Annotated in this window: 90 protein-coding genes and 1 pseudogene (2 of these 91 running past the window's edge); 40 read left to right on the top strand and 51 right to left on the bottom strand. The window is 72.1% G+C overall.

The features are described from left to right. On the top strand, positions 1-1,734 hold the 3' portion of the coding sequence (locus BR98_RS33235) for an ATP-binding protein (RefSeq protein WP_083977285.1). Its footprint begins 558 nt before the window's first position; the window shows 1,734 of its 2,292 coding nt (coding positions 559-2,292); the start codon falls outside the window, past its left edge; it ends in the stop codon at positions 1,732-1,734. Here the strand turns inward: BR98_RS33235 and BR98_RS33240 are convergent. The 6 genes from BR98_RS33240 to BR98_RS33265 all read right to left on the bottom strand — a co-directional run bounded on the left by BR98_RS33240 (position 1,662) and on the right by BR98_RS33265 (position 12,469). Beyond that, entirely contained in the window at positions 1,662-2,339 is a 678-nt protein-coding gene (locus BR98_RS33240; protein WP_157538031.1) for a hypothetical protein, read from the bottom strand. The two genes, BR98_RS33235 and BR98_RS33240, sit on opposite strands and share 73 nt — an antisense overlap. Then, positions 2,339-3,469: a hypothetical protein gene (locus BR98_RS33245; protein WP_324606700.1), complete on the bottom strand. Its 1,131-nt coding sequence runs from the start codon at positions 3,467-3,469 to the stop codon at positions 2,339-2,341. Before BR98_RS33245 ends, BR98_RS33240 begins: the two co-directional genes overlap by 1 nt. Before the next feature lie 358 nt (positions 3,470-3,827). Beyond that, the gene (locus tag BR98_RS33250) at positions 3,828-4,733 is read right to left on the bottom strand and encodes a deoxyribonuclease IV (protein ID WP_407639523.1); all 906 of its coding nucleotides are present in this window, start codon (positions 4,731-4,733) and stop codon (positions 3,828-3,830) included. A 123-nt stretch (positions 4,734-4,856) separates the two neighbouring features. Continuing rightward, on the bottom strand, positions 4,857-8,369 hold the full coding sequence (locus BR98_RS33255; RefSeq protein WP_035854708.1) for a S8/S53 family peptidase: 3,513 nt from the start codon (positions 8,367-8,369) through the stop codon (positions 4,857-4,859). A gap of 405 nt (positions 8,370-8,774) precedes the next feature. Then, complete coding sequence (locus tag BR98_RS36820; protein ID WP_051970707.1) at positions 8,775-11,876, bottom strand: SpoIIE family protein phosphatase; 3,102 nt, start codon at positions 11,874-11,876, stop codon at positions 8,775-8,777. A gap of 311 nt (positions 11,877-12,187) precedes the next feature. Continuing rightward, positions 12,188-12,469 carry a hypothetical protein gene (locus BR98_RS33265; RefSeq protein WP_051970710.1) on the bottom strand — a complete coding sequence of 94 codons (282 nt, stop codon included), beginning with the start codon at positions 12,467-12,469 and terminating at the stop codon, positions 12,188-12,190. Positions 12,470-12,746: 277 nt separating this feature from the next. Between BR98_RS33265 and BR98_RS33270 the strand changes: the two genes are divergently transcribed. Next, complete coding sequence (locus BR98_RS33270) at positions 12,747-13,190, top strand: helix-turn-helix domain-containing protein (protein ID WP_035850812.1); 444 nt, start codon at positions 12,747-12,749, stop codon at positions 13,188-13,190. Between the two features lie 64 nt (positions 13,191-13,254). On the opposite strand, the gene BR98_RS33275 is transcribed toward BR98_RS33270, so the two are convergent. Then, positions 13,255-13,809, bottom strand: coding sequence for a GNAT family N-acetyltransferase (locus tag BR98_RS33275; protein WP_035850821.1), 555 nt, complete (start codon positions 13,807-13,809; stop codon positions 13,255-13,257). Between the two features lie 7 nt (positions 13,810-13,816). After that, entirely contained in the window at positions 13,817-13,963 is a 147-nt protein-coding gene (locus BR98_RS39865; protein ID WP_157538033.1) for a hypothetical protein, read from the bottom strand. A 139-nt stretch (positions 13,964-14,102) separates the two neighbouring features. Between BR98_RS39865 and BR98_RS39870 the strand changes: the two genes are divergently transcribed. From BR98_RS39870 to BR98_RS33295, 4 genes are all read left to right on the top strand, one after another. Then, positions 14,103-14,366 carry a dsRBD fold-containing protein gene (locus BR98_RS39870; RefSeq protein ID WP_035850823.1) on the top strand — a complete coding sequence of 88 codons (264 nt, stop codon included), beginning with the start codon at positions 14,103-14,105 and terminating at the stop codon, positions 14,364-14,366. Between the two features lie 99 nt (positions 14,367-14,465). Further along, positions 14,466-15,650 (top strand): aminotransferase-like domain-containing protein, encoded by a 1,185-nt coding sequence (locus BR98_RS33285; RefSeq protein ID WP_035850825.1) that lies wholly within the window; start codon positions 14,466-14,468, stop codon positions 15,648-15,650. Positions 15,651-15,727: 77 nt separating this feature from the next. Next, positions 15,728-16,216: a GlcG/HbpS family heme-binding protein gene (locus BR98_RS33290; RefSeq protein WP_083977291.1), complete on the top strand. Its 489-nt coding sequence runs from the start codon at positions 15,728-15,730 to the stop codon at positions 16,214-16,216. Positions 16,217-16,225: 9 nt separating this feature from the next. After that, positions 16,226-17,476, top strand: a complete 1,251-nt coding sequence (locus tag BR98_RS33295) for an MFS transporter (protein WP_051970712.1) — start codon at positions 16,226-16,228, stop codon at positions 17,474-17,476. 160 nt (positions 17,477-17,636) lie between these two features. On the opposite strand, the gene BR98_RS39875 is transcribed toward BR98_RS33295, so the two are convergent. After that, on the bottom strand, positions 17,637-17,807 hold the full coding sequence (locus tag BR98_RS39875; RefSeq protein ID WP_157538035.1) for a hypothetical protein: 171 nt from the start codon (positions 17,805-17,807) through the stop codon (positions 17,637-17,639). A 282-nt stretch (positions 17,808-18,089) separates the two neighbouring features. On the opposite strand from BR98_RS39875, the gene BR98_RS33300 reads away from it, so the two are divergent. From BR98_RS33300 to BR98_RS33310, 3 genes are read left to right on the top strand one after another with little or no spacing between them, the layout of a single operon-like run. After that, entirely contained in the window at positions 18,090-19,064 is a 975-nt protein-coding gene (locus BR98_RS33300) for a DUF6879 family protein (protein ID WP_051970714.1), read from the top strand. Between the two features lie 20 nt (positions 19,065-19,084). Then, positions 19,085-19,663: a hypothetical protein gene (locus BR98_RS36825; protein WP_051970717.1), complete on the top strand. Its 579-nt coding sequence runs from the start codon at positions 19,085-19,087 to the stop codon at positions 19,661-19,663. A gap of 55 nt (positions 19,664-19,718) precedes the next feature. Next, entirely contained in the window at positions 19,719-20,930 is a 1,212-nt protein-coding gene (locus tag BR98_RS33310) for an FAD-dependent monooxygenase (protein WP_051970719.1), read from the top strand. 30 nt (positions 20,931-20,960) lie between these two features. Here the strand turns inward: BR98_RS33310 and BR98_RS33315 are convergent, their stop codons facing one another. Both BR98_RS33315 and BR98_RS33320 read right to left on the bottom strand, forming a co-directional pair. Then, a complete protein-coding gene (locus tag BR98_RS33315; RefSeq protein WP_035850831.1) occupies positions 20,961-25,316 on the bottom strand; it encodes a hypothetical protein in 4,356 nt (1,451 codons plus the stop codon). Positions 25,317-25,349: 33 nt separating this feature from the next. Further along, a complete protein-coding gene (locus BR98_RS33320; protein ID WP_035850834.1) occupies positions 25,350-28,295 on the bottom strand; it encodes a hypothetical protein in 2,946 nt (981 codons plus the stop codon). Positions 28,296-28,555: 260 nt separating this feature from the next. Between BR98_RS33320 and BR98_RS33325 the strand changes: the two genes are divergently transcribed. Continuing rightward, complete coding sequence (locus BR98_RS33325; protein ID WP_407639524.1) at positions 28,556-30,568, top strand: APC family permease; 2,013 nt, start codon at positions 28,556-28,558, stop codon at positions 30,566-30,568. A gap of 70 nt (positions 30,569-30,638) precedes the next feature. Here the strand turns inward: BR98_RS33325 and BR98_RS33330 are convergent, their stop codons facing one another. The 6 genes from BR98_RS33330 to BR98_RS33355 all read right to left on the bottom strand — a co-directional run bounded on the left by BR98_RS33330 (position 30,639) and on the right by BR98_RS33355 (position 38,121). Then, the gene (locus tag BR98_RS33330) at positions 30,639-31,841 is read right to left on the bottom strand and encodes an NRAMP family divalent metal transporter (RefSeq protein ID WP_051970721.1); all 1,203 of its coding nucleotides are present in this window, start codon (positions 31,839-31,841) and stop codon (positions 30,639-30,641) included. A gap of 115 nt (positions 31,842-31,956) precedes the next feature. After that, the gene (locus BR98_RS33335; RefSeq protein WP_035854722.1) at positions 31,957-33,324 is read right to left on the bottom strand and encodes a magnesium transporter MgtE N-terminal domain-containing protein; all 1,368 of its coding nucleotides are present in this window, start codon (positions 33,322-33,324) and stop codon (positions 31,957-31,959) included. A gap of 329 nt (positions 33,325-33,653) precedes the next feature. After that, positions 33,654-34,385, bottom strand: coding sequence for an MgtC/SapB family protein (locus BR98_RS33340; protein WP_035850838.1), 732 nt, complete (start codon positions 34,383-34,385; stop codon positions 33,654-33,656). Between the two features lie 338 nt (positions 34,386-34,723). Then, a complete protein-coding gene (locus BR98_RS33345) occupies positions 34,724-35,548 on the bottom strand; it encodes a COG4705 family protein (RefSeq protein WP_083977293.1) in 825 nt (274 codons plus the stop codon). Between the two features lie 142 nt (positions 35,549-35,690). Beyond that, positions 35,691-36,878 (bottom strand): helix-turn-helix domain-containing protein, encoded by a 1,188-nt coding sequence (locus tag BR98_RS33350; protein WP_051970723.1) that lies wholly within the window; start codon positions 36,876-36,878, stop codon positions 35,691-35,693. A gap of 19 nt (positions 36,879-36,897) precedes the next feature. Next, positions 36,898-38,121, bottom strand: a complete 1,224-nt coding sequence (locus BR98_RS33355; protein WP_035850840.1) for a YncE family protein — start codon at positions 38,119-38,121, stop codon at positions 36,898-36,900. Between the two features lie 133 nt (positions 38,122-38,254). Here BR98_RS33355 and BR98_RS33360 point away from each other — a divergent pair, with 133 nt between their 5' ends. Continuing rightward, positions 38,255-38,956 (top strand): ArsR/SmtB family transcription factor, encoded by a 702-nt coding sequence (locus tag BR98_RS33360; protein WP_051970726.1) that lies wholly within the window; start codon positions 38,255-38,257, stop codon positions 38,954-38,956. Here BR98_RS33360 and BR98_RS33365 read toward each other — a convergent pair. Both BR98_RS33365 and BR98_RS33370 read right to left on the bottom strand, forming a co-directional pair. Then, on the bottom strand, positions 38,917-40,389 hold the full coding sequence (locus BR98_RS33365; RefSeq protein ID WP_035850842.1) for a purine-cytosine permease family protein: 1,473 nt from the start codon (positions 40,387-40,389) through the stop codon (positions 38,917-38,919). The genes BR98_RS33360 and BR98_RS33365 overlap by 40 nt on opposite strands. A 158-nt stretch (positions 40,390-40,547) precedes the next feature. Continuing rightward, a complete protein-coding gene (locus BR98_RS33370) occupies positions 40,548-41,438 on the bottom strand; it encodes a sigma-70 family RNA polymerase sigma factor (RefSeq protein WP_035850844.1) in 891 nt (296 codons plus the stop codon). A gap of 103 nt (positions 41,439-41,541) precedes the next feature. Between BR98_RS33370 and BR98_RS33375 the strand changes: the two genes are divergently transcribed. Next, entirely contained in the window at positions 41,542-42,303 is a 762-nt protein-coding gene (locus BR98_RS33375) for an SDR family oxidoreductase (RefSeq protein WP_035850847.1), read from the top strand. Between the two features lie 80 nt (positions 42,304-42,383). On the opposite strand, the gene BR98_RS41780 is transcribed toward BR98_RS33375, so the two are convergent. The 3 genes and pseudogenes from BR98_RS41780 to BR98_RS33385 all read right to left on the bottom strand — a co-directional run bounded on the left by BR98_RS41780 (position 42,384) and on the right by BR98_RS33385 (position 43,648). After that, positions 42,384-42,635, bottom strand: a complete 252-nt coding sequence (locus BR98_RS41780) for a hypothetical protein (protein WP_051970728.1) — start codon at positions 42,633-42,635, stop codon at positions 42,384-42,386. A 121-nt stretch (positions 42,636-42,756) separates the two neighbouring features. Then, positions 42,757-43,110 (bottom strand): annotated as a pseudogene (locus tag BR98_RS41785) (DUF4037 domain-containing protein); the annotation flags it as partial. A gap of 139 nt (positions 43,111-43,249) precedes the next feature. Further along, positions 43,250-43,648 carry a VOC family protein gene (locus tag BR98_RS33385; protein ID WP_035850849.1) on the bottom strand — a complete coding sequence of 133 codons (399 nt, stop codon included), beginning with the start codon at positions 43,646-43,648 and terminating at the stop codon, positions 43,250-43,252. A gap of 93 nt (positions 43,649-43,741) precedes the next feature. Here BR98_RS33385 and BR98_RS33390 point away from each other — a divergent pair, with 93 nt between their 5' ends. Then, positions 43,742-44,755: a helix-turn-helix transcriptional regulator gene (locus BR98_RS33390; protein ID WP_035850851.1), complete on the top strand. Its 1,014-nt coding sequence runs from the start codon at positions 43,742-43,744 to the stop codon at positions 44,753-44,755. A 10-nt stretch (positions 44,756-44,765) separates the two neighbouring features. Here BR98_RS33390 and BR98_RS33395 read toward each other — a convergent pair whose 3' ends face one another. Then, the gene (locus tag BR98_RS33395) at positions 44,766-45,917 is read right to left on the bottom strand and encodes a GDSL-type esterase/lipase family protein (protein ID WP_035850853.1); all 1,152 of its coding nucleotides are present in this window, start codon (positions 45,915-45,917) and stop codon (positions 44,766-44,768) included. A 557-nt stretch (positions 45,918-46,474) separates the two neighbouring features. Here BR98_RS33395 and BR98_RS33400 point away from each other — a divergent pair. From BR98_RS33400 to BR98_RS33410, 3 genes are all read left to right on the top strand, one after another. Continuing rightward, positions 46,475-46,897, top strand: a complete 423-nt coding sequence (locus tag BR98_RS33400; protein WP_198042322.1) for a helix-turn-helix transcriptional regulator — start codon at positions 46,475-46,477, stop codon at positions 46,895-46,897. 17 nt (positions 46,898-46,914) lie between these two features. Then, positions 46,915-47,328, top strand: a complete 414-nt coding sequence (locus tag BR98_RS33405) for a VOC family protein (protein WP_035854728.1) — start codon at positions 46,915-46,917, stop codon at positions 47,326-47,328. 75 nt (positions 47,329-47,403) lie between these two features. Beyond that, on the top strand, positions 47,404-49,794 hold the full coding sequence (locus tag BR98_RS33410) for an ATP-binding cassette domain-containing protein (RefSeq protein ID WP_035850858.1): 2,391 nt from the start codon (positions 47,404-47,406) through the stop codon (positions 49,792-49,794). Positions 49,795-49,911: 117 nt separating this feature from the next. Here BR98_RS33410 and BR98_RS33415 read toward each other — a convergent pair whose 3' ends face one another. Continuing rightward, entirely contained in the window at positions 49,912-52,863 is a 2,952-nt protein-coding gene (locus tag BR98_RS33415; RefSeq protein WP_035850861.1) for a poly(A) polymerase, read from the bottom strand. After that, entirely contained in the window at positions 52,863-54,719 is a 1,857-nt protein-coding gene (locus BR98_RS33420; RefSeq protein ID WP_035850863.1) for an RNA ligase family protein, read from the bottom strand. The genes BR98_RS33415 and BR98_RS33420 overlap by 1 nt, the downstream gene beginning before the upstream one ends. Positions 54,720-54,903: 184 nt before the next feature. Between BR98_RS33420 and BR98_RS33425 the strand changes: the two genes are divergently transcribed. The 4 genes from BR98_RS33425 (at position 54,904) to BR98_RS33435 (ending at position 58,062) form a co-directional block, all read left to right on the top strand. Beyond that, on the top strand, positions 54,904-55,932 hold the full coding sequence (locus tag BR98_RS33425; protein ID WP_232247809.1) for a rhomboid family intramembrane serine protease: 1,029 nt from the start codon (positions 54,904-54,906) through the stop codon (positions 55,930-55,932). Between the two features lie 40 nt (positions 55,933-55,972). Next, positions 55,973-56,134: a carboxymuconolactone decarboxylase family protein gene (locus tag BR98_RS39880; protein ID WP_157538037.1), complete on the top strand. Its 162-nt coding sequence runs from the start codon at positions 55,973-55,975 to the stop codon at positions 56,132-56,134. Between the two features lie 98 nt (positions 56,135-56,232). Further along, positions 56,233-57,138, top strand: coding sequence for an oxygenase MpaB family protein (locus BR98_RS33430; RefSeq protein WP_051970733.1), 906 nt, complete (start codon positions 56,233-56,235; stop codon positions 57,136-57,138). Between the two features lie 123 nt (positions 57,139-57,261). Next, positions 57,262-58,062 carry a VOC family protein gene (locus BR98_RS33435; RefSeq protein WP_035850866.1) on the top strand — a complete coding sequence of 267 codons (801 nt, stop codon included), beginning with the start codon at positions 57,262-57,264 and terminating at the stop codon, positions 58,060-58,062. Between the two features lie 33 nt (positions 58,063-58,095). On the opposite strand, the gene BR98_RS42185 is transcribed toward BR98_RS33435, so the two are convergent. Next, the gene (locus tag BR98_RS42185) at positions 58,096-58,224 is read right to left on the bottom strand and encodes a hypothetical protein (protein WP_267886112.1); all 129 of its coding nucleotides are present in this window, start codon (positions 58,222-58,224) and stop codon (positions 58,096-58,098) included. Positions 58,225-58,387: 163 nt separating this feature from the next. On the opposite strand from BR98_RS42185, the gene BR98_RS42395 reads away from it, so the two are divergent. Both BR98_RS42395 and BR98_RS33445 read left to right on the top strand, forming a co-directional pair. Then, complete coding sequence (locus tag BR98_RS42395; RefSeq protein ID WP_035850869.1) at positions 58,388-59,503, top strand: TerD family protein; 1,116 nt, start codon at positions 58,388-58,390, stop codon at positions 59,501-59,503. 107 nt (positions 59,504-59,610) lie between these two features. Continuing rightward, on the top strand, positions 59,611-60,927 hold the full coding sequence (locus tag BR98_RS33445) for a YhgE/Pip domain-containing protein (RefSeq protein WP_051970735.1): 1,317 nt from the start codon (positions 59,611-59,613) through the stop codon (positions 60,925-60,927). Here the strand turns inward: BR98_RS33445 and BR98_RS33450 are convergent. Both BR98_RS33450 and BR98_RS33455 read right to left on the bottom strand, forming a co-directional pair. Beyond that, entirely contained in the window at positions 60,909-61,790 is an 882-nt protein-coding gene (locus tag BR98_RS33450) for a hypothetical protein (protein WP_035850871.1), read from the bottom strand. The genes BR98_RS33445 and BR98_RS33450 overlap by 19 nt on opposite strands. A gap of 52 nt (positions 61,791-61,842) precedes the next feature. Then, a complete protein-coding gene (locus tag BR98_RS33455; protein ID WP_035850873.1) occupies positions 61,843-62,724 on the bottom strand; it encodes a terpene synthase family protein in 882 nt (293 codons plus the stop codon). 417 nt (positions 62,725-63,141) lie between these two features. Between BR98_RS33455 and msrA the strand changes: the two genes are divergently transcribed. Next, complete coding sequence (gene msrA, locus BR98_RS33465) at positions 63,142-63,660, top strand: peptide-methionine (S)-S-oxide reductase MsrA (protein ID WP_035850878.1); 519 nt, start codon at positions 63,142-63,144, stop codon at positions 63,658-63,660. A gap of 104 nt (positions 63,661-63,764) precedes the next feature. Here msrA and BR98_RS33470 read toward each other — a convergent pair whose 3' ends face one another. The 3 genes from BR98_RS33470 to BR98_RS33480 all read right to left on the bottom strand — a co-directional run bounded on the left by BR98_RS33470 (position 63,765) and on the right by BR98_RS33480 (position 66,699). Then, complete coding sequence (locus BR98_RS33470; RefSeq protein ID WP_035850881.1) at positions 63,765-64,649, bottom strand: geranyl diphosphate 2-C-methyltransferase; 885 nt, start codon at positions 64,647-64,649, stop codon at positions 63,765-63,767. A gap of 19 nt (positions 64,650-64,668) precedes the next feature. Beyond that, entirely contained in the window at positions 64,669-65,922 is a 1,254-nt protein-coding gene (locus BR98_RS33475) for a family 2 encapsulin nanocompartment cargo protein terpene cyclase (protein ID WP_407639551.1), read from the bottom strand. Between the two features lie 366 nt (positions 65,923-66,288). Then, positions 66,289-66,699 carry a Fur family transcriptional regulator gene (locus tag BR98_RS33480; protein ID WP_035850883.1) on the bottom strand — a complete coding sequence of 137 codons (411 nt, stop codon included), beginning with the start codon at positions 66,697-66,699 and terminating at the stop codon, positions 66,289-66,291. Between the two features lie 163 nt (positions 66,700-66,862). On the opposite strand from BR98_RS33480, the gene katG reads away from it, so the two are divergent. Beyond that, positions 66,863-69,094 carry a catalase/peroxidase HPI gene (katG, locus tag BR98_RS33485; RefSeq protein WP_035850886.1) on the top strand — a complete coding sequence of 744 codons (2,232 nt, stop codon included), beginning with the start codon at positions 66,863-66,865 and terminating at the stop codon, positions 69,092-69,094. Positions 69,095-69,475: 381 nt separating this feature from the next. Further along, on the top strand, positions 69,476-72,130 hold the full coding sequence (locus tag BR98_RS33490) for an ATP-binding protein (RefSeq protein WP_198042323.1): 2,655 nt from the start codon (positions 69,476-69,478) through the stop codon (positions 72,128-72,130). 10 nt (positions 72,131-72,140) lie between these two features. Here the strand turns inward: BR98_RS33490 and BR98_RS33495 are convergent, their stop codons facing one another. Continuing rightward, a complete protein-coding gene (locus tag BR98_RS33495; protein ID WP_051970740.1) occupies positions 72,141-74,426 on the bottom strand; it encodes a Dyp-type peroxidase in 2,286 nt (761 codons plus the stop codon). A gap of 81 nt (positions 74,427-74,507) precedes the next feature. Further along, positions 74,508-76,385 carry a galactose oxidase early set domain-containing protein gene (locus tag BR98_RS33500; RefSeq protein ID WP_035850888.1) on the bottom strand — a complete coding sequence of 626 codons (1,878 nt, stop codon included), beginning with the start codon at positions 76,383-76,385 and terminating at the stop codon, positions 74,508-74,510. Between the two features lie 234 nt (positions 76,386-76,619). Here BR98_RS33500 and BR98_RS33505 point away from each other — a divergent pair, with 234 nt between their 5' ends. Further along, positions 76,620-77,018: a hypothetical protein gene (locus BR98_RS33505; RefSeq protein WP_035850891.1), complete on the top strand. Its 399-nt coding sequence runs from the start codon at positions 76,620-76,622 to the stop codon at positions 77,016-77,018. An 86-nt stretch (positions 77,019-77,104) separates the two neighbouring features. Here BR98_RS33505 and BR98_RS33510 read toward each other — a convergent pair whose 3' ends face one another. The 5 genes from BR98_RS33510 to BR98_RS33530 form a co-directional block, all read right to left on the bottom strand. Continuing rightward, the gene (locus tag BR98_RS33510; RefSeq protein WP_035850894.1) at positions 77,105-79,303 is read right to left on the bottom strand and encodes an RICIN domain-containing protein; all 2,199 of its coding nucleotides are present in this window, start codon (positions 79,301-79,303) and stop codon (positions 77,105-77,107) included. A 91-nt stretch (positions 79,304-79,394) separates the two neighbouring features. Further along, positions 79,395-81,338 carry a hypothetical protein gene (locus tag BR98_RS33515; protein ID WP_157538039.1) on the bottom strand — a complete coding sequence of 648 codons (1,944 nt, stop codon included), beginning with the start codon at positions 81,336-81,338 and terminating at the stop codon, positions 79,395-79,397. A gap of 11 nt (positions 81,339-81,349) precedes the next feature. Further along, positions 81,350-82,198, bottom strand: a complete 849-nt coding sequence (locus BR98_RS33520) for a carbohydrate ABC transporter permease (RefSeq protein WP_035850897.1) — start codon at positions 82,196-82,198, stop codon at positions 81,350-81,352. Beyond that, positions 82,195-83,142 (bottom strand): carbohydrate ABC transporter permease, encoded by a 948-nt coding sequence (locus BR98_RS33525; protein ID WP_035850900.1) that lies wholly within the window; start codon positions 83,140-83,142, stop codon positions 82,195-82,197. Before BR98_RS33525 ends, BR98_RS33520 begins: the two co-directional genes overlap by 4 nt. Positions 83,143-83,222: 80 nt before the next feature. Next, positions 83,223-84,542 (bottom strand): ABC transporter substrate-binding protein, encoded by a 1,320-nt coding sequence (locus BR98_RS33530; protein WP_051970742.1) that lies wholly within the window; start codon positions 84,540-84,542, stop codon positions 83,223-83,225. A gap of 147 nt (positions 84,543-84,689) precedes the next feature. Here BR98_RS33530 and BR98_RS33535 point away from each other — a divergent pair, with 147 nt between their 5' ends. Continuing rightward, positions 84,690-85,964 (top strand): ROK family transcriptional regulator, encoded by a 1,275-nt coding sequence (locus BR98_RS33535; protein WP_198042324.1) that lies wholly within the window; start codon positions 84,690-84,692, stop codon positions 85,962-85,964. Positions 85,965-85,992: 28 nt separating this feature from the next. Here BR98_RS33535 and BR98_RS33540 read toward each other — a convergent pair whose 3' ends face one another. After that, on the bottom strand, positions 85,993-86,649 hold the full coding sequence (locus BR98_RS33540; RefSeq protein WP_198042325.1) for a hypothetical protein: 657 nt from the start codon (positions 86,647-86,649) through the stop codon (positions 85,993-85,995). Positions 86,650-86,740: 91 nt separating this feature from the next. Beyond that, on the bottom strand, positions 86,741-87,637 hold the full coding sequence (locus BR98_RS40640; protein WP_198042326.1) for a hypothetical protein: 897 nt from the start codon (positions 87,635-87,637) through the stop codon (positions 86,741-86,743). 123 nt (positions 87,638-87,760) lie between these two features. On the opposite strand from BR98_RS40640, the gene BR98_RS33550 reads away from it, so the two are divergent. Continuing rightward, the gene (locus BR98_RS33550) at positions 87,761-88,630 is read left to right on the top strand and encodes an MFS transporter (RefSeq protein WP_051970745.1); all 870 of its coding nucleotides are present in this window, start codon (positions 87,761-87,763) and stop codon (positions 88,628-88,630) included. A gap of 143 nt (positions 88,631-88,773) precedes the next feature. After that, positions 88,774-89,466, top strand: a complete 693-nt coding sequence (locus tag BR98_RS33555) for an aspartate/glutamate racemase family protein (protein WP_035854762.1) — start codon at positions 88,774-88,776, stop codon at positions 89,464-89,466. Between the two features lie 20 nt (positions 89,467-89,486). Here BR98_RS33555 and BR98_RS33560 read toward each other — a convergent pair whose 3' ends face one another. The 6 genes from BR98_RS33560 to BR98_RS33585 form a co-directional block, all read right to left on the bottom strand. Then, on the bottom strand, positions 89,487-90,038 hold the full coding sequence (locus tag BR98_RS33560) for a GNAT family N-acetyltransferase (protein WP_035850904.1): 552 nt from the start codon (positions 90,036-90,038) through the stop codon (positions 89,487-89,489). Between the two features lie 81 nt (positions 90,039-90,119). Then, on the bottom strand, positions 90,120-93,125 hold the full coding sequence (locus BR98_RS33565; RefSeq protein WP_063774882.1) for an AfsR/SARP family transcriptional regulator: 3,006 nt from the start codon (positions 93,123-93,125) through the stop codon (positions 90,120-90,122). Positions 93,126-93,455: 330 nt separating this feature from the next. Continuing rightward, positions 93,456-94,019: a thiol peroxidase gene (tpx, locus tag BR98_RS33570; protein WP_051970749.1), complete on the bottom strand. Its 564-nt coding sequence runs from the start codon at positions 94,017-94,019 to the stop codon at positions 93,456-93,458. A gap of 250 nt (positions 94,020-94,269) precedes the next feature. Continuing rightward, on the bottom strand, positions 94,270-94,953 hold the full coding sequence (locus tag BR98_RS36840; RefSeq protein WP_051970751.1) for a 4'-phosphopantetheinyl transferase family protein: 684 nt from the start codon (positions 94,951-94,953) through the stop codon (positions 94,270-94,272). Further along, a complete protein-coding gene (locus BR98_RS36845) occupies positions 94,950-96,500 on the bottom strand; it encodes an ATP-grasp domain-containing protein (RefSeq protein WP_051970753.1) in 1,551 nt (516 codons plus the stop codon). Before BR98_RS36845 ends, BR98_RS36840 begins: the two co-directional genes overlap by 4 nt. A 9-nt stretch (positions 96,501-96,509) precedes the next feature. Next, complete coding sequence (locus BR98_RS33585; protein WP_232247810.1) at positions 96,510-97,784, bottom strand: ATP-grasp domain-containing protein; 1,275 nt, start codon at positions 97,782-97,784, stop codon at positions 96,510-96,512. Positions 97,785-98,178: 394 nt separating this feature from the next. Between BR98_RS33585 and BR98_RS33590 the strand changes: the two genes are divergently transcribed. From BR98_RS33590 to BR98_RS33605, 4 genes are read left to right on the top strand one after another with little or no spacing between them, the layout of a single operon-like run. Then, complete coding sequence (locus tag BR98_RS33590; RefSeq protein ID WP_157538041.1) at positions 98,179-99,447, top strand: MFS transporter; 1,269 nt, start codon at positions 98,179-98,181, stop codon at positions 99,445-99,447. Beyond that, a complete protein-coding gene (locus BR98_RS33595; RefSeq protein WP_157538043.1) occupies positions 99,444-100,451 on the top strand; it encodes a thiamine pyrophosphate-dependent dehydrogenase E1 component subunit alpha in 1,008 nt (335 codons plus the stop codon). Before BR98_RS33590 ends, BR98_RS33595 begins: the two co-directional genes overlap by 4 nt. Continuing rightward, complete coding sequence (locus BR98_RS33600) at positions 100,448-101,446, top strand: alpha-ketoacid dehydrogenase subunit beta (RefSeq protein WP_232247812.1); 999 nt, start codon at positions 100,448-100,450, stop codon at positions 101,444-101,446. Before BR98_RS33595 ends, BR98_RS33600 begins: the two co-directional genes overlap by 4 nt. Positions 101,447-101,480: 34 nt before the next feature. Then, positions 101,481-102,260 (top strand): glucose 1-dehydrogenase, encoded by a 780-nt coding sequence (locus tag BR98_RS33605; RefSeq protein ID WP_035850920.1) that lies wholly within the window; start codon positions 101,481-101,483, stop codon positions 102,258-102,260. 50 nt (positions 102,261-102,310) lie between these two features. On the opposite strand, the gene BR98_RS33610 is transcribed toward BR98_RS33605, so the two are convergent. Beyond that, a complete protein-coding gene (locus BR98_RS33610; RefSeq protein WP_035850922.1) occupies positions 102,311-103,282 on the bottom strand; it encodes an alpha/beta hydrolase in 972 nt (323 codons plus the stop codon). A 551-nt stretch (positions 103,283-103,833) separates the two neighbouring features. On the opposite strand from BR98_RS33610, the gene BR98_RS33615 reads away from it, so the two are divergent. The 6 genes from BR98_RS33615 to BR98_RS33640 are packed head-to-tail and all read left to right on the top strand — an operon-like array spanning position 103,834 to position 109,647. Next, positions 103,834-104,877, top strand: a complete 1,044-nt coding sequence (locus BR98_RS33615; protein ID WP_157538045.1) for a hypothetical protein — start codon at positions 103,834-103,836, stop codon at positions 104,875-104,877. Next, positions 104,877-106,238, top strand: a complete 1,362-nt coding sequence (locus BR98_RS33620) for a hypothetical protein (protein WP_035850923.1) — start codon at positions 104,877-104,879, stop codon at positions 106,236-106,238. The genes BR98_RS33615 and BR98_RS33620 overlap by 1 nt, the downstream gene beginning before the upstream one ends. Positions 106,239-106,245: 7 nt before the next feature. After that, positions 106,246-107,022 carry an SDR family NAD(P)-dependent oxidoreductase gene (locus tag BR98_RS33625; RefSeq protein ID WP_051970762.1) on the top strand — a complete coding sequence of 259 codons (777 nt, stop codon included), beginning with the start codon at positions 106,246-106,248 and terminating at the stop codon, positions 107,020-107,022. Beyond that, a complete protein-coding gene (locus BR98_RS33630) occupies positions 107,019-107,795 on the top strand; it encodes a hypothetical protein (protein ID WP_035850924.1) in 777 nt (258 codons plus the stop codon). The genes BR98_RS33625 and BR98_RS33630 overlap by 4 nt, the downstream gene beginning before the upstream one ends. 23 nt (positions 107,796-107,818) lie before the next feature. Continuing rightward, the gene (locus BR98_RS33635; RefSeq protein WP_035850926.1) at positions 107,819-108,622 is read left to right on the top strand and encodes a carbon-nitrogen family hydrolase; all 804 of its coding nucleotides are present in this window, start codon (positions 107,819-107,821) and stop codon (positions 108,620-108,622) included. A gap of 32 nt (positions 108,623-108,654) precedes the next feature. Continuing rightward, positions 108,655-109,647 (top strand): alpha/beta hydrolase, encoded by a 993-nt coding sequence (locus BR98_RS33640; protein ID WP_198042327.1) that lies wholly within the window; start codon positions 108,655-108,657, stop codon positions 109,645-109,647. 70 nt (positions 109,648-109,717) lie between these two features. On the opposite strand, the gene BR98_RS33645 is transcribed toward BR98_RS33640, so the two are convergent. The 4 genes from BR98_RS33645 to BR98_RS33660 all read right to left on the bottom strand — a co-directional run bounded on the left by BR98_RS33645 (position 109,718) and on the right by BR98_RS33660 (position 114,115). Then, complete coding sequence (locus BR98_RS33645; protein ID WP_035850928.1) at positions 109,718-109,975, bottom strand: phosphopantetheine-binding protein; 258 nt, start codon at positions 109,973-109,975, stop codon at positions 109,718-109,720. A 110-nt stretch (positions 109,976-110,085) separates the two neighbouring features. Next, positions 110,086-111,720, bottom strand: a complete 1,635-nt coding sequence (locus BR98_RS33650; protein WP_035850930.1) for an AMP-binding protein — start codon at positions 111,718-111,720, stop codon at positions 110,086-110,088. A 68-nt stretch (positions 111,721-111,788) separates the two neighbouring features. Further along, positions 111,789-113,030, bottom strand: a complete 1,242-nt coding sequence (locus BR98_RS33655; protein ID WP_035850933.1) for an MFS transporter — start codon at positions 113,028-113,030, stop codon at positions 111,789-111,791. Next, positions 113,027-114,115, bottom strand: coding sequence for an ATP-grasp domain-containing protein (locus BR98_RS33660; protein ID WP_232247814.1), 1,089 nt, complete (start codon positions 114,113-114,115; stop codon positions 113,027-113,029). The genes BR98_RS33655 and BR98_RS33660 overlap by 4 nt, the downstream gene beginning before the upstream one ends. Before the next feature lie 651 nt (positions 114,116-114,766). Here BR98_RS33660 and pdxR point away from each other — a divergent pair. Continuing rightward, a protein-coding gene (pdxR, locus tag BR98_RS33665; RefSeq protein WP_035850945.1) for a MocR-like pyridoxine biosynthesis transcription factor PdxR crosses the window boundary here: on the top strand, positions 114,767-115,343 show its 5' end (the start). 863 nt of this gene lie beyond the right edge of the window; only the first 577 of its 1,440 coding nucleotides appear in the window; it begins with the start codon at positions 114,767-114,769; its stop codon lies beyond the right edge, outside the window.

A 115,343-nucleotide genomic window follows, 5' to 3' on the forward strand; every position in this document is an offset into this window, starting at 1 on the left:
GCGTTCCTGCGGGCCTTCGGGGTCGACCGGGTGCCGGATGCGCCGGCCGAGGCCGCCGCGCTCTGGCGGTCCGTCACCTCCGAGCGCCGGATCGCCGTGATGCTCGACAACGCGCTGACCGCTGCCCAGGTCCGCCAACTGCTGCCCGGATCGGCGGCCGGCCTGGTCGTGGTGGTGAGCCGAAACCGGCTCACCGGCCTGGGGGTTGACGGTGCCGTGTTCCGGCCGCTCGGGCTGCTGGACGAGGATGCGGCCGCCGAGATCCTGCTGCACCGGGTGGGACGGCGACGCGCGGCCGAGGAGCCGGAGGCGGTCCGCGAGGTGGTCGCGCACTGCGGCGGTCTGGCACTCGCCGTCTCGCTGGTCGCGGCCCGGGTCGCTGCCCGCCCCCGGCTCACGCTCGCCGCCACCGCCGCCGCGCTGGAACAGGAGAGCGGACGGCTGGCCGTGCTCCGGCTGGAAGGCGAACTCGCCGTACAGAGTGCCCTGGACGCATCCTGTGCCGCACTCGCCCCGGGCCCGGACCGGCTCTACCACCGGCTCGGCCTGCTCCCATTCAGCGACTTCACCGCCGCGGACGCGGCCGCGCTCACCGGAGACGAGCCGCCGGAGGCCGAGCTGCTGCTGGACGCGCTGGCCGAGGCGAACCTGGTCGAGGACCTGGGGACCGACCGGTTCCGCTTCCACGACCTGGTGCGCCTGCACGCGCAGGCCCGGGCACGGGCAGCGGAGCCGAGCTCGCAGCGGGAGGCCGCGTTGCGCCGGGTGCTGGAGCGGTACCTGGCCTGCGCCACGGCTGCTGAGCGCTTGCTTACCCCGAACCACGCGACGCTGCGCCGCGACTACCTGGCGCCGCAAGCTGACGGTCCCGCCGACGAGCGCGCTGCGCTGCGCTGGCTGGACCAGGAGCGACGGCACCTGCTCGAAGCCGTCCGGACGGCCTCGGCCAACGGCTGGTTCGCGCTCACCTGGCAGCTGGTCGACGCGATGTTCCCGCTCTTCCTGCGCCTGCGCGCCCATGAACTCGGCGCCGAGGCAAACCGGTTGGGCCTGGCTGCGGCGCGCCGCGAGGGGGATCCGGCCGGCCTGGCCCGGATGCTCACCGACGGGGGCGGCCGGCTGCGCAATCTCGGCGAGGCCGACGAGTCGATCGTCTGGTACCAGGAGGCGCTGCACCTGGCCCGCGCGGACGGTGACCTCAAGGCCCAGGCGCAGGCCCTGCACGGGATCGGGAAGGCCCACCGGCTGGCCGGTCGCCTCGACGAGGCCGTCGACTGCTTCCGCCAGGACCTGGAGCTGCGGCTCGCGGTCGGCTACCAGCGCGGCGCGGCGCTGACCCGGGTGACCCTGGGGGACGTAGCGCTCGCCCAGGGCAGGCCGCAGCTGGCGCTGCCCGAACTCACCAGCGCGTACGAGACCCTGCTGGCTCTCGCCGAACCCTACGAGGCAGCCCGGGCGCTGGCCTTCCTCGGGCAGGCACGGACCGTCCTCGGCGAGTACGAGGCGGCTGAGCAAGCGCTTGCTCAGGCCGCCGAGATGTTCCGTACCGCCGGCTCCCGCAACTGGGAGGCACGCGCACTGGAACTGCGCGGCGAACTCGAGGAGGCCCGGGAGGCCCCGCAGCGGGCCCTGCTCCGCTACGAGGCCTCCCTGAGCCTCTATCAGGAAGTCGGCGCTCCCGACGTCCAGCGCCTCACCGGGAAGGTGTGCCGCCTCGCGCCACCGGAGAGCTGAGCATCCGGCTGGACGTCCGGCTGGACGTCCGGCTGGGCGTCCGCCCGAACGACCGGCTGGACGTCCTCCCGAGCCGTCAGCCGGTACGTCGCACCCGGGACCAGCAGCGAGACCGAACGGATCCCGTCCGGCGGCACCTCGGCCACCAGGCAGGCGTGCAGCAGCGAGCCGAGCACCTTGGCGGGCACGCCCCGCGCACCCGCCCCGGGGACCCAGCGCCGGCAGCTGCCGTCGGCGAGCCGGGTGAGCACCGTGCCGTCCGGTCGCCCGAGCGCCAGTACCAGGCACCCGGGGTGGCGTCTCAGCACCTCGCCCTCGCCCTCGCTCTCGCTCTCGCCCTCGTCCGCCTCCCCGTCGGCGAGCCGTTCGGCCTCGCCCCACAGGACGTCGGCCCACCCCGCCGCCGGCCCCGGCTGGTCGAGACCGACACAGAGGTGCTCGTCCACGGTCCCCACCCGGACCCCCGAGATATCCAGGTGGGCCAGCAGCGGCGCGGCGTCGGCGGCTCCCGGCAGCTCCACCCCCGCCAGCAGCCCGGTCTCGCCCGGCGCCAGCGTCACCACGGTCCGACGGTCATGGCGATCACGACGATCGTGACGGTCCATCAGTTCTCCTTCTCCGAGAGCGGAGCGGGCATCGCCAGCGGCTCGGTCATCGGCGGGTGGGCCGGCTCGCCCAACTCCAGGATGCGGTAGAGCAGTCGTCGCATGTTGGCGTGGAAGGCGCCCGGCTCCGAGGAGATCCGGGCCGCGATCGGCTGGTAGTCGTCGGCCCGGTACTGCTGTGCGGCGTAGGCGAGTTGCTCGCCCAGCGGCCGGGTCGGGGACAGCGCCGGCGCGGTGCGGGCGAGTTGGGCGCCGGGCGAGTGCTGGTTGACGGACTGGAACGGGTAGCGGGAGGTGAGGATCGGCGCGCCGGTCATGGTCGCGTACAGGGTCACCGAGCCGTGGTCGCCGATGACGTAGTCGGCCGCGATCAGCAGCGGCCGCCAGTCGCACTCAGGCGGCAGCAGCGACAGGCTCCCGTCGGAGCCGTCCGCGAGCCACGAGCGCACCTGCCAACCACCGTGACCCGACCAGACGTTGGGGTGCACCAGCAGCGCAGTGCGGTACTGCTCGCGGGGCAGCTCGGTGAGCAGTCGGGGCAGCAGGGAGTCCAGCCGGTTGAAGGCGGAGCCGAGGCCCCAGGTGGAGCAGACCAGGACGAACCGCTCGTCCTCGCGAAGGCCGAGTGCCCGCCGGTAGGCGGCCCGATGCGGCAGGCCGGCCGCGATCCGGTCGTACGAGGCGTCCCCGACCACCTCGGTGATCGGCAGCGCCTCGGGGCACCAGCGGGCGAGGCTGTCCAGGTCCTCCCGGTGGGCGACGGCGAAGGCCCTGGGCACCACCTTGCCGTCCCAGGTCAGGTAACTGCGGCCGATGCCCCCGACGGTGCGCTCGCCGCCGTCCTGCGGTCGGGAGAGCTTGATGTGCCCGGCGCCGTGCGGCAGCCGGACCAGTGGGCCGCGCAGCTGCTCCATCCCCTGCGAGCCGGCGGTGAGCACCAGGTCGAAGTCGGTCCGGCAGGCCTGCTCCCAGGGCAGCACGGTGCCGCCCAGGTCGGCGAGGACCTGCTCGACGCCGTTGTTGAAGGCGTGCGGGGCCACCGTGAAGACCACGTGGACCCGCAGGTCGGAGCGGAAGAGCACGAGCAGGTCCTGGATCCGCCGCCCGTAGACCAGGGTGTGGATCACCACCAGGACCTTCTTGCAGTCGGGCAGGGTGGCCCACTGCCCGGGATCACGACGTACGGGATCACGACGTGCAGGATCAGGACGTACGGGATCACGACGTACCGCGCCGGATGACGGCTGGGTCGACGACATGACCGAATTCCCCCTCGGAACCTCGACGTTCGGCCGCTGGTCGCAGCCTCCCGGGGTCTTTCCACGGGCGCTGGTGAAAGCCCTGCCGAAGCCTTGCGGAATCCTTGCACCGCAGGTGCGGTCCGGGCGCGAACCAGTGCTCAGGGGCGCGGAAGGAGGTGCGTTAGGAGGTGCGCGAGGCGCTTCGGGAGGGCCAAGTAGCGCACATCCGAACCATTCTGACGAACCGTCAGCCGAACACCAGGGCCCGAGCCCGCAGCTCCTTCAGCCGCACCACGTCCGCCGCGTGCCCGAAGCCCGGTGCGGCGCTGCGGTCGGGCGTCTCGAGGATCAGCGGGACGCCCGCGGTGGCGGGATGGGCGAAGAGCTCGGCGAACGGGTCGGCGCCGATGTGGCCGTCGCCGATGTTGGCGTGCCGGTCCTTGCGGGCGCCGGCGATGTCCTTGGAGTCGTTGGCGTGGATCAGCCGCAGCCGGCCGGGACCGACGGCGGCCTCGAGGGTGTCCAGGGCGGCGGCCATCCCACCGGGGGCGGCGAGGTCGTGGCCGGCGGCGAAGGCGTGGCAGGTGTCCAGGCAGACGCCGACCTTGGGGTGGGCGTCCACGGCTTCGAAGTACTCGGCCAGCTGCTCCAGCCGGGAGCAGAGCGAGCTGCCCTGGCCGGCGGTGGGTTCGAGCAGCAGCCAGGGGGCGGATTCGCCGAGCTCGTCCAGTTCGGCGAGCAGCGGGCGCAGGTCGGCGCGGACCTGGGCCATCGCCGTCGTCCGCCGGTCGGCGGCGATGGACGAGCCGGTGTGCACGACGACCCCGAGCGCGCCGATCGCGTGCCCGCGCAGCAGCGAGTGGCGCAGCGAGGCGGTGGAGCGCTCGAGGGTGGCGGGGCTGTCGGAGCCGAAGTTGATCAGGTAGGGGGCGTGCACATAGGCGGGGATGGACCGCTCGGCGCAGGCGGCTCGGAAGGCCTCGTCCTGGGCGGGGTCGCCGGCGGGGGTGGCCCAGCCGCGCGGATTGGCCACGAAGACCTGCACCGCCTCGCCGTCGATCCGCTCGTTGTAGGCGAGCCCGGTGCCGACCAGCCCGCGCCCGGCGACGGGGACGTGGGCGCCGATGGGGTTGCGCAGTGGAGCAGGAGTCACCCGCAGAGGGTGTCACAACGCGGAGCGGCCGCCCCCACCGAGGTGGGAGCGGCCGCTGTGGACCAGAGCGAGCGGGCTCAGCTCACCGTGTATCCGAACCTCAGCTCACCGTGTATCCGAACCTCAGCTCACCGTGTAGCTGTACGGGATCGCCGCCAGTACCGACCCGGTGGTGGCGAACTGGGTGTTCGCCAGCACCGCGCCGCCCGGTGCGGACACCAGGTAGAGCACACCGCGCACCACGCTGCCCTTGGCGCCCTGCGGCGTCAGGGTCACCTGCAGGCAGCCGCTCTCGCCGGGCTGGAGCGTCACCGGGGTGGTGGCGGGTGCCGTGGCGTTGTAGGCGAGCGCGAACGGGTCGCCGGTGCTGGAGCTCAGCGCCGGGTCGAACGCCAGGGTGTGCGCCGAGGCGGTGATCGTCGAGCTGCCGCTCGGTGCGCCGGCCGCCGGGAACGGGCCGATCTGCTGCACGTAGGTGCTCCAGAAGCCCGAGGCCAGCGGCTGCGCGGCGCTGCCGGCGGCCTTGACCACCGAGAGGGTCGAGCCGTCCTGGGCCTTCTTCAGGTCACCGAAGAGGTCCGGCGAGGAGGTCGGGCCGCTCAGCTCGAACTGGGCGGGGGTGGTGGAGGCCGCCACCCCCGTCAGCTGGTCGGTGCCCGGCGGGATCATGAAGCCCGGCACCGTCGAGCTGGTGGTCAGCGGCAGCGAGACCGTGGCCGAGGTGCCCAGCGGCACCAGCGGCAGGTTCACCCGGTTGTTGAGTCGCCCGTCGGCCTGGATCTGCTGCACCGCGGCGGTGTTGTTGGTGTAGTCGACCGTCACCGCGACCGGCTTGCCGGCCGGCAGCTTGGCGTGCGTCGAGTTCGGCAGGCCGGGCGCGCTCGCCTGGTCCTGGTCGAGCCCGATCACGCCGGTGAAGTCCTGGCCGAGCTCGGCCCCGGAGACCGGGTTGAGCACGTTGAGCACGAACCGCCAGCGCCCGGCGACCGGGTTGACGCCGGTGGTCGAGACGCCCGTCGTGGTGGCGGAGATGGCGCCGGTGGCGTCCAGCACCGCGTTGCTCTCGGCGTCGACCGCCGTCCCGTTCGGGCTGACCAGCACGCCCTGCAGGACCAGGTTCGGGTCCTTGGCCACGGTCACGCCGACCCGCAGGTCCTGGTGGCCCTTCGGCACGTCGAAGGCCCAGGCGAAGCTCTGCGCGGGGGAGAAGGAGCGGGCGTTGCCGCCGGTGATGGTGCCGGTGAAGCTGCCGGTGTCGCCGTTCAGCGGCACCAGGCTGCGCAGGACCACCGGCACGCTGGTGGTGCGGCCGTTGGAGCTGGAGACCACGACCGACTCGGTGCTGTCGCCGCCGCCGGCGGGGGTGGTCAGCTGCACCTTGAGGGTCCTGCTCTGCCCCGGCGCCAGGTCGGCGACCTGCGGGCTGACCTGGCCGGCCGGCACCGCGCGCTGGGTGGCGGTGTCCAGCTGGACCGGGCCGGTGAAGCCCTTGGCGCCGACCGGCGTGTAGAGCACGGCGGTCCACTCACCGGCGACCGGGTGCGGCACGTCCACGATGCCCCAGTTCGGCGAGACCGCGCCGCCCTGCGGACGGGAGTTGGTCTCGAACCGGCCGGAGGGGTCCAGCAGGGTCAGCCGGACCACGGGGGTGACGGTGTTGCTGCCGGACTGCTGCGCCTTGCCCTGCCAGGCGATGGTCGCCGCGAGCCGGTCGGCGCCCGGCGGGACGGTGAACTTCACCTGGTGCGAGGCCCAGGGCGCGCCCGTGGTGGCGTACGGGAACTGCGGGTCGGTGCTCGAGTCGAGCTGCACCGTCTGCTGCGCGTCGCCGAGCGGGGCGAACTGGCGGGTGGCGGCGCTGACCGTCTGCGGCCTGTCGCTGGTGTTGACCACCGTGACGTTCGCGGTGCTGGTCGAGCCGGCCTGGCCGGTGAGGTCGATCTGACCACTCGTCACCGCGACGGTGGAGCTGTCGGCCGAGCCCGCCGGGGTCTGGTAGCCGCGGGCGGCCTCGGCGGCCGCGCGCACGTTGAGCAGCCCGGCGCCCTGCTCCTGGGCCGGCAGGCCGAGGTCGTCGGCGGTGCCGGTGAGGAACTTCTTGACCAGCGCGGGCGCGGGGGAGGCGCCGTTGTGGGCGTCCCGGTAGGCCTGGATCACCACGGCCGCGGCGCCGGCGGTCAGCGGCGCGGACTGGCTGGTCCCGCCGAACGGCTGGATGCCGCTGCCCTGGCCGTTGAAGTCGGTGCACTCGGTGTAGATCGACAGGTCGGGCGAGCAGAGCGCCCAGTCCGACTCGCCGGGGGCCACCAGGTCGACGGTCCGCCCGGCCTGGGTGACACCGCCGGAGGAGAGCGCCGAGATCCGGTTGTTGTCCCAGGTCCCGTTGGAGAACTTGAAGGCCGCGTACCCGGTCTGGGCGTACGACTGGTTGTCCGTGGAGGCCCCGGTGGAGATCACCAGCGGGTCGGTGGACGGTGTGCCGATGGTGCCGTTGATGCCCGCGTCGCCGCTGGACACGGTGACGGTGACGCCGGCGGCGACCGCCTGGTCGTTGAAGAGCGAGATGGTGTCGTGCGCACCGCTGTCCGGCGTGATGTTGCTGCCGAAGGACTCGTTGAGCACGTCGACGTGGGCGACCGAGACCGCGTAGTCGATGGACTGCAGGATCGCCGAGTTCGGGAACAGGTCGCCACCGGCCTTGAGCGCGACCATCGAGGCGCCCGGCGAGATGCCCAGGACCCGGACGTTGCAGCCGGCCGGCAGCGGGTGGCTCGGGTTGACGAACTTCGACAGGTCGTAGCTCTGCCGGCCCTGGGCGATCATCGCGGAGGCGTCCCCGAACGCCTCGGCCGCGCCCGACGGGGCGAAGTAGCCCTGGCCGGAGAAGTCCTGGTAGTCGACCACGGCGTGCGAGCCGTCGGCCCGGATGAAGTCCGGGTTGTTCGGGTCCAGGCCGTCGGCGATGAAGGCGACCTTGACGCCGGTGCCGTCGGCCAGCTCGTGCGCCCCGGGCGCGCCGGGACGGCTCTCGGTGTGGGTGGAGTAGAGCGCCTCGGGCTCCAGCAGCGGCTTGGCCGGGTCGCTGGGACAGATGGCGCCCGGGTCCTGGGTGCCGCCGGTGGCCTTGGCGGCGGACGGGGCGGCGGCGGAGGGAGCGGCGGTGGACGGAGTGGCGGCCGACTTGGCCGGTCCGCCGGTGCCGCCCGAGCCGACGCCGCCGCCCGCCGGGGCCGGCGGGGTGACCCGTACGGTCTCGTCGGCGATCACCGAGGCGACCGCCGGGTCCGCCTGCAGCGCGGCTCGCAGCGCGGGGCTCACGGTGGCGGAGAACGCGTTGCCGACCACGAAGCTCTTGATGTCGGTGCCGCCGCTCGCCTTCACCTTGGCGAGCAGTGGGGCCTGGGCCTGTCCGGCCGCCTTCTTGCGGGCGGTCAGGTGGCCGGAGTCGGCCGGGGCGCTGGAGAGTTGGTCCTTGAGGATCACGATCACCGGGGTGGGGGCGCCGCTCTCCGAGGCCGCTTGGGCGTTCGGAGTGGGGACGGCCGGAGCGCCGTTGGCGCTGGTCCCGAAAGCCAGGACCAGGGAGGCGGCGGTGAGCGTGACGGCTGCGAGCTGCGGTTTACGCCAGCCGATCATGAACATCCCTTCGTCTGATAAGACGTCAGGGGGCGTGTCCGGAACGCGCGTACCGGGGTCGGACGCACGCGTGCCTCTGGAACGCCCGTCCCGACAAGCTCACGCATTCCATCGCGCCGTCACCCCTGCGGACAAGGGGTCGACGATCATCGGAACGCCAGGTGAACGGAGTTGACTGTTCGATAGACGGACAATTGCAGATCAACGCAGGTATCGCCGATCACCACGCCGTGGGTTCCTTAGGAAGATCGCAACATAACCGTTCGGGCGACCGGATATACGAACGCCATGGACCTCCACCACGCCAGCACCATCCCCGACGCGCTGCCGAAGAACGCCTCCGGCAAGCTGCTCAAGCGTGAGCTGCGCGAACGGCTCACCGGCTCCGGGGCCGCCTGGTGACGGTCAGTCAGGAACCGTGCCGAGCGGCAGTTCCAGCTCGAACCAGACCACCTTGCCGCGCCGGGTGCCGCGGCTGCCCCAGCGGTGCGCCAGCTCGTTCACCAGGTGCATCCCGCGCCCGCCCTCGTCGTCCTCCAGGGCGCGGCGCATCCGCGGCGCGTGGCTGTCCACGTCGGACACCTCCACGGTCAGCGCCTGGTTGCGAAAGAGCCGCAGCTGGGTGGGTGCGCCGGCGTGCACCATGGCGTTGGTGATCAGCTCGCTGGTGAGCAGCTCGGTCTGGTCGGTGAGCGTGGACAGGCCCCAGGCCTCCAGGGTGCGCCGGGCGAAACGGCGGGCGTGGCCGACCAGCGCCCGGTCACCGGTCAGCTCCAGGGTGGCGATCCGCTCGGGGCCGATCGGGCGGGACCTGGCCATGATCACCGCGATGTCGTCCTCCCGGGTGCCGGTGACCAGTGAGGCGAGCACCGCGTCGCAGGACCGTTCCAGACCGCCGTGCTGCTTGGACACCGTGCTGCGCAGCAGTTCCAGGCCCTCGTCCAGGTCGCGGTCCCGCCGCTCGATCAGCCCGTCGGTGCAGAGCACCAGCAGGCCGCCCTCCGGCAGCTCGAACTCCACGCTCTCGAACGGCACGCCGCCCACGCCCAGCGGCGCGCCCGGCGGCAGGTCGAGGATCCGGGTGGAGCCGTCCGGCGCGGCCAGCACCGGCGGCACATGGCCGGCGCAGGCCGCCGTGCAGATCCGGTCCACCGGGTCCAGCATCACGCAGACGCAGGTCGCGTACTGGCCCTCGCCCGCGCCTTCGCCGGCCGTCGCGGCCGCCTCGTCCAGCCGGCGCAGCACCCGGGCCGGGTCCATGTCCAGGGTGATCAGGGTGCGGGCCGCAGTGCGCAGCTGGCCCATCATCGCGGCCGCCCGCAGCCCGTGCCCGGTGACGTCGCCGACCACCAGCGCGACCCGGCCGCAGGGCAGCGGCACCACGTCGAACCAGTCGCCGCCCACCTCGCTGAGCAGGCTGGCCGGCAGGTAGCGGTGGGCGATCTCCAGGCCCGGCGGGTCGTGCACCCGCTGCGGCAGCAGGCTGCGCTGCAGGGTCAGCGCGGTGTCCCGCTCGCGGCGGTAGAGCCGGGCGTTGTCCATGCAGACGGCGGCCCGGGCGGCCAGCTCCTCGGCGAGCGCCACATCGGCCGCGGTGAACGACTCGGGATTGCGCAGCCGCATGAACTCGGCGCCGCCCAGCACCCGGCCGCGGGCCAGCAGCGGAACCATCAGATAGGAGTGCAGCCCCGCCTCCAGGGCCGGCTGGATCCGGTCCGGCGAGGCGACGATGGTGGCCAGGCTCTCCTCGTCCACCTCGGCGACCAGGATCGACTTGCCGCTGCGCAGGCTCTGCGCGTACAGGGCGGCCGACTCCGAGCTGCCGCCCACCGGATCGGCCGCACCGGTCAGCAGACCGCCCTCGCTGAGCTCGCCGACGGCCACCGCGCGCATCGCCGCCGGCCCGGTCGGCGGCACCACCGGCGTCTCGTCCCCGAGCAGCACGGCCTCCAGCAGGTCGACGGTGACGAAGTCGGCGAACCGCGGGATCACCACCTCCACCAGCTCCTCGGCGGTGCGCCCCAGGTCCAGGGTGGTGCCGATCCGGTTGCTGGCCTCGTTCAGCAGGGCCAGCCGGCCGGTGGCGGCATGGGCCTCGTCCAGCGCGCGCTGGCGGGCCTCGGCGGCCGCCCGCTCCAGGGTGTAGAGCCGGGCGTTGTCGATCGCCACCGCGGCTCGGGAGGCCAGCTCGTCACCGAGCGTGATGTCCGCCTCGGCGAAGGACTCGCGCTCGCCGCGCCGGGAGTAGACCACCATGCCCAGCACCGCGCCGCGGGCCACCAGCGGAGTGATCCGCACCGAGCGGGACCGGCGGCCGAGGTACTCCCTCAGCTGGGTGTTGTCCATGTCGCGGGTCAGCGGCGGCAGGTCCCAGGACGGGACCACCACGGTGCGGCCGGCGGCCATCGCGCGGGCGTAGGGGGAGTTCGGCGGGACGTCGTACACGGCGTCCACCGGGAGGAGCTGCACCGGGTAGCTGGGGTCGGTGGCGGCGAGCGCCAGCCGGCGGACCTGGATCACGCCCTCCTTCGGCTGGGCGCCGGTGACCAGGCGTTCCAACGCGAAGACTCCGCTCAGGTCGGCCACCCGGGGGACCATCGCGTCGGCCAGCTCCCGGGCGGTAATGCGCAGGTCCAGGGTGGTGCCGATCCGGGCGGTGGCGTCCACCAGCAGGCCCAGCCGCTCCTGGGCCCGGGCGGCCCGCGACTCGGCCAGGTGACGGTCCGTCACATCGACGATGGTGGAGCTGACCCCGAGCACCCGGCCCGGCGGGTCCTCCAGTCGGAAGTACGAGGCCGACCAGGCGTGTTCGTGCCCGGGATCGCCGGGTGTGCGACCGTGCGAACGGGCGTCGAGCACCGGCTCGCCGGTGATCAGCACATGGCGCATCACCGACTCGATCTCGGTGCCGTTGATCCCGGGCAGGACGTCGGTGATCCGTCGGCCCAGGTGCTCCTCGACCGAGAGGCCGTTGATCGAGGCCAGCGCCTCGTTCAGCCGGACGAAGCGCAACTCGTTGTCGTAGACGGCCATGCCCACCGGGGACTGGGTGAAGAAGCCGTCCAGCACCGCGAGGTCGGCCTGGATCCGGCGCAGCGCGGTCACGTCGGAGGCGACCGCGAGCACCAGCGGCTGGCCGTCCGGGCCGGCCACCGGGTGGGTGCGGAACTCCAGGTTGACGAAGTGGCCCTTGCGGTGGAGCACCGGGAACACCCCGGACCAGTGCCGGCCGGCCAGGATCTCCTCGAACAGGGCCAGCACCTTGGGGCGCTGCTCCTCGGTGGCCAGCAGCTGGGCGGCGGGCGCGCCGACGGCCTCGGCGGAGGAGTAGCCGAGCAGCTGCTCGGCATCGGGGCTCCAGTGCAGGATCCGACCGTTGCCCTCGATCAGGGCGGTCGCGATCGGCACCATCATCAGGCCGTCCGGCCGGGCACGGGTCAGCTCCCCGTCCGTCGTCGCGCGACGGACGGGGGCACCGCTCTGGTCCTCGTGCTCGACTGCGTCCATGGCTGCCGACCCGCTCGAAGGTGCGCTTCCTGCCCGGCTGGTGCCTGGCTGCCTGACCGGTTCCTGCTCGCCATTTTCCCACCCCCCGGCAGGCTGGGCCGGGTGACCGGCGGTAGCGGCCCCCGGCGCGACTCTGGGCCCTTCTCGACACCGGTGAACTTCGAACGCGGCACGGACGGCCCCCGGCCGTGGCCGGGAAGGGGTGCCCGCCCCTGGCGGTTGTAGAATGCATCCTAATTGGTTGCATTCACCAATGAAAGGTTGCGCTTTGCCACGACCGCCGTCACCCGGCACGCGCGCGGACCGCTCGATCAGCCTCCCGCGTGGGCGGCGGTCGGGTGCCTCGGGTCGACGGACAGCGGGAGCAGGTGGCGGGAGGTCAGGTGCCCGACCCAGTGGCGGTGGCACTCGGGGCAGGCCGGTGCGCCCTCCGTCGAGTACGGGGAGCCGGCGGGGACACCGTCATGGGAGAAGTTCTCCCAGTCGCTTCCGTCCTCGTCGCGATAGTGCTGGACCTCGTAGTCGGCCGACCACTGGTGCCAGCAGTGACCGCAGGTGAACTCGACGTGTTCCACAGCCCGTTCAGTGATCATGACGACACTCCTCGGGGGCGGGGCAGCAACCGGTCGGGCAATCGGCGCAAGTCGTCCCGTACCGGTCATCAAACTCCGATCGGCGCCGCCTGGCAAGGGTGTTCGGCGGTACCAGGAAGGGTGCTCCGCGGTACGGGAAGGGCGGTCGGCGGTACCGGAACCGCGCCAGTGGAACCGCGCCGCTGACAGCGAGTCACTGCCTGAACTAGGATAAACGGCATCGATGGCTGCGTCCGCGCGTGCTGGAGTGGTACGGGGGCCGACCGGGAGGTGTGGGATGACGGAAGCCGAACCCGCCGGTACAGCCGGCACCGAGGCGGCCGGAACGTCGCTGGCAGAGAAGATCGACGGCCTGTTCCGGGTCGTCCGGCGCGCCAACCGTGAGCAGTACAGCCACGAGGAGGTCGCCAAGGCCTGCCGGGAGGCCACCGGCGAGACCTTCTCCGCCACCTACCTCTGGCAGTTGCGCACCGGTCGGCGGGACAACCCGACCAAGCGGCACCTCGAGGCGCTGGCCCAGTTCTTCCAGGTACCGGTGGCGTACTTCTTCGACGACGAGCAGGGTGCGGCCATCGCCCAGGAGCTCGAACTCCTCGGCGCACTGCGCGATGCCGGGGTGCGCAGCATGGCGCTGCGTGCGGTCAACCTCTCCCCGGAGGGGGTGGGCACGATCAGCGACCTGATCGACGTGATCGCCCGCCGCGAGGGCCGCGAGCAGTAGCGGGCGGGCGATGGCCGGCCGGTGGTAGCGGGCGCGCCGGCGGGAGAACGCTGGTCGAGACGGGTCAGGACTGGCTCGCGCCGTGCCGGGCCAGGTAGTCGGCCCGGGTGAGCTCGGTGACCTGCACCGCGCGGCCGTTGCCCGGCGAGACGGTGCGCCGCTCCGGAACCATGCCGAGCTTCTCCATCACGTGCGCCGAGGCGTGGTTGGGCAGCTGATAGATGCTCACGAGCCGGTCCAGGCCGAGCTCGCCGAAGCCGAAGGCCAGCACCTCGCGGGCGGCCTCGGTGGCGTAGCCCTGCCCCCAGTGCTGCCGGCGCAGCCGCCAGCCGATCTCCACCGCGGGCAGGACCTCCGGCAGGAAGTCGGGCACCGCCAGGCCCACCCAGCCGACGAACTCGCCGGTGGCCCGCAGCTGCGCCGCGAACAGCCCGAAGCCGTGCTCGCGCCAGCCGGCCCGGAACCGCTCCAGGCTGCGGGCGCTCTCCTCGCGGGTCTGGGGCTCACCCGCCGCGATGTAGCGCATCACCACCGGGTCGGCGTGGAGTTCGGCGAGCGGGTCGAGATCGGTGTCGCGCCACTGGCGCAGCAGCAGGCGGGGGGTGGTGCGCTCAGTCATCGGCAGGTCACTCCGGGAGGTCGGGTGCGTCGGGCAGATCGGGTGCGTCCGGCAGATCGGGGGCCTCGGGCAGGTGCGGGATGTCGGGCAGCCCGGGGATGTCCGGCAGTTCCGGCGGTTCGGGCAACTCCGGTGGCTCGGGGAGGATCGGCACGGCGGGCTCCATCGGTCGTCGGACGGGCGCGTCCGGTCGTCGGACGGTCCGTCAGATCCTCGCCGCTGCGGCTGCGCAGGGCAAGGCTTGCAGGCAGGCCCGGGCGGGGTCACCCTGGGGGAGAGGTAGGAGGCGCGCGATGCACAATCAGTGGGAAGTCGAGCTGAGCTTCGAGGAAGACGGCGTGAACACGCTGTGTGACGCCCGGCTCGCCGGTAACCGGGCGCCAGGCCTGAGCGGCCACGGTGAGGCGATCCGCAGCACCGAGGACCGGCCGCTGGCCCGGATCGGCGAGGAGGTGGCCGCCTGGCGGGCGCTGGACGACCTCTCGCACAAGTTGAAGGCGCAGGCGACCGGCGAGATCCAGGACGAGGGCCACCGGCCGCAATACCTCGTCTACTGACCAGGCGGCCCGACCAAGGCCGGACGGGACAGTCACCGGGCGACCGGATGCTGAGCAGGGGCTATCGACGGATGATCAGTTCTGCCTAGGCTGACCGGCATGACGATCCGCGTCGATGCCCCCGCCCTGGCTGCCCGCGCCGCCTCCGTCGGCCCCTCCGCGGTGCGCGAGATCCTCGCGCTGACCGCCCGGCCCGAGGTGATCTCCTTCGCCGGCGGCCTGCCCGCGCCCGAACTCTTCGACGTGGCGGGCCTGCGCGCCGCCTACGACCGGGTACTGGCCGAGCGCCCGCGGCAGGTACTGCAGTACTCCACCACCGAGGGCGACCCCGAGCTGCGGGCCGCCATCGCGGCCCGGTTCACCGGGCGCGGCCTGGCCACCACACCGGACGACCTGGTGGTCACCACCGGTTCCCAGCAGGGCCTCGGCCTGCTCGCCACCGCGCTGCTGGAGCCCGGGGACGTGGTGCTGGTGGAGGACCCGAGCTATCTGGCGGCCCTGCAGTGCTTCCGGTTCGCCGGCGCCCGGGTGCTGCCGGTGCCCTGCGACGAGCACGGGGTGGACCCGGTGGCGCTGGCCGAACTGGTCCGCCGCGAGCGCCCGAAGCTGCTCTACCTGGTGCCCAACTTCCAGAACCCGACCGGCCGCACCCTGCCCGCCGCGCGCCGCCAGGCGATCGCCGAGGTCGCCGAGCGGGACGGGCTGTGGATCGTCGAGGACGACCCGTACGGCGAGTTGCGTTACAGCGGCGAGCCGCAGCCGTGGATCTCCTCGTTCCCCGAGGCCGCCGACCGCACGGTGCTGCTCGGCAGCTTCTCCAAGGTGATGGCCCCCGGGATGCGGCTGGGCTGGCTGCGCGCTCCGGCGGCGCTGCGACGCGCCTGCGTGATCGCCAAGCAGGCAGCCGACTTGCACACCTCCACCGTCGACCAGGCCGCCGCCGCCCGCTACCTGGCCGACAACGACCTCGCCGCCCACCTGGCCCGGATCACCGGCGCCTACCGGGAGCGCCGTGACGCGCTGCTGGCCGGCCTGCCGGCGGCGCTGCCGACGGGCAGCGAGTGGAACCGGCCGGACGGCGGGATGTTCCTCTGGGTCCGGCTGCCCGCCGGCCACGACGCGGGCGAGCTGCTGCGCGCCGCGGTGGCGCAGGACGTGGCGTACGTGCCGGGTGCGCCGTTCTTCGCCGGCCCGGCCGATCCGGGCGCGCTGCGGATGTCGTTCACCACGCACACCCCGGCGGAGATCGGCGAGGGGCTGCGGCGGCTGGCGAAGATCTTCTGACGGACTGTAAGGGCTGCTCCCGGGCTGCTGACAGCTGAGCAGTACCGGGCCCGGCGGTCGGCCGCGAGGCTGGCCGCATGCAGCCGCCTCTCCACCCGCACCCGCACCCGCAGCCTGACCCGCACCGCCACCCCCACTTCCGCCCGCACCCCCGCCTCGATCTCGCCACCGCCCAACTGCTCTGCGCGGCCGCGCTCGCCGCCGCCGCCGAACGCCAACTCCTGGTCTCCGCCGCCGTGGTGGACGCCGGCGGCGAACTGGTTGCGTTCGCCAGGATGGACGGCGCCGAGATCGCCGGCACCGTCCTGGCCCCCGACAAGGCCTACACCGCCGTCGCCAACAGCGCCCCCACCCACGAACTCGCCCACGCCGCCGCCCCCGGCGGCCCGCTCTTCGGCCTGCACACCGCCGCCCACGGCCGCTTCGTCATCTTCGGCGGTGGCATCCCGCTGCGCGGCCCCGACTCCACCATCACCGGAGCGATCGGCGTCAGCGGCGCCCCGGACCCGGCCGAGGACGTCGCCTGCGCCCAGCAGGCGATCGACGGGATCTGGCCCGGCCGCTAGTCTCGGGCTGTGCTCGAACGATCTTTCGCCCGGTGGTTGTCCCGCGTCCTGCCCGAACCCGGGCCGCAACGGGCGATGGTGGTGTCGAGCTTTGTGAACCGGGTGGGGAACGGCTTGTTCAACACCGCTTCGGTGCTGTACTTCACCCGCGTGGTGGGGTTGTCGCCGGGGCAGGTGGGCCTGGGGCTGACCATTGCGGGGGTGGTCGGGCTGCTCGCGGGGGTGCCGGCGGGCGAGTTGGCGGACCGGCGGGGGCCGAGGGCGGTGATGTTGCTGACCCTGGCGGTGCAGGCGGCGACCATGCTGGCGTTCGTCTTCGTCCGCGGCTGGGGCGCGTTCACCGCGATCGCGACGCTGGACCTGCTGGCGCTGTCGGCCAACAACGCGGCGCGCGGAGCCATGGTCGCACGGGTCGGCGGGGAGCGGCCGGCGGTGTTCCGGGCGAAGCTGCGGACCTTCGTGAACATCGGCGTGGTGCTTGGCACGGTCGGTGCCGGGTTCGCGGTGCAGATCGACACCCGGGCCGCGTACACCGCGCTGATCCTGCTGAACGCCGCCAGCTACGTCGGCTGCGGGCTGTTCCTGCTGCGGGTGCCGGCCTATCCGGCGAGGCCGCGGCCGCCGCTGGAGCGCCGTTGGGCGGTGCTGCGGGACCGGCCGTTCGCGCTCTTCGCGGTGCTGGACGGGGCGATGGGACTGCAGTACCAGGTGGCTTCGCTGCTGCTGCCGATCTGGATCACCCTGCACACCGAGGCGCCGCGCTGGACGGTCGCGGCCGTCAACGCGCTCAACTCGGCGTTCTGCGTGCTGTTCCAGGTCAGGGTGGGCAGCAAGGTGGAGACCACCGAGCAGGGCGGGCGGGGGTTCCGGCAGGCGGGGCTGCTCTTCCTGGTCAGCTGCCCGCTGATGGCACTGGCGGCCGATCTGCCCAGTGCGGCGGCGGTGCTGGTGCTCCTGCTGGCGATCGGCGTGCACAGCCTGGGCGAGGTGTGGCAGTCCTCGGCCGGGTTCACGCTCGGCTTCGGCCTGGCGCCCGAGCACGCCCAGGGGCAGTACCAGGGGCTGCTCGGGCTCGGCTTCGACACTGGACAGGCGCTCGCCCCGGCGGTGCTCACCACGGTCTGCCTGGGGCTCGGGCAAGGTGGCTGGGTGCTGCTCGGTCTCTTCTTCGCCGGGCTCGGACTGGCCGGCCCGCCGCTGGCCGCCTGGGCCGGGCGAACCCGGCCGGCGGCGCAGCCGGTGCAGACCCGAGTGGCTTGAGTGCCGGGGGGACGCCGGTCAGCGGGGCACCGGTCAAAGGGGCCGCCGTCAGCGGGCCGCGGCCCCGGACGGGACGGCGAGCCAGCTGTTGTCGTCCTCGCGGGTGGTGCGGGCACGGTGGTGCATGGTGTTCTCCTCCTGAGGGATGGGGGAGTGCGGGTCAGTAGCGCGGGGGCTTGTAGTGGTCGCCCCAGCTGGTGTCCGAGCCGGCCACCACCGTCCGGTGGGCTGCCGTGGCGGCCGAGTGCTGCCCGTGGGTCGTCGTCCCGGCGGTCAGCAGGGCGGCGGCGAGCAGCAGCAGAGTGCCGCTGCGGCGGAGGATCGAGGCCATGGGCCGGCTCCAGAGTTTCGACAGGTCAGATGAGCTCCCGGCGAACGCCGTGGTCGGCCTGCCGGTCCCGGACGTCGGGAGTTGACACCCCGTCCGAGAGTCATAGTCCACCCCGGCGGGGTGCCGCTGGTCCAGCGGTGATCAGTGGCAATAGCGTGCATGGCAGGGAAGTTCGGGGGTCGCAAAGAGGGGTGATTCGTGCAGAACGGTACAGAACTCGGACAGCTGCCTACGCTTGATGAGACGGCTCTCACACTGTTCGACCATGTTCTGGCGCACGGGGTGCTTGACCTGGGCCGGATCGCCGCGATTCCGGACGGCGAGTTCGTCTCCGGCCTGCCCGATCTGGCAGCCGGCGAGCTCGAGCACGCCGCCGAGGTGCTGCTCGCGCTGCGCCTGCTGCGCCCCGCCCCCGGGCGGCCCGACCTGCTGATCCCGACCAGCCCCGAGGCCGCGGCCGCCGAGGCGCTCGGGCCGCTGGAGGCCCGGATCGCCGAGGCCAGCCGGCATGCCCAGGCGGTTCGGGACGAGCTGCAGGCGCTGATGCCGCGCTACCGCTCCTCGCTGCGCGAGCGCGGCCGACAGGCGGGCGGCGACCGGCTGCCGGACCTGCGCACCGTCTCCGCGATGCTCACCGAGGAGGCGGCCCGCTGCCGCGAGGAGGTGTTCACCATCCAGCCCGGCGGCGGCCGGCAGCCCGGACGGCTGGCCGAGGCGGTCAGCCGGGACTTGGCGATGCTGCAGCGCGGGGTCCGGATGCGCACCCTCTACCAGCACTCGGCGCGCAGCAACCTGGCCACCCAGGGCTATGTGGAGACCCTCACCGCGGGCGGCGCCGAGTACCGCACCGCTCCCGAACTCCCCGACCGGGCAGTGGTCTTCGACCGCTCGGTGGCCTTCCTGCCGACCCGCGCGGAGGACGGCACCGGCGACGGCGCGGTGCTGGTGCGCGACCCGGACATCGTCGCCTACCTGTGCCGGGTCTTCGACCAGCTCTGGGCCACCGCCACCCCGTTCCGCGGCAGCACCGAGGCCGCCTACCGGGAGGTCGGCGACAACCTGCGCCGGGCGCTGGTCGGGATGCTCGCCGAGGGCGCCAAGGACGAGGTGATCGCGCGCCGGCTCGGCATGTCGCTGCGCACCTGCCGCCGTCACATCGCAGAGGTCCTGCTCGCGGTGGGCGCCGAGAGCCGTTTCCAGGGCGGCGTCCTCGCCGAGCGTGCCGGGCTCACCAGGACCGACGCAGAGCCGAACTGACGCTGTGTCAGAATCCGGGAATGGACTTCTTCGACTCGATACCGCGCCCCGAGGAGCCGGCCGGGCCCGAGCGGCCGAAGCCGCCGGTCTGGATGCGCCCGGACGATGTGATGCCGGTCAGCCTGCCGCTCACCCGGATGCTGCTGCGCAGTCCGAAGGTCGCCGTCTTCACCGATGGGCTGCGGGCCTACCCGGAGGGCTTCGAGTTCACCGTGCAGATTCGTTGGGCGCCGGGCGTGGCGCGGGACCGGCGCTCCGGCCCGTTCGGCTGGCACGGCGGGCGCCCGGACCAGCCGTCCGGCGACGAGCTGCGGTTCGGCGTGCTCTTCCCCGACGGCAGCCGGGCTGCGGCGGACGGCTTCCTGGGGCTGCGGTTGCGGGAGCAGGACGTCCGACCACCGCTGATCCACGGGACCTCCGGTGGGGGCGGGAGCGGCACGTGGGAGCAGAAGTTCTGGGTCTGGGGCCTGCCCGAGACCGGACCGGTCACCCTGGTCTGTGCCTGGAGCGCCGAGGGGCTGGCCGAGCATCGGGTCGAGCTGGACGGTGACGCACTGCGGGCGGCCGCCGCGCAGGCCGAGTCCCTCTGGACCACGTGATCACTGCCCCGCCATACTCGTGCAGGTCAGTTGTTGAGCGACAGGGGCGGGGCACGTGCGGTTGGGACGAGTGGCAGTGGTGGGCGGCAGCATCGCGGGGTGCGCGGCCGCACTCGCCGTGGCGCGTGCCGGGGCCGAGCAGGTGGTGGTCTTCGAGCGCGCCCAGCACGAGCTGCAGGGGCGCGGTGTCGGAGTCGCCATGCACGCCGAGCGCTACGCCGAACTGGAGAGCCTCGGCTACCTCGACGCCGACATCCCGTGGGTCCGGGTGGAGCGGCGCGCCTGGGTGGTGCGCGACGGCGAGCGGCGTGCCGGGCGCCGGATCGGCGACCAGCCGTTCGGCTTCCGCACCTACAACTGGGGCAGCCTCTGGCAGGGGCTGCGCAACCGGATCCCCGAGTCGGTCGAGTACCGCGCCGGGGCCGGGGTGGCCGAGGTGCTGGCCGAGCCGGACGGGGCGCTGCTGCGGCTGGCCGACGGAACCGAGGAGCGGTTCGACCTGGTGGTCGGGGCGGACGGCTACCGCTCGCTGGTCCGGGCCGCCATCGAGCCGCAGGACCGGGCGCAGTACGGCGGTTACCTCGCCTGGCGCGGCACCGTCCCCGTCGAGCTGCTGCCCGACGCGGCCGAGGCCTTTCCCGAGCTGGACGCGGCGACGGTCGTCTTCCCCGGCGGCCACATGATCGTGTACCGGATCCCGGGTCCGGGCGGGACCGGCGAGGACATCAACTACGTGCTCTACACGACCCCGGAGCACGACAGCGAGCTGAACTTCGACGACCCCGAGGCGGCCTCGGGCCGTGGCCTCACCGAGAGCCTGCGTCGTCAGGAACTGGCGATCGCCGAGCGCCACTTCCCGCCCTTCTGGCAGGACGTCATCCGGCTCACCCCGCCCGACAAGGGCTTCATCCAGCCGATGTACGAGATGGCCGCCGCGCGGTACGCGTGCGGCCGGCTGGTGCTGCTCGGGGACGCCGCCACGGTGGCCCGCCCGCACACCGGCAGCGGCGCGGTCAAGGCCCTGCAGGACGCCGGCGTGCTGGAGCGCGCGCTGCGTTCGGCCGCGACCGTGGAGGACGGGCTCGCCGACTACGACGCCGAGCGGGCGCCGGTCGGGCAGGCGATGCTCCAGCTCGGCCAGCGGCTCGGGGTCAGCCACGTCCAGCAGACCCCGGACTGGTCGGGCATGGACCAGCAAGGGCTGGACGCCTGGTGGCAGACCGCGGGCGGTCAGGGCTTCGGCGGGCACGCGCTGCGCAAGGCCTGAGCACGCGCCGCACCGGGAGCTGGCGGAGGGTCAGAACTCGAAGGTCTCCGCGAAGACCAGCCGGGGCCCGCCGGGCAGCCAGTTCCGCACGATCGTCGCGGGGTGGTGCGGAGCAGGATGCTCGCCCGGGACCTCACCTGGGAAGGACCCGGGGGCGTCCGGTTCCTGGAGCTTCTTGCTCTCCATCACGTCCGTGGCGAAGTGCTCGGACTCCCGGACGGCGATCCGGAACCGGCCGGGCTGGTGCCCTGCCGGCAGCGTGATCGTCCCGTGCCAGAGCTGCTGCTCCCCGGTGAGGCCGAGCGCCGCCTCCGGACGGTCGCCGACCAGCAGCGCCTGCACGTTCGTCACGGAGGCCGTGACGGACTGCCAACCGAGCGGGTCCGAGGTGCCCGGCAGGCGTTCCTGGACCATGACGTCGACCAGGTCTCGGGACGGGTTGAGGAGCGGTCCGTTGTGGTCGGTGAAGAAGTCGGAGGGCGAGGCGAACCCGGACTCCCAGGAGTTGTTGCGGTAGTGCCGTCCCTCGACCAGCAGGGTGAAGGCGTCCGGCCCGGCCGGATCGGGGGTCAGCGTGACCGTTCGCGGGGTCGGCAGGTTGACGAAGTCCGTCAGCACCGCCTCGGAGAGTTCCAGTCCCGGCAGCGAGTTGGGCTGGTAGCGAGCCAACGCCAGCCGCAGGAACGGCCAGTACGTCTGCTCCGGTGCGCCGGTCAGCTCGATGTCGCAGTACCAGAGCCCGCGCTGCTCATCGAACTGGACCGGGTGCCCGACCACCTCGACCAGGGTGCCGTTGGTCAGCGGGACGTCGTTGCGGGTGTCGACCGCGTTCGGGAAGTCGGACTCGGCCGGCCCGTGGGTCAGCGCCTCGGAGTTGAAGACCGGGTCGGCGCCCCAGTGGGTGACGAACGGGGCCAGCGGGGCCGGCTGCGGATAGTCCTGGCCGTCCGGGTCGCCGAGCAGGACGCCGAGCAACTCCCCGTCGCCGGAGGAGTACCACGGGCGAGCCAGGTAGACCCGGACACCGCCGGTGCGCCGGCTGGTCCGGGTGCCGTCCGGCGCGGTGCTGCGGGTCCAGCGGAAGGTCGGCAGCACCGAGACCACCACCGGCGCGGCCGGGCGTGCCGAACTCGGGACGTCCACCTCGACGGTGTCGCCGCTGACGCCCACCCGGTTCGGGTCCGTCGCCACCTGCTCCGGCAGGTACTCGCAGAACCGGCTGACGCCCCGGGCCTGGTAGGCGATCCGGCGGTGCCGGGTGTCGCCGAACTCCTGGTTAGACAGGAAGGTGCGGCCCGACTCGTCGCCCGGTTCGGGGCCCTGGAGGGTGAGCAGGTCCACCGGGAACGGCTGGTAGCTCGCGATCGGCACCACCTCCGGGTCCTCGGTCGCGGGGACGATGGTGTCCTCGCCCTCGCCCGGCAGTGCCACCGGCAGGTCGAAGACCTGTGCGAAGCGCTGGACCGTCTGCGGACCGGTCGGGGTGTCCAACTGCTCGGTCCAGGAGGCGTGCAGCTCCACCTTGGCCGTGGTGGCGCCGTGCAGCCGGATCGTCCCGCTCAGGTAGGTGTTGGTCGCGCCGGCCCGGCGAAGGGTTCGCAGGTCCGCCTGGTTCAGCGCCGGCGCGCGCAGTGGGGCCTCGACCGCGTGCACCAGCCGCACGGTACGGAGCGGTGTGATCATCCGGTGGCCGCCGAGCAGCGCGGTCTCGATCTGGTCGGCGCTGACCTGCTGCTGCCCGGGCTCGGTGACCCACCGCCACAGGCCCAGCTGGTCCAGGTCGGTGCTGTCGCTGGTCAGCGAGAGGTAGCAGCTCAGGCGCAGCGCGGCCTGCTGGCCGGGCCGCAGGAAGACGGTCAGCACCCGCGCCTGCGGATCCCAGCTGGGCGCAGGCGGCGCCGCCTCCAGGGTGTCCCCGGGCCCCGGGTCGGCCAGTTGGAGGCGCAGCGGCCGCCGGTCCGGCCAGCTGCCGGCGAAGTCCAGGTGCACCGAGGAGCCGCCGAGCGCCGCGAGGGTGGCGGGCAGCAACGGGCTGCGGCCGAAGCCCAGTTGGCCCGCCTGGTTGAGCAGGCCCGCCGGGTCGGCGCTGCCGGCCAGGCCGGGCACCCCGAACAGCGCGACGCCGTGCGCCAGCGGATCGGGCAGGTAGGGGAGGGCCAACTGGTCCTCGTGGTGCAGCGCGTAGCCGTCCGGCACGACCTCCACGCCGGGCCCCGGGTCCAGCAGACTGCCGTTCTCCCGGCGGGCGATCGCATAGGTCTGGTCGCAGCCGCCGCCGGTCCCGAAGGAGGCGTCGAACATCCCGTGGGCCTCGGCCATCAGCTGGGAGGTCTTGGGCGGCACCAGGTGGCGGTCGCAGCCGGCCCGGTAGAGCCGCCCGCCGGTCTGTGCGGTGAGCAGGCTCGCGTAGTCCGTGGCGCTGCTCCCGGCCCGACTGCGGATCACCAGGTGCTCCAGCGACTCGCCCTCGGTGTATTGCTCGCGCGGGACCAGCACCGGGGCCGGCACCGGTTCGAACCGCCCGTAGCGCAACTCCGTGTCGCCGCTGGGCAGTACCGGCAGGGCCTGGAGGTCCTGCGCGACGGCGTGCAGCCGGTCGGTGGCCTCGTCCGGTGTCAGGCAGTTGCCCGCCACGTCGACCACCCGGGCGCGGAACCGGTAGCCGCGGCCGAACCGCAGCCGGGGCAGGCTCCCCGGCTTGGCCAGGAAGGAGGTCCGCAGCGGGGTGCTGGGCTGCGGCGGGTCGGCGGGGGCCGGCACCGACGGGTCCTGCGCGGGACTGCCCGGCCGGGGCGCGGCCATGCTCCAGCCCTGCCAGTGCAGCAGTGACTCGTGGATGTGCAGCGGGGCGGTCGGGTCGGGCTCGATGCCGTCGGGACCGGGCCGGCGGGTGATCGCGACCTGGACGGTGCCCTCGTCGGTGAGGGGCGGCAGGCTCGGGCCGTCCGGCTGATCGGGGAGGGTGTAGGTGCCGTTGCGCCAGTGCAGCGACTGCCACGATCCGGTCGCGGTGTCCTGCACGTCGAAGCGGTAGCCCCGGGTGAGGTCCTCGGCGAAGAAGGTCACCGGGTGACCGTCCGTCAGGTCGGTGTGGTGACCGGCGGCCGTCGCGATCCGGTTCATCAGCAGCAGGCCGTGGCCGCTGCGCGCGATGCTCACCCCGCTGGTGCGCAGTGCCGGGACGCGGACCGGCTCGGCATCTTGGTCGGGCACCGTGGCGGCCAGCCCGAGCACCTTGAAACCGCCGCCGTCGACGTCCAGTTGCACCGCCTGGTACTGCGGCTCGCCGCTCTCCTGCAGGGCCAGGTTGAGCAGTCGGCGGACGGACTCGGTGGGCGCCGGAGCACCGGCGGGCGCGGTGGAGGTGGCCGGGGCGGGGGCGGTCTCGAAAGTGTCGACGCCCTCCAGCAGGTAGGCGGTGGCCGGGCTCACCGAACTGTCGGCCAGTGGTGGATTGAGGACGGGGACCACCTGGAGCGTCTGCGGGGTGGCCGGGCTGCTGGCGGAGAGCGGCAGTTGGTGGTGGCTGGGGAGTTCGAGGTCGATCACCAGTCCGAGCCGGCGCAGCAGCGGTGGGAAGTCCAGCAGGAGGGTGAGCAGCTGATGGAAGGTCAGCTTGGGGACCGGCTGGTTCGACGGCGGTGCCGTCCCGGAGCCGGGCGGCGCCTGGTGGAAGGCGGCGAGCTGGGCCAGCGGGTCCGCGGCGGCCGGCAGCACCGGGGTCGGCGCGCTCGGGTCGAGCTCGGCCAGCCGGGCGGCCAGCGCGGCGGCGTCGGCGACCCGGGCCGCCAGCTCGGTGCGTCCGTCGGGGCGCAGCAGGTTGTCGGCCGCGGCGTGGTGCAGGGCGCGGAGCCGGGTCCCGTCCTGCTCGTCGGCCAGTGCTGCCCCGGCGAAGGCCGGGTGCGGCACGCCCGGCGGGGCGGGGGAGACCGCTGCGACCAGCCGACCGTACGCCCGCTGGACACTCGAACCGGTCAGGTTCAGAGCCGAGTTGTCGGTGGCGAGCAGGCGGTGCCCTTGCTTGATGGTGGCGTGCACCTCGGCCACGGGGTAGCTGCTGTAGACCCGGGAGTCGGCCAGCTGTTCGGGCGCGGGCGGGTCGCCGACCACGCAGCCGCCGAACAGGGCGCGCCACAGGTCCGACTCGGGTGGCGGGCCGATCCTGGTCGCGGGAGTCGACAGGCCCGCGGCCGTCACCGTGAAGCCGACCTGCCCGGAGTTCAGCCGGGCCGGCCAGTCGGCGAAGTCGCCGCTGAGCGGATCGTCCGGCTGGTCCGACTGCAACTGCGGTGAGACCAGCACCGAGAGCTGCGGCCGGCGGTCGCTGGGGACGCCGGTGATGCCGTTCGGCAGCGCGGTCCAGACGATCGTCTGACGAAGCGTCATATCGGTTCCTGTTCTTGACAGAAGGCTCGACGGTCAGGCGAAGGCCTGGCAGTAGGTGGTCCAGTCGGCGGGGGTGACCAGCTGCTCGAAGCTGTTCGCCGCCGGGAGCGCCGCGTCCTGCTGCAGGTGCGTGATGAGGTGCTGCGGAGGCGGTTGCCCGCCGGGGATGGCGAAGTGGCGCTCGGTGCTGAGGGTGATGTGCTTGGTGAGCATCAGCAGGTGGACGCCGACGCTGACGGTCGCCCGGCCACCGATGCTCGGTGGGTTGCGGTCCGGCTCGTAGGTCATCGCCAGGTAGATCTCGATCGAGACCCCGGCGATGCCGAGCAGTTCCACGGCCCCGCCGATCCGCAGATAGGCGGAGAAGGCCATCGACTTCGAGACGCCCTCCGTCAGCGAGAAGTAGAAGCCGCCGGTCACGTGCACGCTGGCGGTCACCACGGCCAGCGAGACCTCGAGGTTGGCCCCGAGCTCGATCTCGCCCTCGAGCGCACGGAGGCCGGTGCTGTCCACCTCGATCGCCAGGAACCCGCCGCCGCCCACCATCGACACCGTGACCAGGAAGGGATGGCCGCGCTCCGAGAAGGCCAGCCGCAGCCGCACCGGGGTGCCGTCGAACGGCAGCGTGAGGACCGCGGTCAGCACGATGTTCGCCAGGCTGAAGACCGCGACCCCGGCACTCGGCAGGCCGAGCGAGTAGCTGACCGTCACACCCGCCGGGGTGAGCCGCACCTGGGGAAGCCCGCCGAAGCCCTCGGTGGGGATGATCTTCGCGAGCTCGTTGAGGAGGCTGAGCTCCTCCTCGAAGGTCACCCGCACGCCGACGGGCACCACGGTGGTCTTCTGCCCGGTGCCGGAGGTGAACTGCAGCGAGCCGAAGTGGACGGTCAGCACCTTGGCGAAGTCGAGCGCGAAGTGGGTCAGTTCACCGGACACGCTCGCCATCGGCTCGCCGGGCTGCCCGCTCGGGGAGGGCGAGACCGTGGTGCTGCCGTGGATCGACAGCTTCGAGTCGCCGGTCAGGCTGAGCAGCAGAAGTTGCGGCGCGCCGAGCGGCGGCTGCCAGTCGAAGGCGCTGGTCGTCACGCCCTGCGGCGAGACGGTCTGCTGCAGGGTCGGAAGGTGGGCGTTCTCGGTGAGCTCGCCGATCACCTTCGCCAGGGTGATGCCGCCCAGCAGGGGGGCGTTGCCGAGCAGCGAGTCCGCGGTGACGCCGCCGGTGGCGAGTTGGGCGAATCCGGCGGGGACCGGTCCGAGGGCGCCGGTCAGGCTGTCGAAGCTGAACGTCGGTGTGGCCAGGCCACCGGCCCGGTCGGTGGGAACGGCGACGCTGAGCGGGGTCGTGAGGGTGGCGAAGGCCTCGGAGGCGGCGGTCGCCGCCAGTAGCCGGACCTCCTGCGGGAGGACCAGCTCGGCCGAGCCGAGCAACTGGTCGATGGCCGGGATCCGCACCACGGCGGTCGGCACCTGCGGCAGATAGGGGGGTGTCAGATCATCGAAGGACTGGGCGGAGAAGGTGAGTTGCTGGACCGGCAGGATGCTGTCGGCAGCCGGCGCCAGCCTCAGGCGTGGACTGTCGAGCTCCGCCGCGCCGAGCTCCCCGTACTGACTGAGCGCTTGCTCGAACGGGGTATCGACGCCGACGAAGAGCAGCGGCAGTTGGAAGTCCACGCTGGTGCCCGACCGGTCCCGGCCCAGTAGGTGGAACGGCACCGGGCCGGCGTCGGGGCCGACCGGGACCGCCTTGGTGGTGATCCGGACCTGCCGCAGCGGCAGCAGCGCGGTGCGGTCGGCCAGGGCCGGTTGGTCGTAGTCGCGCTCCGACTCCAGCACGGCGATCCAGCTGGTGCCGGTGAGGAAGTCGGCCGTCCGCTCGCCGACGGCCAACTGCCGGTCGAAGACCTCCACCAGCGCCGCGCGGTGGCCGAGCGGGAAGAGCGAGCCCATCCTGACGATCCGGACCTGCTGGTCGCGCCCCTGGGCGACGGTGTGGCGCCAGGACTGCAGTTCGGAGTCGGCCGTGCCGTCCCAGCTGCCCTGCAGGTCGGCCCAGGCGCCGAGCGGCGAGAGGGTGAGGTGCGAGGCGCGCAGCGCCGGTGCGGCGACCGGCCCGCCGGCCCCGGGCGGCGCGAAGTCCGCCGAGTTGGTGACGATCTCCCGGCGGTCGGTGGCGGTCAGCACATCGTTCGCGAAGGGCGGGTGATCCTCCGGCTGGGTGGCGGCCGGGTGCGCGGGGCCGTCCAGGTCGTCGGTCCAGATCGCGCGCAGGGGTGGCGGCACCGACGGGTCGGTGGCGTCGGCGGTGCCCAGTCGGGTGTGCCAGAGCTCCGTGACGCCCTGGTGGGTGACGGCCTCGGTGGCGTGCGACCAGCGGGCCGGACCGACCGGGGAGAGCAGCAGTCGGTAGGGCAGCTCCAGCGCGGTCTGCTGGTCCGTCGGGGATGCCGGGCGCGGCTGACCGGCCGTCAGGTCGGGCGGATCCGGCAGCGCGTTGGCCGCCAGACTGGGCACGAACTGCTCCCAGTCGAGCAGCGCCGCGAGCGTGAACGGAAGGCTCGGCAGCGAATCGGGCACTCGGAAGCCGAGCCGGCTCGGGCCGGCCATGAAGGACCGGCTCATCGCGGCCGGCACGGGGGTCAGGTCCGTGGTGCTCACCGTGCCCGACACCGGATCCAGCGGGTAGGCCGTCTCGGCGATGTGCTGCGGGGGCAGCACGACCACCAGGAAGGCCGGTTGGGCGGCGTCGACACGCACCAGCCGAGGCGGCTGGCCCGCGGGTTGGTCGAGTTTCAGATTGAAGAACTCGAAGGTGAGCGAGAGCAGGTCGTCGGCGCGCAGCACAGTGGCGATGAAGTCGGCCATCCGGGCCTCCTCGGGTCGGGCCTGGGGAGCGGCCGGACCGCTCTGGACGAAGTCGGCGGGCGGCGGGAAGAGCCCGTCCGGGTTCGGGGCGGACGCCTCGGCACCATGACGGCACATCCCTTCGCATGCGCTGCGTAGGCGATCGTATCCGTGGCGTCACCGCCGCGGCGGTACCCACGCGGGCGGTGCGGACCGGCGGAATCCCCGGAGTGCTTCAGTGTCTCGGCACTCGGTCGGCCGCTAATAATTCGTCAAGATTGTCATTAACGGAAATAGCGCCGTGGGTGCCTCCAAGCAGGCGGAATCGAGTGCGCACCGGGGCCTGCCTGCGGAGAGCCGGGGATCTGGTCGCATAATCTGACCCGGCCATCGTCTTGATGGTCAGCCAGGTCAGTGCATTCGACAGGAGTAACACGGTGGTCGCCTCAGCAGTTCCGGCCGATCCCGGCGCCGATATCCCGGCCCGGAGCCGTCTGCGCGCCTGGTTGCTGGAGGGCCTGTCGGACATGGCCAAGCAGCATCCGGGCCCGCACGCCGAGGTGCCGGAGGCGCACCAGGGTCAGCGCTGGTGGCGGGTCATGTGCCTGACCGGGCTGGACTACTTCTCCACCCTCGGGTACCAGCCGGGCATCGCCGCGCTCGCCGCCGGCCTGCTCTCGCCGATCGCCACCATCGTGCTGGTCGTCGTCACCCTGCTGGGCGCGCTGCCGGTGTACCGCCGGGTGGCCCAGGAGAGCCCGCACGGCGAGGGCTCGATCGCGATGCTGGAGCGGCTGCTGTCGTTCTGGAAGGGCAAGCTCTTCGTCCTCGCGCTGCTCGGCTTCGCGGCCACCGACTTCATCATCACCATCACCCTGTCGGCCGCCGACGCCACCGCCCACCTGGTGGAGAACCCGCACCTGAGCAGCGCGCTCGGCGGGCACGAGGTGCTGATCACGCTGCTGCTGGTGGCGCTGCTCGGCGGCGTCTTCCTCAAGGGCTTCAGCGAGGCGATCGGCGTCGCCGTGGTCCTGGTCGCGCTCTACCTCGCGCTGAACGTCGTGGTGGTGGCGGTCGGCTTCTGGCACGTGATCACCGCGCCCCAGCTGGTCACCGACTGGTCGCACGCGCTGACCGCCGAGCACGGCAACATCTTCGCGATGATCGGCGTCTCGCTGGTGGTCTTCCCCAAGCTGGCGCTCGGCCTGTCCGGGTTCGAGACCGGCGTCGCGGTGATGCCGCACGTCAAGGGCGACCCCGGGGACACCGAGGAGCGGCCCACCGGGCGGATCCGCGGCACCCGCAAGCTGCTGACCACGGCGGCGATCATCATGAGCATCTTCCTGATCACCACCAGCTTCATCACCACCGTGCTGATCCCGGCCGACGAGTTCAAGACCGGTGGCCAGGCCAACGGCCGGGCGCTGGCCTTCCTGGCCCACAAGTACCTCGGCGGCGGCTTCGGCAGCGTCTACGACCTGTCCACCATCGCCATCCTCTGGTTCGCCGGCGCCTCGGCGATGGCCGGCCTGCTCAACCTGATGCCGCGCTACCTGCCGCGCTACGGCATGGCCCCGCACTGGGCCCGCGCGGTGCGCCCGATGGTGCTGGTGCTCACCGGCGTCGCCTTCCTGATCACCTGGATCTTCGACGCCAACGTCGACAAGCAGGGCGGCGCCTACGCCACCGGCGTGCTGGTACTGATCAGCTCGGCCGCCATCGCCGTCACCATCGCCGCCCGCAAGGCCCGCCAGCGCGGCTGGACCTGGGCCTTCGCGGCCATCTCGGTGGTCTTCCTCTACACCACGGTGATCAACGTCGCCGAGCGGCCGGACGGCGTCAAGATCGGTGCCTGCTTCATCGTCGCGATCATCCTGCTCTCGCTGCTCTCCCGGCTGGCCCGCGCCTTCGAACTGCGGGTCACCGACGTGGTGCTGGACCCCACCGCCGAGCGGTTCCTGCGCGACGCCGGGCACCGCACCATCCGCCTGATCGCCAACGAGCCCAACAACCGCGACCAGGACGAGTACCGCGAGAAGAAGCGCCAGATCCGCGCGGACAACGACATCCCCGCCGACGACGACGTGGTCTTCGTCGAGGTGATCGTCCGCGACCCGTCCGAGTTCGAGTCCGAGCTGCAGGTGCGCGGCGAGGTGCTGCACGGCCGCTACCGGGTGCTGGTGGTGGAGAGCTCCAGCGTCCCCAACGCGCTGGCCGCGCTGCTGATGCACGTGCGGGACCTGACCGGGCGCCAGCCGCACATGTACTTCGAGTGGACCGAGGGCAACCCGCTGGCCCAGTTCCTGCGGTTCTTCCTGTTCGGGCAGGGCGAGGTCGCGCCGGTCACCCGCGAGGTGCTGCGGGAGGCCGAGCCGGACCGCAGCCGCCGGCCGCGGGTGCACGTCGGCTGACCCGCGCCAGACCCGGCGCGGCGCCGCCCGGTACGGCGCCGCCCAGCGCGGCCCCCGGGCGGCGCGGCGCTCAGACCAGGCCGAACCAGCCCAGCACCGTCTGCACCAGCAGGATGGTCGACATCGCGGCCACCCCCACCACCACGGTGGTGGCCGCGATCCGGTACCGCGGGCCGTTGGCCGCGGCGCCCAGCAGCGAGCGCCGGTTGGTCAGCACCAGCAGGTACACCAGCACGATCGGGCTGATCAGGCCCTGCAGCACCTGAGTACCGATCAGCAGCTGGATCACGTCCACCGGGGTCAGCGCGACGATCGCGCCGAGCGCGATCTGGGCGGTGAACAGGCCCAGGAAGAGCGGTGCGTCCCGGAAGCTGCGGGAGACCGAGCGCTCCACCCCGGCCGCCTCGCCCACCGCGTAGCTGGCCGACAGCGGCACCACCGCGCCGGCCAGCGCCGAGGCACCGATCAGGCCGAGCGCGAAGAGCAGTTCGGCGCCGTGCCCGGCCACCGGCTTGAGCGCCTCGGCGGCCTGCGCGGCGGACTGCAGCGGTCCGGTGCCGCCGATCACCGAGGCGGTGGCGATGATGATGGTCAGACTGATCCCGCAGGCGAAGACCGCGCCGAGCACCGCGTCCGCCCGGATCAGCTTGTAGTCCTCCGGCTTGGCGCCCCGGTCCACCACCCCGGCGGCCGCGTAGAACTGCATGTACGGGCTGACCGTGGTGCCGATCAGCGCCACCGCCAGCAGGATGAACTCCTTGCTGCGCTCCAGGTGCGGGACCACCAGGTGGTGCCCGACGTCGCCCCAGTGCGGGTGGCCGAGCACCATGGCGACCGGATAGGCGAAGAAGGCCAGCGACATCACCAGGAAGATCCGCTCGGCCCAGCGGTAGGAGCCGAACAGCACCAGCGCCCAGAGCAGCACCGCGGCCGGCGGGATGACCAGCCACTTGGGCACCCCGAGCAGCTCGACGGCGGCGCCGATTCCGGCGAACTCGGAGACCACCAGGCCGGTGTTGGCCAGCAGCAGGCAGCAGACCGCGAGCGCGGTCAGCCGCAGGCTGAACTGCTCACGGATCAGCGCGCCCAGGCCCTTGCCGGTGTAGGCGCCCAGGCGCACCGCCATCTCCTGGACCATCACCAGTGCGACGGTGACCAGCACCATGAAGAAGAGCGTGCCGTACACGTACTGGGAGCCGGCCGAGGCGTAGGTGGCGATGCCGGCCGCGTCGTTGCCCGCGTTGGCCGCGACCAGTCCGGGGCCGGCGACCATCGCGACGGCGGCCAGTCGGCGCAGGCCCTTGCGGCGGGCCGGCGCGGGGGGCCCGCGGTGAGGGTCGACGGGGTGTCGGTGCCGGGCGGTGCGCCCGCGCCGGTGTCGAGGTCGGTCACTGCAGGAACCTCCGGAAGTGCAGGCGGCCGCGCTCGGGCAGCAGGGCGTCCAGGATGTCGTCGGCCAGGATCCGCCCGAGCGGGCGGTCCGCCTCGTCGACGACGAGGAGCGAGGCGGCCCGGGCGGCGACCAGCTGGTCGGCGACCTCGGCCAGCCGGGTGTCGGGGCGCACCATGACCGGCCGGCCGAACTGGGCCAGCCAGGCCGTCAGATCGGCCACCAGGGTGGTGTCCTCGGCCACCACCAGGTCGTACAGCGAGATGTCGGCGAGCAGCCGGCCCTGCGGGTCCAGCACCGCGACCGCGGCGATCTCGGTGCGGTGCTCGGCCTGGGCGGCCAGCTCGGCCCGCACCTCGGCGACCGTCTGTTCGGGGCGGGCGGTGACCAGCAGGGTGGTCATCGCGCCACCGGCGGTGCCCTCCCGGTGGGCGAGCAGGCCGCGCAGCTCGGCGGCCTCGGCGGCGGGCATCCGCGCCAGCAGGGTCTCGCGCTCGCCGGGCTGCAGGTCGCGCAGCGCGTCGATGGCCTCGTCCGGCTCCATCTCGTCGACCAGCCGGGCGGCGTGCTCCGGCGGCGCCTCGCGCAGCAGGTTCTCCAGCTCGGCCGGTTCCATCTCCTCCAGCGCGTCGGCCGCCTGCTCCGGCTCCAGCCAGCCCAGCAGCTGCTGGCGCTCGGTGCGGCCGAGGTCCTCCAGGATGTCGGCCAGGTCGGCCGGGCGCAGCTGGTGCAGGGCCGAGCGGGAGGCGCGCAGCCGGACCTCGGCCGGGCCGTCGGTGGCCTGGGCACCGAACGGGGCTATCGACTGCCAGTCCAGCACCCGGTCCGGGGTCGGGCGGACCTGCCAGCGGCGCGGGCCGAGCCGGCGCAGCAGGGTGGGCAGCGAGACGTCCACGCCGACCAGCACCACCCGGCCGGTCAGCGGCGCCAGGTAGAGGTCGGCGGCCCGGGTGACCTGCACCCCGTCCACGTCGACCAGCTGATGGTCCATCACATCCCGGGCGAGCAGCACCTCGCCGGGGCGGCGGGTGAAGTCGCGCAGGTCGACCCGGGCGGTGCGCAGCCGCACCTGCCCGGCCTGCACCCGGTCCAGCTTGTCGGCGGCCAGGAAGGCCCGGCGGCGCCCGATCCGGATGATCAGACCGGTGACCGGCGGGTACGGGTCGGGGCCGTAGAGCCGGGCGACCACGTCCACGACGCGGCCGACCTCCTCGCCGGCCTGGTTGGTGACCGGGCCGCCGACCAGGCCGGCCAGCGAGACCAGCGAGGAGCGGACGGTCCGGGAGGCGGTGGCGCGCAGTTCCAGGTCGACCTTGCGGTCGCGCAGACGGGCCGTGGTGGACATGAACAGAGTGTTGGTGGCCAAGATGAACACCCCCTTGCCCCGGCATGGACGGGGCACTGGGCGGCAGCGGACAGCGGCCCTTCCCGGCGGGACGACACGGCGGTGAGTGTGCGTCAGCTGTCGTCGGTTGCCGTCAGCTGTCGTCAGTCGTCGTCGGTCGTCGTCAGTGGTCGTCAGGGAAGGGCAGGCTGACCCGAGCCGCGGAAGGACGGCGGGGACAACATGAGGAAGGGCCGACTATGGCCCGGACTACTGTCCATCTCGCCTCCTCCCCGGGGTTCTGTTAAAGCCGCGATAAGGATAGGCCCTCCGCGGGTGCGGCCACTCCACCGATGACCAAGGCTTGACCTTCATGCGAGCACCTCGTCCCCGGCGCTCGCGTCCTCGCCCTCCAGATGCCAGTGCAGATCGCGCACGCCCGGCTCCAGCGAGAGCCGGCTGACCACCTGCTCCAGTGCGGTCGTGACGTCCCCACTGATCGCGACGGTGGCGCGCACGGTGGTCGCCTCGCCGCGCTCACGGCGGGCGCGCAGCCCGGTGGGGGCCAGGCCGGAGGCGGCCAGCGCCTGCAGCAGCAGGGCCCGGATGTGGTTCTCGGCCTGGCGGTCGCACTCCAGGTGGACGGTGGCGCGCACAGCGGCGTCGGGGTCGTCGCCGCCGGCCGGTGCCCGGTCCAGCAGCCGGCCGGCCGGGCGGAGCACCAGGTGGACGGCGAGCACCGCCAGCGTGCCCAGCAGCGCCAGGTCGAGCCGCCCGGAGGCGGCCAGTACCCCGACCGCCGCCGAACACCACAGGGTGGCGGCGGTGTTGAGGCCGCGGACCCCGGCGCCGTCGCGCAGGATCACGCCACCGCCGAGGAATCCGATGCCCGAGACCACATAGGAGGCGACCCGGGTCGGGCTGCCGCCGTCGCCGACCGCCTCGCTGTACAGAACGAACAGGGTGGCGCCGGCCGCGACCAGCGCGTTGGTGCGCAGGCCCGCCATCCGGGCGCGCCACTGGCGCTCCACGCCGATCAGCGCGCCGCAGGCGACACCGGTGGCGAGTCGCACCAGGAAGTCGAGAGTCGTCAGGGTGTGCACGGGGCACCTCCTTTCGGCGGCACGCGGCGGCAACCCACCCGGGGGCCCGCGGCCTGACCGGGCGTCACGGCCGTGGGCCGGGGCGCGAGCCAGGCGCGGCTCGGAACGAGGGGTGGTTACCGCATGCCGGAGGAGAACGAGGACAGGCGGATGCGGGGTCGTTTGTGACCCGGACTACTGGTGGACATGTCTCTCGCCTCCTTCCGGTCGACTGCACGTGCGGGCACGCTGCAGCAGCAAAGTGCCCCGGCAAGCTTAGACCCTGCCGCGATCCGAACTTGCGTATTTTACTTAACCTTGACCTAGGTGCTCCCTCTTGACCCAGGTGCCGGCTCGACCTAAGCGCTCGTGCCCCGCTCGCGCCGGCTCAGCAGCACCACCAGGCCGAGCACCACCACGCCCACCGCCAGGCTGACCGGCCCGGTGCCCAGGTCGAGCCCGCCGCGCTGCTTGCTGACGCCGACCCAGTCGGCGAACGAGGCGCCCAGCGGGCGGGTCAGCACATAGGCCCACCAGAAGGCGAGGATCGGGCCGAGCCGCAGCCAGCGGTAGGCCAGCGCGGGAACGGCGATCAGGGCGGCGAACAGGAAGCCGGAACTCAGGTAGCCGAGGCCCACGGTGGAGGCGGTCAGGTCGCCGACCGCGGTACCGAGCGCGAAGGTGGTCATCACCGCGGCCCAGTAGAAGAGTTCACGGCGAAGACCGGTGATGCTGTGCACCGAGAGGGTGCCCTCGACCCGGTACCAGAGGGCGAAGAGCGCCAGCAGGACGACCGAGAAGCCGATCGTCGAGGCCAGGTACGGGACGCCGACCGCCACATGCAGCACGTCGGCCGCCATGGTGCCGAAGACGCTCACCATCACCACGGCCAGCCAGTAGACGCCCACCACGTAGCGGCGGGTGCGCAACTGCAGCGCCAGCGAGCCGGCCAGCAGCAGGGCCGCCCCGGCCACCGCCGGGACCGGGCCGACCGTGCGCGCCAGGTAGTCCGAAGTCGTCTCGCCCATACCGGTGGTGAGGACCTTGGTGAGCCAGAAGACCGCCGTCACCGCCGGGACCTTGGTCAGCAGGGCGCTGGCGGAGGGAGCGGCGGCTCGCTGCCGCGGGGACTCGGTGACCGTGATGCCGGAGATGACGGCACCCCTCTCGTACAGGAGGACCATGGGGAAGAGCAGGGTCGCCGTGATCGGCGTCTACGGCAATGTAGACGGTCACTCCTGGGGGCGTCTAACCGCCCTCCCGGTTACTCGGTCGGGGGCGGCGCCAAGGCCAGTGCCAGGGCTAGGGGCAGTGCCAGGGCCAGCGCTATGGCCAGGGCTCGTCCAGCCAACTCGCCAGCGCCCAGCGCCAGCGCAGCGCGTGCGCCAGGACGGCACCGGTGGGCGGTGGTTCGCCGAAGGAGGTGAGCTCGCCGAGCCTGCGCAGCCGGTGCTTGACGGTGTTCGGGTGGACGTGCAGGGCCCGGGCGGTGCGGTCGATCCGGCTGCCGTGGTCGAGGTAGCCCAGCGCGGTGCGGGCCAGCTGGCGGTGCAGGGCGTCGGTGGCGTCCAGGCCGGCCAGCAACTCCGCGGCCAGCAGCGGGCCCATCGCGGCCGCGCCGTCCGCGGCCACCGCCGGCGCCAGTTCGGTCAGCCGCCGGCCGCCGCTGAGGCCGCGCCGACGGGCGGCGGTGAGCGCCGCGCGGCAGAGCCGGTGGACGGCCGGCAGGTCCACCGCCGCCACCAGCGGGGAGTGGACGGTGAGATCGGGCACCGGCGGGGCCAGCACCGGGTCCGCGCGCTCGGCCACCACGCAGAGGTAGCCCTCCACCAGTGCTGACAGAGCGTCAGGTCGGCTGCCCTCGCGGACGAGTTGGGGATCTCCCACATCGGCCACCAGCAGGTGGTAGCGGCCGGCCGGATCCAGCCCCGCGGCGGCCAGCCGGTCCGTGGCGCCGTCCACCAGCACCTCGCGCAGCGCCTGGATCCTGGCCGCCCGGCTGGTGGCCAGCAGTCGCAGCTCGGTCTCCCGGTAGGCGACGATCAGGCGCTGCTGCAACTCGCCCGCGTAGGAGTCGAGTTCGACCAGCACCTCGACCAGGGAGCGGAACGGCAGCTCGGTCCCGTCCAGCCGGTCCGCCACGCAGCGGAACACCTGGGTGCGGGCCGCCCGGAAGCCGTCCAGCAGCGCGCCCAGCGGGACGCCCTGCACCGCCCGGTCGGCGGCCAACCGGGCGGCGGAGCCCACCTGTTCCCGGGCCAGGCCGCCGGTGTCGATGAAGGCGCTCGACACGGCGGCCAGCAGCGCCGCGATGTGCCGCTTGACCTCCTGCTCGGGCAGCGCGGCCACCTGCGGCGACCCGGCGCGGGCGGCGTCCACCGCGCCCTGCAGCACCGCCGGGTCGGCCCGCATCCGCTCCATCACCCGGCGCACCGCCGCCCGCCCGGCGGCCTCGGCTCGTCCCGCGGCCTCGGCCCTTCCCGCGGCCTCGGCTCGTCCCGCGGTTTCCGCCATGCGCGCCCTCCCGGGTCCACTACCCCTGTGCGGACAAGGAGTCCAGCACGGACTGCGGCAGTTGCGCCAGACGCTCGCGCTGCGGGAAGACCCCGACCGGCACCCGGGCCACCTCGCGGGCGGTGCCGAGGTCGACCACCGAGACCTGGTCGGCCTGGCTCAGCGAGACGAAGCAGTAGCGGCCGCCCTGGCCGCCGGCCACCGCCCAGTACGGCAGGCTCCCGGTCGGGTAGTCGACCCGCCCGACGGTGCTCAGGTCCGCGGTCGAGACCACCGCGGTGTAGTCGTCGATCGTCCCCACGTCGCAGAGCAGGCTCTGGTCGCCGGAGAGCGCCAGCCCGTGGTGCGCCGAGTTCTTCGGGTAGCTGTCCGGCGCCAGCGCATGACCCGCCGGGCTGAACGGCATGGTCACGGTGGCCGTGGTGCGGGCCGAGTCGAGGTCGTAGCGGACGAAGCCGTTGAGGTACGACTCCTGGGTGTAGAAGGTGGTGCCGTCCGCCGCCAGCACGTTCGGCCGGATCCCGTGCGGGAAGCTCCAGGTCTTCACCACCTTGAGGGTGGCCGCGTCCACCTTGGTCAACTGGAAGCTCCCCTTGAGGAACTCCAGCGCCTGCGGCATCGACACCACGCCGATGCTGGAGTTGTAGACGTACTTCCCGTCCGGCGTGAAGTCGTTCTGGTGCGGATACGAGCCGGTCGGGAAGCTGCCGACCACCGCACCGGTCGCGGTGTCCAGCACCTGCGCCTCGTTGGCGGTGGTGGCCGAGACCACCCAGCGGGTGCCGTCGGGGGAGAGCGCCGCGTGGTCGGCGTGGAAGCCGTCCAGCCGGGTGCGCCAGAGCTGGCGGTGGGTGGCCAGGTCGTAGGCCACCGTGTCGTCCAGGTTGCCGCGCGAGACGTACATGGTCCGCCCGTCCGGCGAGAGCGCGACATCGTCGACGAACCGGTCCCCGCCCTCGACCTGCTTGACGATCGCGTAGCCGGTGCGCTGGATCAGGTCCATCTGGTCGAGGCGCTGCTGCAGGTCCGGGATCACGTCGAAGGTGCCCAGGTTGGCGAAGGTGCGGGCGTCCAGGAAGGAGACGGTGCCGGACTGGCTGTTGCCGACCAGCACCACGTCACGGGCGTCCGGTCCGGCGAGTCCGGCCGCGTGGGCGCTGCCCCCGTACGCGGCGGTGCCGACCAACGGCAGCAGGGCCGCACAGGTCCGCAGCAGTCGCCTTCCCCAACTCGGCGCAGACATCGGCGCTCCTCCCAACTCCGGTCCGTGGTCGACCGGTTGGCCGGACCGGGTCAAGTCTGGTCGGGCTCTGGCCGGTCGGCCATGGCTGCCGTCGCCAACGTTGCCCGGCCGCGTTGACCACGGCGGACAATCAGTGGGTGGCGAGCGGGTCCGCTACGAGCTGACCGCCGCCCTCACCGGCCACTCCTGGGACCTGACCGCCGGCGACCGACCGCCCCGGCTGCTGCTGGCGGCGATGGAGCGCGGCGAGGAGTACGTCTCCCAGCGGGTCGCGGACCAACTGGACCAGTTCTGGCGGCTGGTGCTGGCCCCCAGCTGGCCGCGCCTACGGTCGCGGCTGGAGAACGACATCACCGCCCGGTCGACGGCGGTCACCCGGGACGGGCTGATCCCGGTGATCGACCAGCTGAGCCCGAAGCTGCGCTGGCGGGACGGCGGGCTCGACCTGACCAACACCCACGAGATCACGGTCCGGTCCGACGCCACGATCTTCGTGCCGAGCGTCTTCGCCACGACCGTCTTGTTCTGCGCCGGCGAACCCGACGGATCCCCCGACCCGCGCCGGCCGCTGCTCGTCTACCCCGCGCTGCCCGAACCGCCGGCCCAGCCCGAGCAGGTGGACGAACTGATCGGCCCCACCCGGGCTTCGCTGCTGGCCGAACTCAGCCAGCCGCGCACCACCGGCGAACTCGCCGAACGCGTGCACCTGAGCCCCGCGACCGTCTCCTACCACCTGCAGATCCTGCACCGGGCCGGGCTGCTGCGGCGCACCCGGCGCTCCCGCAGCGTGCTGTATCAGCGACTTCCGGGCAGGACCCCGGCGAGCTCGGCCTGATCGGCGATGGACCGGGCTTCCTCGACGATCGGGCTTTCCCGCCGTGGCGAGAGCACCGTGTACAGCGCCCACGCCACCGCGCAGGCCAGCACGAAGCTGACGTCGATCCCGCCCGTCCAGTGCAGCAGCGGCCCCTGGTAGACCGGGGTGTCCACGGCGGCCAGACCGATCGCGCTGCCGACCGCCCAGGCCACCGTGGCCGGTACGTTCCAGCCGGCCCGGAACCAGTAGATCCCGCCCCGGCTGCGCCTGTTGAGCACCTGCAGCGACTCCCGGTCGTACTCGCCCCGGCAGCGCCGGAACCCGGCCAGGGTGATCACCGCCCACGGGGTGCCGATCGCGGTCAGCACCAGCACGAAGGAGGTCACCGCGTCCTGCGCGTTCCACACGAAGTGCCCGGCGAAGACCAGCACCGTCGCCACCGCCGCCACCACGTAGGTGGCCTGCAGCCTGGTGGCCCGCGGCAGGATCGCGTCCAGGTCCAGGCCCATGCTGTAGAGCATCAGACCGGTGTTGCCCGCACTGCCCAGCAGCCCGTTGATCAGCAGCGGCACCAGGAACCAGACCGGCGCCCCCGCGATCAGCCCGCCCACGTAGTCGTTGCCGGCCCCCGTGGCCACCGCCGTGAAGGTGCCGAAGACCTGCGGGATCAGCATCCCGAAGAACATCCCCGCCGCGTTCGCCCAGTAGACCCGGGCCGTGCGGTGCCGGGCCGGGGAGACATAACGGGTGTAGTCGCCGAGCAGCGTGATGAACGCGATCGGTCCACTCAGACCCGCCGAAACCACCGCCAGCAGCCAGGTCGCCCAGAAGCCGCCGAGCAGGTAGTGACCGTGCGCGGAGCCGTTGAAGTGCGGCAGGTAGGCGAACAGGCCGAGCAGCAGCAGCGCCGACATCGACCACATCAGCAGCTTCTCCATCTTGAGCAGCAGCCGGTAGCCGAAGACGGCGGCGGTGGCGCTCAGCGCCGCCAGTACCGCGTACGTGGCCACGTACACCAGCCCGTGCGGCGACAGGCCCAGCAGCCGGTCCAGCGCCCCGACCACCACGTCCCCGCCGACCCAGAGCGCCAGCGCCGTGTACCCCAGCGAGAGCAGCAACCCCACCAGCGACCCGATCAGCCGCCCGCGCACCCCGAAGTGCGCCCCGCTGCTGGTCGACAGATTGGTAGCGGTCCGCAACGAGATCAACGCCAGCGGCGCCACCAGCACGATCCCGAGCAGCGTCCCGACCACCAGCGCAGCCGTGCTGGCCCAGAACGACAGCCCGAACGACACCGGCAGCCACCCGAAGACCACCACACCGAAGGCGAGGTTGGACCCGATCAGGATGCTGACAATGTCCCGCGGACTGCTGGTGCGCTCCCCCTCGGGGATGGTGTCGACGCCGTGCTGCTCCACCAGGGAGCCGTGCTGGGAATGGTCGATCGTCATGCGGGCCTTCCTGGACAAACGGACTGGCGGACACGGTGGGGTCGACGTCCGCCAGACCATCCATCTTTCGGCCGCCCGGGGGTCCGCAACAACGCCCGATCGTCCATAGGCTGTGGTGGAGTGTCCCGATTCGGCTGTGTTTTGCTCCTACCGCGACGTCACAGCACGGCGACCTCGAGGTTGCGCAGGGTGGCCGGGGCCGCGCTGATGGCGATCTCGGTGATCCGGTCGTCGGTGATGGTGAAGTCGAGCACCAGGCGGAGCCGGCCGTGCGGGGCCATCACGAGGCCGACCGTGCCGTTGAGCAGCGCCGGGCCGGTGAAGCGGGCGCGGCCCATGGCGGCCATCGCGCCCTTGGCCACGGGGTGGGCGCCGGTGACCAGGATCGGCTCGGGGGTGGGGACGACCCACTTGTCGGCCCGCAGCACGACGTCCGGATCGAGGAGTGCGAGCAGCGCCTCGAAGTCCCCGCCGCGGGTGGCGGCCAGGAAGGCGTCCACCACCCGGCGTCGGCGGGTGAGGTCGGCGTCCGGTGCCGGGGTGCCGCCCTTCACCCGGCGGCGGGCGCGGCTTGCCAGCTGTCGGGTCGCGGCCGGGGAGCGGTCGAGCAGCGGGGCGATCTCGTCGAAGGGCACGGCGAACATGTCGTGCAGCACGAAGGCGACCCGCTCGGCCGGGGCCAGGGTGTCGAGCACCACGAGGAGCGCCAGCCCGACCTCGTCCGCCAGCAGCATCTCCTGCTCCGGATCGCCCCCGGCGTCGGGGCCGGCATCCGGGCCGACGGCCGGGTCGGTCAGCTGCACCTCCAGCGGGTCCTCGCGCCGGTGCTCGCGCGAGCGCAGCATGTTCAGGCAGACCCGCGCCACCACCGTGGTCAGCCATCCGCCGAGGTTCTGCACCTCGCCGGTGTCGGCCCGGTCCAGCCGCAACCAGGCCTCCTGGACGGCGTCGTCGGCCTCACTCACCGAGCCGAGCATCCGGTAGGCCACCGCCCGAAGGTGGGGCCGGTGTTCCTCGAACTGCTCCGTCAGCACAGCGCGCTCGTCCACCTGTCACATTCCTTTCCCGCCCGGGGTCATAGCAGTGAAGCTCACGAAACCAGCTGATCATGCCGGGAGGCCCCCTCCCGGAGCGAACGACTTTGGAGCGGTCATGACCTCATCGATTCTGGTCACCGGTGGCACGGGCACCCTGGGAGCCCACGTCGTCCCCCTGCTGCGCGAGGCCGGTTGCGAGGTGCGCGTGCTCAGCCGGCACGCCCGCCCGTCCGGCGACGGTGTCGAGTACCTCACCGGTGACCTGCTCAAGGGCGAGGGCATCGAGGCCGCGGTGGACGGCGTCGAGACCGTCCTGCACCTCGCCGGCGGCCCCAAGGGCGACGACGAGGCCACCCGGAACCTGGTCCGGGCCGTCTCCCGGGCCGGAGTTCGGCACCTGGTGTACATCTCGGTCATCGGAGCCGACAAGATCCCGCTCGGCTACTTCAGGTCCAAGCTCGGCGCCGAGCAGGCCGTCGCCGACTCCGGCCTGCCGTGGACCACCCTGCGGGCCGCCCAGTTCCACGACCTGATGCTGATGGCGGTGCTGAAGATGGCCAAGCTCCCGGTGATCCCGGCGCCGGGCGGGCTGCGGCTCCAGCCGGTCGACTCGCGCGAAGTGGCGGCGCGACTGGTGGAACTGACGCTCGGTCAGCCCGCCGGGCTGGTGCCCGACCTGGCCGGACCGCAGGAGTACGGGCTGGCCGACCTGGCCCGCGGCTACCTCCAGACCCAGGGCAAGCGCCGGCCGAAGCTGCCGATCCGGATGCCCGGCGCGGTCGGGCGCGCGTACCGGGCCGGCGAGAACCTGTCGCGGCCCGGGGGCACGGTGGGGAAGCGGAGCTGGGAGGAGTTCCTGGCGGAGCGGGTGGGCTAGTGGGTGGCGAGCACCACCTCCTGGAGCGCCCACGAGGGTGCGGGGTGGTGTCTGCCGACCCGGCTCACGATCGGCTACGACTACGGGATCTGACGGACAAGCGCGTCCGTACGCAGGGCGGCGCTGCCGAGGACTTCGATGTTGTCGACGTACTGGTCGATCGCGCCGTGCAGTGGTCGTGACCGCAGGTTGGGATCGCTGATGCCGGAGCGCAGGGCGGCAGCGAAGCGGCTCGCGTCGAGGACCTGGAACGGTCGGTCGTGGTAGCGGCGGGTGGTCGCCTCCGCTGGTGCGGCGAGTCCGAGTTCGTTGCAGTGCTCGGCGGCCGACACGTACGCCCGGCAGAGTGCTGCCTCGGTCGGGGTAGCTCTTGGCGGCCAGCGCGTCGGCCCGAGTACGTCCGATCGGTCCAGTCCATGGGAGTTGAGCGAAAGCGGTGCCGAGCCACTTGTCGTACGGGGGGTAACGACGGTCCAGTAGCAGGCACAGTCGCATCAGGTCCCTGGCGATGCGACCGGTGACCATCGCGGAGCCGAGCTCGTCGCCGACCTCGGCGCAGCGGCCGACGAAGGACTCCTGCTCGGCGATCCGTTGCCACTGGCTGGCCAGGACGTACCGCCACACGTCCTGCGGGTACCAGGCCAGGGCCGCGCGCACCGCGCTCAGGTGTCCGGGGCCGTCGTGGAAGACCGCGCCGGCCGTCACTTCCAGCAGGGTCTGGGTCGGCAGTGCGAGCCACACGTCCGTGCCGGGTGCACCTTCGGGCACGGTGCCGAGGGTCTGGCGGACGTACTGTTCGACTTGCACGATCGAGATCTGCAGCTGTACCGGATTGCCGAAGCGAGGGAAGGCGTAGCGTAGTTCGGCGCCTCGGAAGCTGCGCGGCAGGAGCGCGTCCAGTGCCGCCGGAAGCTTCTCGGCCAGGCGCGCCCGGCTGTGCGTGGCGTCAGCGTGCGAACTTTTCGATGGCGGCCGGGGTGACGGGGGTGAAGAAGTTGACGAGGTTGCCGTCGGGGTCGCGGAACAGCAGCGACCGGTTCCCCCAGGGCATCGTGGTGGGCTCGGTGACGAAGTCGGCGACGAAGCCGCTCAGGTTCTGGTGAACGCGGTCCACGTCGTCGACGAGGAACTCGGTGATCACGCTGTGGTTTTCCGCCGGGCGGGCAGAGCCCGGAGCGAACAGCGGGACCGTGCGGGTGCCGGCGATCGCGAGGGTGGCGCCCGCGGTCTTGAGTTCGGCGAAGTCCTCGGTGGCCCAGGTCGCCCGCGCCCCGGTGGCTCGCTCGTAGAACTCGACGAGGCGCGCTACGTCGCTGGTGATGATGCGGATCGAGACGAAGTCCATGGGAATCTCCTTGGCTGTGCTGGAGGCGTGCAAGTCGCAGGCTAGGAGAAATAGTGGACAGAATCGGTCCTGTATTCGCGTTAGGCTGCGGACATGCCTCGACCCACCGGCCGCGTGCTGACACTCCTGGAGCTGCTGCAGTCGGGCGGCACCCGGACGGTGGCCGAACTCGCCGACCGGCTCGGCGTCGAAGGGCGCACCGTGCGCCGGTACGTGGACCAGCTGATCGACCTCGACGTGCCCGTGGAATCGGTGCGCGGCCGCTACGGCGGGTACCGGCTCGCCCCCGGGTACCGCCTGCCTCCGCTCATGCTCAGCGACGACGAGGCGCTGGCCGTACTGCTCGGCCTGGTCGCCGGCCGCCGGGCAGGGCTGACGACGACGGAGCAGACGGCGAGCGAGACGGCGTCGGCGAAGATCCGGCGGGTGCTGCCCAAGCACCTCGCCCATCGGCTCGACACACTCCTGGAAGCGCTCGCCTTCACGGACCAGCCCGGCGAGTTCGACACCCCGGACGCCGGGGTCCTGCTCACCATCGCCGATGCGGTGCGCCACCACCGACCGGTCTCGATCCGCTACGCCGACCGCGACGGGCGGCGCAGCGAACGCACACTGCACGCGTACGGGATCGTCGCCCATGCGGGCCGGTGGTACGTCACGGGCAAGGACGCGCGGATCGGCGAGGACCGAACCCTCCGGCTCGATCGCATCGCAGATGCGAGGACCCTGCCCGGCTCGTTCGAAACGCCGGTGGGTCCCGGTCCGGCGCAGCGCGTGTTGTCAGGATTCGCCACGGCCGACTACCGGCATGAGGTGACCTTGCGGATCCACGGGACAGTTGAGCAGATCCGCGCCCACCTTCCCGTCAGCGTCGCGAACCTGGCGGAGCACGAGTCCGCCGCCGGCGAGGACAGTGCGACCGAGCGTTGGTTGCGCGTCGAGCTGCGGGCGGAGCGACTCGACTGGTTGCCTCCGGTACTCGCCTCTCTCAACCGGCCGTTCGTCATCGAGCGCCCCGACGAACTCCGCGACCTCGTCATCGCGCTCGCCGATCGCCTCACGTCCTACGCCGCCGCGCCCGCAGACCGCGAGGAGCCGACGTCATGAGATGGCACGGCTAGACGCCACTGACAGCGAACGCACCCCCGTCGCCGAAGGCCAGCTCGGCGAAGCGTTCGCCGATCCGGCGGTGGCCGGCGGTGTCCGGGTGGAGTAGGTCGGGGAGGGGGAATTCGGCGAAGTCGGGGGTGCCGTACAGGGAGCGGCCGTCGAGGTAGTGGAGGTTCGGGTCGTCGGTGGCGCGGTGGGTGGTGATGCGGACGAGCTCGTCCCGGATGACGTTGAGGGTCAGGCGGGAGCGGTCGGCGGGGTCGCCGAGGGCTCGGAAGCGCAGTTGCGTGCCGTCGAAGTCCGGGGCGAGCGGGCCCGGGGTGTCCTCGTGGATGGGGCAGAGGACGGGGGAGACGACCAGCAGGGGCGTGGCGGGGTGGCCCTCGCGGATGGTGTCGAGGAAGCCGTGGACCGCCGGGGCGAATCCGCGCAGCCGCATCAGGTCGAAGTTGACCAGGTTGATGCCGATCTTGATGCTGATCAGGTCCGCCGGGATGTCACGGATGGCGCGCGCGACGAACGGGTCGAGCAGGGCGTTGCCGGCGAGGCCCAGGTTGATCAGCTCCAGGCCGCCCAGCGTGGCGGCCAGCGCGGGCCAGGTGGCCGTCGGGCCCTCGGCGCCGGAGCCGTGGCTGATCGAACTGCCGTGGTGCAGCCAGACCCTGCGGCCGTGGTCCGGCGCGGCCTCGACCGGGGCGTCGGTGCGCAGCGCGATCAGTTCGGTTGTCTCGGTGTGCGGCAGCCAGATCTCGATGTCCTTGGCCACGGCGGGCAGTTCGGCGAACCGGACGGTGCCGGGCGGGCCGGGACGGGTGACCGCGGCCTGGGTGGCCAGGTCGACGGTGCGGACGTTGCCGCCGGTCGCCCCGGCGCGCGCGACGAGAAGGCCGTCGACGAGCAGGTCGTACACGCCGTCCGGACGCGGCGGGGCGCCCAGGTAGGCCGTCCTGGTGGGCAGCACGTCCAGCTCGACGGTGGTGGCCGCCGTGCGGAACGCCAGGCGCACACCTGAGGGTTGGGCCTCGACCATGGCCAGGTTCTCGTCGGGGAACTGCTTCCGCGCCCAGGCGGGCAGCCGGTGCGGCAGCACGCCGTGCGCGGTGCGTTCCAGGTCGAGGGCGCCGCGCAGGAGGTTTGCTTCGATGGGCGTGGTGAACATGGCCACAGCCTGCCAACCGGCGGCGCGGAACGCACACGAATTTCGCTCGAGTGCCGGCCCGTTCCTCAGCGGGACGGGGCCGCCGGCGGACGGGATCGGTGGGCGGGCGCCGCGCCGATCACCGGGAGCGCCCGGGCCGGCCGCCCCGTGCTCGGATCGTCCTTCCGAGCGACCTCGACGGCCCGTCGCGTGTCGGTTCGGCGGGCGCGGAGCCGGGCCGGGGTAGTTCTGTGCGTACGCACCCCTTCTCCTCAAAGAGGTTGACATGCTACTTGCCGCTGTTGGCTCCCTCCTTGGCGCTGCTGTCTCCGCCGTCGGCGCGCTCCTCGGCGCGCTCCTGTCCATCCTCTGAGCGGAAAGCCGCGCTGAGCGGACCGCACGAGGTGGGCCCGGTCGCGGGCAGGCGTGACGTGAAGCCCCTGGTAGGGACAGGTCTCGGCGCGAGATCACGTCCGTACCCGGGGCTTCACCACGCACCGGCGGCGCATCGGTACTCCGCGCGGTAGTTGGGCGCACGACGGCCACGTCCAGGGGCGCTGTGGGATGGTGGTCGTGTGATGTTGGAGGACCTTGTCCGGTTGCGCCGGGCCCGTGACCTGATGGACCGCGAGTACGCGGAGCCGTTGGACGTGCCGGCGTTGGCGCGGTTCGCGCTCATGTCGCCGGGCCACTTCTCCCGCAGCTTTCGCGCTGCCTTCGGGGAGACGCCGTACAGCTACCTGATGACGCGCCGGATCGAGCGGGCCAAGGCCTTGCTGCGGGTGGGCGAGCTGACGGTGACGGAGGTCTGCTTCGCGGTCGGCTGTACCTCGCTGGGGTCGTTCAGCTCGCGGTTCACCGAGCTGGTCGGCGAGACCCCGAGCGCCTACCGGGCCCGCACCCATGACGAGGGCGCCGCCGTCCCGGCCTGCCTCGCCAAGATCCACACGCGACCGGTCAGGAATGGAGAAGCAAGACCTGCCGCCCCGCCCGTAGCGTGAAGCACATGGACACCAACCTGGACATCGAGCTTTCACAGTGCTTCATCGCCGTCGACGACCACGAGAAGGCGATCGCCTTCTACCGGGACGTCCTCGGCCTGGAGGTGCGCAACGACGTCGGGTACGGGGAGATGCGCTGGGTGACCCTCGGCGCGCCGTCGCAGCCGGATGTGGACATCGTCCTCGAACCGCCCCTCGCGGACCCGAACGCCTCGCCCGCCGACCGGCAGGCCATGGTGGAGCTGCTGGCGAAGGGCCTGCTGCGCGCCGTGATCTTCCGGACCGAGGACTGCGACGCGACCTTCGAGCGGATCCGCGCCGCCGGCGGCGAGGTGCTGCAGGAGCCGGTCGACCAGCCGTACGGCGTCCGCGACTGCGCCTTCCGCGACCCCGCCGGCAACATGCTGCGCTTCCACCAGCCCCGCAAGTAGTGCCGACCGACAACCCGTAGTGACCCGTAGTGCCTTGGCGGACGAGATGCCCGACCGCGAGTTGAGGGAGACAGGATGAGCACGGCCGCGAGGACGAACGCGAAGTCGCCGGCGCCGCACGTTGCGGACAGCCACGATCTGATCCGGGTGCACGGCGCGCGCGTGAACAACCTCAAGGACGTCAGTATCGAGATCCCGAAGCGCCGGCTGACGGTGTTCACCGGCGTCTCCGGCTCGGGAAAGAGCTCGCTGGTGTTCGGCACGATCGCCGCGGAGTCGCAGCGGCTGATCAACGAGACCTACAGCGCCTTCGTGCAGGGCTTCATGCCGACGCTGGCCCGGCCGGAGGTCGACGTCCTCGAAGGGCTGACCACCGTGATCATGGTGGACCAGCAGCGGATGGGTGCCGACCCCCGCTCCACGGTCGGCACCGCCACCGACGCGAACGCGATGCTGCGCATCCTGTTCAGCCGACTCGGGCAGCCGCACATCGGCTCGCCCAAGGCGTTCTCCTTCAACGTCCCCTCGATCAGCGGGGCGGGGGCGGTCACGGTCGAGCGCGGCGGGAAGACCGTGAAGGAGCGCCGCAGCTTCAGCATCACCGGCGGCATGTGTCCGCGCTGCGAGGGCCGGGGCACGGTCTCCGACATCGACCTCGCCCAGCTCTACGACGAGGACAAGTCGCTCGCCGAGGGCGCGCTCACCATCCCCGGCTACACGCCGGGCGGCTGGAACCACCGGCTGTACAGCGAGTCGGGCTTCTACGACCCGGACAAGCCGATCCGCAAGTACACCAAGAAGGAGCTGCACGACTTCCTCCACCACGAGCCGACCAGGATGAAGATCGCGGGCATCAACATGACCTACGAGGGGCTGGTCCCGCGGGTCCAGAAGTCGATGCTGGCCAAGGACCGGGAGGCGATGCAGCCGCACATCCGGGCGTTCGTGGACCGGGCGGTCACCTTCACCACCTGCCCCGAGTGCGACGGCACCCGGCTCGCCGAGGCGGCCCGGTCATCGCGGATCGGGAAGATCAACATCGCCGACGCCTGTGCGATGCAGATCAGCGACCTGGCCGCCTGGGTCCGCGAGCTCGACGAGCCCTCGGTGGCGCCGCTGCTCGCGACGCTGCAGCAGACCCTCGACTCGTTCGTGGAGATCGGGCTCGGCTACCTCGCGCTCGACCGGTCGGCGGGCACGCTGTCGGGCGGTGAGGCGCAGCGCGTCAAGATGATCCGCCACCTCGGCTCCTCGCTCACCGACACCACCTACGTCTTCGACGAGCCCACCACGGGCCTGCACCCGCACGACATCCAGCGGATGAACGAGCTGCTGCTGCGGCTGCGGGACAAGGGCAACACGGTGCTCGTGGTGGAGCACAAGCCCGAGGTGATCGCGATCGCCGACCACGTCGTGGACCTCGGCCCCGGCGCCGGTACGGGCGGCGGCACCGTCTGCTTCGAGGGCACCGTCGAAGGGCTGCGGACCGGCGACACCATCACCGGGCGGCATTTCGGCGACCGCGCCCGCCTCAAGGAGGAGGTGCGCAAGCCCACCGGCGCCCTGGAGATCCGCGGCGCGACGGCGAACAACCTGCGCGAGGTCGACGTCGACATCCCGCTCGGGGTGCTCGCGGTGGTCACCGGCGTCGCCGGCTCCGGCAAGAGCTCGCTCGTGCACGGGTCCATCCGCGCCGACGAGGGCGTGGTGTCGATCGACCAGGGCGCGATCCGCGGCTCGCGACGGAGCAACCCGGCGACCTACACCGGACTGCTCGACCCGATCCGCAAGGCGTTCGCGAAGGCCAACGGCGTGAAGCCGGCGCTGTTCAGCGCCAACTCCGAGGGCGCCTGCCCCAACTGCAACGGCGCCGGCGTCGTCTACACCGACCTGGCGATGATGGCCGGCGTCGCCACCACCTGCGAGGAGTGCGAGGGGAAGCGGTTCGAGGCATCGGTGCTGGACTACCACCTCGGCGGCCGCGACATCAGCCAGGTGCTCGCGATGTCGGTGACCGAGGCAGCGGAGTTCTTCGGCGCCGGCGAGGCGCACACGCCGGCGGCGCACCGCATCCTCGAGCGGCTCGCCGACGTCGGGCTCGGCTACCTCAGCCTCGGCCAACCGCTCACCACACTGTCCGGCGGCGAGCGGCAGCGGCTCAAGCTGGCCACCCACATGGCGGAGAAGGGCGGTGTCTACGTCCTGGACGAGCCGACCGCCGGCCTGCACCTGGCCGACGTCGAGCAGCTGCTCGGCCTGCTCGACCGGCTGGTGGACTCCGGCAAGTCGGTGATCGTGATCGAGCACCACCAGGCGGTCATGGCGCACGCCGACTGGATCATCGACCTCGGCCCCGGCGCCGGCCACGACGGCGGCCGGATCGTCTTCGAGGGCACCCCCGCCGACCTGGTCGCCGCCCGCTCCACCCTCACCGGCGAGCACCTCGCGGCCTACGTCGGCAGCTGACCGGGGTCCTGGCGGACGGCTGGTGAGGCACCTGCTGAACGGGCCGCGGTCGCCGTCGAGGCGGGCGAGGGCGGCGAGGGTGGGGTGCTGGGCGAGCCAGCTGCGGTGATTGCGGGATCAGCGCAGAGTCGGCACGGAGCCGCCCTCCACCAGTTCGAGGTCCACGCCGCCGAGCCCCCGGAGCCACCCGTGCGCGATCTCCGCCAGGGCCTGCGAGGTGGGCGGGGTCTGCCCGAGACCGATCGCGTACCGGGCCCGGGTCGGCCCGTCCTCGAACGGGCGGGGCCAGGCGTGGGCGTCCGGCACGCCCGCCTGCTCCAGGGCGGTGAGCAGCGCGCGGACCCGTCCCCGGACCCGGCCCAGCGTCTCCTCGAACTCCTCGGCCCGGCCTGCGCGGACGGTCAGCACCGCCCAGGCCGCGTGCCGGCGGTGCAGCGGCGGGGGCGAGAGCAGCTCGGGCCAGGGGTCGGCGCCGGTGGTCGCGGCCTCCTCCAGCAGTTCCCAGGCGCGGTAGAGCTCGCGGGTCAGCAGGTCGAGGGTGCCGGCGCCGACCTGCTCGGTGCAGCTGCGCACGGGGCGGGTGGGCGTCAGGACGGTGAGCGGGGCGGAGAGTTCGCCGCGCAGAGCCGCGCCGGGGCCACCGCGGATGACAGGGTCGCCGGGGCCACCGGGGATGACGGGGTCGCGCCAGTCCCAGGCGGCCCAGGTGGCGAAGAACTCGCGCAGCAGGTCCTCGCCCGACAGCCCGTCAGCCGCGCGGGCGGTGCGCGCGGCCAGGACGGACCAGGCGAGCCCGGGCAGGCCGCCGAACGGCGCGGAGTCCAGGCCGCGCGCCCTGGCCCAGGCCTTCACCTGCCGAGCCAGTGGCCCGAATCGCTGCTGGTCGTCGAGGACCGCCGCCGCGTCGCTGACGGCGCTGAGCGCGACGGCCGCGGCCTCACCGAGCTCGGCCCGGCGCGCCACCGCGTCCGCGGGGTCGAGCGCGCCGCTGGAGACCAGGACCAGGTCGACATCCAGCTCGCCGACCCGCAGGCGTAGGCCCGGCACCCGGGCGCCGGTCACCTGGCGGATCCGGGTGGCCTCGGGGAGGGCGGCCGTGATCCGCGCCTGGACGGACTCCGGGACCGATACCTGGACGGACGCTTGGACCGATGCCGCGACGGACGCCGGGACCGATGCCGGGACGGACGCCGGATCGGGGCTGCCGGGCAGGACGGCGACCAGGTCGAGATCGGCGCCGGGCAGCGCGCAGCCCATCCGGCGCGAGCCGACGAGGTGGACCACACCCTCGCCCAGGGCAGCCGAGATCCGCCGCAGGACGCGCTCGGGATCGGTGGCAGCGCCTCCCTCGCCGTTGACAGCGGTGTCCGCCGGTTCCGGTGCCCAGCGCAGCTCCCCGGTCCCCAGCGCAACCGTCGCCCGCACCCGCATCGGCTCGTCCCCCCGCCGGGAGAGCAGCACCAGCTCCCCGACCTGCGCGGATGTCCCGCCCAAGCGGGCCGCGGACTCGGCGGCGAGCGGCTTCGGATCGCGGGTGCGCCCCAGCGAGAGGTGCGGGGTGAAGCCCTCCGCCCGTCCCCGGCAGCTGGGGAAGCGGTCCAGCAGGGCGCGGTAGAGCGAGGCCCAGCCGGTGGCCCCGTCGCCCGCGGCCGGGTCGAGCCAGACCGTCGAGTCCGAGCGGTGCCGGAAGCTGCGCACCCCGGCCAGCCGGGCGGTGAACGGCGGGACCTCCATCGCGGCGGCGGCCAGCAGCGGCGCCGCCTGCTCGAAGGCGTGCTCGGGCACGAAGCCGAAGAGCAGGTTGACGTGCGGCGGCCAGCGGCGGATCTGCGGGTCGTGCTCCCAGCGGATGTCCTGGATGGCCGGCCAGAGCTCGGCGGGCGGCAGCCAGGCCACCGCCGTCCGCGCCGTCGGTGCGAGGTCCAGTGCGTCGACGGGCTCGGCCCCGCCGAACGCCAGCTCCGCTTCCACACCGTAATGGTCGGACAGGAAGAGCCCGTCCGGCGCGGCGGAGTCCCCGCACAGGCCGGCCCGGACGGCCCGCAGCGAGCCGGTCCGCAGCAGGATCCGGTCCAGCCGGGAGGCCCGACCGGAGAGTGAGGAGACGGCGGCCAGCGGATTGGCCGTGGGGTCGAAGGTGGGCGTCCGGTCATCCGGGCCGTGCACCTGCGTCCAGGCGTCCCGCAGGCCGAGCACCGCGGCCGGTCCGTCCGGCCCGTCACTGCCGTCGTTGAAGTCGCCGAGCAGCACCACGTCCCCGTCCACACTCGCCAACCCTTCGGCGATGCGCGCGAGTTCGGCCCGACGCCGATCCGCGCCGCGGTCCGAGTGGTCGCTGCTCAGGTGGGTGGCGGCCACCGTCAGCGGACCGGTCGCGGTCTGCACGGTGATCGCGGTGACGGCCTTGTGCGGGCCGAGCGCGTGGTACCCGGCCTCGCGCACGGGCAGTCGGCTGAGCAGGAGCAGGCCGCTCTCCTCGACGTCCTTGCCCTTGCTGTCGGTGTTCACCGTGTAGCCGTCCCGGACCCACGGGGTGCGCAGCAGCATCGCCAGCAGCGGGGCCTCCACCTCCTGCAGCGCGATGACGTCCGCGTCGGCGGCCGCCAGCGCCTCGAGCAGCAGCGGGCGGCGCCGCGCGGTGTCGATCCGGTCGCTGTCGTAGCGGTCCCACAGGGTGTTCCAGGTCAGCACCCGGACGGCCTCGTCGGCCATGGGGCGTACGGCCGACAGCTCGGACCGGGCCACCGGGCCCCAGCCGCCCGCCACCTGGTCCCACGCGTAGGGCGTGCGGGCGGTGAAGAACGGCGCCCGCAGGCGGCGCGGCTCGCGGACCCGACCGGCCGTCGAGCTGTCGATCAGGTCCACGCCGGTGGCGCGGTCCCAGAGCAGCTCTCCGTCCGCCTCGACGAAGAGCACCCGGTGCCACGGGATGTCGCCGCCGGGTACGAAGGCCGGCAGCGGCACCCGCTTGGGCCCGGCGTCCCGGCGGCTGACCCCCAGCACGAACCGGGCCGGGTCGAACTGCGGGTCCCAGCGCACCCGGTGGTAGATCTGCTCGCTGGTGCGCATCAGAGGTCCTCTCCCGTCGATCCGCCTTCGCCGGGACCGCCCAGCGTGCCGGCGGTGTCGCCGACGGTTCCGTCCGGCCCGACGTACCAGGTGCGGTGCGCCTGGCCGGGGTACGGCGGGGTGAAGCGGTGCAGCTGCGCGGTGAGCACCTCCGGCGGCACGGGGTGCGGCCGGCTCGCGTTGCGGCGGGCCAACTCGGCCTCCTCGACCAGCAGTACCGCGTGCGTGACCAGGGCGTCACGGCGCTGCGCCACCACCTGGACCAGCGAACGCTGGTGCTGGTTGAGCGAGGTGGCGTCCCAGACCACGGTGCGGCCGGCGGCCAGCGCGCTGTCCAGGCGGTCGAGGCCCTCGCGCAGCACGTCGCCGTTCTGCCGCTGGTCGGCGCGGGAGCCGCGGGCCTCGCGCAGCTCGTCCAGGCTCAGCCGGTCGTCGACGCCGGGCAGTTGGGCGGCGAAGCTGCTCTTGCCGCTGCCGGACGGGCCGACCAGCTGGATCAGCCGGGGGAACTCGCCCGAGCGCCAGCGCCAGCAGGCGGCCACCGCCTCCTCGACGGCCCCGCTGCGGTCACCGCCGACCGACCGCCCGCGACCGGCCCGCCCGACCGGCCCCCCGACGGCCCGCCCCGACGGCCTCGCCCCGATCCGCCCGCGCGCGTACGCCTCGCGCGCCTCGGCCCAGCAGCGGTCGGCCGCATCCGGGTCGAGGTCGGCGAGGACCTCGCGCAGGCCCGAGCGCAGCCAGTGCAGCGGCGCCTCGCCGAGCAGCCCGGCGTCCTCGGCGTGCAGCGCCGACCACTCCACCTCGGCCCGCTCGGCCGCCGTCCCGGGCACGGTCGCGGCGACGGCGTGCAGCATTCCGAGGTTGGCCGCGAGCGAGAGCCGGACCAGCCCGGCGCGCCGCTCCTCGTCCGGATAGGGGCGCCGCAGGCCGGGGTGGAGCCCGACCAGGTCAGCCACCCGCCGGGCTGCCGGCAGGCCGAGCGGGGCGATCAGCCGGGCAGCCAGCCAGGGCCGGCGGGCCTGGTGCAGCAGGACGGCCAGCACCCCGGCCAGCCGCGCCTCGCCCGAGCACCCGAGCGCGTCCAGCCGGTCGGCGACCTCGGCCACACCGGCGACCTCGGGTACGAAGGAGTGAGCCGGGTCCGCAGCGCCGGCCGGGTCCGTCAGACCCAGCGCGGCGAGCAGACCGGCCGCGTCCGGCGCCGCCCCCGACCGGACCGCCCAGAGCGCGGCGGCCGGACCCAACCCGTTCTCCACCACGGCCGCGTGCATCCAGTGCGCGTCGGTCTGCACATGGCGCGGCCGGACCCACTTGGCCACCCGCTCGCCGAACTGCGCCCGCCCGAAGCCCTCGACGGTGCGGACGACGTACCCCTCCTGCCGCTCGGTGTCCAGCCGCAGTCCGCGCAGCGCCCGCTCGTCGAACGCACCGCGCCACAGCACGCGCGGGGCCGGGACGCCCAGTCGGCGCAGCAGGCGCACCGTCGAGTCCCAGTCCAGGCAGCGGTCCTGGTCGTCCCAGACGGAGAAGCCGTAGAACCAGCTGTCCAGTTCCCGGTAGGCGATCGAGTGCCGTGCGTAGAGGTTCTCGCCGCAGACCCGCCAGCCGGCCGGGATCGCCGGGCCGATCCGTCCCTGCAGGCCCTTGACCCAGGCCCGGGACGGGTGGTGGGCCGAGTCCAGCGAGCGGGCGTGCAGGCCGTCCGGGTAGAGGGTGGTGTTCTCACCGTCGAGCTTCTCGGTGACCACCACCTCGCGGCCGCGCAGCTCCGCCAGCCCGCCGACCCGCACATCGTCCGCCGACGCACCGGGGGACCAGGGGAGGTGCGGCGTGCGGGGGTAGTGCACGCGCATGGTCCGCTCCCGGTGACGTGGTGGATGGTGGTGGGCCCGAGCGGGCCGCGGCAAAGCCGGCGGGCCTCAAATGTACGAACCGGGCCGGGGCAGGGCCATCGATTATCGACCCGACCGGTTCGCTATCTTGTTCGCCGCACCCGCACAGATCCCCCATCAAGCCCGTACGGAGAACCGTTCCTTCATGACTGACATGCCCGCCACCGAGGATCCGCAGCCTTCGGCGGCGCCGCCGGTCACCACCTGCTTCCGGCACCCCAAGCGGGAGTCGTACATCCGCTGCACCAGGTGCGAGCGGTACATCTGCCCGGACTGCATGCGGGAGGCGCCGGTCGGGCACCAGTGCCCGGAGTGCGTCAAGGAGGGGCAGCAGAGCATCCGTCAGGCCCGCACCGTGTTCGGCGGTCGGCTGATCACGGTACCGGTGCTGACCTATCTGCTGATCGCCCTCAATGTGCTGGCCTACGTCGCCGAACTCCTCGTCCCGCACCTGGTCGACCGGTTCGACAACCTGGGCCTGGGGGTGATGGGCCCGGACGGCGGCCTGTACACGGTCTCCGGCGGCTTCCTGCCGCACGGCTTCCACCTGGTGGGCATCGCGCGGGGCGACTGGTACCGGCTGATCACCTCGGCCTTCCTCCACCAGCCGCCCACCGGGGGCCGGTTCGGCATCACCCACATCCTGTTCAACATGTACTCGCTCTGGATGTTCGGGCGGGTGGTGGAGCAGCAGCTCGGCCGGCTGCGGTTCCTCGCGCTCTACCTGCTCGCCGCGCTCGGCGGCTCGGTCCTCGCCTACCAGTTGGCTCCCACCGAGCCGGCGATCGGGGCCTCCGGTGCGATCTTCGGCCTGGTCGGCGGGTACTTCCTGATGACCCGTCGGATGCGCCACGACCCGCTGGGCGGTGGCCAGCAGCTGATCTACTCGCTGGTCTGGCTGGTCGTCTCGGCCGGCATCACCTCCTGGCAGGGCCACCTCGGCGGGCTGCTGGCCGGCGGTGCGGTGGGTGCGGCCTTCGTCTTCGCGCCGCGCAACGGCCGGGTCGTGGTCCAGGCGCTGGGCGCGCTCGCCGTGCTGGCGGTGCTGGTGCTGGTCGTGCTGGCGAAGAACTCGGAGCTGGCCTCGACGGTGCCCTGGGGCGACGACCTCGACGGGCTCGGCTCGTTCGGCCGCGACGGTCTCCACGCCCTGGGACGGGCGCTCGGCCGCTGACGCCCGAGCCGGCCGCGGTGTCGGCGGCGCCGAGCGGCCGGTGGCCGAGTGGGGTGCAGCTGCGGCGGACCGCCCCGCCCGCTACGGCGACGGCGAGATCGGCGAGATCATCGGCGCGGTGGCGCTGAACGTCTTCACCAACTACTTCAACTCCGTCGGCCGCACCGAGGTCGGCTTCCCCCCGGTGGCCCTGCCGGCCTGACCGGTCACCGACGGGCGCCGGCCGGTGGGGGCCGGCGCCCGTCAGTACCGCCGGCGCCCGTCAGTACTGTGGAGGTCCAAGGCAAGGAGGGCGGGGGAATGACGGAGTCGAGGTGGCGCAGGCCGCTCGGCGCGGTACGGGCCCGGCTGATGGCCGAGGTCAACTCCGCGGTGCACGGGCAGGATCTGCACCTGGAACGGTACGACCGACCACTCGGGGATCCCGGGCTGTTCGGTCCGCAGAGCGTGGTGTGGCGCGTGCACGGGCACCCGGCGGGGATGCTGACCGGCGGCTTCGCGGCGCTGCTGCTGCAGTCGTTGCACCCGCTGGCGATGGCGGCGGTCGACGCGCACTCCGACTTCCGGACCGACCCGACCGGCCGACTCAACCGCACCGCACGCTTCGTCACCACCACCACCCTGGGCTCGACCGCCGCCGCCGAGCAGGCGATCGAGAGCGTGCGGCGGATCCACCCCAGGATCCACGGCACGGCGCCGGACGGCCGCCCGTACCGGGCCGACGACCCCGAACTGCTCACCTGGGTGCACACCGCGGAGGTGCGCTGCTTCCTCGCGGGCTACCAGACCTACTCGGCCACCCCGCTGACAGCCGCCGAGTGCGACAGCTACTACGCGCAGGTGGCGCTGATCGCCGAACGCCTGGGCGCGGTCGAGGTCCCGCGCTCCCGCGCCGAGGTGGAGCGCTACCTGGACCGGCTGCGCCCGGAGCTGCGGGCCACCCCGGCCGCCCTGGACTGCGCCCGCTTCCTGCGCGGCTTCGGTCGCAGCGCGCGGGAGCGGGCGGTCGTCCGGGTGCTGACCAACGGGTCGGTCGACCTGCTGCCGGACTGGGCCAGGGCCGAACTCGGGATACGGCGACCCGGCCCGGTGCGGGCGGGCTGGGACCGGCCGCTCGCACGCGGCTGCGGACGGCTGCTGGTGTGGGCCTGCGGTCCGTCCGAGATCCGCCGGGCCGCGCACGCACGGGCGGCCGGACGGCAGTAGCTGACGCGACATCAGTTCCCCGGGCACGTCGGCGGGTCGGCGCCGGAGCGTCGGCGGCGGATGCAAGGCTGACCGCAGAGTCCACCTGCTCAGCTGCTCCGCTGCTCCGCGAAGGAACGCACCGTGATCACTACTGACTTCGTCCCCGGCTCCCCCTGCTGGATCGACCTCGGCGCCCCCGACGTCGCCGCCGCGACCGCCTTCTACGGCGCGGTCTTCGGCTGGGAGGCCCAGGCCTACGGGCCCGAGGAGGGCGGCTACAACATCTTCCGGTTGGGCGGCAAGACCGTCGGCGCCGTCGGCCTGCTCAGCGAGGAGGGCGCCCGCTCGGCCTGGATGATCTACTTCAACACTCCCGACGCCCAGGCGGTCGCCGAGGCCGTCCAACAGGCCGGCGGCACCGTCCGGGTCGCTCCGACGGACGCCGACGGCGAGGGGCGGATGGCCCAGTTCACCGACCCGCAGGGCGGCCAGTTCGCCGTCTGGCAGCCGGGCCGCCTCCAGGGCCTGGAGGTCACCGACGCGCCGGGCTCACTGTGCTGGACGGAGCTCTACACCACCGACGCGGCGGGCGCGAAGGCCTTCTACGGCGGCCTGTTCGGCTGGCAGGCCGGTGACGTCCCGATGCCCGGCAACGAGGGCAGCTACTCGCTGCTCACCCCGGCCGGCCAGCCCGAGGAGCGGATGCACGGCGGTCTGCTGCAGCTGCGGCCGCAGGACCTCGCGCTCACCGGCGGCCGCGCCTACTGGCACCCGGTCTTCGCGGTCGTGGACTGCGACGCCACCGTCGCCACCGCCACCAAGAACGGCGCCACCCTGCAGATGGGCCCGGCGGACGTCCCCGGGGTCGGCCGGTTGGCCGTCATCGTCGACCCGGCGGGCGCGGACTTCGTGGTGCTGGCCCCGGCGCCGCCGACGAGCTGACCGCCGACGAGCTGACCGTCACCGAGCTGACCGTCACGCAGGGCCCTCGGTCGGAGCCGAGGTCTCGCGCAGCCGGCGGCGCAGGTACCGGCGCTCGGGCGCGCCGGCTGCCAGCGCCAGCGCCTCGCGATCGGCCGTGGCGGCCTCGGCGTTGCGGCCCACCCGGCGGAGCAGGTCGGCGCGCCGGGTCCGACGCGGACGGCGACGGCGACGGCGACGGCGACGCCGACGCCGCGCGCGAGGATCTCCGCCTCGGTGCGGGAACCGCAGCGGGTGGGTCCGGCGTTGTGGCCGACAGAAGCTGAACGGCTGCGGAGGAGAACCAATGGGTGTGGCCCTGACGAAGGGCGGCAACGTGTCCCTGGGGCGGCAGGCCCCGGGGGTGCGTGCGGTACGGGTGGGGTTGGGCTGGACGGCCGGCGCTGCCTACGACCTCGACGCGAGCGCCCTGCTGTGCGACCGGTCCGGGCATGTCGTCTCCGACCAGCACTTCGTGTTCTTCAACAACCTGCGCAGCCCCGACGGCTCGGTGCGCCACCTGGCCGGCGCCCTGGCCGACGGCGGCGCCGGGGACCGCGAGCAGATCGAGGTCGACCTGGCGGCGGTACCCGCCGCGGTGGAGAAGATCGTCTTCGCGGTGGCCATCTACGAGGCCGCGCAGCGGGGGCAGAGCTTCGGGCAGGTCCGCGGCGCCTACATCCGGGTCTCGGACCAGGCGGGCGGCACGGAGGTGGCCCGTTACGAGCTGGCGGGCGACTCGGCGAACGAGACCGCGATGGTCTTCGGAGAGCTGTACCGGAACGGCGAGGACTGGAAGTTCCGCGCGGTCGGCCAGGGCTACGCCGCCGGACTCGCGGGCATCGCGCGGGACTTCGGCGTCGCCGTGCTGCAGCCGAGCCCGCCGGCCGCCGCGCCGGCGCCACCACCGCCAGCGGCCCGTCCGACCGCCGCGCCGGCGCCCGCCTACCTGCCCGCACCCACACCCACACCCACCAGGCCGGCCGTGGCCGCTCAGACAGCAGGGAGTTCCTCCGTGACGTGCTTCTTCGACCCCTCGCACGGCGTCGGCGCGACGGTCGTGCTGTGGTCGCCGCAGTGGGGCGTGCCCCGGCAGATCCAGGCCTGCGCCGTCTGCGCCCAGCGGGTACAGACCACGCCGCCGCCGTTCTACACCCCGCAGCAGGCCGGCTACGCCCAGCCCGGCTACCCGCAGCCCGGCTACCCGCAGGCGGGCTACCCCCAGGCCGGCTACCCGCAGCCGGTGCAGCAGGGCTACCCCCAGGCGCCCGGCCAGCCCCGCCAGTACGGCACCGGTGCGCTGATCGGCGCCGGCGCGGCGGGCCTGATCGGCGGCGCGCTGCTCAACGAGGCGCTGAGCGACGACGAGCCGGAGGTGGTGGTGAACAACTACTACGAGGGCGACGACGGCGACTTCTTCTAGAGCGGCGGAAGTCCCGGCGAGGCAGCGGGGCAGGTCGGTCGGCATGCGGTAGCTTCCGGACCGGGGACACCGGCCGGGGGGCACCAGCACCGTCCGCAGGGAGACTCATGCCTTCTGCCCAACGGGTGACCGCGGTCACCGCCGCGAAGGTGCTGCGGAACCCGAAGATCTGGGTGATGCCGACCACCTTGGTCGGTCTGGTGGCGCTGCTGCTCTCGCTGATCTACCTGGGTGGCATTCTCAACCCGCGCGGCAACCTGCACCGGATGCCGATCGGCCTGGTGAACGCCGACCGCGGCGCCCAGGTGGCGGGGCAGCAGGTGAATCTCGGCGCCCAGATCACCGCGCAGATCGCGGCCGCGCCCGACCCGCAGCACCAGGTCTCCTGGCGGGTGCTGGACCAGGCGGGCGCGCAGGAGAAGCTGACCTCGGGGCAGCTGTACGCCGTGCTGGAGGTGGCGCCCGACTTCTCCGCCGCCGTGACGGCGCTGGGCGCCCCCGGGCAGCAGCCGCCGCCCCGGCCGACCATGACGGTGCTGACCAACCCGGGGGCCGGCAGTCTGGCCTCCTCGCTGGCCACCTCGATCTCCCAGGCGGCGGCGCACGCCGCCTCGGCCTCGCTGGGCACCACCCTGACCCAGCGTCAGCAGGCCCAGGGCGGACAGCCGACCAACGCCGAGGCGCTGGTGCTCGCCGACCCGATCACCGTCACGGTGGCGGTCGGGCACCCGATCGGTTCCAACAGCGGACTGGGGCTGACGGCGTTCTACTACTCGCTGCTGCTGGTGCTGATGGGCTTCCTGGGCGGCAACGTGATCAACAACAGCGTGGACATCGCCCTCGGCTATGCGGCCAGCGAGTTCGGACCGTGGCGCCGGGAGCTGCCCACCGTGCCGATCAGCCGCACCCAGACGCTGGTGGTCACCTCGTCGATGTCGGTCGTGCTCTCGGTACTGACCTCCAGCATGATCATGCTGGCCGGCGTGGTGATCCTCGACATGGACGCCTCGCACCTGCCGCTGCTCTGGGTCTACTCGGTCTGCGCCACCGCCACCGTGGGGCTCGGCACCCAGGCGCTGAACGCCGCGTTCGGCGGCATCGGGCAGCTGATCAGCATGTTCATCTTCATCGCCCTCTCGCTGCCGTCCTCCGGCGCCACCATCCCGCTGCAGGCGCTGCCCACCTTCTACAAGGTGCTCTCCTACTTCGAGCCGATGCGCCAACTCACCGACGGGGTCCGGGCGATCCTCTACTTCGACGCCCGTGCCGACGCCGGGCTAGCCCGGGCCTGGAGCATGATGGCCGTGGGGCTGGTGGCGGCGCTGGTCTTCGGCTTCGCGATGACCAGGTACTACGACCGCAAGGGGCTGCACCGGATCGTCCCCGAGCACCAGCACCCGCAGGATCAGCCGTCGGGCGCCTGAACGAGACCCGACGCGACTCGCGACGCGACGCCCGAGGCGGCAGCGGACGAGACGGCGGAGGGGACGGCCGGCGGGCCGAGCGGCGTCACGATCGCCGTCTCCAGGAAGCCGCCCAGTACCCGGTCCGGGTTCCGGCGGTCCCGGTCCGCGATGATCGCCCAGCGGGTGTAGTTCAGTTCGGCCAGCCGCGGGCGACGGTAGAGCTGCTGCTTGACCAGCCGCAGCCGGCTGCTGTCGGGGCTCCAACCGAGCAGCTGGGCCGCCGTCTGCAACCGGGAGTCGGCCGCCGGGTTGGGCGAGCCGGTGACACTGCTGGTGTTGAGCTCGGCGGCCAGACTGCCGGAGGCGGCGTTGGTCAGCTGGATCCGTTCGCCGTCGCGCACGCAGACGGTGGCTGCGACGGTGGTGCCGCCCGGGCGGGCGATGGCCGTCCAGGCCCAGGCGGTGAGCCCTTCGTGCAGCGGGAGTTCACCCCAGTTGTGGTCCAGGTAGGCGCCGCCCTCGAGCCGGGCCGCGCGACCGCGCCAGCGGACCTCGCCGGTCGCGCGGCCGTGCGGCACCGGCACGTGCCAGTTGTTGCTGCGTCCGGTCGCCTGCTCGACGAAGAGCCGGCGCTGCGGCGGTCCCCAGGGCGAGGACTGGGGGTAGACCGTGAGTCGTAGCTCGAGGCCTTCGGCGCGCACGGAGATCCGGTAGTCGGTGGCCGTCTGCACCACCATGGCGTCGGCCCACAGCGTGTCGTCGCGCAGCACCGCGGCCAGGGGTATGCGCCAGGACCCGCTGCGCGCCGTGGTGGTGTCCAGCAGGCTGACGGACAGATAGGGCGTCGACCCGCCGAGCAGATCGGTCCGGTGGACGGTCACGGTCAGCAGGGTTTCGGGATCAGCGACTTGGAGATACCACCATTCGAACGCGTCAGGCAATCGTGCGGCCTCTCTGGGTGAACAGCGTGACATCCTCGCTGTAGCGCGGCTGGCTGTTGTGGAAGTCGTAGTTGCCGCGCACCACATGACGGTAGGCCTCGGCCACCCGGAGGTAGACCGGTTCGGCTGGTAGCTCGCGCAGAGCGGACTGGAAGGTGTAAAGGAGCCGGTCGGCGATGGCGGCGACCTGGCGGGCCGCGTGCTGCAGGCCGCGGCCGTTCTGCTGCTGGACGATCAGCACGGCGTTGTACTGCTGACCAGTGGCGATGTCGCGGGTGACGGAGCGCAGGTCGTTGTAGAGGCCGCACCACTGCGCGCCCAGCGAGCGTGCCTGGGCCAGCGCGGGCAGGTTCCGGACCGCCTGCGGAAGGTCGATGTCGGCCGCGTACTCGGCGAGGTGCATGCAGGTGCGGATGTTGCTGCTGAGACTGCGGTGGGCGAGGTACTCGCCCAAGGCCATCGGCTGCCGCAGCCGGCCGGCCGCCGCCTCCGTCACCAGGGTGCCGAGCCAGGCGGCCGACTCGGCGCGGAAGGCCTCCTGCCAACCCGGTGAGCGGCCGGCGCACAGTTCGGCGTAGACCTGCCGGGCCGGCCACAGCCGGTCGTGGCGGTGCTGGTCGTCGAGGGCCCGCCCGTCCATGGCGTCCGTGAGGTCCGCGACCGCCCGGGCCGTCTGCGCCAGGCTGCCGGCGGTCTCCTCCAGCGCGTCGTCGATCACCCAACTCCAGAGCGCGAACCGGCACAGCAGGGCGAGCTGCTCGGGTCCGGCCTGCGGATAGCAGTGGCCGACGAAGACCTCCGGGCCGGTGCGGTGCATCCTGGCGAGCACCACCGGGTCGGCCAGTAGTCCCGCCGCCCGGGCCCAGCGGTACATCTCCCGGCTCGCGCCGGGAAGATCCGCAGGGGGCGGGCTTGCCGGAAATGGCATGTCGACCTCAGGTCGACCGGACCTTGTCCGTTTCAATGCACCCACCTCCCGCTGTAGTTGAGCCGTCCACTGCGGATACCGCAGGAAGTGCACGCGGGAAACATTTCAGACGAACACAAGTGCGTATCAAATTACGGGTTCTGACGCATCGACGGGTCCCGGTCCGCATCCCGGTCCGCATCCCGGTCCCCGTCCCGGTCCGCGTCCGGGGCCGCGTCCGGGGCCGCCGGCTCGGGCGTCGCGGCGGGGGACAGCCTCCTGGCTGCGCGAAAGGGGCCCGCGACGAGGTCGCGGACCCGACAGGGAATGATCGCCGTGAAGTTCTCGCTTAGGAGTGCGAGACACCAGTACAAGGAGGATCCAGTGTCCGCACAGACGCAGAAGGCCGTCCTGGCGGGTGGGTGCTTTTGGGGGGTGCAGGCGCTTGTCCGCAGGCAGCCCGGAGTAACCGGCACGCGGGTCGGCTACAGCGGCGGCGACGTCGCCAATGCCACGTACCGTAACCACGGCACCCACGCCGAGTCGATCGAGATCACCTTCGACCCCGCCGTCACCGACTTCCGCACGATCCTGGAGTTCTTCTTCCAGATCCACGACCCCAGCACCAGGAACCGCCAGGGCAACGACATCGGGACCAGCTACCGGTCGGCGATCTTCTACCAGGACGAGGAGCAGAAGCGGATCGCGGAGGACACCATCGCCGACGTGGACGCCTCCGGCCTGTGGCCCGGCAAGGTCGTCACCGAGGTGTCCCCGGTGGGGCCCTTCTGGGAGGCCGAACCCGAGCACCAGGACTACCTCGAGCGCTACCCCGACGGCTACACCTGCCACTTCGTCCGCCCCGGCTGGAAGCTGCCGCGGCGCGCCGAGCGGACCGCCTGAGCGCAGGGTCGTCCTCCACTGACGTCGCACCACCACTGACGTCGAACCACGGTGTCGGCACGGGCGTTCCCGTGCCGACACCGTGGTTCCGGGCCCCGGGCCGGTCAGACCCGGTCGGCCGCGATCAGCACGTACTGGAAGGAGCCGTCCTTGTAGGAGGAGAGGAACGCTTCCTCGATGCCGGTGACCAGCGAGGAGGTGGCGCGCAGCTCCCAGTAGGGCAGGGTCGCCGGTGTGAGGTCGATGACGGCCTGTGGCACCAGGCGGTTGTCCGCCATGGCCTTCAGGTACTCCCGGCGGGAGTGGATGTTGCACTCGAAGTGCGCGTTGATCTGCGACACCCATTTCGAGGGCTGCCCGTAGGCGGGGTTCCAGCAGCCGGTGATGGTCACGTACCGGCCGCCGACCGCGAGGATCCGGGCGTGCTCGGCGAAGAGGTCGTCCAGGTCCACGTACATGCTGGACTCGTTGTTCCAGGAACCCGCCACCTGCCCGGTCTCGAAGGGCATGTCCAGCATGTTGCAGACCCGGGAGCGGACGAACTGGTCGACACCGAGCTGGCGGGCCCGCTGGTTGCCGAACTCGGCCTGCTTGGCCGAGAGGGTGACGCCCTCGACCCGGCAGCCGAACCGCTGGTGGGCCATCACCATCGAGCCGCCACGACCGCAGCCGGCATCCACCAAGGTGGCGTCGCGTGGAATGCGGCCCAGGTGGTCCAGCAGCAGGTCGGCCTGCGCGGACTCCAGTCGGTGCAGTTCGGCGATCACCTTCTTCTCGTGCTCGCTGTCACCGGGGGCGCCGATCGCGGTGCGGTCGACGTCGCCGATGCCGTAGTGGTGGTGGTAGAGGCCGTCGACGTCGCCCAGGCGGAGATTGACCGGGCGTGCCTCCTGGTCCCAGTAGCGGGCGATGTCGTCCTGGTAGGGCGTCGCGGGGCCGGGGATGCTGGCGGCGGTGCTCGGGCCGGGGGTGAGGTCGGTCGTTGTCACTGGTCGGTCAGCTCCTTGGCTACCAGAAATCGGGCAGGCTGTAGCGGTATGTGTTGGTGCAGTGCCAGTGGTGGTTGCCGTCGACCCAGGCGGCCACGCCGCGCAGGAACCGGACCACCGTGGGGGCGGGATGCGCGGCGGCCACGGCTGCCGCGGCCGCCTCGAAGGCGTGCATGAGCTCGTTGTGGACTTCGACCGCCTTCAGGTACGCCTCGCGGTCGGTGCACTTCTCGCGCTCGGCGATCACCACCGGCAGGTTCAGGTGCCGGCCGGGGCTGGCCAGCTCCTTGGTGTACGAGTACAGGTCGTTGACGATGGTGGTCGCGTTGGAGCCGAGTGCGATGACGCGCTGCATGGCGGGCAGCGCGTGCAGATCGGCCGGGAGCTCGTAGCCGTCGACGGTGTCGGTGATGGTCGGGCAGGGGCGGAAGTTGTTGAACTGACGCATCGCCAGGTACTCCCACACCTCCGGCAGGTAGTCCGTCTCGGCCCAGGCGGCCTCGGCGAGGTATCCCAGGTGGAGGCGGGCCATGTCGTGCCGGTACCGGTCCGCCTGGGAGGGGGTGGCCGCCGCGGTGAAGTACTGCATGGCGGAGCGGTAGGCGCGCCGAGGGGCGTCCGAGTGCAGCGACGCCGCCCAGTCCGGCCCGTACTCCTGCGTGGTGTGCAGCGGGTCGAGCGCGGTGTGCGCCAGCAGCAGCCGGCCACCGAGGCCGACGGGTGAGCCGCCGTGGTCCTCGCAGTAGCAGTCGTCCAGCGCGTTCTCGGCCGCCATCAGCCGGGTGGCGATCATCAGGTGGTCGACGCTGGGGGCGTCGGGGTGGCAGGCGACCATGTAGCGGCCGAGGTCGAAGCCGTCGAACTGGTCCTCCCACTCCGGCGGGAACAGCTGGACCTCCTCCACCGCCCACTGCTTGACCCGCCGGCCCACCTCGGCCACCCGCTCGGGGTCGGGCTCCGGCACCGGGTGGTGGTAGAGGCCCGGGATCGGCCGGCCGGCCCCGGGTGTCGCGTCAGGTGCGCCCAGTTCGGGTGCGCCCAGTTCGGGTGCGTGGAGTTCGGGTGCGCGGAGTTCGGGTGTGTCGGGTTCGACTGCGTCGGGTGCCTCGTGCGGTGCGTCCGACCGGACCGGGAGCAGGCCGGCCGTGCCGAGACCACTGGGGCCGCGCAGAATCCGTTCGATGGCTGTGGAGTTCACGACCGCACCGCCTGTGGTGCGGCAAACGGTCTCCCGACATCGGGCATTGACTACTCCTTGTGCGTACTGGTGCAGACCGGCGGGACCGACGCGGCCCGATCAGGCCGCCGGTCGGCGCCGCTCACCCAGCTAACTTGACCACGAGCGCGGCCCGCAATCCCCGCCTGCCCAGCGCATACGCGCACTGGAGTGGCGCGCGCGATCATCACGGACTCCACTCGGAACGTCGACAAAGAGGGCTTTTGTCGCACACCCATCCGCAGGAATCCGCAGGCATTTTCGGTACTTTTCGGGGGATCGCGCAGAAATGCCAAAGGAGGGGACGCAATTGATACGATGATCGGCCGAGCATCTTCTTTCGAAGACCGCACCATGGGCGCGAGAGGTCTGGGATACTCATCAGCTACCCGCCTGGGCAGAGCCCGGCTCGACGCGAGCCCGTCAGGCGCAGGAGGGGCACAGCCCGCGGTAGGTGACCTCGACCCCGGACACGCTGAAGCCGAACCGCTCCTCGGTCGGGAGGTCGGCCAGCGGGTCGCCGTTCGGGTGGACATCGCGGATGGCGCCGCAGCCGGAGCAGACCAGATGCTGGTGCGGGCGGTGCGCGTTGGGGTCGTAGCGCTTCGCCCGGCCGTCGGTGGAGACCTCGGTGACCTCACCGATGGAGACCAACTCGCCCAGGGTGTTGTAGACCGTCGCCCGGGAGATCTCCGGCAGCCGCTGCGCCGCGCGGGCGTGCACCTCGTCGGCGGTGAGGTGCACGTGGTCGCCGTCGAGGACCTCGGCGACGACGCGCCGCTGGGAGGTCATCCGCCAGCCGCGCCTGCGCAGTCGCTCCAGCAGCTCACTCATCTCGAATCCCCTGTTCAGGTCCGGTGGGACAGACGATTTCTACAAGTCGATGTCCAGGCTCCGATTGGATGGCTATTTGGTGCTCTTCTTGACTTGGATTCTGTCCATCGTAGGATCGGTTTCGGAGATAGCCAAGGGTCAGCGTCGGTCCGGAAGGAATCCCATGTCTGAGAACCATGATGCAATCGTCGGAGACGCCAAGGCGGAGGGCGCGGGTGGCTGCCCGGTCGTGCACGGCCGCGCCCCGCACCCGACCCAGGGCGGCGGGAACCGCCAGTGGTGGCCGGAGCGGCTCAACCTGAAGATCCTCGCCAAGAACCCCGCCGTGGCCAACCCGCTCGGCGAGGAGTTCGACTACGCCGAGGCGTTCAAGACCCTCGACCTCCCGGCCGTGAAGCGGGACATCGCCGAGGCGCTGACGACCTCGCAGGACTGGTGGCCGGCCGACTACGGCCACTACGGCCCGCTCATCATCCGGATGGCCTGGCACAGCGCGGGCACCTACCGGATCAGCGACGGCCGCGGCGGCGCCGGCGCCGGCCAGCAGCGCTTCGCCCCGCTCAACAGCTGGCCCGACAACGCGAACCTCGACAAGGCCCGCCGGGTGCTGTGGCCGGTCAAGAAGAAGTACGGCCAGAACCTCTCCTGGGCCGACCTGATGATCCTGGCCGGCAACGTCGCCCTGGAGTCGATGGGATTCCAGACCTTCGGCTTCGGCGGCGGTCGGGCGGATGTCTGGGAGCCCGACGAGGACGTCTACTGGGGTCCCGAGACCACCTGGCTCGGCGACGAGCGCTACTCCGGCAACCGGGAGCTGGAGGACCCGTTCGGCGCGGTCCAGATGGGCCTCATCTACGTCAACCCGGAAGGCCCCAACGGCAACCCGGACCCGCTCGCCGCGGCCCGCGACATCCGTGAGACCTTCCGCCGGATGGCGATGAACGACGAGGAGACGGTCGCCCTGATCGCCGGCGGCCACACCTTCGGCAAGACCCACGGTGCGGGCCCGGCGGACAGCGTCGGCGCCGACCCCGAGGCCGCCCCGCTCGAGCAGCAGGGTCTCGGCTGGGCGAGCAGCCACGGCACCGGCAAGGGCGGCGACGCGATCACCAGCGGCCTCGAGGGCGCGTGGACACCCACCCCGGTGACCTGGAACAACAGCTTCTTCGAGACCCTGTTCGGCTACGAGTGGGAGCTGACGCAGAGCCCCGCCGGTGCCCACCAGTGGAAGCCGAAGGACGGCGCCGGCGCGGGTACCGTCCCCGACGCCCACGACCCGGCCAAGAGCCACGCCCCGACCATGCTGACGACCGACCTCTCGCTGCGTCTCGACCCGGTCTACGAGCCGATCTCACGCCGTTTCCTGGAGCACCCCGAGGAGCTCGCGGACGCCTTCGCCCGGGCCTGGTTCAAGCTGACCCACCGTGACATGGGCCCGATCGCGCGCTACCTCGGCCCGGAGGTCCCGACCCAGCCGCTGCTCTGGCAGGACCCGCTGCCCGCGGTGACGCACCAGCTCGTCGACGCCGCGGACATCGCCGCGCTCAAGGGCCAGATCCTCGCCGCAGGCCTGTCGGTGTCCCAACTCGTGTCCACCGCATGGGCGTCGGCTGCTTCCTTCCGCGGCAGCGACAAGCGCGGTGGCGCCAACGGCGCGCGGATCCGGCTCGAGCCGCAGCGCAGCTGGGAGGTCAACGAGCCCGACCAGCTGGCGACCGTGCTGCGCACCCTGGAAGGCATCCAGCAGGCCTTCAACAGCGCCCAGACCGGCGGCAAGCAGATCTCGCTCGCCGACCTGATCGTGCTGGCCGGTGCCGCCGCCGTCGAGCAGGGCGCCAAGGCGGCCGGCTTCGACGTCGAGGTGCCGTTCACACCGGGCCGCGCGGACGCGGTGCAGGAGCAGACCGATGTGGACTCCTTCGCCGCGCTCGAGCCGGCGGCCGACGGGTTCCGCAACTACCTCGGCAAGGGCAACCGGCTGCCGGCCGAGTACCTGCTGATCGACCGGGCGAACCTGCTGACCCTGAGCGCCCCCGAGCTGACGGCCCTGGTCGGCGGCCTGCGGGTACTGGGTGCGAACCACCAGCAGTCCTCGCTGGGCGTCCTCACCACCACCCCGGGCTCGCTGACCAACGACTTCTTCGTCAACCTGCTCGACCTGGGCACCACCTGGCAGGCGACCTCGGAGGACGCGACCACCTTCGAGGGCCGCGATGCCGCCACCGGCGAGCTCAAGTGGACCGGCAGCCGGGCCGACCTCGTCTTCGGCTCGAACTCCGAGCTGCGCGCGCTCGCGGAGGTCTACGCGAGCGATGACGCGAAGCAGAAGTTCGTGAAGGACTTCGTCGCGGCCTGGGACAAGGTGATGAACCTGGACCGGTTCGACCTGGCCTGATCACCCTGGTCCGATCATGACGTCCAGGTCGGCCCGGGTGGCCGACCTGGACGTCCTCAGTTCCTACCCGGCCGTCACTCGCTCGATCCCGGGGTACCCACGGTCGCCACGCCGAACTCTCCTCATCTGGACGTGCGGACTGGAGCCGACGGCTCCGGTCCGCCCAGAACACCACCCCCGTGGATGTCCTGGCGATCTCCATCCTGGGTGCTGAGCGCCCTCGACTCCATGGCGTTCATCTGGCGTTTCGCCGGCACGCCAACTGGTGTTCGAGGGCATCGGCCCCGTAAGGTCGACGATCACGGGCGTCGGAGGCCGGGACTGGGGGAACCGCGCCACCGCCACGCGCACATCACGACATTGGCTGTCCGAGGGGCGAGAGTGGCAGATTTCGGCGCGCTGCTACGGGAGTTCCGGCGTCGAGCCGGCTGGACGCAGGAGGAGCTGGCAGAGCGGTCAGGACTCTCCCCGCACGCGATCAGCGTGCTGGAGACCGGGCGGCGCCGGCCACGACTGTCCTCGGTGACCCTGCTGGCCAAGGCGCTGGGCCTGGCCACGGCGGAACGCGATCGGCTGCTGGCGGCGGCCCAGGACCAGGCACCGGCGGCCGAGCAACGGGCGGCCGGCCCCGGTGAGGCCGCGGACCGGCCCGTGCCGCGCCTGCTGCCGTACGCCGTCGCTGACTTCACCGGCCGCGCGGCCGAGCTGGACCGACTGCTGGAGCTGGCCGGCGGGGTGAGCCCGCAGCCCGGCTCGGCCGTGGTGATCTCCGCCATCGACGGCATGGCCGGCGTGGGCAAGACCGCGCTGGCCGTCAAGGCCGGCCACGCGCTGGCCGACCGCTTCCCCGACGGTCAGATCTTCCTCGACCTGCACGGCTTCACCCCCGGACAGCGCCCGCTGGATCCCGGCGCCGCGCTGGCCCGGCTGCTTCGCGCGGTCGGCGTGGACGAGGCCCGGGTGCCCGAGCGGCTGGACGACCGCACCAACCTGTGGCTCAGCGAGGTCGCCCAGCGCCGGCTGCTGATCGTGCTGGACAACGCCCTCGACACCGAGCAGGTCCGTCCGTTGATCCCGGGGCACCCGGGAAGCCTGGTGCTGATCACCTCCCGGCGTCGCCTGCCCACGCTCGACGGCGCGGTCAGCCTGTCGCTGGACGTGCTGGCGCACGGCGAGGCGGTGGCGCTGTTCACCGAGATCGTCGGCGCGCAGCGGGTCGCCGAGCACCCCGAGGCGGTGTCGGAGATCGTCGACCTGTGCGGGCGGCTGCCGCTCGCGGTCCGGATCTCCGCCGCGCGGCTGGCCCACCGCAGCACCTGGACGCCGGACCACCTGCTGGCCCGGCTGCGGGACCAGCACCAGCGGTTAGCTGAACTGTCCGCCGAGGCCCCGGGCGAGGACCACGGCGTCGCGGCGGCCTTCGCCGTCTCCTACGACGCCCTCGACCCGGACCAGCAGCGCGCCTTCCGGCTCGCCGGGCTCCATCCGGGCGAGGACTTCTGCGCCCGCGCCGTCGGCGCGCTGTCCGGCATCGCGTCCGTCCGGGCCGAGGAACTCCTGGAGGACCTGCTCGACCACCACCTGCTCATCGAACACGCCCCCGGCCGCTACACCTTCCACGACCTGCTGCGCCAGCACGCGCTGCGGACGGCCGAGGCGGCGGAGCCCGAGGAGGTCCGGCAGGCTGCGGTCGGGGCGCTGCTCGACCACTACCGGTACACCGCGCTGACCGCCATGACTACCGTGTACCCGCACGATCTGAACCGGTTGCCCCGGCTCGGCGCGCCCGGCGGTGAGCGGGTCGAGGTCGGCGAGGAGGCCTGCGCGCTGTCCTGGCTGCTGGCCGAGCGGGCCAACCTGGTCGCGTGCGCGCAGTGCCCGGCCGCCCGCGAAGTGCCCGGCTATGCCCGCGACCTGTCCAGCATCCTCTACCGCTATCTGGACATCCGCGGCTTCTACTCCGACGCGCTGGCGCTGCACGCGGCGGCCCTGCACACCACCCGGGCCGAGCAGGACCGGGCCGGCCAGGTCCAGGCGCTGATCGGGCTCGGCAGCGCGTACTGGCGGCTCGGCCAGTTCCCGAGGGTGCTCGACCACTACCTGGAGGCGCTCGCGCTCGCCCGCGAGCTCGACGACCTGGGGAGCGTGGCCCGCTGCCTGAGCAACCTCGGCATGACCTACCTCCAGACCGGCCACTACGCCGAGGCCGTCGACTTCTGCCAGCAGGCCCTCCACCTGTCCGAGCAGGTCGGCGACCGGCTCGCCCGCAGTCACGGCCTGACCAACATCGCCCTCGCCTACGACCGGCTCGGCCGCTACGAGGAGGCCCTCGACTACCACCGGCAGACCCTGGAGTCCGGCCGCGAGACCGGCGTCCGGGTGGTCGAGGCGCGGGCGCTGTTGAACCTCGGCATGACGGAGTCCCGGCTGGGACGCTTCGGCGAGGCCCTCGACCACCTGGAGCAGGCCCGCCTGCTGGCCGAGGAGATCGGCGACCCCAACACCGAGGCGATCACCCTGACCAACCTCGGCGCCGTCCACCAGCGCCTCGGCCAGTACCCCGAGGCGCTGGAGTACTGCGGGCGCGCCCTCGACATCTTCCGCGCCCACGACGACCGCGCCTGGGAGGCCCGGGCCACCCACCTGCTGAGCCGCGTCCACACCGACCTCGGCCGCTACCAGGAGGCCGGCGAGCGCCAGGCGTGGGCGCTGGCCACCGCCCGGGAGCTCGGTGACACCAGCCTGGAGGCGGACGCGCTGAACGCACTCGGCGAGAACACCCGGGCCGGCGGGGCACCCGCCGAGGCCCTCGACCTGCACGGCCAGGCACTCGCGCTGGGCACCGAACAGACCGACCTGCTGGTCCAGGCCCGCGCCCAGGCCGGCCTCGGCGACGCCTGCCACGACCTCCAGCAGCTCGCGCAGGCCGCCACCCACTGGCGGCGGGCCCACGCGCTCTACCGGCAACTCGGCGTCCCCGAAGCCGAGTCGTTCCCGCCGAAGCTCGCGGCCCTCGGCGAGCCGGTGGCGGGCTGACGGTCGGCGATCAGCCCAGGTTCACCCACTCGCCGAGCGGGCGGTCCTCCGTCACCCGGGTGTCGGGATGCCGCTCGCCGTCGGCGACCGAGATGGTGCGGACCTGGTTCTGGTGGAACACCCAGAACCGGCTCTGGCCGGCCGCCCGCTGCTGCCACGGCACCGGGAGGAAGGCGTCGACCCGGGTGATGCCGGTCAGCGACTCCCAGAGGCCGAGCTCGTTGTCGCCGCGCTCGCGGACGTCGGTGTGCCGCTCGCCGTCGGCGACCGAGATCAGCCGGTAGAGCTGCTTGCCCTGGACGGTGTGGAAGACCCAGAACCAGCTCTTGCCCGCGTTGCGCTGCAGGTCGGGGACCGGCAGGAAGGCGTCCACCTGGGAGACCCCGTCCAACGACTTCCAGAGGCCGAGCCTGCGGTCCTCCTTCTCCAGGGTGCTGGTGTGCCGCTCGCCGTCGGCGATCGAGATGATCCGGTAGAGCTGCTCGGTCCCGACGGTGTGGAAGACCCAGAACCAGCTCTTCCCGCCGACCCGCTGCATGTCCGGGAACGGCAGCACGGCATCGATCCGGCCGACTCCGCTCAGCGCCCGCCAACTGCTGATGTCGTCGGTCGGGCGCAGCACCCGGTCGGTGCTGTCCCGGCCGTCCTCGACGGCGATCGGGCGGACCTTGTCCCGCTGGAAGAGCCAGTACTGGCTGACGCCGTTGAACCGCTGCTGGTCCGGGACCGGCACGATCTGGTCGACCGCCGCCGCCGTCGGGACGTGCCCGTCCAACTGCCCCTTGGCCAGCGCCTTCAGGGTGCTGATCGAGGGGGCGAAGGTGTAGACGGCGCCCTCGGTGCGGACGAACCGCTTGAAGTTCAGCTGGGTGGTGATCCGCTTGGCGGTGTCGGTCTGGCTCTCGAAGTGGACGGTGCCGTCGTTGATCCGGGGAGGCAGCTTCCCGCTGATCATCGTGTCCGGACCGGGCATCCGGTCGCGGCCGGGCGGGAAGTTCGCGATGTTCACCCAGTCCTTCTGGATGAACTCGAACTGCTCCACCAGATCGGACTGGTAGCAGATGAAGAGCAGTCCGCGGGAGGCGTCCGGACCGCCCGAGGCGCCGGCCGACGGGTCGAAGGGCTGGCCGTACGGGGCGCCGCGCCGCATGATCCGGCGGGCGTCCATGAACTTCTCCGGGACGAGTTCACCGTCGACCAGTCCGTCCCTGGGGGCGGTCTGGCGCAGGTGGGAGAAGAGCGGGGTCTTGTGGCCGTGCGGGTCGTCGCTGAAGCTGAGGTCGTTGTCCCGGGTGGCGGCCGGGTCGTCGGCCGGGTCGTGGGTCGGGCACTTGTGGACCGGGGCGCCGGAGCGCCAACGGCCCACCAGGCGGGCGGCGAGCCACTCGACCGTGGCGTTCTCCGGCACGGCCCCCTTGGTGTCCTTCAACACCTTGAGCTGGTCCGCGACCTGCGCCCACCAGCCCGGGACGTCCTGGCCGAGGCGGCGGATCACCTGGAACGAACCGTCGTTCATCCACGGCGGGATGTCCTTCGCCGGGAACTTGCGCCGGTCGCCCTCGACTTCGATCCGGGGGCGGCCGAGGACGAACTCGCCGGGCGGGATCAGCCGGGTGCCGGGGTGGCCCTTGACGTAGCCCGCGCGGTTCGGGTCCTCCTCGTCGAAGTCCTGCACCCCCGGCTCGCTGATGCCGTCCTTGAAGCCGAAGTGCTCCTTGCCGCGGCGCGGGCCCTGCAGGGTCGCGGCGTTCTGCTGGAAGACGATCATCCCGGCCGCCTTGGTCACGGCCTCGCGCTGCTCGTCCAGCGCGATCTGCAGGTCCTCGGGGGTGTCGGAGGCGATGGTGAGCACCGCGTGGATGGTCCGGCCGCCGTCGTACCCGAAGAGCCAGTTCTCCCGGGCGCTGTCGTCGATGTCGCCGAGGGCGATGGCCCGGGAGAAGGCGCCCTCCACGAAGGCCTCGAGGGTGGTCTTCGGCGGGACCTTGGGGATCGGGTCCGGCCGGCCGGTGAGGAACTGGAGGCCCGGGTAGGTGACGCTGACGCCGAGCCAGGTCGCCTTGAGCGCCTCCGGGTCGTCACCGCCGGAGGTCTTGCGGGCGTCGCTGAACTTCTTGTTGAAGTCGGCGACCCGCTTGGTGGTGGCGATGCGCGGCGCCAGCTCCGCGAGCCAGGCCTGGGCCCGTGCCTGTTCCTCGAACTGGAGGAACAGCAGGGACACGTGGTCCTTCTTGAAGCCGGCGAGCACGTCCCCCTGGATCTCGGTGTTCTCGCGCAGCGGCAGTTCGGTTGCCATGGTCTGCTCCGTCAAGGTGGCCCGGCCCCGGCTGCTCGCCCGACGGCGGTCAGCCAGGGCCGGGCAGGGGTGGGGTGGCGGTCAGGCGTTCGGGTCCAGCTGGACCCACTTGGCCATGCTGGGCACGCCCTTGTCGTTGAGCAGGAAGAGCATGTAGTAGCCGGGCGTGGCCGCCTCGGGCGTCGCGGGCGACTTCAGCAGCAGCTGGTTGCGGCCGGTGTTGGCGATCGGCAGCTCGATGTACCGCTGGCTGGTGTCCACCGAGTGGGTCGAGGTGATCGGCGCGACCAGGACGGCCTTGGAGATCCCGGTCGTGGTGGTGCCCACCGGGAAGTACTGGTTGAAGCCGATCGGGCCGTCCGGGACCTTGCTCAGCTCCGGGCGGGGGCCCTGGAACAGGTACGGCGGCTCGTAGATCTCGATGGTGCCGTTCGCGTTGGGGTTGTTGATGTCCGGGTTGCTGGCGAGCTGCTGGAGCTCGTCACCGGTCACCATGATCCGGCCGTCCGGCAGCAGCACCGCGTTGGAGTGGTAGCCGCGCGGCAGCCGCTGGGCCGGGCCGAGCGTCCAGCTGCCGTTCGCGTCACGCAGTTCGGTCTGACGGTACTTCAGGTCCGCGTTGGGGTTGTAGTCGCCGAAGCCGTAGTCGCGGATGCCGTAGGCGCCGTTGACCGTGAAGAGTTGGCCGTTGGGCAGGATCAGGGTGTCGTCCTGGGCGCGGCCGAACGCCCGCGGGGTGTCGGTGGTCCACCGGCCACCGGAGAACTTGTAGGTGTTCTTGTCGTTGTGGTTGCCGCCGAGGATCAGCACCGAGTTCGGGCCCGCGGCGCCGTTCGGCAGGGCGACCGCGGAGCCGTACATCCGCAGGCCGCCGTCGGGGCGGTTGGGCAGCGGGCTGCGGGTCTCCTGGTTGGGATCGAACAGGAACTGCTGGTCGGCGTCGCGCCCGAAGCCGTAGACCTTGCCGTCGTTCAGCGAGAACAGGTGCGGATAGTCCATCCGGTACGGCGCGTCGGCCTTCTGCCACTGGTACACCGGGTTGTTCTCGGTGAAGGTCCGGCTGTACGGCACGTCGGCCTTGGACACCGGGAAGCGTTCGATCAGCGGGGTGGGCATGCCCCAGCCCAACTCGGTCTGGCCCGACATGATCAGCTGCCGGCCGTCCGCGCCGGTGACCACGCTCGGGTACCAGCGGCCGACCGCCATGTCCTGCTGCTGCAGCCACTTCTCGTTGTACGGGTCGAAGACCATCGAGAACCGGGCCCCGGCGCCGTTGTTGCCGCCGAAGTTGCCGCCGAAGACGCCCACCATGCCGTTGGGCAGGTAGGAGTGGCCCGCGCAGAAGAGCGGCGCGGGCCGCGGCTCGTTCTTGCCGTCGTCCAGGTTGACCGTCGGCGGCGGGACGGACTTGAAGGCGTCCGGTCCGGTGCCCAGGCTCGGATCCCACAGGTAGGCGCGGCCGGCGTTCTCCCTGCCGATGGTCTGGGTCGGCGCCGGCTCCTTCTGCGGGTTGGTCTCGATGCGTTCGAAGGAGAAGAGCAGCACCTTGCCGGTGGGCAGCAGGGCGACGTGGTCGCCGAAGTCCGGGGACTTGAAGTAGTCGGTGAACCGGCCGTACTTCGCCGTGTCGGGGAACTTGGCGTTGAGCGCGGCCTGCGAGTCGGTCAAGGACTTGAACCGCATGGTCCGGATCGGGTCCGGGTACTCGCCGACCGCCCGCAGACCGATCCGGTCCCTGGCCATCGACTCGGCGGCGGCCTGGCCGAAGGTCGCCACCTCGTCGGGCCGCAGCTCCGTGTTCAGCTGCTCGGGGGTGATCCGCAGCGCGCCCCAGCCGCCGGGCTGGTCGGCGGCGAAGGCGGGGGCCTGCGACAGGGGCGTGGTCAGTACTGCTGCGGTGGTCAGGGCGAGGGTGGCGGCACCGGCCGCGAACGCCGCTGACAGTCTCCTGCGTGACATGGAACTCCTTGCATCCGAGTGCATGGCCCGATGGCAGCCAGGGCGTCGCCCAGACGCCGGCCAACGGTGATCAGCGAAGCACTCCGGTGGTCAGTTCGCATGCAGACACGCCTTGGTGGACAACGGCGCACCGGTAAATTTGTTCACGATCCATCACGCTGCGTGTCGGGCGCGGGCATCGGATGCGGACATGCTGCAATGACCGAAAACCCCCTCAGCGGAAGGAGCGCCCCAGTGATCAGCACCACCCGTTTCGGCATGGCCGCTGCCGCAGGTGCCGCACTGCTCTTGGTCGTCACCGGCAGCAGCGCGGCAGCCGGCTCGAAGCGCATGCAGCCGCACGCGATCATCGGAGACGTCGTCAAGAACGGTGCGGACGGCATCGAGCGAACGCTGCCGTGCCCGCCGGACGAGAACGTCATGGGCGGAGGATTCACCGTCTCCGCGGAGCCGGGCCGGCAACTCGACGCGACTCCGGCCGACGTGCTGACCAGTCGACCCACCGTCGACGCCACCGGCTGGATCGTGGCGGTGCACAAGCGGGTCCTGGCGACCGGAAACCATGCTGCGGAGCCGGCCGACCTCACGATCCAAGTCGTGTGCACCGAGGGCGAGATCACCCCGGGCGGCTGACCGGCCGATCCGCCCGGTCGGGGGAGTTGGACCGGTGAGGCTCCCGGACCGCACGCCTAGGAGCCTCACCGGGGTTCAGGGGCGGGTCAGTTGACGGCCCAGTGCTGCAGTGTGGAACCGGTGTCGGCCTGTTGGGTGACCAGCGCGCCGTCCGAGCCGGAGGCGGTGGTCAGCAGCAGGCCGCTGCTCTGCGAGGCGACGGTGTAGCCGCCGCTCACCGCCGTCACCACCCAGCGCTGGTTGCCGTTGCCGGTGCAGGTCCACTGGATCACCTGGGCGCCCGGGGCGGTGGAGCCGCCACTGACGTCCATGCAGAGGTTCGACTGGCTGTTGACGATCTGGTAGGAGCCGTCGGACTGCTGGGTGAAGACCCAGTTCTGGTTGCCGCCGCCATTGGGCGTCCAGGTGATCAGCTGGGTGCCCGGACTGGTGGAGTGGTTCGGGTCGTCCAGTGCCTTGCCCGAGGCGGTCAGCGTGTGGGTGCCGTTGAGCGCGGGGGTCGAGTCGACCTGACTGAACGTCAGGGTCTGCTCGGCGGCGGTGCGGGCGCCGCCGACCGCGTTGCCGGTGGTGTTGGTCCAGCTGCGGGTGGGCGTGGTCTCGGCGAGCCGGCTGCTGTCGGAGGAGAGCCCGAGCACCAGGCCGCTGTAGCGGTTGACCAGGTGGAAGCTGCCCGCCGGGCCGGGAATCACGAACCACTGCTGGCCGACCGAGGAGTTGCTCGCGGTGACGGTGGGCTTGGCGCCCCAGGCGCGGCCGGCCGGCCGGGAGGAGTCGACCCCGAGCAGCTGCCCGGTGGCCGAGTTGACGATCCGGTAGGAGCCGTCGCCGTTCGCGGTGAAGCTCCAGGCCTCCAGCGCGGAACCGGTGGTCGCGGCCAGCGAGGTGCCGGCCGAGCCGCCCGAGACCTGGGCGAGCACCCGGCCGTCGGCGTTGCCGATCCGGTAGGTCTTGCCGGTGTCCACCGGCGCCGCCGGGGACTGGGAGGCGATGGTGACGTTGGCGTACTCGCCGTTGGAGCCGTTCGCGCAGGACCAGGCGCAGTAGGAGCGGAAGGTCTTGCCGACCACGGCGTTGGTGGTCCGGCTGGCGCCGTCCAGGAACCAGCGGTACCAGGAAGCGGTGTGGTAGCTGCCGGTGTCGCCGAGCAGGGACCACTTCTGGGAGGAGAGGTCGGCGGTGGCGTAGAACTGCTGCGGGGCGTTGCCGCTCTGGTCGACCCCCTGCGGCTCGCCGATGTACAGGCCCAGGTAGGCGTCGTAGGTGACGTCCATGACGAACAGCGGTGAGGTCGACGGCATCTGGCCGGCCGCGATCTGCTGGGCGGAGGTGCCGGTGTTGGCCGGGTTGTACTCGCCCGAGGCCGGGGTGTAACCGGTGGAGTTGGTGGCGTCGACGGGCACCATGTTGCTCTCCAGGCCGCCCTGACCGGGCTGGGACCAGGAGCCGTTGTACCACTTCTGCCAGGAGCCGGCCGCCATCTTCGAGCCGATCGGCGCGCGCGCCGCGTGCTCGTAGAAGGCCTTCCAGCCACCGGCCTTGTCGATCACGCGGGAGCCGTAGAAGACGTAGAAGTAGCCGGAGGCGGTGTCCACGAACAGGCGCTGGTCGCCGTCGCCGTAGTAGTAGGTCTGGCCGGGGAACTGGGTGGCGTCGCCGCGCTGCGTGCTGTACGGCGAGGTGATGGCGTGGTCCTTGATGGTCCAGGTGTGGCCCTGGTCGGTGGAGACCGCGTAGTCGATGGCGTCGTAGTGCAGGCCGTCGTTGAACGGCGAGGGGGTGAACTCGTTGTGCACCAGGCCGTACCAGTCGCCGGTGTCGGGATCGACCCAGGTGCCCACCAGGTCGCAGTAGTTCTTCTGCGCGTAGCTGGTGTTGCCGACGGAGTAGCTGGCGCCGAGGCCGGTGGGGCTGTTGTTGCAGCGCCAGGTGGTGTCGTTGTTCTTGTCGTTGGAGTTGGCGGGGTTGACCGCGTTGTCCAGGGCGCTGTCCGCCGTGGCGGAGTCGAAGTCGGTGCCGGTGAAGAAGCTCCAGGAGCGGTTGTCGTTGGCGCCGTAGAGGGCGTCGGACTCCTGGTAGTGGAAGGTGCCGTCCTTGTCGGTGTACGGCGCCGCCGGGCTGTCGTCGATGTGGCCGAACGGCACGGGGGTGGAGACGGTGACGGTGGTGCTGGCAGCGCTGGCGGGGCTGGGGATGCTGGCGGTCGAGGGGGTGGCCGCCAGGCCGGTCAGACCCAGCGCGCCGGCCAGTACGGCGACCAGGGTGCTGCGGGGTGGGGGAAACACAGCTTCTCCTTACTGTGCGGGGAGCACGCTCGGTGGAGTCAGTGCCGGTCCACGACCAGCCAGCCGCGGTGCGGCAGGTCCTGGTCGAGGGTCAGCCCGTGGCGCAGGCAGGTGAGACGGGCTGAGGTCGGTGGGGCGAGCGGGGCCAGCAGGGTGGCGTCGGGGCCTCGGGGGTCTCGGCGGCCTCGGGGGTGGCCGGCCAGTCGATCCGGGGTCGGGCCGGGTCGGCGCTGCCGTTGGCGACGGCGAGCAGCCAGCCGCGCTCGGAGTGGGACAGGTGCGGGATCAGGTGCGGGCCGCCGCTGACCAGCGGCAGGGTGGGTCGCTCGCCCTCCAGGAAGCGGACCATGGCGTGGGTCAGGCGCTGGCCGTCCTCGTCGTACGGCAGCTGCTGCACCTCGGTCGCGGCCAGTACGCCGACCCGGCCGCCGAGTTCGTTGCGGAAGACGAACCTGCCGGGGCCCCAGCTGTCCTGATCGGGCGTCAGGATCGAGGTCCAGACATCGGCGGCCGGGTGCAGGGTCAGCCGGGCGAGGGCGGGCTGGACGTTGACGCTCAGGTACACGTCCTCCCGCAGCACGTGCTCCAGGGCGTACGGGCCCACCGGGCACCCGGCCTCGCGCTCGACCAACTCGCAGGCGCTGATCCCGAGCAGGTGGCCGAAGCCGCGCCGGGTGAGGATCTCGGCGGCCGTGCCGTCCAGCAGCAGCCCGCCGGTCAGCAGCCGCTCGATGTCGAAGTCACCGAAGGACCAGGCGAGTTGGCCGAATACCGCCTGAACGGGGGCGTCACCGGCGGTGATCGGGACGCCGTAGCGCAGCAGGTGGTCGGCGGCGGGGCCGGCGTCCACGGCCAGGGCGGCGAGTTCGCCGCCGGCGCTGGTGCGCACGTGCGCGGCCGCCTGCTGCGGCATCGGCAGGCCGACGCCGTGGGTGCGCAGCGAGCGCGGCTGGCGTTCGGCGACCCAGTCGAGGGCGGGACGGGCGCGGCGCAGCAGCTCGGCGACGCGCGGGAAGCGCTGGGCGCGACCCGACTGCATGGGGTGGACGTTGAGGAACATCGCGTCGGAACCGGCGAGTTGGGCGGCCACCAGCTCGGACCAGGTCTGCGTGTCGGACTTGGACCAGGTGGTGTGCGGCCAGTTCTCGATCTCGGGTTCGCTGCTCGCGTGCTCCGGGCGCAGTGCCCGCTGGGCCTCCAGCATCCAGACCGAGAAGCTGAGTTCGCGTCCCGGCGCGTCGCTGTAGCGGGCGAAGTGCGGGCGGTGCGCGACCCGGCCGTTGATGCTGAGTGCCTTGAACAGGGCCGGCCAGTCGCGGCCCTCCACCGAGTGGACGCCGGGTTCGGAGCTCATCAGGCCGAGCTGGACCCGTCCGCCGGACCGCTCGTCGACCGCCATCGCGACCATCGCGGCGGCCTCCAACTGGGCGTTTCGCCAAACCTGTTGGAGCAGCGCCCGCCAGGGGTGCGGCTCCCCGGGGGCGGTGACGGCGGTGACCAGCTGCTCGCGGGTGACCGGTTCGCCGGCCAGCCGCGCGAACCGGTCCAGCATCAGCGGTTCGAAGCCGCCGCCCCAGTGCAGCGGGGCGTGGTTGTGGTACCGGAAGTCGTCCTCCAGCCAGAGCACCCGCACACCGAGGCCGGCGTAACGGGCGTAGTGGCCGGCCAGCCAGGCACACCAGCGCGGGCAGGCGAAGGAGGCCTGGGCGGCGGCGACGGTGCCGTCCGGGCCGACCATGGGGGAGAAGCCGAGCCGGTCGGCCCGGCCGCGGTCGGCGTGGCCGGCGGTGACCCAGGGATTGAGGCTGACCTCGAGACCGGCCTCGCGCAGGACCGCGGTCGCGGTCGCGGCGGTCTCGAAGAGCAGCTCCTCGGCCGGGCCGACCGGATGGCCGGCGTACAACTCCTCGGCCCCGAGCAGCAGCACCACCTCGGTGACCCCGGCCTCGCCGCAGAACTTGGCCAACTCCTTGGCCTGCTGGGCGGCTTCGGGGGTGGGGTGGAGCTGGAAGCGCAGGTGGTACCTGGCGGGCACGCCGGGCCTCCTCACTTGGTGCTGCCGGCCACCAGGCCGGAGCGCCAGAAGCGTTGCAGGGACAGGAAGAGGACGACCAGCGGGATCGCGGAGATCGCGGCCGCGGTGATCACGATGTTGAACGGCACGGCGGTGGGCCCGATCCCGCGCTGGGCCTGCCAGCCGACGATGCCGACGGTGACCGGCTGCAGGTGGTCGTTGGCCAGCATCAGCACCGGCAGCAGGTAGTTGGTCCAGATCGCGACGAACTGGAAGAGGAAGACGGTGACCAGGGCCGGTGACATCACCCGCAGCGCGATGGTGGCGAAGATCCGGAACTCGCCCGCGCCGTCGATCCGTCCGGCCTCGATCAGCTCGTCGGGGACCGAGGCACCGGCGTAGATCCGGGCCAGGTAGACCCCGAACGGGCTGACCATGCTGGGCAGCAGGACGGCCCAGTAGGTATTGACCAGGTGCACACCGGAGAACATCAGGTAGAGCGGCACGGCCAGCAGCGGCTGCGGCACCAGCACCGCCGCGAGGACCGAGTTGAAGGTGAACTCCCGGCCGCGGAAGCGGTACTTGGCCAGGGTGTAGCCGGCCAGCGCGGCGATCAGGGTGCTGACCGCCGCGCCGCCCACGGCGTAGAGCGCGCTGTTGGCGAGCCACTGCCAGTAGATGCCGCCCTGTTGGGCGAAGACCTGGTGGACGTTGTCGAAGAGCGCGAAGCGGGCGAACCAGAAGCCGTTGCCGGTGAACAGGTCGGCGTTGGTCTTGGTCGAGGAGACCAGCAGCCACCAGACCGGCGCCAGGAAGTACACCGAGGCGACCAGCAGGACACCGAGGACCAGCCAGCGGGACAGGCGCGAGGTGGAGGTCACAGGGCACCTCCGCGGCGCTGGACCAGCTTGAGGAAGCCGAAGGAGAGCACGAAGGCGAGCAGCGCCAGGATCACCGACTCGGTCGCGGCGGCGTTGAAGTTGTTGGCGTTCACGGCGTCGTAGGCGGCGGAGATGGGGGTGTAGGTGCTGCTCAGGTTGGGCGCGACGTTGTGCAGGATGGTCGGCTCGTTGTACAGCTGGGCGGTGCCGATGATGGAGAAGACCGTGGTCAGCACCAGCGCCGGGCGGACCAGCGGCACCTTGATCCGCCAGGCGATGCCGAAGGCCGAGCAGCCGTCCATGGTGGCGGCCTCGCTGAGTTCGGCCGGGATGGCCTGCAGCGCGGAGTAGATGATCAGCATGTTGTAGCCGGTCCAGCCCCAGGTCAGCATGTTGCCGATGGTCGGGGCGAGCATGGCGTTCGAGGTCAGGTCGAGGTGCAGGCCCAGCTGGTGGCCGAGCGCCGTGATCGGGCTCAGGCCCGGCGCGACCAGGTAGGACCACATGATCGCGCCGACCACGCCGGGCAGTGCGTAGGGCAGGAAGAAGGCCAGCCGGAAGAACCGCTTGAAGAGCGTGGACTTGGCGTCCAGCAGCAGGGCCAGGCCGAGGGCGAGCAGCAGCATCAGCGGTACCTGCACCAGACCGATCAGCAGCACCCGCAGCAGTGAGCCGCGGAAGTCGGCGTTGCCCAGCGCGGTGGCGTAGTTGGCGATCCCAACGAACACCTGTGTGGGTGCGGTCAGGCCCAGGCCCGAGCGGTGCATCCGGAACAGGCTCTGGTAGATCGTGTAGCCGATCGGGGCCGCGTAGAGCGCCACGAACGGCACCAGGAACGGGGCCAGGAAGAGGGCCACGGGCCGCCCGCGACGGCGACGGCCGGCGCGGCGGGCGCCGGCGGCCGTGGTCCTGCCGGCTGCCCGCTCATGCAGAGCGGTGGTCATACGAATGCTGCCTTTCGGTGCTTGGAGCCTGGGCGGAGCCGGGCGCCTGAGTGGAGCTGTGCGGTCCGGTCGACGGTGGGTCAGCCGCCCGCGACGCTCAGGCCCTGCTGCTTCATCCCGGCGACCGTCTTGCCCTGCACGGTGGCGAGCATGTTCGGCAGCGTGGTGCCGCCGGTGCCGGCCTGGCCGAGCCCGTCGCCGAGGTCGGTGGAGGTCTGGGTCATGGTCGGACCCCACTGCCAGTCGGTGCTGATGTGCGCGGTCTCCGCCTTGAACACGTCGAAGATGGTCTGGCCGCCGTAGAAGGCATCCGGCGCCGAGAGCGCGGGGTTGGTCAGGCCGGAGGTGGCGGCCGGGTAGATGCCGGTGACCTTGATCAGGTTGCTGACGCTGTCCGCGTTGGTGCTCATCCAGGTGGCGAACTCGGCGGCCTCCTTGGCGTGGCCGCAGCCCTTGAGCACCGCGGTGGCCGAGCCGCCGTCGTTGCCGTACACCGGCTTGGCCGCGTCCCAGACCGGCATCGGCGCGACCGCCCACTGGCCCGCGCCGTCCTTGACGCTGCCGGCGATGATCGGCGCGTCCCAGACCGCGTTGACGTCCGAGAGCACCTTGCCGCTCGCCATGTCGCTGTAGAGCGAGGGGTCGTAGCTCGGGTCGGTCTTCAGCAGCTTCTTGTCCAGCAGGCCCTGCCAGTAGCCGGCCACCTTCTGGTTGGCCGCGCTGTCGACGGTCACCTGCCACTGGTCGCCGGAGGTGCCGAACCAGCCGGCGCCGGCCTGCCAGGCCAGGCCCGCGTAGTTGTAGGAGTCGTTGCCGAAGTCGCCGAGGTAGACGCTGGGGTCGGCGGCGTGCACCTTGGCGGCGTCGGCCGCGTACTCGTCCCAGGTGACCGGCGGCGTGCTGATCCCGTACTTGGCGAACAGGTCCTTGCGGTACATCAGGGCCATCGGCGCGGTGTCCACCGGGATGCCGTAGGTCTGGCCGCCGATCGTCACCTGCTTCCAGGTCCAGTCGGCGAACTGCCCCTTGGCGTCGCCGGCGTACTTGGTCACGTCGGTCAGCGCGCCGGCGGCGGCGAAGCTGGGCAGCGTCTCGTAGCCGACCTGGCCCAGGCAGGGGGCGTTGCCGGCCTTCGCGGCGGTGAGCATCTTGGTGTAGCCGCCCTTGGAGCCGGAGGCGGTCTTGTCGAAGGTGACCTGGATGTTCGGGTGGGTCTGGTTGAACAGGGCGACCGACTGGTCGTAACCCGGCGCCCAGCCCCAGAAGTCCAGCTTCACCACACCACCGGAGGAGGCGGCCGAGTCCGCGGCGCCGGAGCCGCCGGAGGAGCAGCCGGCGACCAGCGCGGCGGCGGCGAGGACCGCGATCGCGGCGGCCAGGGAGTGGGATCTTGCCTTCACGTACGTCTCCTGGGAGGAAGTGGGGGGAAGAGCACGAGACCGAACAGGCTCCAGCAGGACTGAACAAGCCGAATTCGTTCGGCTATTGTTTGAACTAATCCGGGCCAAGTCAATAGGCTGGGACCGCACACACGAGAGGAGCACTTGGTGAAGCAGGCGCTGCAGGGAACGGGCGTGCGCGATCTGGCCATGGCGCGACCCGCCGTCGCACGGGACCGGTCCGCGTCCCGGCGGGCGAATCTGAGCCTGGTGCTGCGGCTGCTGCGCGACGAGGGGTCGCGCTCCCGGGCCCGGATCGCCGAGGACACCGGCCTGCCCAAGGCCACCGTCTCGCACCTGATCGCCGAACTGCTGGACGGCGGCCTGGTCCGCGAGGGCGAGGCGGAACGCGGCCGCGGCGCGGTGGGCCGGCCCGGACAGGCGGTGGAGGTGGACGGCCGCAGCGTGCACGGGCTGGGCGCCGAGATCAACGTGGACTACATCAGCCTGCTCGCCCTCAACCTGCGCGGCGAGGTCACCTTCGAGCGGCGCACCCCGCTGGACGTCCGCGCCTGCGGCCCCGAGGCCGCGCTGGACGCGGTGGCCCGGCTGACCGCGGACGGCATGGCCGCCGTGCGCGCGACGGGCGGGCACGTGGTCGGGATCACGCTGGCCACACCGGGAGCGGTGGACATGGACGCCGGCGTGGTCAAGTACGCCTCCAACATCGGGTGGCGCGAGGTCCACGCGCTGGCCGGGCTGCGCGCGCGGCTCGGCCCCGGCACCCCGGAACTGCACCTGGAGAACGACGCCAAGCTCGGCGCGCTGGCCGAATACGTGCTGGTCTCCGCCGACAACGTGCGCGACCTGGTCTACGTCACCGGCCAGACCGGCGTCGGCGTCGGCATCATCGCCGGCGGCCAACTGGTGCGCGGCACCGGCGGATACGCGGGCGAGGTCGGCCACCTGCGGCTGGTCCCCTCGCAGGAGCCCTGCGCCTGCGGGCGGCGCGGCTGCTGGGAGACCACGGTCGGCCGGGACGCACTACTGCGGTACGCCGCCGAGCCCACCGACATGGTCTGCGACCCGATGATCGACCTCGGGCGGCGGCTCGCCGAACTGCGCAACCGCGCACACGCCGGCGACCCGCGCACCCTGGCCGCGCTCGGCCGGATCGCCGACCACCTGGCGCCCGGGCTGGCCCTGCTGGCGGACATCCTCAACCCCCGACTGCTGGTGCTGGGCGGGCACTTCGCCTACTTCGGCGAGCACCTGATCGACGCGGTCACCGCCCAGGTGCACGAGCTGGTGATGGCCCCCGACGCCGGCGGCTGCGAGATCGTGCTGTCCCAACTCGGCCTCACCGGCACCGCGCGCGGTGGCGCACTGCTGGCGCTGGACGCGGTGTACCAGGACCCGACGGCGGTGATGAGCGGGGCGTAGCGGCGCCTTGAAGCGACCCGGCCGACCGTCAGTCGTCGGCGGCCGGCGGGTCGAGTCCGGCGTTGGTTCGCCCCGCGCCGAAGAACTCCTCGACCGCCTCGACGCCGGCCAGCTCACGCATCGGGCGGACGGCGCCGAACGGGGCGTTCCAGAACTCGCCGTCACGCCGGGTCCACGGGCCGACGTAGGCGTACGGCTCGCCCAGGTACCCGTCGCCCGGCGAGACCCCGTAGTTCACCGAGTCCAGGTCGACCCCCAGGTCGAAGTGCTCGGGCCAGAGCACGGGTTGCTGATCGTGCGCGAACCGGCGCAAGGCCGCGTCCCCCGAGGCGAAGCAGTCCGCGATCCAGGCCGCCGCCGCGGGGTCGAGATCGAGCACCTCCGCCGGGTCGACCCCGCACCCCTGCTCGTACAGGCCGACCGGGCGCCCGACCTCGATGCCGACCGCCCGGGCCAGGGCCGCGCAGGAGGTGCCCTGAAGCGCGAACCGCCGGCCCGCCGAGACCAGTGCGGTGCCGTCCACGCGCAGCTCCGGGTCGGCGACCGTGGCGAAACCGCCGGGCTGCACCCGGAGCCTGATCGTGCCGCTGGCCCGGTACTGCGGTCCGGCCAGGAGGAGTTCGGCCACCGCGTGCAGCGCGCGCCGAGTGGTCTCGAGTCCGGTGTCCACGGGTCCGGCGTCCACGAGGTCCTCCAGAAGTGGTCGGTCCGTCGGCCGGGGTCGCCCGGCCGACGCGGCCCACGTTACTCAACCCGTCCCGCCGACCGGTGGCGGCTCAACCGCAGTGGCTCCAACCGCTGGTCCAGGAGGTGCCGCGGTAGGAGCCGCCCCAGGACACGCAGATGTGCGGGGCGTGCTCGGTGACCGGGCCGGCGTAGTCGACGAAGTTGCCCGGGTTGCTGGTCGAGGCCCCGCCCTGGACGGCCAGGGTGGCGTTCATCGGGACCGCGCCGTTCGGGTGCGCCGCGAGCGTGACCACGCAGTCCACGCCCGTGGCGTTGTTGTACAGCAGGTAGATGGTGGCCTCGCCGAGGCCGTGCGAGTCGATGACGCCGTACCCGCTGCCGCACACCTGCCCGGGGCTGTACGGGTTGGTGGCCACCGGGGACGGAGAGGGCGTCGGCGTCGGCGCCCCCTTGGTGGTCGGGCCGGCGCCCGGAGTCTGCGCGGGGGCGGACGGTGCCGGTGCCGTGGTGCTCGCTGCCGGACCGCCCGTTGTCGGACCGCCCGTTGTCGGGGCGGCCGGTCGGGTGGTGGATCCGGTCGGGGCGGCCGATCGGGTGGCGGTCGACGCGCTGGGAGCGGCCGAGGAAGGCGCGCCGGCCGAAGCGGACGGGCCGGCGGGGGCACTGCCGGACGGCGAGGCGCTGGGACCGTGCTCGGTGCCCGGCGCCGTGCTACCGACCTGCCCTGACACGCCGTCGAGCCCGACTCCCGTGAAGCCGGCGCCGTGCCCGGACGGCTGCCCCGAGCCCGTGACCTGAACCGCGGTGATGACGATGCCGCCGACGGCCGCCACGGCCGCAGCACAGGCCGCCACCCCGCGCAGCTGCCTGCGCCGCTTGGACGACTGCGAGTAACTCTCCGCCAGAGCCGCCCAGTCGGGCTCGGTGGTGGCAGCCCCCACCGGCTTGCCGTTCCAGCTCGGTGCTGGCCCCTGGGTGTCCGTCATGGGCCGACAGCCTAGAACACCTGTCGGTACCCGATCACTGGCAGGTGGGCCGCCGCGAGACCACCGGTCAGCCAGTTCCATTGCCCGGAGCCCCGCCAGCAGCAGCGGCCACCCCTGCGTGGGGTGGTCGGCCAGTGCCGGGCGGTGCGGCGCCTCGGCCTCTCCGCCGCCCTCGCCCTGGCGCTGGTTCCGCTGGTGCTCGGCCGGGAGGCCGGCTGGCCGCTGTGGACCTGGTTGAGCCTGGCCGCCGCTCTACCGGTGCTGGCCGCCACCGTCGGCTGGGAACGGCGGCTCACCCGCCTCGGCCGCCAGCCCCTGCTCGACCTGGCCCTGTTCCGCGACCGCGTGTTCACCAGCGGTCTGCTGATCAACGTCTGTGTGCCGGCCGCCATCGGCAGCCAGATGTTCACCACCACCCTGCTGCTCCAGGCCGGCCTGGGCCTCGACTCCCGCGCCGCCGGGCTGGAATTCCTGCCGCTGGGCCTGGCCACCATGGCCGCCTCGCTGCTCGGCCGCCGCCTGGCCGCCCGCTACGGTCAACGAGTGCTGATCGGCGGCACTCTGCTCAGCGCCATCGCCAGCCTGCTGATGGCCGTCACCCTGCGGCTGGCCGGCGGCTCCGTCAGCCCGGTGGCCCTGCTCCTGCCGCTCGCCCTCACCGGTCTCGGCAACGGCCTGACCATGCCGCCGCTGATGGGTTCGATCCTGGCCGGCATCGCCCCGCAGCGGATCGGTGCCGCCTCCGGTGTGCTCACCACCACTCAGCAGTTCTCCGGCGCGATCGGGGTGGCCGGGGTCGGCGCGGTCTTCTTCGCGGTGCTCGGATCGCGCACCGACGCCGCCGGGTACGCCGCAGCAGCGGAGGCGGCGATGTGGTGCGTCACGGCACTGATGGCCACCGCCGCGGTGCTGGTCGGCCTGCTGCTCCGCACCGGAGCCGCCAGGGCGGCGCGCGCAGCCGCAGACAGGACGGCTGCCACCGAAGCCAAGTGACGGCGTGACTCCAAGTGAGGCTTATAGCTTGGGGTCTGCCAAGCTTGATTCCCTTATATGGAGTCTATGGAGGCCTTCGGCGGCGAACGCGATGCCGCTCGGAGCCGAGCCGAGCCGAGGCGAGGGGTGTGGCGATGAAGGCGATGAAGACGGTCGGGCTGATCGGTGGGATGAGCTGGGAGTCGACAGCGGAGTACTACCGGCTGTTGAACGAGTTCACCCGCGACCGCCTTGGTGGACTCCACTCGGCGCGGTGCGTGCTCTACTCGGTGGACTTCGCGGAGATCGAGCAGCTGCAGGTCCAGGGCCGCTGGGCGGAGGCCGGCGAGATCCTGGCTGCGGCTGCCCAGGCCCTCGAGGCTGCCGGCGCGGACATGGTGCTGATCTGCACCAACACCATGCACAAGGTCGCCGACCAGGTCGAGGCGGCCGTCTCCATCCCCCTGCTGCACCTGGCCGACGCCACCGCGGAGGCCGTACGGGCGGCGGGCCTGCACCGCGTCGGCCTGTTGGGCACCGCGTTCACCATGGAGCAGGACTTCTACCGAGGCCGTCTCGAAGCCGGCGGACTCGACGTGCGCATCCCGGACGCCGACGGGCGTGCGATCGTTCACCAGGTGATCTACCAGGAACTCTGCCTGGGCATCGTGCGGGAGGAGTCACGCGCCGCCTACCGGAAGGTCATCACGGACCTGGTCGCCGGCGGTGCGGAAGGCATCATTCTGGGCTGCACCGAAATCGAGCTTCTGATCGGTCCCGAGGACAGTACCGTCCCGCTCTTCCCCACCGCACGACTCCACGCCGCGGCCGCCGTCCACGCGGCACTGGTTCGCTGATCACCGCAGGCCTGTCCGCGTCAGCCTCTCGGGATGGCGAGCTCGATCTCGCGGAACGGGGCGTCGCCGGGGACGAGGACCGTGGTGCCGGTGCGCTCGAAGCCGACCCTGCGGTAGAGGGCCTCGGCCCGGGCGTTGTCCTGGTGGACGTGCAGGCGGACACGTTCGATGCGGGGTTCGGAGAGCGACCAGGACCAGTCCAGGACGGCGCCGAACAACCGCTCGGCGAGGCCGGCGCCGCGTGCCGCGGGCCGGACGAAGACGCCGACGACATGGGTCTGCGGTGCCTTCGGGGCCTGCCCGAACACCGTGTCGTCGCCGGGCAGTTCGACGCGGGCCGTGAGCGTGCCCAGCCACTCGCCGTCCGGCGCCTGCGCCACGAACTGCCGCAGCGACGTCCCGTCGGCGGAGGCTGCGGCGCGGGCCTGCCAGAAGTCGTCGGGCCTGGCCAGAGCCTGCTCCAGGGTCTCCAGGAAGGCGAGGTGCGCGACGGGGTCCCGGAGCGCGGCCAGCCGAATCTCCTTGGCCTTCGGCCAGTCCTCGTGCCGCACAGTCCTGATGGTGTAGATCATCCCCGGATCCTCGCAGCTGGCGAAGGAGAATTCAGCTGCTTTCGGCTTCAAGGCGCTCCTGGGCGTGGGCGCGCCGCGAGGTCACAGTCCCTTGAGTCGGGCGCGCACCGTTTCGAGCTGGGAGGTCGCGTTCAGTTCGGTGTACAGGGCGGCGCTCTGCTCCCAATGCTCCTGGGCCAGGCCGGGATTGCCCATCGCCTGGTGGTCGTCGCCGATGCGCAGGTGGCAGCCGGCCAGGGAGAAGCGGTCTCCGATCGCCGCGCAGATCTCGCGGGCCTGCTGGTGGCGGGTGAGGGCCTGGGCGGGGTCGGTTGCGCGTTCGACGTCGCCGAGGCCGTTGAGGGCGACCAGCTCGCGGGTTCGGTCGCCGGCGGTGGTCGCTATCGCCAGGGCCTGGTGCAGCATGTCCGCGGCCTCGGTGGGCCGGCCGAGGCGGTTCAACGTCATCCCGAGGTTGGCCAGGGCTTTTCCTTCGGTGACGTGGTCGCCGACTTCCCGGGCCAGGGCGAGGGCCTGGCGGTGGTACTGGCCCGCCTGCTCGAAGTCCTCCAGCTGCTCGCAGACCGAGCCCAGGTTGTTCAGGACGATCACCTGGCCCGCGCGGTCGCCCGCCGCTCCGTAGGCGGCCATCGCCCGCGTGAGGTGCTCGATCGCCTCCTGATGGCGGCTCAGATGGGCGAAGGTCACGCCGAGATTGGTCAGCACCCGGCGCTCGCCCGCTTGGTCCTCGATGTTCCGGAAGCCGAGGAGCGCGGCCTCGAAGCACTCGATGGCCTCCGGGTAGCGGCCCAGCAGCCAGTACGAACCGGCCAGGTTCGTCCGGGCGGTGGCGTTCCCGGCCCGGTTGCCGGTGGCTGTGGTGGATTCGACGGCCGCGGCATGGAGGGTCAGGGACTTGCTGTAGTGGCCGTAGTGATCCAGATAGCGCGCGAGGATCGAGGAGAGGTCGCCGGCGTGCTGCGTGCCGGCCGCGACGGGGTGCGTGCCGGCGGTGATCAGGTTGGTCAGCTCGCTGTCGAGCCAGGCGCGGGCGTCCTCGTCGGTGCGCAGCCGGTCGGTGGGCGTGGCGGGCTTCGGCGGATGCGGGCGCCGATGCGACTCATGGGGGTAGAGAATGTCCACCGCCGCCGCTGCGGTGTGGTTGTAGTAGTCGAAGAGCCGTTCCAGCGCGGCCTGCCTGGAGGCGTCGGACTCCTCGGAGCGGGCGAGACCGTGGGCGTGGTGGCGCAGCAGGTCGTGGAAGGTGTAGCGGCCCAGGGACTGCTCGATCAGCAGGTGGTGGTCGTGGAGCTCGTCGAGGAGGTCCTCGGTCTCGGTCAGCGGCAGATCGGCGAGGGCCGCCAGGGCGTACGCCGAGAAGTCGTCGCCGGGGTGCAGTCCGGCGAGGCGGAAGAGCCGCTGCTGATCGGGGGTCAGGGCGTCGTAGGACACGGCGAAGGCGGCGGCGACGCTCTGGTCCTGGGTCCTGAACTCGGTGGGCAGGCTGATCCGGTCCCGGAGCCGGGCGAGCAGGTGGGACGGGGTCCAGGTGCCGCGGTGCGCCAGGCGCGCGGCGGTGATGCGGATGGCGAGCGGCAGGCGTCCGCACAGCCTGACGATCTCGGCGACGGCCTCCTCCTCGCCGACGACCCGGTCCGCGCCGCAGATCTGGCCGAACAGGGCGACGGCCGCGTCCTGGTCGAGGACGTCCAGCGAAAGCGCGCCGGCCCCGGCGAGCGCAGGCATCCGGCGCCGCGAGGTCACCAGGACCAGGCTGCCGGGGGAGCCGGGGACCAGGGGCCGGACCTGGGCGGCGTCGACGGCGTTGTCCAGGACGATCAGGAGGCGACGCTCGGCGGCCTCGCTGCGCCACAGGACCGCGCGCTCCTCGGGGTCCGAGGGAAGGGCGTCCTCGCTCACCCCGACGGCGCGCAGCAGGCGGGCCAGCGCGGTGCCGGGGTCGAGCGGGGTCTGGCCCGGGGTGAAGCCGTGCAGGTCGATGAAGACCTGGCCGTCGGCGTACTGATCGGCCAGGGTGTGGGCGACGTGGACGGCCAGGGCGGTCTTGCCGACCCCCGCCATCCCGTCGATCGCGGAGATCACGACGGCGTTCGTCGCCGGGGCGGCCGCTGCCGCCAGCAGGCGATCCGTCTCCTGGCCGCGGCCGGTGAAGTCGGCCACGTCTCGCGGGAGGCTGTTGCGTGGCGTGTACCGAGCCGGGGCATTCCTGGCGGTCGCCGCCGCAGTCTTGGCGGTCGCCGTCGTCGAGGCCCCGGAGCCCGGCCCTGTCCTCGAGGCCGCGGAGCCGCTCTCGCCGCTCTCGGACCGCTCCACCGACTCGAGCAGCGAGGCGTCCGCAGCGAGGATCCGAAGCTGGAGGTCCGCGACCTGCGCCGAGGGCTCGACCCCGAGTTCCGCGACCAGACGCTTGCGCAGCTCCTGGTAGACCGCGAGGGCCTCAGCCTGGCGATCCGCCCCGTACAGCGCCAGCATCAGCTGCCCGTGCAGCGCCTCGCGCAACGGGTGGGCCCGGGTGAGCCCGCGGAGTTCGGCGACCAGCTCCCGATGCCGTCCCAGGCTCAGGTCCGCGTCGACGCGGTCCTGCCAGGCCTTCATCCGGGTCTCGTCCAGCTGGTGCGCCCTCGCGGCGCCGTCCACGCCGGGCGGCAGGTCGGCGAACGGGTCGCCGCGCCACAGGTCCAGCGCGCTGCTCAGGGTCTGTCGTGCCCTCGCGACCTCACCCGCGCGCAACTGCTCGGCGCCGAGCCGACACCCGTCGAGGAACACCTCGACGTCCAGCTCACCAGGGTTCGTCGCGATGAGGTAGCCCGGCGCAATGGTGCGCAGCCTCGGCCCCGCGTCGTCACCGAGCATCCGTCGCAGGCGCAGTACGTGATTGCGCAGCCCCGGGCCGGCCGCGGCCGGACGCTGCTCGCCCCACACCGCCGACGCCAGCTGCTCCGCCGGCACGACCCGGTTCGCGTTGATCAGCAGCATCACCAGCACGGTGCGCGGGATCCCCGAGGGCAACACCACCTCGCCGTCCCCGACGGTGACACTCACCGGCCCCAGCAGGTTGAAGCGCACGGACCCAGGACTGTCGCTCATCGCTCCCGCTCCCAGCTCCCAGCTCCCGCTCCTCGCTCCAAGGCCCGGATGTTGCGGCGATCTTACAGCCGTCAGACGCGCCGCCCATAACGTCCTGGACGCCACGAGCGGTCCGTTCAGGCGCTCAGCCGGGGCCGCCCCAACCGGGCGCCTTCGGCGTTGTGGTCGCCGAGGACTCCACCGGGTGCTCGGCGCAGGGAGATGGAGGACGTCGAGTGGAACCCGTAGGACAGCTGCTTGGTCCCGGGAGGCCCCCAGCACAGCAGCGAGCGCGGATCTGGGGAGCGGCCGGCCCGCTCCGCTAGCTCCGCCGGCGCCCGTCCCAATGCGTCAGGGCAACTGGTCCAGCGCCGCCAGCGCCGCCTCGTAGTCCGGCTCGCGCATCTGGTCCGCGACGTACTCGGTGTAGGCGAGGCGGTCGTGCCGGTCGATGACGAACACCGACCGCTGGAGCAGCCGCCATTCCTTGAGCAGCACGCCGTAGTCCTGCCCGAACCGCGCACTGCGGTGCGCCGACAGCAGTAGGTGGCCGTTCCCCGGTTCGCCCGCACCCCGCGCGGCCAGCGCGAACGGAAGGTCCATGCTCACCGTGTAGAGCTGGACCGAGCCGTCCGCGACCCGGTCAGCCAACCGGTCCTCCCAGGAGCGGGTCTCGACCCTGCACACCGGCGTGTCGATCGAGTTGATCACGTTGAGCAGCCGCACCGTGCCGCTGGTGTCGGAGAGTTGGACCTGGCTGATCGCCCCGTCCGGCTGCGCCAGCCAGTCCAGCGTGAACCCTGGAGCCGCCTGCCCCACCTGGAGCCGCTCACCCAGCACGGTGAGACGCTCGCCCAACTCGAAAGCCTCGCCGGTGCGCTCCGGCACGATCCTGCTGGCATCCGATCTCCGCATGGAGCTGACGGTACGCCGGCTGACGCTTGATCGGGACACCGCGCGCAGGAGCAGGCGGGTGACACCCGATGTGGCGAGGCTGATCCGCCGACCGGGGGCGGCGCGCCGATCCGTCGGCCGTGTCGCGGGGCGGTCCCCGGGCGTTGGCAGGGCATGAACGCCATGAACGAGGGACCCGACCAGGAAGACGGGGGGGCCGGGCCGGCCCCGGGGGAGCCGCCCCGTGCCCGGACGTGGGGCGGGGCGGCCTTCAGCGCGCGGGTCTCCGGTTCAGCACGACGACCGTGCCCTGGTAGCCCGGTGCTACCGGTACCCCGCGCTTCAGCCAGCTGTGGCCGTAGCCGGCTGGTACGGCGGAGACGGCGCGCAGGCCTTCCCCGGTGCACTTGGCCAGCGCCTCGTGCGAGGTCCAGAGGGCGTACCAGCGCTCCAGCCGCCGATCGGCGGGCGCCCGCCGCAGTTGCGAGCGCTCTGCCTCGGTGAACACCCGGGCCGCTATCCTGTCGAGTTGCGGGCGGGACGTGACCGTCTCGATGTCTATCCCGACGCGCAACCCGACGGCGACCGCCACGGCGGCGAAGTCACCGGTGTGGGACAGGTTGAAGTCCAGTCGGGCCGGCCCGCCGCGGCTCACGGCGTACGGGCGGCCGCGCTCGTCGCGGGCGAGTTCGATCCGCGCCGGAGCGAGCCGGTGCCGGCGAGCCAGCGCGAGCCGAGTCAGCGCACGTCCGGCGAGGAAGCGATCCGCCGAGCCCGGATCCGCCATGCCCGCGGCCTGCTCGACCTCGGCCGGGGCGAGCAGACCGGCGCAGCTGAGGCCGGGCGCCGGGCCGTTCCGGACGATCCGGCTGACCCAGGTCTCCACCTGACAGCCGAAGGCGGTGAACCGGCGCAGCCGGGGACGTTGGAGTCGGAGCGGGCCGATCCGGCTCATCGGGTGGCCGGCGGCGCCATCCGTACCATCAGTTCCTCGACATCGCCGACGGTCAGCAGGTCGGCGCCGGCCTCCTCGTCGATCGCTGCCGGGACCAGCTCGTCCTCCAGTGCGATCGCGAGATCCAGCAGGGTCAACGAGTCGTAGCCGAGGTCTTCGACCAGTCGGTCGGAGGACGCGGCGACCGTCGCACCCGACGGTGACATCTGCGCGATGATCTCGCGCACACGCACCTGGAGGTCAGGGATGTCCACCTGCGTACCCTTCTCGTCAGCCTGGTCGAGCCGGAGCGCCGAGCGGACCAGTTCGTCCACCTGCTCCAGGCGTTCGGACAGTTCCGGATGGCTGTCGGCCACCAGAAGCGTATGACCGAAACGCCCGCGGAAGTCGCACGCGGGTCCGAGTCTGGTCTCCGGGGCGGCAGCGACCTCAACCTCTGTGCAGCCCTTGACGCCGCGCAGTCGCTCGGTCAGGCTCCTGGGTTCGAGAAGCACGGCCGAGCGCTCGGTCGTGAAGTACCGGATGGCGGCGCACCGTACCGGCGTCGAGGTGGGATCGGGCGCGGCCTGCGGCAGGCCGGCGTGCGAGCGGACGGCAGCCTCCCACAGGTCGAACCCCCAGGCGTGCCGGACGAGCCACGGAATGCGGTCGCCGCCGAGTCTGGCGCCGACCTCCATCACCACCGGGCCGGCCGGGGTCAGCCGAGCCTCCAGGTGGAACGCGCCCACCGTGATCCCCAGGGCCCGGACGGCCCGTTCGGCAGTGGCCACCAGCAGCGCCCGCTCGGCCTCGGTCAGCGGCGCGTCCACCAGATGGCCGATCTCGACGAACGAGGGCTCGGGCCCGAGCTGCTTGGAAGTCACCGCCGACACCTGCGGTTGCGGGCCCTGCGGGGTCTGCCTGAGGTAGCCCTCGACGCTGTACTCGGGCCCGGCGACGTACCGCTCGATCAGCATCTCCTCGGCGATCACCTGGCCCAGGTCGACGTGGCTCCGGTCGAGCACGGCGGCCACATGCTCGCGAAGCTCGGCGAGGGTGTCGATCCGGCGCACCAGTTGGCTGCCGGAGCCGTCCACGGGCTTGGCGACGGCGGGTGTGCCGACGGAGGCGAGGACGGTGGCCGCGTCGTCGCCGGAGCCGAGGGCGGCTCCGGGGGCGACCGGGACGCCGGCCTCGATGAGAGCACGCTTCATCAGGCGCTTGTCCCGCAGGGCCCGCGCGGCGACCGGGTCAATGCCCGGCAGACCGAGCTTGTCGGCCACCAACGCGCAGGTCTCCACCGCGTACTCGTAGCCGGGGACCACGGCGACCAGCTCAGCGGCGCTGTGCAGGGACGCGGCTGCGCTCAGCACGACGTCGTGGTCCCGAATCTCCAGCCGGGTGAAGTCCGCGCCGCCCTCGGCCAGCGCGGCCTGTACGGGAGGCGGCAGCTCGGCGCGTTCGCGGCGGTCGAAGACGTGCGGGCGCAGACCGAGCCGCCGGGCGGCGTCGACCAGTCCGACTCCGGACGAGCCGGGCTCGATCACCAGCACGGTGGTGGCGGGCATCACGGGTGCTCAACTCTCCTGTCCGTCAGCGACAGTGGCGACCTCGGCCACGTCGTAGAAGCCCTGGCCGTCCAGCCAGCGCAGCGTACCGAGGTCGCGCAGCAGCACCTCGTCCACCTCGTGGGCCAGTGACACCGCCAGCGGGTAGGTCGAGTCGTCCACCGTCGGGGCGATCGAGCCGCCGGGTTCGACCATCATGTGCAGCTCGCGGAAGCTCTCCAGGGCCCGGACCTCCTCCAGCCCGCGGTAGCCGCGCAGGATGCCCCGGGCCGGCGACACCATGCCGGCCCAGGCCACGCTCCGGCTCATCAGGTAGTCCTCCTGATGGCGCTCCAGGAAGCGTTCGGGACGGGTGAAAGCGTCGACGGTCCAGCTGATCTGCGACTCGCCGGTGGCACTGTGCGTGTAGCCGGGCAGGTCGAGCCCCGAGATCCGGGCGCCCACCTCGATGATGCACGGACCTTGCGGGGTCAGCTTGATCTCCACGTGGGCCGGGCCGTGCGCGATGCCGAGTGCGTCGAGGACCTGGAGACCGTAGTCGACGATCTGCTCCTGCACCTCGCCCCGGCGCGGCAGCAGTTGACAGGCGACGGCCAGGTCGCGCTTGCCGTTGGCGCTGATCCGATGGGTCTTCCAGATGTCGCAGACGTGGTGGCGGCCGTCCCGGCTGACCGTGTTCAGCAGGTACTCGGCGCCGACCAGGTACTCCTGCGCCACCACGCCGTCACCGGCCTCCGAGAAGATGTTCTCGCGGCCCGCGAGGGTGCGCAAGGCCCGCACCGACTCCTCGGGGGTGTCGCACCAGAACACGCCGTCGTTGGCCGCGCTGCGCAGCGGCTTGAGGATCGCCCGGCCGCCCAGCCGCTGGTGCCAATCGCGCAGTTGGTCCTCGTCGCGGACCAGGATCTGCTCGGCTCCGCGGAGCCCGCTCGCCTTGATCCGTTCGACCATGGCGTACTTGTCGCGCCGCGCCCGGCTCAGCGCGGTGCCGTTGGTCGGGATCGGCTGACGGGTGGACAGCTGCTCGCTCAACGCGTCGGCGAGCTCCACGCCGAGCTCGCCGCCGGCCAGCACCGCCAGCGGTTCGAACGGCTCCAACTGCGCGGCGGTGGCCGCGATGTCGCCGTGGTGCACCAGGTCGGCCAGATAGGGATTGGGGTCCGGCTTTCCGGCGTAGAGCCGGGGCACCTCGGTGGTGCTCTGGACTCGGACCGGCTCGATCCCGTCCTCGATGAAGGCGGCCGCGAGTCGGCGTGACAGGGCATAGGTATCGACGAGAACCACACGCCGGGTAGCCAATTGACTGGGCCTCTCTAGCAGCTGGCGATCTGGGGGAGCGAGGGCGGTCGACAGGTAGCGCAGTAGGAGGCCGTCGACTGAACTCGACGGCCTTGCCCTGCCGGAGAATTGCGCCGGTGAACGGCGCCTGAAGCGCCGTGAAATTCCCCCAGTACTGCGGCGGTCGACAGCGAATGCCTGACCGGCAATGGGATCTCAACACACCCCCGTGGACCTGTCAACAGCGCTCCGGTCAGCAAGGTTGTCTTGCCAGGGACTCTTCAAAAAACCTCGAACAGCTTGTACGGTGGAAGTGAAAGCGCACGTCCGGACCGCGTACTGAGGCTCCTTCTCGAGGGGTTCTCCGGCGTTGTCACCAACTCCCTTACGCCGTACCGGGGTGCCGCCGAATCGGGGGATCGGGGTTTCGGAAATCAGCGGGCGCGCGAAAGATTTGATGTACCGTCAGTTCGGCGGTCTGCCACGGAGCTTCTGGATCGTCTTCGCCGGCCAGTTCGTGAACCGGATCGGCAGCATGGCGGTGCCATTTCTGGTGCTCTATCTGGGGAACCAAGGCCTTTCCGCCTCGGACGCGGGGACCGTGCTCGCCGCGGTGGGCCTCGGCGGACTGGTTTCGCAGCCGATGGGCGGCGTGCTGGCCGACCGTTTCGGGCCGCGCATCGCCCTGGTGGCAGGGTTGTCGGCCAGTGCCGTGAGCATCGTGCTCCTGGGCGCTGCCCGCGGTCTGCCGACCGTCCTCGCGGCCGCCGTGCTGGTCGGCGCGGTGGCTGACATCTACCGGCCGGCCGCGGCCGCCCTGGTGGCCGCCGTGGTGCCCGCGCAATCGCGCCCACGGGCCTACAGCCTGATCTACTGGGCGGTGAACCTGGGGGTCGGGCTCGCCGGGCTGCTCGCGGGTCTGCTCGCCACCTACGGCTACGGCTTGCTCTTCCTGGTCCAGGCAGCCGCGGCCGCGGCCTTCGCGCTGTTGGTCGCCATCCTGGTGCCCGGGCGGTCCGCGACGGGGTGGTCCCCGCCTGCGACCTCGCGGTCCACGACCGTCGGGCTGTTGCGGGATCGGCTGTTGCTGGCGCTGATCGGGCTCAACATCGTCAGCGGCCTGATCAATGCTCAGATCACTGTCGGGCTGCCGCTGGCGATCAAGAACAGCGGTCTGTCCTCGGTGGTCTACGGCGCGGTGTTCATGGTCAGCGGCCTGCTCATCGGTGTACTGCAGCCGCTGCTCGCCGGCTGGCTCGAGCGGTTCGACCGGATCGTGGTGCTCTCCGTCTCCTGGGCCGTCTTCGGCCTCGGCGTCGCGGCCACCGGTCTGGCGCGCACCGCGCCGGAGTACCTGGCAACCGTGGTCGTGTGGACTCTCGGCGAGATCGGTGCGGCCAGCTTCGTCGGCGCGATCATCGCGGACCTGGCCCCCGCGCACGCTCAGGGCCGCTATCAGGCAGCCTTCGGCTGGTCCTACGCGGCCGCCCAACTGCTCGGCCCGCTCGGCGGCGCCTATCTGTACGGATCGGTCGCGCCCTGGGCCCTGTGGTGGTCCTGCGGGCTGCTCGCCGTCCTCGGCGCGGCCGGTGGCCTGGCGCTGGTGGCTCCGGTCCGACGCCGGAGCGCTGCGCCCGCTTCCACCCCACTTCTGGAGAACGCACTGTGACTCAAGCCATGCGCAACCACGGCTCGTACCCACCGACCTCGACCGCGATCGACCTGCTGGAGCTCTACCGGCGGATGCGGGTGCTGCGCCGGATGGACGAGGTGCTCGCCGAGTTGGTGGCCGACAAGCTGGTCACCGGGCCGATGCACCTCGGGATCGGCCAGGAGGCGACCGGGATCGGTGCCACCGCGGCGCTGCGGCCCGGCGACCTGGTCACCGCCACGCACCGCCCGCACGCCCAGTACGTGGGCCTCGGTCTGTCGTTGGGACGCACCTTCGCGGAGATGATGGGCCGGGCGGACGGACAGTGCGGCGGCCGGGCCGGGCACATGCTGATCGCGGACCAGGAGCGCGGCCTCCTCGGCCCGTCCGGGATCGTCGGGCACTCCCTGCTGCTGGCGGTGGGCCACGGCTTCGCCCAGCGGCGGGCCGGGCAGGGCGCCGTCACGCTCTGCGTGACCGGTGACGGTGCGGTCAACTCCGGTGCCTTCAACGAGGCGTTGAACATGATGGCGCTGTGGCAGCTGCCGGTCGTGGTCCTGGTGGAGAACAACGGCTACGGCCTGAGCGTGCGCCTGGACCGGCACTCCCGCGAGACCGAGCTGTACAAGCGGGCGGCCGGCTACGGAGTACCCGGAGTACTGGTGGACGGGAACGACGTCGAGGCGGTGCGCGACGTGGTCTCGGCGGCCGCCGAACGGGCCCGTGCCGCGCAGGGGCCGACCCTGGTGGAGGCGCTGACCTTCCGCAACACCGGCTTCTCCAGCTCCGACCGCGGCGGCTACCAGGACCCGGGCGAGGGCGCGGAGTTCACCGATCCGCTGGAACTCGCGGCCCGGCGTCTGGTGGCCGGCGGCACCACGGCGGCGCGACTGGCCGAGGTGGACCAGCGCGCGGCCCAGGAGGTCGAGGAGGCGGTGGTGTTCGCCAAGGCGAGCCCGTGGCCGGATCCGGCGGAGCTGTTCGAGTACGCGGCCAAGTGGGACCAGGGAGCGCTGCTGTGACGGGGACGACGACCGCCAGGATGACGTACGCGCAGGCGCTGAACGACGCGCTGCGCCTCGAGATGCTGGCCGACGATCGGGTGGTCGTGCTCGGTGAGGACGTCGGCCGCTACGGCGGCGTCTTCTCGGTGACCCGGGGCCTGATGGACGAGTTCGGCGCCGACCGGGTGCTGGACACGCCGATCTCCGAGAACGGGATCGTCGGCGCGGCGATGGGCATGGCGATGAGCGGCCTGCGGCCGGTGGTCGAGATCATGTACACCGACTTCCTCTGCCTGGCCTTGGACAGCATCGCCAACGGCGTCGCAGCCTTCCCGTTCGCCTACAACGGGCAGGTGACCATGCCGGTGGTGGTGCGCACCCAGGGCGGAGCCGGGATCAACGCCGGTCCTCAGCACTCGAAGTCCCTGGAGGCCTGGACCGCCCACCTGCCCGGTCTGCACACCGTGCTCCCGAGCAACCCGGCGGACGCCAAGGGCCTGCTGACCGCGGCGCTGCGCTCCGACGAACCGGTGATCCTGGTGGAGCACAAGCTGCTCTACTCGACCGAGGGCGAGGTCCCGTCGGGGGAGCACCTGGTGCCCCTGGGGACGGCCCAGGTGGTCCGCCCCGGCACTGACGCGACCGTGCTCGCGCTGTCCCGGATGGTGCCCGAGGCACTGGTGGCGGCGGCCCGGCTCGCCGAGCAGGGCCTGGACTGCGAAGTGGTCGACGTGCGATCGCTGCGACCGCTGGACGTGGCCACGCTGGCCGCCTCCGCGCGCCGGACCGGACGCGTGGTCGTCGCGGCAGAGGCGTGGGTCCGGTACGGACCGTCGGCGGAGATCGCGGCGGCCGTGACCGAGAGCGCGTTCGACGACCTGCGTGCACCCGTGGTCCGGCTGGGCTCGCTCGGCGTTCCCTACCCCGCGAGTCCCGCACTGGAGCAGGCCGTGCTGCCCGACGCCGCGGCGATCCAGCAGGCGGTCGAGCAGCTGGTCAAACGCACTCCCTGAGCGCACCGGCTGAGGCAGTAGCAGACCAACACCCATGGAACGGAGCACCCAGGTGCGCTTTCTCGACAAGTCCGTCCTGGTGACCGGTGGCGGCACCGGGATCGGCCGGACGACCGCGCTGGCATTCGCGGCGGCCGGCGCCCGGGTCACCGTTTCCGGTCGGCGGCCCGAGCCGCTGGCCGAGACGGTGGCGCTGATCGAGGCCGCCGGCGGCTCCGCCGTCGCGCTGCCGGCCGACATCACCGAGGAGTCCGAAGTCGCCGCGCTGGTCGAGCAGGTGATCGCCCGTCACGGCCGTTTGGACGTCGCCTGCAACAACGCCGGCGTGCCCGGATCGGGGCGCCGGCTCCACGAGTTCGGCCTCGCGGACTGGCGCCGGATCACCGACACCAACCTGCAGGGCGTCTGGCTCTCGATGAAGTACGAGATCCAGGCCATGCTTCAGCAGGAGGGCGGCGGAGCGGTGGTGAATGTGGCCTCGATCGCCGGCCTGGTGGGATACCTGGACGCGGCTCCGTACACCGCGGCCAAGCACGGCGTGGTCGGGCTGACCCGAAGCAGTGCGATCGACTACGGGCCCAAGGGAGTTCGGGTCAATGCGGTCTGTCCCGGGCCGGTCTTGACGCCGATGCTGGAACAGGCCCGTCGTGACCGGGGCCCGAGCGCCGACGAGTTCTATCTGCGCAACATCCCGTTGGGACGGCTGTGCCGACCCGAGGAGGTCGCCTCGGCCATCCTGTGGCTCTCCTCGGACGAGGCCTCCTACATCACCGGGCAGGCGCTGGGTGTCGACGGCGGCTGGACCGCGCACTGATCCGGATCATGGGGCGGCCTCCGGCCGGGCGGCCGCCCCATGATGGGGTGTCAGTTCCTGGCGAACGCCCGGCGCAGCGCGGCGCTCTGCTCGGCCAGCGCCCGCACCGAGAGCCCCGCATGCGGAACCGCGGCATCGAAGCTGTGGAACCCGCCCGCGAAGTGGTGGAGTTCGACCGAGACGCCGTCCTCCAGCATCCGGGCCGCGTACGCGATGCCCTCGTCGCGCAGCGCGTCCACCTCGGCGACCAGGACGTAGGCGGGGGCGACACCGGTGAAGTCGACCCGTCGAGCGGGGACCGCGTACGGGTCCTCGGTCCCGAAGGCGGGGCCCAGGTAGTGCCGCCACATGTGGTGGCTGTCCTCGATGTGCCAGGCCGCGGTCCGCGGGTAGCGGCGCATCGAGTCGGAGTCCAAGCGGTCGTCCAGGGCGGGGAAGAGCAGGAGTTGCAGCACCAGTTCGGGGCCCTGGCGGTCCCGGCACATCAGTGCGGTGGCGGCCGCCAGGGTGCCGCCGGCGCTGCTGCCGCCGATCGCGATCCGCCCGGCGTCCAGGCTCAGCGACTCGGCCTCGGCGGCGACCCAGCGGACCGCCGCGTAGCAGTCCTCGGTCGGTGCCGGGAACGGGTTCTCGGGCGGTCGGCGGTATTCGACCGAGACGATGGCGCAGTCCGTGTCCAACGCGAGTGCGAGCAGGCGGTCGTGCTCGGTCTCGAGGTCTCCGGCGACGAATGCTCCGCCGTGGAAATAGATCAGGACCGGCGCCGACTCCTGGAGCCCGTCCGGGCGGTAGATCCGCACCGGTATCCGCCGGCCGTCCTCGGGGACGGTGAAGCTGGTGTCCTCGGTCCGTACCGAGGCCTCGGCGGGAGCCTTTCCGCGGAGCGCTCGGGAGATCTTGACGGATCTGGCGAAATTGCGCCGCGATCCGAGCGGGTCGGCGAAAGCCACATAGGGCTGGAGCTGGGCTGCCCTGGCCAGTTCGGAATCCAGCCGGTCCGCATTTCCGGTATTCAACGTCATGGTCAAGACTCTACCGGCTGAGCGACTTGTTCAGGCAGACCGGCCGACAAACCGGCCGCCCGCCGATGATCCGGTTCCGGACCTGAGGTCGGGCGACGAGGCTCATGCACGTAGCGTAGTGACCATGGTCCAGTAGGTCCGATTTTGTCGAGTTTGACGGCTCGTCAGGACTGGACGGACTGGTCGCGTCTCACCCTCCGTGGGTTCAACTGGCCCAAAATATACGGAGACTGACGATCCACATACCTATTGACAGGCTCACGGTCGGCTGACTACGGTGCTATTGGCAATGAGGCGAGCCATCGCGGGGGGCGGTCGTTCGGATTGTTCATCCCTTTGCCATTCGCGCATCGCTCAGTCGAATCCAAGCAGCTTTATCGGCGCCTTACCCATAGGCTCCGAAGCGAGCTGCTTTCTCGTATGCCTACCGGCAACCAGACGTTTGGGACTGACTCACCATGGGAACTACAGCCCAGCTCACCATAGATACTCTTCTTGTCCTCGGATTCGGAGTCCAGCATTCCGTGCTGGCGACTCTGCGAGTCAAGCGCGTGGTCAAGGCGAAAACCGGAATGGAGGCGCTGGCCTGGCGTTCCGTCGAGTCGCTTTCCAACGTGCTCTACATCCTCTGCGCCGGCGCGCTCTGGCAGCACACCAGCAACGTGGTGTGGCACCTGAGCGGCGTGCCGATGGTCGTGATGCTCGTCCTCGCAGTCGCCCACTGGCTGTGGTACTGGCAGCTGCACCTGTTCGAGTACGACTGCGGACTGGCCTTCGGATCGACCACCCTGGTGGCGCAGATCGCCGGCGCCCAGGGCCCGAAGCTGATCTCCTGGAAGGTCGGCAGCCGCCGCTGGATCCGCTTCCCGGTGCACACCGCGTTCTTCGGCATGTTCTTCTGCCTGCCGACCATGACGACCGACCTGCTCCTGCTGGCCGTGGTCCTCAACATCTACAACGTGATCGGCAGCATCCTCTACGACAAGCGCCTGATCACGCTGGCGGGCGACGCCTACCGTCCCTACCTGGACGTGACCGGTCTGATCTGGCCGCCCGTCTACCGGATGCCGCGCGGTGCCGCCGACCTGGAGATGCCCGCCCCGCAGCACTGGCGCAAGCCGCTCATGCACCTGCCCGGCCTGGTCGTCGGAATCGGCCTCGGTGTGCTCTACCACTTCCTGATCGGCGCCAAGGCGGACACCCCGATCGAGATGGCCAAGGCCGGCGGCGCCGGTCTGCTGGCGGCCGTGCTCTCCGGCCTGGTGATCGGCACGATCAGCAAGCCCGAGGCCAAGGACTGGGGTCAGCAGCAGACCGACCTCTCCACCACGGTCGCCCTCTCCGCCGCCATCGGCGTGGTCACCTGGGCCACCATCGGCTGGGTCCAGACCGGTTCGGCCCCGGCGTTCACCGCCTTCCTGCCGCTCTGGTTCACCGTGCAGTACCTCGGCCACGTCTTCGCGTTCCTCGCCAACCGCAAGAAGTGGTCGGTGAGCCTGATCCCGGTCGAGACCACCGCGGCCACCGCCGCGCAGCCTGCCAAGTCTGCCTCCGTCCCGGTCGCGGCTGCCGTCGCTGAGCCCCGGAGCGTCTGATGTCCCTGCGCACCACCCCTGCGCCCGCGGCTCGGACCGAAGTGCTCGACATTCCGGTGCGGGTTCCCGCGACCCGGACCCCGTACTGGCACACCGACAGCCCACTGCTGGCGGTCACCCACGTGGACCCGCAGTACGCGCGGCTGCGGGAGTTGTTCCCCGAGGGCTGGGTGCACCTGGCCCAGGCGAAGTCCCTGATCGACGGCGTGGCCGCACTGGAGGTTCCGGAGGTCGTCCCGGCCGCCGTGCACCTGCGGCGGGTCGCCCCGCTGCTCACCGCGGCCGCCCACGAGCTGATCCAGTTCGCGGAGACCGAGCAGGTCGGCGCCGCCGCCCCGGCGGCCGAGCAGGCCCGCACCGCGGCGGACCGGCTGCTGCACTACGCCCACACCCAGGTGTGGAAGGAGATCATCCTCAGCGAGCCGGTGCCGGGCACGCCGTGGCTCTACTGCGGGCCGCTCAACACCTGGGCCATGAACACGGTCAACCTGCCGATCGGCATGCTGGTCGTCACCCCCAACGCCTCGCTGCAGCAGGAGATCGAGGCCGTGAACGTGCTGCTGCCCGGCATCCAGCCGGTCATCGGCGGGGTGCTGGGCGGCGCGGCGAAGTCCATCCAGCCGGAGCACCCGACGATGCAGATCGTCGACCTGCTGCTGGCCGGTGGCGAGTCCCGGGTCGGCCACAAGAACTTCGCCCACTTCTTCCCGTTGGAGGCACCGCACTCCCGGGTGGAGGGGCCCGAGTTCACCGTGGTCTTCGCCAACGTGCACGCCGACCGGTTGGAGCGCTGCTCGCTCAACCTCCTGGACCGCTACCAGGAGGCGGGTGAGGCCACCGACCTGCAGGAGACGTTGCGGGCCTCGCTGCGCTGGTTCCGCTGCCACGACCTCGCGCACTTCTGGCGGCGGACGGCCGTCGAGGGGAACGGGAGCCCGGCGCCGGGCCTCACCCCGTTCGAGGCGATGACGTTGGAGGAGACCTACGCCGACGTGTTGGGCCTGGTCTCCGCAGCCTCGTTCTTCCCGGGCACCTCACTCGGACAGGCCTACCTCGCCGAGCTGCTGCGCTACCTGTCGCGCCGCCACCACCACTTCGCGGACAGCGGCGCGGCGATGCTCACGGCCGGCTGGCTGGTCGCCAAGGGCGTCTCGCTGCAGAACCGCGACGACCACTGGCTCGACAAGGCGCTGCCGCTGCTCGAGGAGTTGGCCGTTTGCCTGCACCGCGCGCTGTGGGAAGCTGACTCGACCGACCTCGACGAGCTGCGCGACGCGCTTGCCATCGGTACCCGGTACCGCGACGGGCTCGCCGAGCTGTACCAGACCATCCCGACCGACCTCGAATACACCTTCGGCTAAGGGAATCATGCACAACCGCACTGTCATCATCTCCGGGGCTTCCTCGGGCATCGGCCTGGCCACCGCGCGGCGCTTCGCCGCCGCCGGTGACACGGTCGTGAACTTCGACCTCCAGCCCCCGGCTCCCGAGGACGCGGTGGGCGAGTGGGTCCAGGTCGACGTGACCGACTTCGCCCAGGTCGCCGCCGCGGTCGACACCGTGGCGGCGACGCACGGCGGCATCGGCGTCGCCATCGCCAACGCCGGTATCAGCCTGCGCCGCACCTTCCTGGAGATGACCGAGAAGGACATCCGCAAGCTGCTGGACATCAACCTGATGGGCGTCATCGCGCTCTGGCAGGCTGCCGCCCGCCACATGGTGGAGGCCAAGGAGGGCGTCCTGCTCGCGACCGCGTCGACCAACGGCACCGCCGGCTACCCCTACTACGCCGACTACAACGCCTCCAAGGCGGCCGTGCTCGCGCTGTCCCGCTCGCTGGCCCTGGAGCTCTCGCCCTACGTGCGCACCGCCTGCGTCAGCCCCGGCTACGTCATGACGCCGATGCAGCGGGCCGAGTACACCGACGAGATGCTGGCCGAGGTGAACGAGCGGATCCCGGCCAAGCGCCACGCCGACCCGGCCGAGATCGGCGAGGCGTTCTTCTTCCTCGCCTCGCCGCAGGCCAAGTTCATCACCGGGCAGCAACTGATCGTCGACGGCGGCGAGCTGGCCGGCGGCACCGCCTCGGCCCACGGCGTCGTCTTCGCCGCCACCCAGGACTCGGAAGGGAACACCTCCGCATGACCATCACCCAGGAGCAGCCCGCCACCCTGCCCGCCGTCGCCGACGTCCTCGGTGCGGCCGCCGAGCGCTGCGAGACGGTCGACCTGGGCGCCGGCCTCACCGCCTTCGTGATCAGCCGCCCGGGACGGGTGCTGAACCTGTCGGACCAGGAGCGGATCTACCAGGCCCTGATCCCGGTGACCACGAGCAGCTTCGGTGCGGACATGACCCCGTACTGGACGCAGCGGAGCAAGGAGGGATACCTGGAGCGGCTGGCCGAATTCGTGCTGATCTCGGACTCCGAGGGCACGATGGTCGGCTGGACCGGTTTCCACATCCTGCCGTACGACACCTTCACCCTGGTCTACCTGGACTCGACCGGGATGGTGCCGACCCGCCAGTCCGGTGGCGTGATGCGGGCGTTGATGCGGCGTCAGGTGGTCGACTCGGGGCTGGCCGACTGTCCGGCGGACCGCCCGGTCTACCTGACGGCGCGCAGCGAGAGCCCGATCTTCTACCGGCTCATGCGCAAGCTGCTGGACTCCGGCGAGCTCTACCCGCACCCGCACCAGCCGGCGCCCGAGGACGTGGTCGAGGCAGCCCGGCACCTGGCGAAGTGGCTGGGCCAGGAGGACATCCTGGACGCGCCCAGTCTGACCGTGCGCGGCGCCTACCAGGCGCTGGACGAGCTGTACGGGGAGCTGCCGACCACCGGCGACGCCGACCTGGACAAGCTCTTCCGCGGTCAGCTCGGCCCGCTGGACGCGTTCCTGCTGGTCGGCCGCGCCCGCTGAGGCCCACTCGGCCAAGGAGTCTCATGCGTCTCACCCTGATCCAGGCGGAGACCGACCGAACGCTGCCGTTCGAGCAGCGGATCGCCGTGGCATGCGAGCAGATCGCCGCATGCCACGGCGCGGACCTGGTCGTCCTGCCCGAACTGTGGGCCACCGGCTACTTCCACTTCGACGACTACGCCGCCACGGCCCAGCCCCGCTCGGGCGAGGCCGCCCGGGCACTGGCCGCGGCCGCTCGCGCGGCCGGCGTCCACCTGCACGCGGGCAGCCTGGTGGAGCGGGACGAGCAGGGGCGGCTCTACAACACCAGCCTGCTGTACGGGCCGGACGGCGAACTGCTGCACGCCTACCGGAAGATCCACCTCTTCGGGTACGACTCCCGGGAGTCGGCGCTGCTGACCGCAGGCCAAGGCGCCGCTGTGGTGCCCACCCCGTTCGGCCGGATCGGCCTGGCCGCCTGCTACGACCTGCGGTTCCCGGAGCTCTTCCGGGCGCAGACCGAGCAGGGAGCCGAGCTGCTGCTGCTCTCGGCCGCCTGGCCGCTCGCCCGGATCGAGCACTGGCAGCTGCTGCTGCGGGCCCGGGCGATCGAGAACCAGGCCATGGTGGTCGCGGTCAACGCGGGCGGCCGCCAGGGGGAGGTGGAGCTCGGCGGTCACAGCATGGTGGTCGACGCCTCGGGCCAGGTCCTGCTGCAGACCGGCTCCGACCCCGAGATCCGCTCCGTCGACCTGGACCTCACCAGCACCGCGCAGGCCCGCCGCACCTTTCCCGCCCTCGCCGACCGACGGCCGCCGAGCGCTCTCGAAGCTGTGCCAGAAATCTGACGCCGCGCCACATCACCGAACAGGCACCGACCTTGACCCTCATTGTTCCCGATGGAATCGACCCCGAACTCGCCAGGTCGGCGGGCCTCCAGCCGGATCTGGACTTCGCCGACCCGCCGCACGTCCGCGCTTCGCTGAACCGGGCGTTCAAGTTCTCCAAGGCCATGCGCCCGGCGCCGTCCGCACTGGACGGGCTCACCACGACCGACCGCCACGTGCCGGCCCGCGAAGGCTCTCCCGACATCCCGGTCCGGGTCTACGACGCCGCCGACCGCCCTGCGGCCTCCGCGGCCCTGGTCTTCTTCCACGGTGGCGCGTTCGTCGCCGGAGACCTGGAGACCGAGGACGCCCGCTGCGCCGAGATCGCCCGCCGCACCGGCGCGCTGGTGGTCTCCGTCGACTACCGGCTCGCCCCGGAACACCCGTTCCCGGCCGGCTTCCAGGACTGCTACGACGTCCTGGTCTGGGTGGCCGACCAGGCTGCCGAACTCGGCGTGGACCCGAACCGGATCGCGGTCGGCGGCAGCAGCGCCGGCGGCGCGCTGGCAGCGGCGGTGTCACTGGCGGCCCGCGACCTGGGCGGCCCGCGCATCATGCTGCAGATGCTGCTCTACCCGGTGATCGACGACGCGCTGGACACCAGGTCGATGAAGGAGTTCGACACGACCCCGGGCTGGAACCAGCCCAACAGCGTGCACATGTGGAACCACTACCTCGGGACCGGGGACCGCGGCGAGGTCTCGCCGTACGCCGCCCCGTGGCGGGCCACGGACCTGTCCGGGCTGCCCCCGGCCTACGTCATGACGGCCGAGTTCGACCCGCTGCGCGACGAGGGGATCCGGTTCGCCGTCCGGCTGCTCGCCGCCGACGTGCCGACCGAGCTGCACCAGTTCCCCGGCGCCTTCCACGGCTTCGACGCGGCCGCCCCCGAGGCGACGCTGACCCGCCGCTCGCTCGACGAGCAGTGCGCGGTGCTGCTGCGAGCAGCCGCCATGAGTGTGGAGCCCGCCCCGGCCGACGCCTGACGCACGGTCGGACACAGCACAGTGGCCCGCCGCCCCGGTCTCCCGGGGCGGCGGGCCACCGCACGTGCTGTCACGCCTCGGCGCGCGCCTTCGCGATGGCCGAGGCGATACCGCGCACGGTCAGGTCCGCCAGTACCTCCTCGGCCTCCAGGTAGACCTCGAACTGCTCCTCGATCTCCGAGAGCATCGCGATGATCAGCAGCGAGTCGCCGCCCAGCTCGATGAACGACACGTCGTGTGCGACGTCCTCGCGGTGCAGCAACCTGCCCCACAGCTGTGCGACCTCGTCCACCGGTACTGCCAGGGAGGGCGTCTGTCCCTCGGTCATGTCAGGTGTTCCCCTCGTGCGAACCGGCCCTGGTCGGGCCGGGTGGATCGGATCCGGATCGGTGGATCGGATCGGGGTCCCGGGCCTCGGGTTCGAGGCCCGGGACAGTCCTACAGTGGTGCCAGGCGGTCGGCCACCGCGGTCCTGACCGCTTCCCGGTTGATCTTCAGGTTCCGGTTGAGCAGCGGGCTCTCCGGCGTCAGCGCGCCCTCCAGCAGTGCCAGGTGGCGGATCTGCAGATCTGTTCCGAGCCGGGAGTTGATCTGGGTGATGGCCCCCAGCACGGCGGCCCGGGTCTGCTCCTCGGAGCCCTCGTAGAAGGCGGCGGCGGCCAGCACCCCGGTCTCGACCTGGAACAGTGCCGCCTGGTGCACACTGCTCGGCCGGCACAGCTCGGCCTCCAGATCCTCGGTCTGGATCTTCTGGCCGCCGGTGGTGATGATGATGTTCTTCTTCCGGCCCTTCAGGTGCAGGTAGCCGTCGGCGTCGAACTCGCCGATGTCCCCGGTGGCGATGGTGTCGGCGGCACGGAAGACCAGGGCGGTGTCCTCGGGCGACTCGCCCTCGTAGCCGACACACAGGTGCCACTGGTGCTGGACCAGCACCTCGCCGTCCTCGCCGATCCGCACCGTGCCCGGGTACACCTCGGTGCCCACCGAGCCCAGCCGGTTGCCTTCGCGCCGGTTCCAGGTGAGGTACCCGATCTCGGTCATGCCGTAGATCTGGTAGAGCTCGAATCCGGCGTGGGTGAAGAACTCCAGCATGCCGGGACGGACCGGTGCGGAGCCGACCAGCATCAGGCGCAGCGAGCCGCCGTACATGTCGTGGAACTCGCGGAACACCGAGCGCCGCAGCTCGCGTGCCTGCGCATCGGGCAGTTGCTCCGCCGAGGCGGCGGCCGCGTCCAACCGGGCGCGCTTGTCCGGGTCCAGGTTGCGGTAGCGCTTCTCGACGAACTCGTAGAAGTTCGGCGGGCCGAGCATGATGGTGGGCTTGGTCAGCGGCAGCGTCGGCAGCATCCGCGCCGCCGTCGTCATGATGACCTCGCAGCCGTTGCGGATGGCGAGGTAGCACAGGTACCGCTGCTGGAAGGTGGACAGCGGCAGCGCGATCATGATGCGGTCCTCGGGCCCGCAGGGGTAGGCCGCGCTCTGCGCCTCGACCAGGGCCTGCACCCCGGGCCAGGCGAGCAGCAGGCACTTGACCCGGCCGGCCGTCCCCGAGGAGAAGGCCAGGGTGAACACCTCGCGGTCGCTCACCCGGACCTGCTCGCCCTCCGGGGCCGGCGGATCGGCGACCGGCTCGACGGCCGGCTCGGTCAGGACCTGTTCCAGCGCGCCGACTTCGGGGCCGTCCGTGCCGGAGCGGCTCTCCTTCCCGGCGAACATCGCCGCCAGGCCGTAGCGGGCGGCCACCTGTGCGTTCGACGTCCCCTTGAAGTCCGGCACCGGGACCGCCACCGGGACGGCGCCCAGGTGCAGCAGGGCCAGATCGAGGGCGAGCCACTCGTAGGAGTTGTGGCCTCGGATGCCGATCCGGTCGCCGGGGCCGACGCCCCGCCGGGCGAGCCCGGCGGCGAGCGCTTCGACGTCCTGGTGGACCTGGCTCCACGGGACGAGCCGGGTCTCGCCCCGCTCGACGAGGCGGACACCGCCGGTGCGGGCGGCGCGCAGCCAGTCCATCAGTACGCCGGGGCGCGGGTCGTCGACGGCTTCGGTCGAGGCGGACGGGTGGTCAGTACGCACAGTGGGACTCCCGGGTGACGGCCACGCGGTGCCGTTCTGGCGGAATCGAAGGGAAGGGGTTGGTCATGTCAGGCACTGGCCGAGGCCGACCGCGCCGCCAAGCGGTGCGCGGACCGCCCGGCCACGGCGATCCCGGCGCAGGCGAGGACGCCGACGACCAGGCAGGCCGCCCACAGGGCCCCGGTGGACCGGCCGTAGACGAAGATGCCGATGGCGGGCCCCAGGGCGAAGGCCACCGCCTGGACGGTGGCCAGATAGCCCTGGTAGCGGCCGATCCGGTCGGCGGGCGAGAGCGCGGCCGTGGCGCTGCTGACAACGGGCGAGAAGAGCATCTCGCCGGCCGACCAGACGACCACGCCGAGGGCGATCAGGAGGTAGGAGTGCAGCGCCCCGCACATGGCGATGCCGATCGCCATCGCGGCGGTGCCCAGCGCCATCGGGACCCACCAGGGCAGGCGCCTGGTCCAGGCGCTCAGCGGCATCTCGGCGATGATGACCAGGACACCGTTGAGGGTCAGCAGCGAGGCGTAGGCACTGGCGCTGTGCGCGGCGCTGACCGCCAGTGAGACCGTCGAGGAGTACTGGACGTACACCACGGTGATGCCGAGCACCGCCCCGAAGAAGGCGAGCAGGCCCAGCGGGGTGTGCCCGGTCCGGTCCTGGTCGGCCGCCGGCCCCGCCTCGGCGTCGGTCGGCTTCGCCGAGGGGTGGCGAAGCCCGAACCAGAGCACGGCGGCGAAGACCGCGTAGCAGCACGCGCTGGCCAGGAAGAGGCCCTTGAGACCGTGGGGCGCGATGAAGACGGCGATCACCGGGCCGAGCGCCGCACCGAGGTTCAGCGCCAGCCGGAAGAACGCGAAGGTCGGCACCCGGTCCCGTTCGCGGGTGTTGTCCACCAGCAGCGCGGACGCGGCGGGCAGGTACGCCTGCGCGAACAGGGCGGCGAGGAACACGCCGACCAGGGCCGTGTTCCGGTTGGGGGAGAGGCCGATCACCGCCAGCCCGCCGCTGGCGAGCAGGGTCGAGGAGACCAGGGCGATCCGCCGGGAGAAGCGGTCCGCGGCCCAGCCGCCCAACAGCGAGCCGATCGGGGTGGCCGCACCGACGAAGAGCAGCACGATCGGCATCTGCGTGAGCGAGAAGCCGAGTTGTCGCAGGAAGAGCACCAGGAAGGTGGAGAAGAACGAACCGGTGCGATTGAGGAACACCCCGGCCACCAGGACCTTGACCGGTCGCGGAGACTTCAGCACCACCTGGAGGATCGAGCGGTCCGGGGCCTGCGACCGCTCGGCGTCGGTGTCCGTGCTCATCGGGCGCCCAGCGGCGTACCTTCGACGACCACGTCGGCCCGCACGGCTGCGAGCCTTGCCTGACAGTCCGGGCGGCTCTCCGCGGTGACGATCGCGATCGCGATGCGGGAGAGGAACCCCTCCGGCGGCAACTTGACCTCGGTGCCGGCCGGTACGAACGTGGTGAACTGTTCCAGGCCCGGGTGCTCGGCCTCGCCGCGCAGCGCCACGGACTCCAGCCGGATGTCCTGCTCGGGGTAGATCATGCCGATCGCCGCGTGCACCGAGCGGTCCGTCGACAGGTCCGGCTCCAGACCCACCGCCACACTGGCGGCGGCACCCGCCACATCGACTCCGCTGGAGAGGTGACCGAGGTAGGGGATCAGGTCGCCGCCGAGCCGTACGTTGATCTCCACGATCCGCGGTCCGCGGCTGGTCAGCTTGAACTCGCTGTGGCTGACCAGGCGGTCCAGCCCGACCACCGCGTGTGCCTGGACCACCATGTCGATGGCGGCCGCCAGGTCCGGGTGCTCCGCCGCCGGGACGATGTGGCCGGTCTCCTCGAAGTACGGCGGGAAGCCGATCTCCTTCTCCGCGACGACCAGCGGCGTGGTGCGGCCCTCCCAGGTCACGCAGTCGACGCTGTACTCGGGGCCGTCGAGGTACTCCTCGATCAGGACACCGCTGTGGGCGGAGGCGGTGCCGTCGGGAGCCTGCGCGTCGGCTGCGACCGTGAAGGCGGTCAGCAGCTCCTTCTCGTCCTGGACCCGGACGACGCCGATGCTCCCGCCGAGGGCGCGCGGCTTGAGCACGACCGGATAGCCGATCTCATCGGCGGCGCGTATCGCCTCCTGCTCGGTCAGGGCCACCGCGAACCGGACCGGGCTCACGCCGGCCTCGGAGAGCAGGGCGCGCAGGGCGCTCTTGTCCTTGCAGTGGCGGACCGCCTCGGCGTCGGTGTACGGCAGTCCCACCGAGGCGGCCAGCCTGGCCACCGGCTCGACCAGCAGCTCGTCGTAGGTGAGCAGCCCGTCCGGCGCGACCTTGCGGACCAGGGCCTCCAGCACCTCCGGATCGTAGGAGCCGACCACATGAGACTCTGTCACATACGGCTGCTGCCACGATATTTCGGAATCACTGGCGAGGATGATGTCGACCCGCCTGCTCATTGCCGCCAGAGCATATTCACGGAATGGCTTCCCGCCACTGCCGATAACAAGGAGGCGCCGGTTCGGCATGTGAGAGCTCTCCACTCGTGGATCGGTGGTTCTGTCGCGGTCATGCTAAAGGCTGTCACATCAGCCAGTCAACGATCCCAGCAAAATCTGACATGCTGTCATCTGGCTTGTCAGGGAAGGGCGCTGGATGTGAAATTCGGCACCCTGGGGCGGCCGCTTTCAGGCACGGCGGCACGACAAAGCAGCGCTCCTAGGACAGTGTCATCGGACCGGTCAAACCGCCAGTGGCGCAGGACCGCACGTCCTGTGAAGTTCCGGTCCGTAAGTCGCCGTCGACCCGGCGATTCCCCCAGTGCTGCGCGCCCTCCGACGTGATGCCCGCTCAGGCGTCCGCCGGGGGTGCAAGTGCCCCTGCGAGGACTGTACCGTCGCAGGTGGACGGGCGCTACCGGTCCTGCGGATGTCGCCGGAGCCCTGTGCACACGAAAGGCGCCTGAACCGCCCGTTGCCCGGCATTCCGAGCCCGCGCGGCGGTCGGTGATTCTCTGGCCGCGCAACATGTCGCTAAGGTCCAGTTCCATGTCTACTGAATGGTCCACCGCGTCGCTCGATCTTCATCTGGAATTGGATCTGAGCCGACGCCACGGACGGGCGGACAGGTTGGTGGCGGCGATTCGCGAGGCGATTGATGCCGGCCGACTGCTGCCCGGCGGCAAGATGCCGTCCACTCGCAGCATGGCATTGCAACTCGAGGTCGCCCGCGGGACAGTGGCCAGCGCCTACGAGCAACTCGTGGTCGCCGGGTACCTGGAGGTCAGTCACGGCTCGGGTACCCGGGTGGCACCGCTGCGGAGCCGGAGCGAGGACGCCCGGACATCGAGTGGACCGGCGGCCGCAGGCTCACCCGCGCCGAGCTGGAACCTGCGCCCGGGGCTGCCGGACGTCACGCTCTTCCCACGGACGGCATGGGTGGCGGCCACCCAACGGGTGCTCCGCGAGGCCCCGGCGGAAGCCCTCGACTACGGAGACCCGCGCGGCCGACCCGAGTTGCGCCTCGCCCTGGCCAACTACCTGGGGCGGGCCCGGGGTGTGGTCGCCCACCCGGACCGGATCGTGGTCTGCCACGGCTTCACCCAGGCGCTCGGCCTGCTGGCCA

The organism is Kitasatospora azatica KCTC 9699 (assembly GCF_000744785.1).
In the GTDB taxonomy this organism is placed as follows: domain Bacteria; phylum Actinomycetota; class Actinomycetes; order Streptomycetales; family Streptomycetaceae; genus Kitasatospora; species Kitasatospora azatica.

What these genes read in the sequence shown, in the direction of transcription:
- BR98_RS33240 (WP_157538031.1), bottom strand. Translation starts at nt 2,339, where the DNA reads ATGGACCGTCACGATCGTCGTGATCGCCATGACCGTCGGACCGTGGTG.
- BR98_RS33255 (WP_035854708.1), bottom strand. Translation starts at nt 8,369, where the DNA reads ATGATCGGCTGGCGTAAACCGCAGCTCGCAGCCGTCACGCTCACCGCC.
- BR98_RS36820 (WP_051970707.1), bottom strand. Translation starts at nt 11,876, where the DNA reads ATGGACGCAGTCGAGCACGAGGACCAGAGCGGTGCCCCCGTCCGTCGC.
- BR98_RS33265 (WP_051970710.1), bottom strand. Translation starts at nt 12,469, where the DNA reads ATGATCACTGAACGGGCTGTGGAACACGTCGAGTTCACCTGCGGTCAC.
- BR98_RS33270 (WP_035850812.1), top strand. Translation starts at nt 12,747, where the DNA reads ATGACGGAAGCCGAACCCGCCGGTACAGCCGGCACCGAGGCGGCCGGA.
- BR98_RS33275 (WP_035850821.1), bottom strand. Translation starts at nt 13,809, where the DNA reads ATGACTGAGCGCACCACCCCCCGCCTGCTGCTGCGCCAGTGGCGCGAC.
- BR98_RS39870 (WP_035850823.1), top strand. Translation starts at nt 14,103, where the DNA reads ATGCACAATCAGTGGGAAGTCGAGCTGAGCTTCGAGGAAGACGGCGTG.
- BR98_RS33285 (WP_035850825.1), top strand. Translation starts at nt 14,466, where the DNA reads ATGACGATCCGCGTCGATGCCCCCGCCCTGGCTGCCCGCGCCGCCTCC.
- BR98_RS33290 (WP_083977291.1), top strand. Translation starts at nt 15,728, where the DNA reads ATGCAGCCGCCTCTCCACCCGCACCCGCACCCGCAGCCTGACCCGCAC.
- BR98_RS39875 (WP_157538035.1), bottom strand. Translation starts at nt 17,807, where the DNA reads ATGGCCTCGATCCTCCGCCGCAGCGGCACTCTGCTGCTGCTCGCCGCC.
- BR98_RS36825 (WP_051970717.1), top strand. Translation starts at nt 19,085, where the DNA reads ATGGACTTCTTCGACTCGATACCGCGCCCCGAGGAGCCGGCCGGGCCC.
- BR98_RS33315 (WP_035850831.1), bottom strand. Translation starts at nt 25,316, where the DNA reads ATGACGCTTCGTCAGACGATCGTCTGGACCGCGCTGCCGAACGGCATC.
- BR98_RS33320 (WP_035850834.1), bottom strand. Translation starts at nt 28,295, where the DNA reads ATGTGCCGTCATGGTGCCGAGGCGTCCGCCCCGAACCCGGACGGGCTC.
- BR98_RS33325 (WP_407639524.1), top strand. Translation starts at nt 28,556, where the DNA reads ATGGTCAGCCAGGTCAGTGCATTCGACAGGAGTAACACGGTGGTCGCC.
- BR98_RS33330 (WP_051970721.1), bottom strand. Translation starts at nt 31,841, where the DNA reads ATGGTCGCCGGCCCCGGACTGGTCGCGGCCAACGCGGGCAACGACGCG.
- BR98_RS33345 (WP_083977293.1), bottom strand. Translation starts at nt 35,548, where the DNA reads ATGGTCCTCCTGTACGAGAGGGGTGCCGTCATCTCCGGCATCACGGTC.
- BR98_RS33350 (WP_051970723.1), bottom strand. Translation starts at nt 36,878, where the DNA reads ATGGCGGAAACCGCGGGACGAGCCGAGGCCGCGGGAAGGGCCGAGGCC.
- BR98_RS33355 (WP_035850840.1), bottom strand. Translation starts at nt 38,121, where the DNA reads ATGTCTGCGCCGAGTTGGGGAAGGCGACTGCTGCGGACCTGTGCGGCC.
- BR98_RS33365 (WP_035850842.1), bottom strand. Translation starts at nt 40,389, where the DNA reads ATGACGATCGACCATTCCCAGCACGGCTCCCTGGTGGAGCAGCACGGC.
- BR98_RS33375 (WP_035850847.1), top strand. Translation starts at nt 41,542, where the DNA reads ATGACCTCATCGATTCTGGTCACCGGTGGCACGGGCACCCTGGGAGCC.
- BR98_RS33385 (WP_035850849.1), bottom strand. Translation starts at nt 43,648, where the DNA reads ATGGACTTCGTCTCGATCCGCATCATCACCAGCGACGTAGCGCGCCTC.
- BR98_RS33390 (WP_035850851.1), top strand. Translation starts at nt 43,742, where the DNA reads ATGCCTCGACCCACCGGCCGCGTGCTGACACTCCTGGAGCTGCTGCAG.
- BR98_RS33395 (WP_035850853.1), bottom strand. Translation starts at nt 45,917, where the DNA reads ATGTTCACCACGCCCATCGAAGCAAACCTCCTGCGCGGCGCCCTCGAC.
- BR98_RS33400 (WP_198042322.1), top strand. Translation starts at nt 46,475, where the DNA reads ATGTTGGAGGACCTTGTCCGGTTGCGCCGGGCCCGTGACCTGATGGAC.
- BR98_RS33410 (WP_035850858.1), top strand. Translation starts at nt 47,404, where the DNA reads ATGAGCACGGCCGCGAGGACGAACGCGAAGTCGCCGGCGCCGCACGTT.
- BR98_RS33415 (WP_035850861.1), bottom strand. Translation starts at nt 52,863, where the DNA reads ATGCGCACCAGCGAGCAGATCTACCACCGGGTGCGCTGGGACCCGCAG.
- BR98_RS33420 (WP_035850863.1), bottom strand. Translation starts at nt 54,719, where the DNA reads ATGCGCGTGCACTACCCCCGCACGCCGCACCTCCCCTGGTCCCCCGGT.
- BR98_RS33425 (WP_232247809.1), top strand. Translation starts at nt 54,904, where the DNA reads ATGACTGACATGCCCGCCACCGAGGATCCGCAGCCTTCGGCGGCGCCG.
- BR98_RS33430 (WP_051970733.1), top strand. Translation starts at nt 56,233, where the DNA reads ATGACGGAGTCGAGGTGGCGCAGGCCGCTCGGCGCGGTACGGGCCCGG.
- BR98_RS42395 (WP_035850869.1), top strand. Translation starts at nt 58,388, where the DNA reads ATGGGTGTGGCCCTGACGAAGGGCGGCAACGTGTCCCTGGGGCGGCAG.
- BR98_RS33445 (WP_051970735.1), top strand. Translation starts at nt 59,611, where the DNA reads ATGCCTTCTGCCCAACGGGTGACCGCGGTCACCGCCGCGAAGGTGCTG.
- BR98_RS33455 (WP_035850873.1), bottom strand. Translation starts at nt 62,724, where the DNA reads ATGTACCGCTGGGCCCGGGCGGCGGGACTACTGGCCGACCCGGTGGTG.
- BR98_RS33480 (WP_035850883.1), bottom strand. Translation starts at nt 66,699, where the DNA reads ATGAGTGAGCTGCTGGAGCGACTGCGCAGGCGCGGCTGGCGGATGACC.
- katG (WP_035850886.1), top strand. Translation starts at nt 66,863, where the DNA reads ATGTCTGAGAACCATGATGCAATCGTCGGAGACGCCAAGGCGGAGGGC.
- BR98_RS33495 (WP_051970740.1), bottom strand. Translation starts at nt 74,426, where the DNA reads ATGGCAACCGAACTGCCGCTGCGCGAGAACACCGAGATCCAGGGGGAC.
- BR98_RS33500 (WP_035850888.1), bottom strand. Translation starts at nt 76,385, where the DNA reads ATGTCACGCAGGAGACTGTCAGCGGCGTTCGCGGCCGGTGCCGCCACC.
- BR98_RS33525 (WP_035850900.1), bottom strand. Translation starts at nt 83,142, where the DNA reads ATGACCACCGCTCTGCATGAGCGGGCAGCCGGCAGGACCACGGCCGCC.
- BR98_RS40640 (WP_198042326.1), bottom strand. Translation starts at nt 87,637, where the DNA reads ATGACGGACACCCAGGGGCCAGCACCGAGCTGGAACGGCAAGCCGGTG.
- BR98_RS33555 (WP_035854762.1), top strand. Translation starts at nt 88,774, where the DNA reads ATGAAGACGGTCGGGCTGATCGGTGGGATGAGCTGGGAGTCGACAGCG.
- BR98_RS33560 (WP_035850904.1), bottom strand. Translation starts at nt 90,038, where the DNA reads ATGATCTACACCATCAGGACTGTGCGGCACGAGGACTGGCCGAAGGCC.
- BR98_RS33565 (WP_063774882.1), bottom strand. Translation starts at nt 93,125, where the DNA reads ATGAGCGACAGTCCTGGGTCCGTGCGCTTCAACCTGCTGGGGCCGGTG.
- tpx (WP_051970749.1), bottom strand. Translation starts at nt 94,019, where the DNA reads ATGCGGAGATCGGATGCCAGCAGGATCGTGCCGGAGCGCACCGGCGAG.
- BR98_RS36840 (WP_051970751.1), bottom strand. Translation starts at nt 94,953, where the DNA reads ATGAGCCGGATCGGCCCGCTCCGACTCCAACGTCCCCGGCTGCGCCGG.
- BR98_RS36845 (WP_051970753.1), bottom strand. Translation starts at nt 96,500, where the DNA reads ATGCCCGCCACCACCGTGCTGGTGATCGAGCCCGGCTCGTCCGGAGTC.
- BR98_RS33605 (WP_035850920.1), top strand. Translation starts at nt 101,481, where the DNA reads ATGGAACGGAGCACCCAGGTGCGCTTTCTCGACAAGTCCGTCCTGGTG.
- BR98_RS33610 (WP_035850922.1), bottom strand. Translation starts at nt 103,282, where the DNA reads ATGACGTTGAATACCGGAAATGCGGACCGGCTGGATTCCGAACTGGCC.
- BR98_RS33620 (WP_035850923.1), top strand. Translation starts at nt 104,877, where the DNA reads ATGTCCCTGCGCACCACCCCTGCGCCCGCGGCTCGGACCGAAGTGCTC.
- BR98_RS33625 (WP_051970762.1), top strand. Translation starts at nt 106,246, where the DNA reads ATGCACAACCGCACTGTCATCATCTCCGGGGCTTCCTCGGGCATCGGC.
- BR98_RS33630 (WP_035850924.1), top strand. Translation starts at nt 107,019, where the DNA reads ATGACCATCACCCAGGAGCAGCCCGCCACCCTGCCCGCCGTCGCCGAC.
- BR98_RS33635 (WP_035850926.1), top strand. Translation starts at nt 107,819, where the DNA reads ATGCGTCTCACCCTGATCCAGGCGGAGACCGACCGAACGCTGCCGTTC.
- BR98_RS33645 (WP_035850928.1), bottom strand. Translation starts at nt 109,975, where the DNA reads ATGACCGAGGGACAGACGCCCTCCCTGGCAGTACCGGTGGACGAGGTC.
- BR98_RS33655 (WP_035850933.1), bottom strand. Translation starts at nt 113,030, where the DNA reads ATGAGCACGGACACCGACGCCGAGCGGTCGCAGGCCCCGGACCGCTCG.